Below are 112196 nucleotides of genomic sequence, written 5' to 3' on the forward strand. Positions count from 1 at the left end.
TCCGCACTATTAGCGAAATTGAACCAGTGGATACGGATCGCAAGGCAACGGATGAAATTGCTGCTTTCAAGGAAAAGACAACAGTGGCGATGGATTTTGGGCGGCTTCAGTTTGGCCCCAATGTTGCCCTGCATCTGTATGGCACCCCTGGCCAAGAACGCTTTGACTTTATGTGGGATATTCTCATTCGCAAAGCCCATGCCTTTATCCTGCTGGTGAGTTCTCACCGTCCCCAAGATTTTCGAGCGGCACGCCGGATTTTGGCCTTTATGCGCCATCGCACAAAGATTCCGATGCTAGTGGGTCTGAGCCATGCCGATAATCCCAATGCTTGGCCTGCTGAAGAGATCGCGATCGCCCTTGGCTACCTAAGTCCCCATCGTCGCCCACCGATGCTGCCAGTCAATGCCTTGGAGAAGTCTTCTGTTGCTGCGGCCATGATGGCACTCATTCAAGCCTATACCCGTGCCCAATTCTCGCAATTAAACCACAGTGCACTCACCACTTAGAACAAAATCACTCAATAGGGGGAATGTATGAAAATTACAGGTTATCTATCGGAATTCTCCTTGGGGGAAATTTTTCGTTTTCTGGAGCAAGGGCAAAAAACAGGCTGCCTCTCGATTAAACCAGTGGAAATGGTAGGGATGATGCCACTCATCCCCCAGGCGCAGGAGTACTATATTTTCTTTCGCTTAGGTCAGATTGTGGCAGCAACAACAAGCTTAGATCATCAAGGACTGCAACGGCTCATTGAGCAGCGGGGATGGCTCCGTCCCACAACGATCCAACGCCTCCTGCCCTTTTGTTCCCTCACGGGTTCCCTTGGCCTCTGCCTAAAAACACAGGGTGCCCTTGACCCGGAACAACTTCAGTTACTGTTTAAGCAGCAGGTACTGACACCGATTCCTCAGCTCTTTAGTCTCAATGAGGGCTGGTTCAAGTTTGATGCCAACCATCCGCTGCCCTTTCATGAAATGACGGGACTCAGTGCCTCACCGATGGACATTTCCTTAGCGGGTCTACGACTCCTGCGGGATTGGACAGCCTTGATGGATAAGCTGCCCTTGCCCAGTTCAGCGATCGCCAGCACAATTCAGGGACAGCCCCCCTACCGTCTAAATCGCCATGAGTGGCAAGTGTGGGAGTACGCCAAAGGCACAATGACGCTTCAGGAAATTAGCAATGCTTTGAACTTACCGATTCTGGAGGTACAGAAAATCTGCTTCCGTTTAACGGTGGTGGGCATTGCCGAAGAAATTGCGGGCATTAGTGCACCCTCTGCTACTGAGCCTGCACTTAGTGAAACGACAGAAATCAGCAGCTCCTTTTTGGAGGGACTCCTGACATTCCTAAAAACGAAAACCCATGCGAACGCTTCCTATGGAGCCAAAGGGAATGATACAACGCTTTGAATGGACAGATCGCCTGAGTACTGGCGTGCCGACAATTGACATTCAGCACAAGGAGCTAGTGACCGCGATGAATGATCTTGCCGATGCCATTGAACAGGGGCGGGGGGCTTCTCGGATTAAACAGCTCATTGTGTTTATGAAATACTACGCTGAGTGGCACTTTGAGCACGAGGAAAGCTGTGCCAAGAAATATCAGTGTCCTCTCGCAGAGGTCAACCATCGCGCCCATGAACAATTCATAGGGCTCTTTGAGGAGCTGCAGCAGCAGTATCGCCACAGTCAAGCGGATGAGTCTGTTGCCGTGATGATTCATGATAAATTGGCGCATTGGTTGGTCAACCATATCATGAAAATTGATAAAGAGATTGGCCAGCATATCTGTGCCCACCGCTAGCCCAAGAATCGATGAGTAAAAAGCACGTCATTGTCAAACCCAATGCACGGCAATCTTCTGTCTCGATTACCCCTGAAGGTCAACTTCTGGTTGCGGTGCGTGCCCCGGCCAGTGATGGCAAAGCCAATCAGGAACTTATTGCCGTCTTAGCAGAGTATTTTCGGGTACCCAAGTCGCGTATTCAGTTGGTTAAAGGTTACACCAGTCGCCATAAGGTGATTGAACTGCTGGATTAAGGGCATCTAGACTAATAACAGCGTGCGGCCTGATGGTAACCTTATGACGTTTGATGTCACTCCTACAAAATCCTTTGTTCTAAGTGGTGCCCGCCCCCACTATAGTCCTGATCGCCCCGGGCGGGTGGAACATATTTTCCTTGATTTGACGCTGGATTTAGAGGCTCAAACCTGCTGGGGACAGTGCTACATTCACTTGCGCCCCCTCCATTCTCAATTGCGATACCTACGCCTCAATGCCGTGGGGCAACAGATCAAGGGCGTGACCGTGCAGCACCAACCCCAAACCTTCCACTACGACGGCGAATTCCTTGATATTTCCCTCGATGAGAGCCTAGGGATTAGCCCCGATCAGGTGCTGCTGATTGCCATTGACTATCGCCTTGAGAAGCCTCAGCGAGGGTTATACTTTGTCCCCACCCACCCACCCCAAGCCTGGACTCAAGGGGAAGATGAGGACTCCCGCTATTGGTTTCCCTGTTTTGACTATCCTGGTCAACTGGCCACCTCAGAGATCAGAGCACGAGTGCGCCAACCCTTACAGGCCATTTCCAATGGTGAATTGCGTGCCTGTTATAGCGAGGGGGAGTGGCAAGTCTTTGATTGGTACCAGCCCCAGGTTCACCCCACCTACCTGATGACCTTGGCAGTGGGGGATTTTGCCGTTTTTGATGATCAGTGGCAGGGCAAGCCCGTCACCTACTACGTTGCTAAGGATCGCGCTGCCGATGCACTACGCACCTTGGGCAAAACACCAAGGATGATTGACTTTTTCAGCCGCATCTATGGCTATCCCTACCCCTACCCCAAATATGCCCAGGTATGTGTGGCTGATTTTATCTTTGGGGGCATGGAAAATACCTCGACAACGCTGCTCACCGATCGCTGTCTTTTGGATGAGCGGGCAGCTGCGGAAGATTTTCGCAGTGAAAGCTTAGTTGCCCATGAGCTGGCACACCAGTGGTTTGGGGATCTGGTGGTGATCAAGCACTGGTCCCATGCCTGGATTAAGGAGGGCATGGCCTCCTATGCCGAGGTGCTGTGGTTTGAAGAGGAATATGGCGCTGATTTTGCCGCCTACTACCGTCTTGGGGAGTTGCGCAGCTACCTCAGTGAGGATAGCGATCGCTACCGCCGCCCTATTGTCACCCACGTCTATCGCGAGGCCATTGAACTTTACGATCGCCACCTCTACGAAAAAGGCGCCTGTGTCTATCACATGATCCGCCAAGAACTCGGCGAAGAACTATTCTGGAAAGCCATTCAAACCTTTGTCCAGACCTACGCCCATCAAACCGTTGAAACGGTGGATCTTCTGCGGGCCATTGAAAGTGCCACTGGACGCAACTTACTTCCCCTCTTTGACCAATACGTGTTTCGCGGCGGTCATCCCGACTTCCATGTCAGCTATCGCTGGGAGGCTACCGATCAATTAGCCGTTATTACCGTCAAGCAGCAGCAGGTAACCGAAGGCGTTACCCCCCTAGAGCGCAATCTTTTTGATCTGCGGATTCCCATCGGTATCGGTACCGTAGATGAGCAGGGACAGGTGTCAGTGAAGATCATGCCGCTGCGCATTCATGAACCAGAGCACACCTTCTATCTACCGCTGCCAAAGCAACCCAGGTTTGTGAGTTTTGATGCCGGCAACCATACGTTAAAAACCGTAACCCTAGAGTACCCCCTGCCGGAGCTCAAGGCGCAGCTTCAGTACGACCCCGATGTGCTCGGACGCATTCAAGCCGCGATTGCCCTTGGTAAAAAAGGCAACTTAGAGGTGGTTCAAGTCCTTGCAGAGGCGCTGAAACGGGAACCCTTCTGGGGGGTTCGCCGCGAAATTGCCAAAGTCCTAAGCACAATTCAACTGGCTCAAAGTTTAGATGCCCTGAAACTGGCGCTTGCGGATCACCATCCCCATGTGCGCGCAGCAGCAGTGGAGGCCATTGCAGGATTTAAGTCTGCGAAAGCCTACGAACTCCTCAAGCCCATTGCCAAGCATGGCGACCCCAGTTATAGCGTTGAAGCAGCTGCCCTGAAGGGAATTGGGGTCATTGCTGCTGCCAAACTGCAACCGAAACCCAAGCCCGAAAAAGTGCTGAAACGGCTGCGCAAGGCCTTGGAAAGGCGGCAGGGCTGGAACGAGGTGGTGCGCTGTGGGGCGATCGCTGGCGTGGGACAACTCAAGGATGTGCCAGAGGCGGTGAATTTGGTTCTCGACTATACTGCTATGGATGTCCCGCAACCCCTGCGTTTGGCAGCCATTCGTACCCTTGGCACCATTGGCGATCGCCACCATCCCCAACTGCAGCAAATTCTAGAACGGCTAGAGCAACTGAGCCATGAGACCTTTTTCTTTACCCAGATGGCCGTTGTCCAAGCCCTGAGTCAAATTGACCATCCACGGGTTTTGGGCATCCTGCAACAGGTGGGCGATCGCACCACCGATGGCCGCATCAAGCGACTCGTGGATGAAAGCATTGCCAAGGTGCAAAAAGCCATTGGCAGCGATGATCGTCTCCAGACTCTAGAAACCACCCTTAGCGAATTGCAAAAGGAAAATCAAACCCTGAAAAGCCGCCTTGAAGAATTGGAGGCACGAACTAAAGCTACCAATCAGGAATCAGCCCCCACTTAGGGCTGTAGCATAGATAGAGCAACAACTAAAGGAGGCTTGGGTGACCAAAAAACGGGTACTTTCGGGAGTACAGCCCACAGGTAGCCTGCATTTAGGCAATTACCTCGGTGCCATTCGCAACTGGGTAGCCAGTCAAGCAGAGTATGAAAACTACTTCTGCGTGGTGGATTTACACGCGATTACAGTACCCCACGATCCGGCGGCACTCGCCGCCAATACCTACACGGTGGCTGCTCTGTATTTGGCCTGTGGTATTGATCCTGCCCACGCCACTATTTTTGTGCAATCCCACGTCAGCGCCCATGCCGAACTCACTTGGTTACTCAACTGCATTACCCCCCTCAACTGGCTAGAGGACATGATCCAATTCAAGGAAAAAGCCGTCAAGCAGGGGGAAAATGTGGCAGCAGGACTGCTGGACTACCCTGTGCTCATGGCAGCAGATATTTTGCTCTACGATGCCGATCTTGTGCCCGTGGGCGAAGATCAAAAACAGCACTTGGAGCTGACCCGCGATATTGCTGCCCGTGTGAATTACCTCTTTGCCCGCAATCAGCCGCCAATTTTGAAACTGCCGGAACCCTTGATTCCTCAGGCGGGGGCACGGGTGATGAGTCTCACCGATGGCACAAAAAAATGTCGAAGTCAGATCCATCGGAGTTGAGTCGGATTAACCTTTTGGACTCCCCTGAAGAGATTCGCAAAAAGATCAAGCGCTGCAAAACGGATCCGATTCGTGGCTTGGCATTTGACGATCCCGATCGCCCTGAAGCCAATAACCTGCTGAGCCTCTATCAAGTGCTTACGGGAAAAACTAAAGAGGCAGTGGCGGCAGAGTGTGCCGATATGGGCTGGGGACAGTTTAAGCCCCTGCTCACGGATGCGGTGATTGCTACCCTTGAACCAATTCAGCAGCGCTACAACGAGATTATGGCAGATCCAAGCTACCTGAAGGATTTGCTGAAAAAAGGCCAAGAGCAGGCAGCGAGTGTGGCAAATGCCACTTTAGAGCGGGTGAAACTTGCCTTTGGGTTTACGCTCCCATGAGAATAGGCCGAAAGCTCAGACAGGCGTGGGGGGCATTTTGGCGGCGATCGCGCCTTGTCAATGGCGAGCCCCTCAATTGGGTCAGTCTCACTGTCATTATATTGTTGGATATTTTTATCCTCATTAATGTCTTTAGTGGCCTCAGCGAAATTAGCCATTGGCCCTTGAGTCCCAGTCAAGCTCAGCCCTGCTATGAGCCGTGGCAAAGCTATCGTCAGGATAGAGGGAGCGATCGCGCGATTCGTTTTCTCAAGCAGCAGATGATCTTGGAGCCATTGCCCCAGGGCCACCTAGAGCAGCTAGAAGAGAGTGCCAAAGGGAAACTGGGAACCCTCTCATCCATTTGCTTGACCTACGCAAAATATCAGGACGCTGTCAACCATCCCCCAAATCAGGCGCGACTCAGACAACAACAGAAAAAACAGGCGCAAATCCAAACCCTCGAGGCCAGCAATGCCCGCATTCGCCAAGAGTATGGCTCAACCCTATTGGAGCAGCTTGCCGGACAACCTCCGGAGCAATCCATCAACTTGGTAGAAGCTGCCAAGGCCAAAGTCACTCTTGAAGCCAACAATCGCCAGATCGCCGCTCTCAAAAATGAGATTGCTGCCCTTGAACAGGCAATTCTCCAGGAACCCAGTAGCCAAGCATTCCTGAACTTTTTAGAAGACACCACCCAATTTGCCCAGCTTGAGAGCGAATACCGGCGCTCTCAATTTTGGTATCCCAGCCTGCAATTGCTCCTGCAGGTTCTTTTTTATTGCCACTGATTAGCATTGCCCTCTGGGTGTATCGCTTTGGCGATCGCCACCACTATGGCCTGCTTGCCCTCATGAGTTGGCACCTGTTGGTGATCTTCTCAATTCCCTTGGTGCTGAAGATCTTTGAACTGTTGCAGGTGGGAGCACTCTTTGAATGGCTGTCCAGTTGGATTCTTGCCCTCTTTGGCGGCCTGCTCTTTTTGGTCAGCTATCTTTATATTCTGCTGATTCCAGCAGTGGGGTTTGGCGTCATCAAAGTGGCACAAGCTGTTTTCCTCAATCCACAGCGACAGGCGGCAGGGCGCATTCAAAAACAACGCTGTGTGCGCTGTGGTAAACGATTGCGGGATTTGGACCAACACTGTCCCCACTGTGGTTATTTGCAGTGGATGCCCTGTCCCAGTTGTGGGCGGCCCACCTACCGCCACTTGCCCTATTGCCGCCACTGTGGTGCCTTGATCCCCCCAACAGTTAGTCCTTCCTAGAACGGTGGAGCCCGTCGGCACACTCCCGCTGTAACCCCTGCAGTGCCATATTGGGTAAGCGCTCAGCAGCAAAGGCCTCGGCTTCAATGGGAATCTCTTCAGGGTCATAGCCACTCTTGCGGTAAAATCTGCCACGATACCGGGGCTGACGTGGATGCCCACGGGCACTGGGGAATCCAAATCCCCTTTAGGCCTACACAACATGCCAACCCTCGTGACGCAGGGTTTCCAGAAAAATCCGCCAATGGGCGAGGGTGCGGGGATGCACGATCAAGGGATTTCAACTAAAACCATAGGAACCGTAGTTATCATCTTGGCGCTGACGGATATAGAACGGATATCGAGGGTGGTACCCCTATGCAAAATCCTGCGAATCAACTGATAGACTTCCACCTCAGGACTGTTTTGCAGCCAAAGACGGGCGGGGTTGTGGCACGGACAATAAATGAATAAATCAGATCAAACAGACGCTGCATATCCTCATCAGAACCATCAATGGGGATCAAGTCCCGCTGCGCCAGGGTTACAGATGGCGAAATCAAAAGGGCGATCGCCAGGGTCAATGTAGATACAGAAACCCAAAACCAGCCTCGAATTTGTTTTTTTAACACAACGATCAGCCCCCTACCCTGGGGGAATGCTGCTTCTAACCGAGCAATTTTGATAGGAGTCTAAACATGTTCTCTATCGCGATTCCCCAGCGATCCCCACCCTTTTCAGAAAGATGAGATCACAGTCAGAAAAACCGCAAAGCCGCTTCTTGAGAGCATAAAGCACCATTGGTGCCCCAGTGGTTTAGAAAAGGTGTGTATAATGAACTTAGGAAAAAGCAATCAATAACACCATTTGATAAACTTTTGTAAATTTTTATTTTGAATGTCTTGGGCGATGCTTTACCAATGATTGAGAAACTCCTTGTTTTGTCCGCTGTTGATGACTGCCCTTCAGAATCACTATCGCCCCTTGAAGTCGTCACAGAAGAGTCTGCGCAAAAATATCCTCAAAAAAAATGCTTACCCCCACCTACCAACCTATTAGTGATCGAAAACATCCCCCAATCGGGTGAAATTTTATATCCACATCTTGCAGAGATTGATTACATTCGCTATCAAGTTCACACCTGTCTGTATTCTCATTTAACCCCCGGTGTGGTTGCTCAGGCCAAACCCAATCTCCTTATCCTTATTACTCAAGGGGATCACGTTCTTAAAGCAGTGCAAACACTCCAGCAACGCTATCCACACTTGCCCCTAGTTGTGATTGATCCTAGCGATCGCCCTGATCTGGCTACCCAAGTACTGCACAGTGGCGCTCAGGATTATTTAACTATTCAGGAACTCAGTCCTCACTTGCTGGCGCGCAGTATCCGCCATGCCATTGAGCGCCATCAGGTGGAACACCAACTGCTGCGCCAAGCCCAATACGATCGCCTGCTGGTGCAGATTACTCAGCACATTCACCAAACCCTTGAACTTCCGACGATTCTGGAAACTGCTGTCAAGGATGTGCGAGAACTCCTAGGGTGCGATCGCGTGCTCATTTATCGCTTCCTCGACGATTGGCGCGGCATTATGGATGTTGAAGCCGTCGTTCCCCCTTGGTTGTCGGCCCTTGGAGATGTAGTGGGGGACTACTGCTTTACGGAACGGTATGTGGAAGCCTACAAGCGGGGTCGCATCCATGTAGTGAATAATCTAGACATCGCCCCGGTCACGCCCTGCTATCGCGATTTGCTAGCGCACTATCAGGTCAAAGCGAATCTGGTGGTACCCGTCATAGTGGAAGGGCGGCTCTGGGGGTTGCTTATCTGTCATCAATGCGCCCATCCCCGCGACTGGCAAGACAGTGAAATTGAACTGATCAAGCAAATTTCAATCCAGTTGGCGATCGCCATCCTGCAAGCGGAACTCTATCAAAAAGCTCAAAGGGAAATTCAAGAGCGCAAAGCAGTCGAAGCCCAACTCCTTTACCAAGCCCGCCATGACCGGCTCACCCATTTACCCAATCGCTGGTTCTTTGAGGAGCAGTTGCGCCTCACCCTCAACCATGCTGCAGAGTACCCCGACTTCCACTACGCCGTTCTCTGTTTGGATTTGGATCGCTTCAAGACCCTCAATGATAGTCTGGGGCACTCCATTGGGGATTTGTTTTTGCAAGCATTTGCCAGGCGACTAACTCGCCATGTCAGTCCTCAAGATGTTGTAGCCCGCCTAGGCGGCGATGAATTTGCCGTGTTGCTCAACGACATTCAGGGCATAGAACAGGCTCAAACCATTGCCGAAAGGCTGCGGGAGCGTCTCAGTCAGCCCTTTCAAATAGATCACTACACCCTCTACAGTACTGTCAGTATGGGCCTAGTGATGGGAGATGCCCACTACAGAAGTAGTGAGGAACTGCTGCGGAATGCCGACATGGCCATGTACCACGCCAAAGCCAAAGGGCACAATCGCATTGATGTCTTTCACCCCGTGATGCTGCAACAGCTGCGTGATCGGCTGCATTTAGAAGTGGAACTACGCCAAGCTATTGAGCGCGGGAACTTTGTTCTCCACTATCAGCCCATTGTTCATCTGGGCAGCCAATCCCTTAGAGGCTTTGAGGCACTCCTGCGGTGGCAAAAGGGAGATACCCTCATTTCCCCCACGGTGTTTATTCCTGTTGCTGAAGAAACTGGTCTGATTTTTGAACTCTCCCGCTGGGTGCTGCACAGCGCCTGTGAACAGTTGCAGCAGTGGCAACAGCGTTATCCTAAGCTTCAGTCTGTGGGCTTTACGATGAATATTAATCTGTCAGCCAATCATTTTTCTTTGCCTAACCTTGTGGCTGAGATTGAACAAACCCTTGAGCACCACCATTTAGCGGGTCAATTTCTGAAGATTGAAATTACTGAGAGTGCATTAATGCAGCACTTGGACTCTGCCTGCAAAATTCTCGCTGGACTCAAAGCCATGGGTGTACGTATTAACATTGATGACTTTGGTACTGGGTATTCCTCCCTGAGCTATTTGCGCAATCTTCCCCTCGATGGCATTAAAATTGATCGCTCTTTTATTTCCCAAATGGATCGCAGCCAAGCAGACTTTGAATTGGTACGCACGATTTTGGCCTTGGCTCGCAATCTCCACCTCGATTGTATTGCCGAAGGCATTGAAAATACCACCCAACTGCAACGGTTGCGATCGCTGCGCTGTCCCCTTGGCCAAGGCTATCTTTTTGCCCCGCCGCTGACTACGGAAAAGGCTGAGGTGTACCTTCAAGAGCACATCCTCTAAAGTGCTGCCAATCAAGCCCAAGGCTAAAAGTTGACAACAAATTACCTTGCCATTATTCCCGACCCCCCTTAATCAAGTGGGCAAATTACGCCCATAGAGGGACTTAATTATATTAGCTCAGGTTATAAGTTTAATAAAAAATATTCCTTCAGTTTATAGTATAGACCTATATCTTTTTGACGGGGTGTGATGATAGATTGATTGCAATCCAAATTTCGGTCTTTCGTCACCGTTAATTGGAAAACCTATCCCAACCTGTCGGTTTGGGAATCGCTTTTTTTGTCAACTATTTACTGTTCTCGATATAGGTCACACTATGTCTCAATTGTCGCGTCGTCACTTTTTAATGACTGCTACCGCTACCGCCGTGGGGGCGATCGCCCTCAAAGGATGCGCCCCAGCCCAAAATCCCCAAACACAGCAACAGGGAGGTGGAACTGCGGCAGAGGTGGAAACAGACACGATTAAACTAGGCTTTATTCCCATTGTTGAGTCTGCCCCCCTAATTATTGCTAAAGAAAAGGGCTTTTTTGCCAAGCATGGCCTCGCCAACGCTCAACTGGCCAAGCAAGCCAACTGGGCCAGTGCCCGTGACAACGTCGTCATTGGCTCCGCCGGTGGTGGCATTGATGGTGGCCAGTGGCAAATGCCCATGCCACACCTCATCAGCGAGGGCATCATTACCCTCAACAATCAGAAGGTACCTATGTACCTGCTGGCCCAACTGAATACCCAAGGCAACGGCATTGCCATTTCCGGAGCCAATCGAGGAAAAGGCATTCACCTAAAAATTGCTGACCCGAACTATATCAAGGATTTTGCCGCTAAAAACGGACGTAAATTCAAAGCCGCCTATACCTTTCCCCAAGTCAACCAAGACCTTTGGATCCGCTATTGGTTTGCCGCCAACGGCATTGACCCAGATCGCGACATTGACCTGTTAGCCGTTCCCCCCGCCGAAACCGTTGCCGGAATGCGCAACGGCACCATGGACGCCTTCAGTACCGGTGATCCTTGGCCCTTCCGCATTGTCAGCGATGATATTGGCTTCATGGCCGCTCTGACAGCCCAGATGTGGCCCTACCACCCCGAAGAGTACCTAGCCGTGCGAGCTGACTGGGTCGATAAACACCCCAAAGCCACCAAAGCCCTCCTGAAAGCGGTAATGGAAGCTCAGCAGTGGTGCGATGACAAGGCCAATCGTCCCGAATTGATTCAGATTTGCAGCCGCCGTGAATACTTCAACGTTCCCGGCAATATTCTTACACCGCCCTATGAGGGCACCTACACCATGGGGGATGGTCAACCCAATTTCAACGACTTTAACATCGGACCCCTCTACTGGCGGGATCCCAATGGCAATAGCATCTCCTACCCCTACAAGAGCCATGACCTCTGGTTCCTGACCGAAAATCTGCGCTGGGGCTTCAACGCTGATAAACTCAAGGATTTCGACAACATCAAGCAAATAATTGGTCGCGTCAACCGCAGCGATCTCTGGCAAGAGGCCGCCAAAGAGTTAGGAGTGCCGGCGGCTGAAATTCCCACCACCGAATCGCGGGGTGTTGAAACCTTCTTTGATGGCATCAAGTTTGATCCCGATAACCCCCAAGCCTATCTAGACAGCCTCAAAATCAAGGTCAAGTCCTAGTGTTTTATTGCTACTCAATCGGAGACTTCCATGGCTATTGCATCTGTGCGCCGTAATGGCAATGCCAATCCCCTCATCAAGTTTCTGCGCCGACAGGGGGCGAATTTTTACCTACCAATTATGGGTGTGATTGGGTTCCTGGTGGTTTGGCAGATTCTCTCTTCAACTAAAATTCTCTCGCTCCCTGGCCCAATTCAAGTTCTGGCTGATGAGCGCAGTCGCTATCTCATTTTTCATCCCTTTTACTACAAGAGCCCACTGGATCAGGGGTTGGCACGGCAGACCCTCATTAGTTTGACCCGAGTTGGTCAGGGCTACGGATTGGCGGCCGTAGTGGGCATTGCTGTTGGAATTTTGGTGGGTACCAGTACAGTGTTGAATAAGGCCCTTGACCCCATCTTCCAGTTTCTGCGCATGGTGGCGCCCTTGGCGTGGGTGCCAATTTCCTTAGCAGCATTGCGGCAAAATGAGCCGGCGGCCATCTTTGTTATCTTTATTACTGCAATTTGGCCGATTCTCATTAACACAGCGGTTGGCGTCCGGGAAATTCCCCAGGACTACAAAAATGTGTCGCGGGTACTGCGACTTTCCAAGAAAACCTTCTTTTTGAAAATTCTTCTGCCCTCAGCGCTGCCCTATATTTTTACTGGCCTGCGGATTGCCATTGGCTTGGCCTGGCTGGCCATTATTGCGGCGGAAATTGTGATGTCAGGCGTGGCGGGCATTGGCTTCTTTATCTGGGATGCCTATCAGCAAAACTATGTCAGCGAAATTATTGTGGCGGTGATCTATATCGGCGCAGTGGGTTTGATATTGGACCGCTTCGTGGGCTTTCTGCAAACCAAAATTGCGCCGGCCAATCGTTAGGAGGGAATTATGGGCGTCTTTGTGGCAGTGGATCAGGTGGAAAAGGTTTTTGATCTGGCCAATGGGGGGCAGTATCTCGCCCTGAAGGGGATTAACTTGCAGATTCAAAAGGGAGAATTTATCTCCCTCATTGGTCACTCCGGCTGTGGTAAATCAACGCTGCTGAATATGATTGCCGGTTTAGATTTGCCCACCTCAGGTGTGGTCACCTTGGAGGGGCGGCGGGTGGGCCAACCGGGGCCGGATCGCATGGTGGTCTTTCAAAACTACTCGCTGCTGCCGTGGCTTTCGGTACGCGAGAACATTGCCCTAGCAGTGGATGAAGTGCTTGCTCACCTGACTCCTGCTGAACGGCGGCAAATTGTCGAGTCCCATATTGACCTGGTGGGGCTGCGCCCCCATGCCCACAAGCCACCCACAATGCTCTCTGGCGGCCAGAAGCAACGGGTGGCGATCGCCCGCGCCCTTGCAATTCAGCCGAAGCTACTGCTGCTGGACGAACCCTTTGGTGCCTTGGATGCCCTCACACGGGGTAATTTGCAGGAACAATTGATGAAGATCTGCGAAGCCCAGCAGGTGACGGCGGTGATGGTGACCCACGATGTGGATGAGGCGGTGCTCCTCTCGGATCGGATTGTCATGCTCACTAATGGTCCCGGCTCCAAAATTGGCGGCATTCTTGAAGTGGATATTCCCCGTCCGCGGCAACGGATGGCCGTTGTCGAACACCCCAGTTACTACAGTCTACGCAGTGAAATCATCTATTTTCTCAACCAGCAAAAACGGGTGAAGCAGTTGCAGGCGCGTCGCAAACCGCCGATCGCCCGCCATGGCCTCGAAAAAATAAATTTGGAAATTGGCTTTGTGCCCTTGACCGCCTGTGCCCCAATCGCCATCGCCTATGAAAAGGGGTTCTTTGCCCACCATGGCCTTGAGGAAGTGTCCCTTGTGCGCGAGAGCAGTTGGCGAGGCATTGTGGATGGGATTGCCGCAGGCTACCTCGATGCCGCTCAGATGCCGGCGGGGATGCCCGTGTGGTTTACCTGCGGCGGACATGAAGAGCAGCCGCTGCCTGTGGTCAGTGCCCTCACCCTTAGCCGCAATGGCAATGGCATCACCCTGAAAAAGGAATTTGCCGAGCAGGGGATTCGTACCCTGAGTGACTTTCACCGCTACTTGCTACAAACGCGCGATCGCCCCCACCGGTTGGGAATGGTGCATCCCTCTTCAATGCACAATCTCCTATTGCGCTACTGGCTAGCAGCAGGGGGCATTCACCCCGATCACGATGTCCACCTGCAAACAATTCCACCGGCGCAAATGGTGGCGGATCTGCGCGCCGGCAGTATTGATGGCTATTGTGTAGGCGATCCTTGGAACCTCCGGGCCGCCAAAGAGGGACTGGGCTTTACCATTGCCAGTGACATGGACATTTGGGCTGGGCATCCAGGAAAAGTACTGGGGGTGCGAGAAGATTGGGCGATGACCTACCCCAATACCCACATTGCCTTGGTCAAGGCCCTACTGGATGCCTGTCGCTACTGTGCCGATCCTGCCCACAGTGAGGAGATTAAGCAAATCCTCAGCCGCAAAGCCTATGTGGCCACCAACCCTGAGTATTTGGAGCTAGGGCTAAATGAACAAGGTGGGCCAGTGCACCATCTTTTTTTGGCGACGGTGTCAATCGTCCCAGTCGCACCGAACACCTGTGGATGATGACCCAGATGGCTCGCTGGGGTACGATTCCCTTCCCCCGCAATTGGGTAGAGATTCTGGAACGGGTATGTCGCGTGAGTGTCTTTAGTACGGCCGCCCGCGAGTTGGGACTTTTGGATATTAAATATCGCAGCGGGCCTATTCAACTGTTTGATGGTACGACCTTCAATGCGGATGACCCCATTAGCTATCTTAATAGCCTCACCATCAAACATGAGGTCTATATGGCCGAGATTCCCCTGAATTTACCTGTGTCACGGGCCGCCTAAGTCCCCAATCCACCCTGATGTCAGACTCTCTGGAGTAATCGGAGTTATCCATGATTAGCAACGGCAACCCAACCATGACTACCGCTGTGGCCATAGGCTCTACGGAATCCTTTTTGCGCCTAGAACAGGTAAGCAAAGTCTATCCCACCCGTAGTGGACCTTTCACTGTGCTCACGGATATTACCCTCGATGTTCAGGCGGGGGAGTTTATCTGCGTCATTGGCCACTCTGGCTGCGGCAAAACCACCTTACTCAATATGATCTCGGGCTTTGTGCGTCCTACGACGGGGGAAGTACGCCTCAAGGGTCAGCCAATTAAGGAGCCGGGGCCCGATCGCATGGTGGTGTTTCAAAACTATGCTCTCTTGCCGTGGTTAACTGCGGCTGAGAATATTTATCTGGCAGTGGATGCTGTCTGGCCAGAAAAATCCCGTCCACAAAAGATGGCAATCGTCCGCGAACACTTGGCAATGGTGGGCTTGGCGGAAGCGGCCAATAAATATCCAACTCAATTATCAGGAGGGATGAAACAACGGGTGGCGATCGCCCGTGCCCTGGCAATTCGGCCAGAGATCCTTATTCTCGATGAACCCTTCGGTGCCCTCGATGCCATCACCAAAGAGGAATTGCAAGAAGAGTTGTTGAATATTTGGCAAGAACACCGCTGCACCGTGCTAATGATTACCCACGATGTTGACGAGGCCCTCTTTTTGGCCGATCGCATCCTAATGATGACCAATGGCCCCGCTGCCAAAATTGGTGAGATCATGACCATTCCCTTTCCACGTCCGCGCGATCGCGAGCGCATCCTTGAAGATCCCACCTACTATCAACTGCGCAACGATGCCCTTGACTTTCTCTATCGTCGTTATCATCTCGACGAAGATGCAGAGTAGCTGGTTAATCCTCTCTTTTCTACCTAACATGGCGCAAAATTGAAATTTCTGCCTTACGGCTTGGGCAACCCCTAGGCTGCCACAGGCAGAGAGGTAACGTCCAACCCCGCAGGAGATAACAACTGCCTATTACCGCCACTGTGCTTATCTGCTATCCGTTTAGGATAATGCAACTTGACCGCAATTCCCCCAGTCCCTAAGCTACGCTATAGTGGCAGTACCCTTGCGAGGTTGATGATGGCCAGCTTATTTGACCAAAACTTTTGCTATACCGATCGCGCCCGCGCCATCTTCAAAGAACTGCAACGCAATCTCCATCCTATTTATAGGGAGCTAATGGAAGAAGGGTTCTCTCCTCGAGAAATTACCGCCCTCGTCACCAGTGCTGCTGCCCAAACAGAAAATGCCGCTATTGCTGAATGGGAAGAGGCGAGGGGCAGCTCCCACAGCAGAGCAGAATCACAGACCACGGCCTAGGGGATGAGTTCTCAAGCTCGCATTTTGGAAATTGAGTCCCTGAGTGTCCACTACGGTGGCATTTGTGCTCTGCGAGAGGTGAGTCTGTCTATTGAAGCCGGGGAGTGCATTACCCTTGTGGGTGCCAATGGTGCTGGCAAAACCACCCTCCTGCGTGCCATTTCTAAACTCGTTCCCAGTGAAGGTATTATTCGCTTTGCCGGTCAATCTATTGCCGGGCGATCGCCCCATGAATTAGTCAGGTTGGGCATTGCCCATTGTCCAGAGGGGCGTCAGGTTCTAGCGCGCCAAACCGTACGGGACAATCTCCTTCTCGGTGCCTACTGCCGTCGAGATGAAGCGCAGATTGCCCAAGACCTCGAAGAGCAACTCAACCGGTTTCCCAGACTACGGGAGCGGCAACACCAACTGGCAGGAACCCTCAGTGGGGGTGAACAGCAAATGCTAGCGATCGCCCGTGCCCTAATGAGTCATCCTCGCTTACTGCTCCTTGATGAACCCAGTTTAGGCTTAGCACCCAATTTAGTGCGGGAAATTTTTGCCATTTTGGCGCAACTGCGGCAACAGGGAATGACAATCCTACTAGTGGAGCAAAATGCTCACCTTGCCCTACAATTGGGCGATCGCGGCTATGTCCTGGAGGCAGGCCAAATGACCCTTAGTGGCAAGGCCTCAGATCTGTTGAGCGATCCAAGGGTTCAGCAAGCTTACCTGGGTTAATGCTATGATCAGAGAGCTGGACGTGTGGCTCAGTGGATTAGAGCATCGGATTCCGGTTCCGAGGGTCGGGGGTTCGAATCCCTCCACGTCCGTTAATGAAGTGTCAGAATGATGACTGAACCCGCTACCCGTTCCGAATTGAGCCAAGTCTTGGATGCCATCCAAGGGATGCAAGGGAATTTGCAGGCAATGGAGGCTGCCCTCCAAGCCATAGACAAAAAGCTGGATATTCACATTGCCACTAGTAACGAGAAATTCCAAAGGCTTGAGGACAAAATTGATGCGGTCGAGGCCAAACTGGAACAACAGATTAATGCCGTCGAGGCCAAGCTTGAGCAACGTATCAACGCCGTCGAGGCCAAACTGGAACAACAGATTAATGCCGTCGAGGCCAAGCTCGAGCAACGTATCAACGCCGTCGAGGCCAAACTGGAACAACAGATTAATGCCGTCGAGGCCAAGCTCGAGCAACGTATCAACGCCGTCGAGGCCAAACTGGAACAACAGATTAATGCCGTCGAGGCCAAGTTAGGGCAGCGGATTGATACAGTAGAATCCACGTTACAGGATATTGCCAAACGACAAGCAGGCACGGATGCGCGGTTATGGGGATTCCTAGTGACCCTGTTGGTGGCTACTGTTGGATTACTGACAAAAGTGCTGTTCTTTGATTTACCTCGCCCCTAAATTCGTTACCTTAAAAACTGGACTAATTCTTCTTAGCCAGTATGTTTCTCAACCTCAAAGATATTATTTTGCTGTTGCATCCCATCTTGGCCTGCACATTTGTTTTTCCCGTGCTTGGTATCACAACGTTCTTTGCCCTGCAAACCCGGCAGCGTCGCCTCAAAGACACCACCTCAATCCCTACCACAGTCGGCAGTTTGCACGTGAAATTGGGTAATCTCCTAGCTGCTGGCGTCATTGGTATCACATTGGTGGCCTTGGCCTATTCAGTCGTGTTTGGCTTTCAGGGCTTCTTGATGCAGGCGGAGCAGAACAGGCTGCAACCGCTCTCTGTTGTCCTCGTAGCGCTGATGTTTATTGTCACCATTGCAGCAACAGTGCTCCTATATCGCGCTCAATCAAAACTATGGCGTGCTGTCTTTGCCACCCTCTCAGGAATGGGGGTGATCATCCTAGCCTTTCAGCCGGGGGTCTTTCGCCGCGATGACGAGTGGTGGGTTTCTCACTTTTACTTTGGTCTGGCGGCTGTAATGCTGATGATTTTTGCTGTGGCCATTGTGCGAGAGATTTACCAAGATCGATCGCTCCGGTGGCGGCGGATTCATATTGGCTTAAATTCCCTTGCTGTGGTTCTCTTTTTATTGCAGGGCATTACGGGGACCCGTGACCTCTTGGAAATTCCCTTGAGTTGGCAAGCACCCGTAGTCTATCAGTGCAACTTTGATCCGCGATCGCCCCAGTTCAAGACCTGTCCCTAAAAACGAGTCAGGATATACAGCAGTGTGAAGAGGATAATCCAGATCACATCCACAAAGTGCCAATAGATCTCTGCCATAGCCACTCCCGTATGCTTTTGGGCGTTGTAATGCCCGGGGCGGCGCGAGCGCCAGATCACCCCCAAAATCAGCAAAATGCCAATAAAAACATGGAGACCGTGGAAGCCCGTCATCACATAGAAACAGCTGGCAAACACATTAGTGCGCAGACCGTAGCCGAGGGTGAGATACTCATACACTTGCCCCCCAAGGAACACCGCCCCCATCGCCGCCGTGAGCCAATACCATTTGCGCATGCCGCGAACATCATCCTTTTTGATGGCAATATCGCCGTAGTGGATAACAAAGCTACTAGAGATGAGGATGAGGGTGTTGATGGTGGGCACAAGAAGTTCCACCTCGGTGCCTTCGGGTGGCCATTGCTCATTCATGCCCCGCAGCAGTAAATAGGCCGCAAAGAGGCCACCAAACATCAGGGATTCAGAAATTAGAAAGACCAGCAACCCTAAAACCCGAAAATCAGGGTGCTCATGGGTATGATCAACCCCTATGGCCGCCCCTTGAGACTCAACAGCACCTTGCATGGCTTGCTCCTAAAGTGTCCTACTCTTCCTCGTCATGATCCTCATCGGTGCTTTCCCTGCGCCGCTCAATGCCATAGTCGTAGGGACCTTTGGTAACCACGGGCAGTACTTCCCAGTTTTCAATCAGCGGCGGTGAACTGGTCGTCCACTCTAGGCTGAGACCGCCCCAAGGGTTATCGCCAGCAACTTTGCCCTTATTCCAGCTCCAAATGATGTTAATCAGGAAGGGAATTATTGAGAAGGCCAAGACAAAGGCACCTATCGTACAAATCAGGTTAATTGGCTCAAACTGGGGATCGTACATAGCAACGCGGCGGGGCATCCCCTTCAGCCCCAACTCATGCATAGGCAAAAAGGTTAAGTTCGTGCCAATGAACGTCAGCACAAAGTGGAGAATCCCTAGGCGTTCATCGAGAAGCCGTCCGGTCATTTTGGGGAACCAGTGGTAAATGCCTGCATAGAGACCAAACACAGAACCGCCAAAAAGCACATAGTGGAAGTGTGCCACCACATAGTAGGTATCATGGACGTGAATATCCACGGGGGCAGTCCCCAAGGTGACACCGCTAAGACCCCCCAAGACAAACATTGACAGTAGGCCAATGGCAAAGAGCATAGCACTGTTGAGGCGAATTTTACCGCCCCAGAGGGTGGCCACCCAGCTGAAGATTTTCACCCCCGTCGGCACCGCCACAATTAGGGTTGAAATCGTAAAGAACATCCGCATCCAAGGGGGTGTACCGCTGGTGAACATGTGGTGCACCCAGACAAACAGACCCACACAGCAGATGGCCAAACTGGAGTAGGCGATCGCCTGATAGCCAAAGATGGGCTTACGGGCATGCACGGGAATCACCTCGGACATGATGCCAAAGATCGGCAAAATCATCAGGTAGACCGCTGGGTGAGAGTAAAACCAGAAAAGGTGCTGGTAAATAATGACATTGCCCCCGGCATCTGGCTTGTAAAACGAGGTACCAAAGTTAATATCAAACAGCAGCAAAATCAGCCCCGCGGCCAGCACAGGGGTTGAGACTAGAGCCAGCAGAGAGGTCGCTAGCATTGCCCAGCAAAAGAGGGGCATCTGATTCCAGCGCATACTGGGCACTTTCATCTTCCAGATAGTGACAATGAAATTCACCGACCCCAGAATCGAGGAGGTGCCCACAAGGACGATCGCCAGAATCCACATACTCTGGGCAGTGGTGGCTGTGATCGTACTCAAGGGCGGATAGGAGGTCCAGCCCGCTTGGGCACCCCCAAACAGGAAACTGGCTAAAAGTAAGGCCCCCGCCGGTGGGTTCAGCCAAAAGGCCAGCGCATTCAAACGGGGAAAGGCCATATCCCGTGCCCCGATCATCAAGGGCACCAAGTAGTTGCCAAAGCCGCCAATCGCTGCCGGCACCACCCACAGGAAAATCATGATCGTGCCGTGGTTGGTGAGAAAGGCGTTGTAAAGATTGGGATCGAGGAAGTCGGAATCTGCCGTAGCCAGCTCCGTGCGCATGGCCACCGCCATCAGACCGCCAATCAGGTAAAAGATAAAGGCAGTAACCAAGTATTGAATACCAATCACCTTGTGATCAACGTTAAAGGTGAAGTAGTCATACCACTTCCATGCCTTAGGATGCTCAGGGAGGGACAAGGGGGTATCTAGGGGCAGTTGTGCTTGCGCCATAACGCTCTCAAGAATGCAACAGTTCGAAAGAAGCCTAAAGCTTTTCGGGAAAATGGTGGTGGGTCATTGCTTCTACTTGCGCCACCAATTGCGGGGTTATGCCCATCTCCTGGATATGGCGATCGCTCAGGGAGGGAATTACTGGAGCCGTTGCTATCGCTTGGTTTTGATTGCGCCACGTTTCAAAATCCTCTGGGGTATGCACAATCACCTGAGTGCGCATGGCCCCGTGGTAACCCCCACAAAGTTCCGCACAGACCACAGGGTATGTCCCAACTTTAGTGGCCTTAAAGCGCAGTTCAGTGGGGACGCCGGGAATCGCATCCTGCTTCAAGCGAAACTGGGGCACCCAAAAGGAATGGATGACATCCCGCGCAGAGAGATTTAACTGCACGTCCTTGCCGACTGGGATATGCAATTCGCCGGAGACAATGCCACTGTCGGGGTAGGTGAAAATCCACGCATACTGCATACCCGTCACATCCACTACTACGTCTGGGGCTTTGCCTTGAACATCAGGGCTAGCCCCAATGCCAATTTCAGGGGTTTGCGCTGCTGCTAAGAGGGCAGTTGCATCACTGGTAGTCTTCGAGGGGGCTTGGGCAACAACCGCCATCCCTGACTTGGGTGCATGCATCGAGTGCATCGCATGATCCCCCGGATTCAGTCCCCCCATGCGCTGGAAAATATCCACGCTGTAAATGCCAAGGAAGATCACAATCAAAGCGGGAATTGCTGTCCAGAAGGCCTCTAGGGGTAGGTTGCCCTCCACGGGTAGCCCATCGCCTTCCTCACCGGCACGGCGGCGATAGCGAATCACAAAAAGGATGATGGCACCCTGTACTACCAGAAAGAGGGCAGTACCAATTGTGAGCATAATGTCAAAGAAGTTATCCACCAAGGGAGCCTGCTCAGAGGCCTGTTCCGGCAGAAGGCCATGGTGATGTCCTACCCAAAAACTAATCAGGGTAACAACAACGCCAGCGGTCAGTGTCCAAATTGAAGCGGGTATTTGTTCCATGGGGCCAAAGCGTCCAGAAAATCCCATCCCGATCCTAGGCAGATTCCCCAAGGATGTGGGTTAAAAGAACCTAAAGATTTATGTTGATTGATTCATGATGCTTAAGGCAGATTGGGCACAGATTAAGACCTTCCCAATGTCATTGAGGACTAGTAGACTCAAGCAATTGTTTACCGGAGGATGACGAATGCTCAATGTCCTTCCCCTGGCTGGGATGTCTTTGGCAAGTCTACACTACTCGACCCATAGAGTAGATCAAACGCAGGTGTATATGGTGGCTGCGCCGATGGCCGAGTATCGGGTGGTTATGACAGAACCAGCGACCAGTGGCCAAGATACCTATTTAGAAACGACGGCGGCTTTTGCGCGGCGTACAGGCGCTGTGGCAGCCATGAATACCAATTTTTTCCGCTGGCTAAATGCCCAATCCCTGCGCTCTTTTCAGGACTACCAAAAATGGATCATGGGGGAGTCCCATCCTGACGGCATTAGTTACCAAGCACTGCGGCAAACGTGCTTGAGGGGTCGAGGCACTATTCCAGCGGGGGTTCTCGGAGCCTACATTGTCAATGGTCGAGTCGTGCGTCCCTATGAGGGGGGCTATTCAGGAATTGTAAATTTTCCTGCCCAAGGAGGCATTGAGTTTTATCGCGGCAGGTTGCCAGAGCAGCCCTTTAATGTGGTCAGTGGCTCGCAGCAGCTTTTAGACGGTGGCAGAAAGCTACCCGTTGATGGCAGCGATCGCACGTCCCCAAAGGCAATTCTTGGCAGACGCGGGAACGAGTATGTCTTTGTTGTCAGCGATGGGCGAGGGAATGGTGGCTCACCAGGGCTTTCTTTGTTGCAACTTCAAGACTTCCTACTGCAGCAGGGAGTAACGGAGGCAACGGCAATGGATGGGGGTGAGTCGGCCACCTTGGTAGTGGAGGGGCAAGTGAAAAATCATCCCCGCGATCGCTATTGCCAACTAGCACGTTGGCTACCTGCTCCCACCCTCACGTTTATTAATCCTGAAGAGGAGGCTCGCGAAACAGCGATGGCCCTGGGGCGATCGCTCAGACCTGTTGGCGCCAACATTGGCTTAGTACCCCGACATCGCCCCCCAGCCTTCCTTTCCTTGGCGTTTTGGAAGTCCTTGCAGCAACGACTACTTGCCCGACTACGGGCTTGGCGAGACGCCGTCTAATTCCTGAAAACCAAGACCAGATTTTGTTAAAATCCTAGTGTTCACTTTGACCGGCACACGCAAAGCTATGATTCAGTCTGCATACTCCCTCCTGCTGACCATTACCCCTTCCCTGAAAGGTTTCTTTATTGGCCTATTGTCCGGCGCCGTGGTTTTGGGTTTAACCTTTGCGGCTCTGATCGCCATTAGTCAGATTGATAAGGTGCAGCGTTCTTTATAGTCAGCAGACCTAGTAGTGGACCTTGCACTCCCACTAAAATAGGGTCATGGCCATAAAGCCGTGACTCTGGTTTTCTATTTTGCCCCTTTAGGCAATGGGTTAAATGACTTATCTTTCCTTCTCCCCTCTCCTTGGTCAAATTGTTAATGTTGGGCTTGGACCTGCTGGTCTTTTGGGAATCGGCCTCGCTGTTGCTGGGGCGCTTCTCTATTTCCTGCGCTCGATTCAGCCGGAGTTAGCGCGAGATCATGATATTTTCTTTGCCGCAGTGGCACTCCTGTGCGGGGGGATTCTCTTTTTCCAGGGATGGCGCCTCGACCCAATTTTGCTGTTTGGCCAGTTTCTGCTGACGGGCACTGCTGCCTTTTTTGCCTATGAAAGTATTCGTTTGCGGCGAGTGGCCACAGAGCAGGCACGGCGGAATACCCCCATTGTGGATGAAGAGCGACCCGTTAGCCGCAGCTACACCTACCGGGCAGAAATAGAGGAACTGGAACCCTACGACGAGGAGGAGGAAGAGGAGTACCCACCCTTACGGCGAATTCGGGGTAGCCGCGATGTGTCGCGATCGCGCTATGAAGACGAGGATGTAGAGGAGACCCCCCCGGTAGGCCGTTTACCCTCGCGGCGCAGTAGCCCGTCCCGTCCTGAACCCCCCAGCCGTCCTAGTGTACGTCGTCCCCCTTCACGGCGTCCTCGACCGACAACATCACCGTCAGATGAGATTGTGGATGAACCCTATCGTCCACCGACACCAACGCGCCAGCCCAGCCGCCGTCCCCCACCACCTACCACAGAAACAGCAACAGTGAGCGATCGCCCCACGCGCCGCCGTCCTCCCCGTCCGCGTCCTGAAGGCACCACCGATGGCAGTGAGTATGTGCCCTATCAACCCTTGGATCGTCCTCCCAGTGATGAGCAGGATAACTCGGCCAATTTTGACGATGAATAAACCCTAGGAGCAAAGGCGGTTGACAATGCGTCGCTATCTTCTGGTTTCAGTCCTTGGCTTGGCAGCAATTTGGGGGGGTGTTTCAGGGAGGACTTGGGCAGCTCCCCTAGAGCAAGCCACCTCGGCTCCCTTGCCGCAATCGGTGCAAGCGGTGGTCAATGGCTTGGATGCGGCAGCCAGTCAAAAGAATTTAGACAGCGTCTTGGCCTTCTATGACCCTGAGTTCAAAACAGGGGATGGTCTCACCCTTGAGATATTGCGCAAACAACTGCCCACTTTTTGGCAACCCTATCGCGATATCCGCTACCGTACCACCGTCAACCGCTGGCAACAGCAGGGCAGTGACTGGGTTCTAGACATTAGTACCACCATTGAAGGCACCGGCGGCACCAGCGATCGCCCGCAAAACATTCGTGGGAACCTCCAGGCCACCCAAGTTATCCGCAACGGCAAAATTATTCGCCAAGACATTACCAACGAGAAAACCACCATCACCATTGGTACAACACCGCCCACGGTTCAACTTTCCCTCCCTCAAACGGTGCGTACCGGCGAGGAATTTAGCCTTGATGCTATTGTCCAAGAACCCATTGGCAATGCGATTCTCCTTGGTGCTGCCAGCGATCAGCCCATCAATGCCCAAACCTACGCCAATCCCAGCCCAGTGAAATTGGAGCTTCTCTCTGCGGGCGGCATTTTTAAGGTGGGACGTGCCCCCCAAGAACCCGGTGGCCGTTGGGTCTCTGTAGCCTTAATTCGGGATACGGGCATGGTCTTGATTACACAGCGACTGCGGGTGGAAAAACCATGAGTGAGGCGGAGTCAACCTCTGTAGAGGAACCTGGCTCGGAAAGCACGGCAGGCATTGGCGCAATTCCAGAGCTTGAGCAAAGTACACCCCTGGTCAGTGGCCTGACTTTAGAACACTGTGAAGGACGCTACCGACTCACGTTGCCTAGCGATTTAGACTGGATTGATTTGTGGCCGCAGTTGCAACTATACCTCGTCGGTCAAGAACACCTCTGGTCAGAGCCCTTACCTGTCGAGTGTGCCTGTGGACAGCGGCTCTTAGATCAGTCACAGCTGCAACAGTTGGCCGAGGCCCTCAGCGAGCATCAGTTGCGACTGGACAAAATTATTACCGGACGCCGCCAGACGGCGATCGCCGCTGCTACCCTTGGCTACAGCGTTCAACAGGGGGAACTGCCACCCTTGCTGGCTAAGGAAATCGACGGCAACCCAGAACCCACTGCCAATCCCCTCTACTTGAAAACCACTCTGCGCTCAGGAATAGAAATTCACCATGATGCCAGTGTGATCATTGTTGGCGATGTAAATGCCGGTGCCAGCATTATTGCCGCCGGCGATATTATCGTTTGGGGCCGCTTACGGGGAGTTGCCCACGCCGGCGCTAAGGGTCATCTAGGAGCGCGGATTATGACCCTTGAAATGGCGGCGACACAGTTACGGATTGCCGATCTACTGGCCCGGACACCGGCTCCCCCTCGTCCTCCCTATCCAGAGGTGGCCTACGCCACAGACCAAGGGATTCAGATTGCCCCCGCCTATACTTGGGGGCGAGTCTTCGCCGTATCCGCAGCACCTTGAGCTAATCTATTCTAGTAAGCCAATTCCTAGGGAGTTCAATGGGGCGCACGATTGTCATTACCTCGGGTAAAGGAGGTGTAGGGAAAACAACCACCAGTGCCAATATTGGTGTTGCTTTGGCCAAATTAGGGCGATCGGTGGTGCTCATTGATGCAGACTTCGGCTTGCGCAACCTCGACCTACTGCTTGGTTTGGAAAATCGGGTAGTTTACACTGCCATTGATGTGCTGACGGGGCAGTGTCGCCTCGATCAAGCCCTTGTGCGTGATAAGCGCCTCAATAAATTGGTCTTGCTGCCCGCGGCCCAAAGCCGCAATAAGGATGCCATTACCCCAGAGCAAATGCGACAGTTGGCATCCGCCCTGAGCAAGCACTATGACTACGTACTCATTGATTGTCCAGCAGGGATCGAAGCAGGATTTCGGAATGCCATTGCCCCCGCACAGGAAGCCTTAGTGGTGACCACCCCAGAAATTGCCGCCGTGCGGGATGCTGATCGCGTGATTGGCCTGCTGGAGGCCTACCGCATTCGCAATAGCCATCTCATTTTGAATCGGTTGCGCCCGGCAATGGTGGCAGCCAACGATATGATGTCCGTCGAAGATGTCCAAGAAATTCTGTCTATTCCCCTGATTGGTATTGTCCCTGAGGATGAGAAGGTGATTGTTTCCACCAATAAGGGGGAACCTTTGGTCTTGGCAGAGTCGCCGTCGCTGGCTGGACAGGCCTTTATGAATATTGCCCGCCGCCTGGAGGGGGAAAAGGTTGAGTTTCTCGATCTAGAGGCGGCAAGCGGGGGATTATTCAGTCGGATTCGACGCTTGTTTGGGGCAAAGGGATGATCAGCGAACTTCTGGAGCGGCTGTTTACGCGCACTCCCCCCAGTCGCACCACCGCTAAAGAACGCCTGAAGCTGGTGTTGGCCCACGATCGCACGGCGCTGACGCCACAAATTCTAGACAATCTGCGGCGAGATATTTTGGAGGTAGTCTCCCGGTATGTGGAGCTAGAAACAGAGGGGCTAGCGGTTTCCCTAGAGTCGGATCAGCGGACAACAGCTCTGATTGCCAATTTACCCATTAAACGGCTGAAGCTGCCTCCAGAGGATGCGCCAGAGAATTTCCCAGCAGAAAACGAGGAAGAAGAACGTTGAGTACCGTTACAGTTGGGCTAGCAGCGATCGCCAGTGGCGCGATCGTGGCACAGGCACCTTGGGCAGCTGTTTTAATCGCCCGTTTAGGGTTGGGTTGGCGACGCCCTTCCCCCTTGACCCCTCAGCCCTCCCGCCCAGAAAACTTGGCCAAGGTATCAATTATTGTACCCACCCTCAATGAGGCGCAGCGACTGCAGCCCTGTTTGGAGGGTCTCATGCGCCAGGGCTACGAGGTGCGGGAAATTCTTATTGTCGATAGTCATTCCCAAGATGGCACAGTTGAGATGGTACGGGCGGCGCAACCCTGGGATCCCCGTCTGCGAGTGGAGTTTGATCCTCCCCTACCGCCGGGGTGGGTGGGGCGGCCTTGGGCATTACATACGGGCTTTTGTCGTGTCCATCCTGACAGCGAATGGATTTTGGGAATTGATGCGGATACGCAACCGCAGCCCGGTCTTGTGGCCAGTCTTTTGGAAACAGCACAGCGGGAGCAATTGGATCTCATTTCCCTCTCACCCTGCTTTATCCTCAAGACGGGAGGCGAATGGTGGCTGCAACCGGCGTTACTTTTAACCTTGATCTATCGCTTTGGTGCAGCTCCGCCTGTGGCAACGCAACCGGAGCGGATTTTGGCCAATGGTCAGTGCCTGTTGGTGCGGCGATCCTGCCTCGAAGCGATCGGGGGGTACCAGGTTGCCGCTTCCTCTTTTTGTGATGATGTGACCTTGGTGCGAGCCATAGCAGCTGCGGGGGCGCGGGTGGCCTTTCGGGATGGCTCAAAGGTACTCAAGGTGCGCATGTATGAAGGAATGGCAGAAACTTGGCGGGAATGGGGGCGATCGCTGGACCTGAAGGATGCAACCCCAATTGCCCAAGTGTGGGGCGATGCCTATTTCCTCTGGGCAGTCCAGGGATTACCGTTGCCCCTGTTGGTTTTGGGGTTAGTGGCCCTGGCAGTCACTACTCCCACCCTGCCTCTTGAGATGGCGACATTGCTCAATGGCCTCCTGGTGCTGATTCGCTGGGGCATGACACTGGCGATCGCCCCTGTCTATGATTGGCAGACGGGTCAAGGGCGCTGGCTCTTTTGGCTGTCACCTCTTGCGGATCCCCTAGCGGCACTGCGCATTACCCTCTCCGGTTGGCAACGTCCCAAGCAGTGGCGAGGACGAACCTACAGTTCGCAAACTTAGAGCTTCTTGTTTATCAGGTTGACCGGATCGATGACATCGATGACATTGACGAGAACATCACTCTTAACTGCGGCCCAAGGGGCACTTGCAACTACATTTGCGGCAATTGATGGCCGCGTCAAGGAAAATTTAGATCGAGTTCTGGCAGCCTTTCGTCAGCACCGACTGGGGGTACACCACTTCAGTAGTATGACCGGCTATGGCCACGGCGATCTGGGGCGAGAGGTCCTGGATCGGGTGTTTGCACAGGTGATGGGGGCGGAGGCAGCTTTAGTGCGGGTGCAATTTGTCTCTGGTACCCACGCGATCGCCACCGCCCTCTTTGGGGTGCTACGTCCTGGGGATGAACTCATTTCCCTTGCCGGTGCTCCCTACGACACCCTAGAAGAGGTAATTGGCCTGCGGGGTCAAGGACAGGGCTCCCTCCGGGACTTTGGTATTCACTATCGCGAAATTCCCCTGCTGACCAGTGGTGAGCCGGATTGGGGGGCGATCGCCACCTGTGTTCAACCCCAAACCCGGATGGTGTTCATTCAACGCTCCTGCGGCTACACATGGCGCCCCAGCCTCAGCCTCGAAGACATTGGCAAAATGATTCAACTGATCAAGAGCCAGAATCCCGATGTGGTCTGTTTTGTGGATAACTGCTACGGTGAGTTTGTCGAGACCCAAGAACCACCCCATGTCGGTGCCGATTTAATTGCTGGCTCGCTGATTAAAAACCCTGGGGGTACCATCGCCACAGCGGGGGGCTATTTAGCGGGACGCGCTGATATCATTGAGCAGGCCAGTTATCGCCTCACCGCACCGGGAATTGGGCATGAAGGGGGGGCTACGTTTGATCAACATCGCCTGCTCTTTCAAGGGCTCTTCTTAGCACCACAAATGGTCGGTGAAGCCCTTAAGTGTGCCCACCTATTGGCCTATGTCTTTGACCAACTGGGCTATCCAGTCAACCCTGCCCCCCTCGCCCGCCGCCGCGATGTCATTCAAGCCATCCAATTGGGCAGTCCTGAGAAGCTGATTGCCTTTTGCCGCACCTTGCAACGCTACTCCCCCGTGGGTTCCTACTTGGATCCAGTACCGGCACCCATGCCCGGCTATGCCGATGATCTGGTGATGGCTGGCGGCACGTTTATTGATGGTAGCACCTCAGAACTGTCTGCTGATGGCCCCTTGCGTCCACCCTATATTGTCTTTTGTCAGGGAGGGACCCACTTCACCCACATGGCCTTAATTTTAGAAGCGCTCCTAGAGGATCAAACCTTTTGAGGCCAGCCGTAAGCTTGGGCAACTGCTTCCCATTGATACAAAATGCTTTGCTCAAAGGCTTCCTGCCAGGTGGGGCAGGTCGCTTGGGTAATTTGGTGTGCCTGTGCCCCCATCCGCTGGCGATAGTGAGTATCGTCTAACAGCCGGCTAATGGCGGCCGCCCAATCTTGGGGGTCGCGACTGTAAACCACTACCCCATCCTCCCCCGGGGCTTGGACATATTTGCGTCCACCATCAAAACCAGAAATGACGACCGGTAATCCCGCTGCCCGTGCTTCCACCACCACATTGGGTCCTGTTTCCGACTCTGAGGGAAAAACGAATAGATCACTGCTGGCATAAATTGCCCCCAATTTTTCTTGGGGCACCTTGCCGATGAGGGTGACGCGATCGCCCAAGAGGTCTTTGACAAGGACAGCCTGCGCCCCTTCACCCACAATCAGCACATGGAACGCCTTTCCTTGGCTAGCTAACACTTGAGCTGCCCGCGCCAACAGGAGCACATTTTTACTGGCATCTACCCGACCGACAAAAAGTATGATCGGCTGTTCTGGCAGGTGATACTCCTCCCGTAACCATCGGGGATTGTGAAATCGCGGATGAAAGCGATCGCGATCAATGCCCCGCTGAAACCATGCCACCCGCTCAGGGGGCAAAAACGTGAGCAGCCAATCGGCATCCTGCTGCCGCGAGACCAGTACGCGATCGCTGGCCCGCATAAAGCCCGCTAGTTTTCGTTCGGCTTGGCAACCCAACCACTGATCCACCTGTAGTTGCTTCAGCCATAGCCACCGCCAAAATTGCCGCCCCCAACTGCGGCCACTCATGCGCCAAATAATTTCCCGTGAATAGGTGCGGGTCAGTAACGGCAAATCCGTGTGAATCGAACTGAGCAGCGGACGACGCTGCTGGCGGCAAAAGCGGCGCACTGTTTGAGCAAAGCTAAAGGTATCTGTAATGTGAAACACCTGATGTTGGGGTAAATAACGGCGCAATCCCCAGTGAAAGGGAGCGACATCGGTCATACCTGCCCCTTGGCGCATGATTTCTAGTGAGTGCGTGCTGAATTGGGGCGGCAGCAATTGGTAGCGAACATTGGCCGCCACCTCTAGGGTTTGTTGTTTTGCCCCAAGGAAATAGAGCGTCAGGTCAACGCGGTCTAGGTAGTGGCTGGCAGCTTCAGCAAAACGTTCCCAACATTTGACATGCCCGCCGGCATTGGGGTGCCATTCTAGGCAAATGAAGACAGCAACAGATAATGGTTGTGGCAATCTAGTCTTCTCAAGGTTGCATTTTATTAAAGATTCACTGAATATCACATTATAAATATCGCATTATAGAGTCATTCACAGTGAGCCATGATGGGCTATCGTAATCGCGCGATCGCTATTCTCTTAGCGTTGGCTGGCATCTTTCTGCCGGGACTTCATAAGTTTTATTTGCGCCAACCCCTATGGGGGGGAGTTTACCTGATGCTGGGGCTACTTTTTTCGACAGAACCCCACGGTTCTCTAGGTAGCATTGCTCGTATTGCCTGTGTGATTGAGGCCGTGTGGTATTTGTTTCAGGGGGCTGATGCCTTTGATGCCACCTTTAACCCCAACATTAGTGCGGTGGTTCCAAAGCTGCCGGCCCCTCCTCTTGAGAAATCAACCTAGTACCGCCAATAGCGACGACCTTGCCAAAAAATCCCCACGGCTGTGCCAATCAGGAACACGTCGGTGACAGGAAAAAATAGGGGCCGCAGTCCGAAGGTACTGCCAAAAAAGCTCAAAAACATACTGCCCACTAGGACACACAGAAATAACGCCCAAAGGGTACCGCTATAGATAGGTGCTGGGTTAAACCACACCTCTAAAAAGATCACTGCCACCATCCCAAGGCCAATGCTCAGACCAAGGCGGACTAACAAAACCAAGGGAGGTTGAAGCAGGATGATCAGTGCCTCGCGCACCGCCGTAACGGCAGCCGCAATATAGTAAAGCCCTGTATCAAACAGCGCTGCAAGCAAGGCAACGAGAAGACCTGTGGGCACTAGCGATCGCCACGGTAGTGCCTTAAACTGTTGCCAAGGATCGGACACAACCAAGACTCACATTCAGGATAGTCAGGATATTGGCAGAACCTAGGGCATCGGTAGATCGCCGAGGCTCATTTCCAGCTCCATGCGCTGTTCCATCTGGCGCAGAAAATACCCCGTCATCATGGCTGAGGCCAATAACCCCGCCAAGTTGTCGCGATCGGTGGCAATTTGGACATTAAAATCCTCAGAGGGAAGACCACCCACGAGACCTTGAACATTTTGGCTGATAATTTGGCGAATTTCTGGACTGACGGAACGGGCAATACGGGTCAAAACTTCTGGCGATTGGCTTTGCAGGTACTTCAGGAGCAGATTGGGCTGCCCATCCTCCGTAGAAGACTGGTAGAAATTAGCGTTTCCGGGATCAAAAACCATAGGCAGTGCTCGTTAGTTATGTTAACTATATGTTACCAAAACAAAATACCGTCCTAGAGCCAAGGCTCCCGTGCTCGCTGCTCTAACTGTAGAATAGACCTCAGCACTCGGTCAGACTGAATACACGAACACACAAGGATTCTTGCATGACTGCCCTCGATCAGCTTCAGCCTGCCAACCCTCGGGAAGTCAATATCTTTGCCCCCTATATGCGTGCTGAGAAGCGTCCACTACTGCCCTTGGGCATCGCCCTCTACCGTCTGGGTAAGTTGGAGGGACAACGGGGAATTGAAGGCGGTAACAATGTTGATTTTGTTGCCACATGGACGATCGCTAACTTGCCGGCGGATTTATCCCGCTGTACGGTGACCTTTGATAACTCTCCTGATCTACAGTACGAAATGTCTATCACCACATTTGAACTGGTGGATTATCTCATTGATGTCATTATTAACTATAAAAACATCGTATTGCTGATTTTTCCAAAGCATTTTATCGTAAGCTGTTACGGCTTGACTAAGGCTTGTGTGTTTAGGATTGGGGTTGCGGGAGGAGTAACTCAACGGTGGGAAAGCATTTATTGATTGGTTCAATTGTTCCCTATAGCGGCAAGTCTGCAACGATTATAGGCTTGGCCAAGCTCTGTCGCGATCGCCACCTGCGCATTGCCTATGGTAAGCCCCTGGGTACATACCAACCCGCCAGCGATAGCGAAGAAACCGAAGCCGATGTCAGCTTTTTACAGGAAACCCTGAACCTAGAAAATGTACGGCCCACCTTGCTCACCCTGACTCCAGAAGCCATCAAGGGGCGACTGACGGGCACAGATCAGCAGGATTATCGCCAAGCCCTAGCGGCCTATCACCACATCAACAGCGAAGACTTAGTGCTTCTTGAAGGGCCAGCAACATTAGCAGAGGGGCGACTGTTTGATTTGGACTTAGCTCAGATGGCAGCGGTGTTGGAGGCACCGATTTTACTGGTGGTGCGCTATGAATCCCCCTTGGTGGTGGAATCGCTCCTCCTAGCCAAGTCGGAATTGGGCGATCGCCTATTGGGGGTGATCATCAACGATATTCCCGCAACCGAGACCCAACCCTTGCCTGCTATTCGCCAATATCTCGAGGCCCACCAAATTCCAGTTTTTGGTACATTACCCCGCAGTCAGTTGCTGCGCAGTGTCAGTGTCAAAGAATTGGTACGCCAGTTAAATGCCGAAGTGTTGTGCCGTCCTGATCGCTTGGATTTGCTGGTAGAAGAACTCACCATTGGCGCAATGAATGTCAGTGCTGCCCTGAAGTATTTCCGTAAAGCGAACAATATGGCGGTGATTACGGGGGGCGATCGCACCGATATTCAATGGGCGGCCCTGGAGACCTCCACCCACTGTCTAATTCTCACGGGGCATTTGCCGCCTTCCCCAGCCATTCTTGCCCGTGCCGAAGAGTTGGAAATTCCCATTCTCTCTGTGGATCTGGATACGCTGACGGCGGTGGAAATTGTGGATCGTGCCTTTGGTCAGGTGCGTCTTCATGAAATCGCCAAAGTCAAGTGTGTCGAGCAAATGATGCAGGAGCATGTGGATGGCGATCGCCTGCTGACCCAGTTGGGACTCTTGACGGTTGAGGCCTAGCGTTTGACAGTCAGGGCAAACATCAGTACTTGAGTCGGGGTTTTGCCGTCAAAGTTGTTATCGCCAATGATATAAAGCGATCGCGCCCCATCGGCCAAGGGGGGGCCAAAACTCATCCCCTCCAAATTGGTTAAGGGAATTCCTAGGGTCTTGAAATCCAAAATCAGACGTTTCTGCACAGGGCGGATGGGACCCAGATCAACCGGCAGGGTGGCCATGCCAAGGGTATCTGTCGCTCCCGCTAGGGATACTTCAAAGAGTTTGATGCCATGTCCTACCCCCGGACTGTAGGTGCGCTCCAAGCTGAGAAAATGGCCACCATTGTCAAGGGCAAGTAGCTCTACGAGGCCATTGAACACTGCCTCGGAGGGATCCAATGGATAGAGATGCTCCGCCAGCAACACAGGGGCAACATCCCCCCGCAGGTAGTGGAGCAGACGGCAGTAAATAGGGATATTGGGACGGACATCTTGGGCAAGGGCAGATTCAACACCGACAAACAGGCGATCGCCCGCCGGGGAAAGCGTCAGCGCCTCAAAGCCAAGATTATTGCGAATCCCTTGCTGACCATTGGGCAGATAGTATTTGGGAATGGGTAGCGCTGTAATGGTTTGTCCATTGTTGCGCTCAAACTCCTTGATCCAGGGCGAGCTAGCTGTGGCCGTTACCCCTTCACTGCTAATCAGCAGGTGTCCCTCGGGCGTCAGGGCAATTCCCTCAGTATCGGCGGTGTTGGGAGGATACACCTCACCATTCATCTGCTGGAGAAAGGTCACGCCCTTGGGGGTAATGGCTTTGGGAGTGATCTCGAGGGTGTAAAACCGAGGTTGCTGGCGATCGTCACTGATGGCATAGAACTGCTGTTGACGCTGATCGTAGGTCAAACCCGACAGCCCTCCCACCTCGGTATTTCGCCACTGGCTGCCGACGGCTAATTGGACTTCGCCGCGAAATTCCACCCCCACCTTCAGAAACAGCCGCTCCGCCGCTTGCACTTGGGGGAGCGCACATCCCCACAGTAGGCAAAGGAACAGAAGTCCCATGAGCAGGCGTCGCCCGTACATCAGCCTATCTTAGCGGTTACGATTTGTACCTTGAGTGCCCCCCTGTTGATTTGGGCGTTGGGGGGAAGCGGGTTGATTCGCTTGGTTTGGGCGCTGGGCATTATTGCCACCGCTGCGTTGCAGGGCAAACTGAATCGCCTCAGGGGTTTGTACCAGTTGAATTTGACCAGCCACCGGATCGTTGGTGCTGAGCATGGTTGCCACCAAATTATCCAGCATGACAACGCGGATACCCGTATCCTTGATCAGTTCCGGTCGCTGCTGACGGGCTTGGTCCACTTCCCGTTGGAGTTGCATTTTATCAAAGTAAAAGGGAATAAACCGCTGCGTGCGGGTCTGGCCGTTTTCGCGCACTTGTGCTTCTACGGCGATGGGGTTGCCTGTTTTGCTATCCGCTAGGAAAAAGAGGGGAGTACCACCTATGAACGGTTTGCCATCCTTGGTCAGAATTTTGCCATCGCGCTCGACCAAATCACCACTTTGTTTGAGCAGATTCACCGCCGCCTCCAGTTGGGGTTTTGAGGGAATAATGTCCACACCAACAACAGGATTTTTTTGGCTTTCGAGGGCAATTTTCACCGCACCACTGAGGGCAGCCGCAGAAATCCGCGCCACACGACCAATCTCGGGCTGCTGCGTTTTGATGGCATTGAGGGCACCTTCAGCATCTTTCTGACTAATAAAGAAGGTAAACACTTGGGTTTTCTTATTTCGATCTTGGGGGTTAGGGATTTCAAAGGTCAGCGGCTCCCCTTTGTCGTTGGTGATCATAAAAACGGGCACATTGTTGAGAATCTGCAGCACCTGTTCTTCCGGTAAGGCGGTGGCAGTCTCATAGCGGCCAATAGCAGGAGCGAGCCACAGGCTACTCACTAAACCTGCCAAAACACTCAAGTGTGCCAATCTCTTCATACAGTCTCCTAAATGAATGCTCTGTTGCAGTAGGTGAACTCTCCAAATTTAGTCCCTGAGCTGTGGAGAGGGGTAGCGATCGCAATGTAGTACCTAACTCACACCAAAACTTATGCACCAAACCAGTGGGTATTTTTACATATGACGTACTCTCTTTGCTTTTCCACCCTAGGCCAATTTGACGCAATGGACAAGGGGCAAGTTTCTAGAGTCTTCGCTGAACTAGCGTTCAGGGTCTAGGGGCTCTAAACTAGTAGCGCTTTTGAACCAGCCCTTGCGCCAGAAAAAGAAAAATAAACTGCCCGCGATGGTGAGCATGAGCGCCCCGCAGGCCGGATAACCCCAATACCACTTCAATTCTGGCATATTCCAAGGGGAGGCATCGGGATCAAAGTTCATGCCATAGATACCGACAATAAACGTTAATGGTATGAAAATCGTCGAAATGATCGTCAGAATCTTCATAATTTCGTTCATTTTATTACCAACGGAGGAAAGATACACCTCCATTAAACTGGCCGCCAGTTCGCGGTAGGTTTCCACCATATCTAGCACCTGAATTGCATGGTCATAACAATCCCGCAGATAGATACGCACTTCCTCCGAAAGGAGGGGGCTGGAATCTCGAATCATGGCATTGATAGCATCCCGTTGCGGCCAAATGGCACGGCGCAGCGCCAGTAGTTCGCGGCGCACTTGGTGGACTTCTTCGAGGATGGCGGGACTGGGATGGGTAACAACAGCATCCTCCAGCGCCTCAATACGCTCGCCATAGTCCTCCAGAACCGGATAAAAGCCATCAATAATGGCATCTAGGAAGGCATAGGCCAGATAATCGGGGCCGTAGCGGCGAATAATGCCCCGACTTGTCCGAATCCGCTGCCGCACCATCTCAAAACAGTCCCGTTCGGGTTCCTCCTGGACGGTGAGCAAGAAATGTTGCCCCAAGACAAAGCTCACCTGTTCGGTATAAAAGCCGTGTTCATTTTCTTTGGGGGTGACCATGCGGGTAATCAGGACCATGTAATCGCCATGGTCTTCAACTTTGGGGCGCTGCGGAACGTTGACAATGTCTTCAAGAACAATGGGGTGCAGCTGAAAAACTTGACCGAGGCGCCGCATCACATCTTCATCGCCAATGCCTTGAACATCAATCCAACTGACAGACGGACTCCTGAGGTAGGGGCCACATTCTTCCGGAGTTTCTAAAATGCGACGGCTGGCCTGATCTAGCTGATAGTCAATGAGAATAATGGTCGGTGGTGGAGCGTCAGCCTCAATACTGAGGGTGCCGGGCATGGCTCCGGGTTCATCAAAGAAGTAATCTTCGAGATAGTTATCTTCTTCCTCGGCAGGGGGTGAGGGGACATTGCGGAAAAAGTGAAAGGGTTGCCTGGCCATAAAGGGTAACAGACGGGGGGCAAAGGGGCTACTAGAAACCTAGGGCAAATTGAGCGGCAACGTCCCAAAACTGCCTGAAAAGTTAAGATTTTTAAGTGTACTGGCATTCACGGTGGGAGCGGTGCGGTGAATTCTCAAGTTTCGAGAACCTCAGTGTCAATTTGGGTCGCGATCGCCCAACTGTTGCGGTGGCATCAGCCGGCAGGTCGTTTGATTCTCCTCATTCCTGCCCTCTGGTCTTTGACATTGGCTAGTGAAGGCTTGCCGTCGTTGAAGTTGCTACTGATTATCACGGTGGGGGCGATCGCCACGAGTGCGGCGGGCTGCATTGTCAATGACTGCTGGGATCGCAATATTGACCCCCATGTGCAGCGGACTCAAAACCGCCCCCTAGCCAGTCGCCGACTCTCCCTTGGTGTGGCCTTGGGCTTGATGGTGATTGCTTTACTCTGTGCTTGGGGATTGACATTCTACCTTACTCCCTTGGGGTATTGGCTGGCGGTGGCGGCAGTGCCGGTGATTCTCCTCTATCCCTTGGCGAAGCGAGTGTTGCCAATTCCACAACTGGTCTTAGCAGTGGCCTGGGGGTTTGCTGTGCTCATTCCCTGGGCAGCGGTACAGGGACGCTTAACCTTGACCACCGCGTGGTTGTGGGCAGCAGTGGTGATGTGGACATTAGCCTTTGATACGGTGTATGCCATGCCTGATCGCCCCGACGACCGCCGACTGGGGGTCAATTCCAGTGCCTTATTTTTCGGTGCCCATGCGCCCTTGGCGATCGCGCTATTTTATGCACTGACGGTGATATTCCTGATGATTGTTGGCTTGAGGGCAGGACTCCCTTGGCGATTTTGGCTGGCTTTGGCAGTCACCACCTACTTTTGGCTGCGCCAATCCCTGCAAATTTACACCCACGAGCGCCGCGATACCCAAACAACAACGCTCCCCATTCAGACCTATGGTCGTTACTTCAATGAAAATGTCTGGTTGGGCTTTTTGCTCTGGGTGGGGATGTGGTGCCCTAGGCCTTAGTCAAGAGCTTGGGAGAAACCTGCCACGGCACAATTGTCAGAATGTCCACTTGGGCACAGTATTTGAGATCGGCTTCATTGCCCAGATTAAGGAGGCGCTGCCCGTGGCTGGAATGGTGAAAGAGGGTCAATAGATCATCTTGGTAGTAGCGGTACAGAGCAGTGGCAGCAATGGTTTCGTCATTGCCAGCAAGGGTTTCGAGGGGGGCATCCTGCTGACCCCAGAGGTAATGAATCAGTGCCCCAGCACAGACAGTATCTTCGAGGGAATAGCTGCCTTCCCAGCCCGAACCAACAATCCAGAGGGTTGCCGGTTGATGTTTTTGGACAAACTCAGCAACGGCGGCACGATTGACAAGGGCGGCAGCGAGAACGAGGGGACTTGCCTGAATTCGCTCAAGGGAACGGGTGCCATTGGTAGTACTCATAAAGAGGCGACATCCTCTCACCCGCTCCGGCAAGCATTCAGCAGGAGAATTGCCCATATCAAAGCCAGCAACTTTTTTCCCCCCCCGTTCACCAACGCGAATCCGCTTGGCTGCCGGCCATTGCTGACTGACTTGTTCGAGTTCTGTCAGATCACTAAAGACTTGAACGGCTTCTGCTCCAGCGGCTAGAGCAGTGGCGATCGTGGTGGTTGCCCGCAGGACATCGACAGCAATGGCACAGTCGGGCTGCCAGTCGGCTGGTACACCCTCTGGTGTGTGGTAGGTATAGATTTTCATAAATGGAAGGGGAGTTTGGCTACGATGATCCTTGATACATAAAGTATGTCACCATTGGGATCACTGTAGCGGCAATGAGCAGGGCAACCACAAGAATTGTGGCGGAGCGATCGTCCGTTTCCTCTTTGCTTTTGTAGGTTTTCTCGACAACCACTTCGCGTACCACTGGGGGTCCCGGATCCGGTTCGCCTTTGAGGACTTTCCCAAGGCGATCAACGGTGTCAAGTACCGATTGATTGTAGTTGCCCTCCCGCAGGGGCACCCGCATCGTTTCTTGGACAATACTTTCAGCGGTCTCAGGATTCAAGCGCTCGGCCACGGCGTCGCCATAATGAATCGCTGTGCCATTGGTGACGGTATCGAGGGCAATGATCACTTGATTGGCCTGGGACGCAGGATCGGGAAACCACTGGCTAAAGAGGTCATCCACAAAGCTCTGGGGGGTTTCGCCATAGTCAAGGCGGTGTAGGGTAACAATATGAACATGAATGCCCGTTGCCTCGGAGAGGTCTTGGAGCGATCGCCCAACACTGCCTTGGGTGACGGCACTGAGCACATTGCCCTCATCAATGACCCCGGCTGCTGTTCCCGGAAAGGGGATATCGATCGCCCCGGTTGCCCAGACAGGGGTAACCCACAACGTACTAGCGAGTAGTGCCAGCAAAAGATAGCGAATGCCGTTTTTCCAAGCCACTTGCCAATGCATCTGTGCTTCATCCTGTATCTCTCAATGCAATTTTCCCAGATATTGCTTGCAAAACTAAATTTTCTTTTAACAAATCTTAAAGTATTTCCCAAAGAACTGCTCTACGAAGGAGCACCCCCAAGCGTAAACCTTGCCCAAAAATAATGTCCTTGGTTATTAGTCAAGGATTTGAAAGTAAGTGGGTTTATCAACCTAACCCATAGAAATGGTACAGCTCTCTTTCAATAGAATACGCTTAACACTGTGAAGGTCACTGTAGGGTAGTATTTCATCGCCTTCGTTTATTCTATATCTAGAAAAACCTCCATATTTTAGAAAAAAGCTGCATGTCTGCTTCGGTAACCCATTCCTCTTCTCGTTGGCGATCGCTACGCAATAATGCCCTGTTGATTGGGGTGGCTGTGCTGATCACACTCCTGATTCGCGTTTTTGTAGCGGAGTCGCGTTTTATTCCCTCAGAGTCTATGGAGCCAACACTTTGGCCCGGCGATCGCATTGTGGTAGAAAAGATCACCTATCGCCAGCGATCGCCCCAGCGGGGGGATATTGTTGTCTTCTATACCCCACCCCTCTTGCAAACCCTGGGCTATCGTGCTGATCAAGCCCTAATTAAGCGGGTGATTGCGACAGCCGGGGATACCGTTGCCGTGCATGATGGCCGCGTTTGGGTCAACGATCGCCCCCTCGATGAGCCCTACATTGCTGAGCCACCCATTTATACCCTCTCTCCAGTCACCGTGCCAGAGAATATGCTTTTTGTTATGGGGGATAACCGCAACCACAGCAACGACTCCCACATCTGGGGATTTTTGCCCCTGGAGAATGTCATTGGTCGGGCGATCGCCTGCTATTGGCCCCCTAACCATGCGGGCAAAATTTTGTCTCCGGCTACCTAGGTGGCCAGCTGCATCACTGTTTGGCATCCTCCCCCCTTCCTCACTCAATGGGCAGCTCGGCTCACCTAACAAATAGGTTTTCATGGTTTTAATAACCGTTGCTCCCACCTGTAGCGCGCTATGGGTTTGGCTGCAAGCCAAAGATATCGTAAGAAAACACTGCTAACCAACTCAAATGATCGTCGCAGCAAGAGACTGCCGCCAAATTGTATCCTCTGTTTTAGAAAGGTAATTAGAAAGGTAAAAAGTGATACATTGACAGTTGATGCTGCCGCAAGCGATCGCTAGGCTAAAGATGCCTCCTTAGGAAGTGTCATCATGTACAGTGAACATACTCCCCAAGCGATCGCCAACCGTCGTTATCAGGTCAGAATTGGTCAATATTTCAAGGAGGGCTGGGAAATTTTCAGCACCCAACCCGCTGCCTACATTGGCTTCCTGGTTCTGATGACGATTATCAATGGTGTACTCAACAATATTCCAGGGGTTGGCCTGATTGTTAGCACGATTTTGTCAGGGCCCTTCGCCGCAGGCTACTACTTTTTCAGCTTTCGCATTGCCCGCAACCAAAGACCCACATTTAGCGAATTTTTTAATGCGTTCAAAAACAACTACTTTTTGCCCATCCTATTGACAAACCTAGCGATCATCTTGATTACGAATGTGTTTGTGATCAGTGCCAGCCTTCTATTCATGATTGCGGGGCTACCCTTGTTGCAAAGGATATTAGAGCAGGCGGCAGCTGAAGCAGCGAAGCCCGATGCCGACCTAGAACAACTGCTAGCGTTACTGGAGCAGCTTCCCCCTGTACCGGATGGACTCAACCCTGTTTTAATCTTCCTGGGTGTGGTCCTGCTGCTGCCGGGGATTTACTTTGGGATAGCCTACGTGTTTGCTGTACCTTTGGTGGTGGAACACCAGTTTGACGTGTGGCCAGCCCTAGAAACAAGTCGCCGCTTGGTCTCCCGTAATTGGTGGCGCTGCTTTTTCCTCATTGTGTCAATTATTTTCTGCAATATTTTGGGCTTTTGTCTCTGCTGTGTGGGGCTGCTGGTGACTGGTCCCTGGAGTAATTGTGTAATTGTGGCAGCCTACCGCGATATTATTGGCCTCAGACCCACCACTGATACCACCAACCCGTCTTAGAGCAATGACGCTGCCCACCCTTGTGGATCTCAACCTCGACCCCTTTTGGATGCCCTTTACCGCAAACCGCCAGTTCAAGCAAAGTCCGCGGCTCCTTGTTTCGGCAGCGGGGATGTACTACAGGAGTATAGATGGCCGTGAGATTCTCGATGGCACGGCTGGGTTGTGGTGTGTTAATGCTGGGCACTGCCGTCCGGAAATTGTTAGCGCGATCGCCCAACAGGCAGCCACCCTAGATTTTGCCCCCACATTTCAGATGGGACATCCGGGACCCTTTCAGGTGGCCGATCGCCTGCGCAGAATTACGCCTGACCCCCTCAACCATGTCTTTTTTGCCAACTCTGGCTCTGAGGCCGTGGATACAGCCTTAAAAATTGCCCTCGCTTACCATCGGCTGCGGGGAGAAGGGACGCGGCAACGGCTCATTGGGCGGGAGCGAGGCTATCACGGGGTTGGCTTTGGTGGGACTTCGGTGGGGGGAATTGCCCCCAATCGCAAGTTCTTTGGTTCTCTCTTGGCAGGGGTAGATCATTTGCCCCACACCCACAACCTGGAACACAACGCCTTCAGCAAAGGGCAACCCACTTGGGGGGCACATTTAGCCGATGAGCTAGAACGCCTAGTGGCGCTCCATGATGCCTCAACAATTGCAGCGGTCATTGTCGAACCCCTTGCTGGCTCTACCGGAGTATTGATTCCGCCTCAGGGATATTTGGAACGCCTCCGTGCCATTTGCGATCGCTACGGCATCTTGCTGATCTTTGATGAGGTGATCACAGGCTTTGGCCGTCTCGGTGCCCCCTTTGCCAGTCAATACTTTGGCGTCACTCCAGATCTCATCACTGTTGCTAAGGGTCTCACCAATGCCGCTGTGCCAATGGGAGCGGTCATTGTCCGCGATGAGATTTACGACACCTTTATGCAAGGACCAGCGGGACAGATTGAGTTTTTCCATGGCTACACCTATTCGGGACATCCCCTTGCCTGTGCCGCTGCCTTGACAACCCTAGAGATTTACGAGAAAGAAGCCCTATTTGAGCGGGCGGCTTCCCTTGCGCCTTATTGGCAGGAGGCCATCCACAGTCTACGGGGTCTTCCCCATGTCATTGATATTCGCAACTTGGGTTTGGTGGCTGGCATTGAATTGGCGCCACGGGAGGGTCAAGGAGGAACACGGGGCTATGATGCCCTGTGTCGGGCCTTTGAAGCGGGACTATTGATTCGTGTCACGGGAGATATTATTGCCCTCTCGCCACCGTTGATTGTGGAGCGATCGCACATTGATCAAATGGTGGACATTTTAAGTCGAGTTCTCCAGGAACTTCCCTAGGTACCACAGCGTCAAATCTAAAGGATCATTCTCTCCTTGGAGGCTTGTATGTTACGCGTCCTCCCACTGGCCATCAGTAGCTTTGTGACACTGCTGGCGATCGCGCCCCCTGGCCGTGCTGCCTATCCCCTCTTTCCCAATCAGCCGGGTGTCGATATCTTCTTCCCGGGGCTAGAGTCCTTTGGGCGGCCACGGACACCGCAGTATGATCCCTACCATCCGATCATTTACCGGCCGCCGGGGCAATCAGCGACCTACATTATCGTGCCAGTGCCCTATCCACCCCGCCCCATAATTTACCAGCCCCCCTATTCACCGGTTTACTACCCCTATTACCCCTGTTATCCATTCCGTTGTCGATAAGCAACAATACAGGAATTGATACTTGACTCGAGTTGGGAAGCAGGTCAAGAGCTTCTTCTCCTGCTACAATAGCAGCTAATTTAGCCATTTTCCTTCAAGAGAAATCTATGGCTCAGTTGGCGATCGCTCCAGTGCTATTTCACTTGGCCTTTCCCGTCAATAATCTCACCGACACCAAGGCCTACTACATTGATGGTTTGGGGTGCGAACCGGGGCGGGAAAATCCCCACTGCCTGATCATGAAGCTCTATGGTCATCAACTGGTGGCCCATGTCACCGAGGAACCCTTGGTGGCCCCCAAAGGAATCTATCCGCGCCACTTTGGCCTAATTTTCTTGGGGCAGGCAGACTGGCAAAATCTCTGCAATCGCGTGATCCACAAGGGGCTGAACTTTTACCAACCACCCCGTACCCGCTTTGCCAATACCCCCTTAGAGCACCAAACCTTTTTTCTTGCAGACCCCTTCCACAACCTGATTGAAATTAAACACTACCGCCACCCAGAAGCCATTTTTGGTCTGCGGGATTACCGTAAGATTGGGGATACCCCCCTCGTTTCTGCACCGCAACCGTGAGTCATCTGATTCTCTACAGCAAGCCGGGCTGTCACCTCTGTGAAGGACTGCAGGAAAAGCTGGCCACCTTGAGGGAATTTACCCTCGAGGTACGCGACATCACCAGCCGTGAAGATTGGTGGCAGGCTTACCAGTACGAGATTCCTGTTCTCTACCTAGTGATTGGGGCCCAAGTGATGTCTGTGCCGCGACTTTCCCCCCGTGCCTCGGTGGCCCACATTCGTCAACGTCTCCAGGAATTGGCCAAGGGAACTGGATCAGCGGCGGCCAATTCAGGTGCATAATCGGCATAGCAAAACCAAGAAGGAACTCACGCATGGTAGACCTGGGAGCGATGCTCTTTCGTGGCCGTGGCGTCAAGCTCTCGCAGCAGTTTGCGGTCATTGGCCTAGGACGGTTTGGCCGCGGGGTGTGTGAAACCCTGCATGGAATGGGCTATGAGGTGCTTGGCAGTGACAATCAGGAGCGGCTAGTGAATCAAGTCCTCCAAGATCACATTGTGGATCATGCGATTCAATTGGATGCTACCGATCCTCAAGCCCTGAAGGAGGCAGGAATTTTTGAGTTTGAAACGGTCATTGTGGCCATTGGCAATCACCTGGATGCCAGTATTATTACCACACTCAACCTCAAGGAAGCCGGTGTTCCCAAGGTTATTGCTAAGGCTTCATCGGAAGTTCACAAGAAATTGTTAGAGCGGGTAGGGGCCGACCGGGTTGTCTTTCCAGAATATGAGGCAGGTTGTGAACTGGCGCGATCGCTCACTCGACCTGCGATTTTAGACTGTCTTGACCTCGATCCGCAAAAGAGTATTGTGGAAGTGAAAGTACCCGCAGCATTTCATGGCCGTACAGTTGCGGAGGTTGAACTCCGCAGTCGCTATGGTTTGAACCTGATTGCCCTGCGCTTTGATGATAAGTTTGAAATCAATCCCAGTCCCAGCCAGAAGCTGCATCAAGGGGACATCATGGTGGTGATTGGTGACAATAACGATATTGAGCGCTTTTTGCGTAGTCAGCACATTCACTGAGACAAACCCAGGTCTAGGCTGTTGAGCTTCCATCACTGGTCGCCCCCCGCACGGGTATTAGCTATTTTTCTATGGATTCTTTGTATTAGCAGTTTGCAGCGCTGGCCCAGCCTGGCGATCGCGACTGTGCTGGTGGTGCTGCTCTACACCCTGAGCCACCTCCCCTGGGAGCGCTTGGGCAAACGTCTACGGCAGATGTGGCTCTTTTTTCTAGGGCTGTGGGCACTTTTGGCACTAACCCCGTGGCCGATGTCATTCCTGCTCCCTTGGCGCCTGCTGCTGTGTCTGGCTCTGGGAGTGGTCTTGCTCGACACCCTCACCTTTAGCGAGTGGGTGCGCGTCTGTCGCTGGTGGGGGCTACCGCCGCTGTTGGTGGATACCCTGGCATTGACCTATCGCTACCTTTTTGAGCTGGAGAGACAGTTGGCGCAAATGCAGCAGGCTCTGTTTCTGCGAGGATTTCAGTTGAGTTGGGGCCGTCTTCGCCCTTGGGGGCAAGTGATTGGCAGCTTTCTAATTCGCACCGAAGAACGATCCCAGCAGATTTACCTAGCAATGCGGCTACGGGGTTATGGGCAAATCCTCCACCGTCGTCCTCAATTTTCTGAGGGAGCACCGTGGAGTTGGGGGCTCACGCTGATTGCTAGCATAGGGGCAGGGTTATTGGCAACCTATGACACCCTTGGGGAAATCAAACTGCCTTTTTGGAGTGAATAGCCAATGGTGGGAACAGTGATACATTAACATATTAACATTTGTAAACGGTTGCCCCTTTGAGATTGCCCCTATGAAACCCAAGAACACGCTTTTCGTTGCGGAGCAGGTGTGCCTCGTTGGCCATATTGTGGCGATGGCCTTTGGCTTAGCGGGGTTGCTCCTCGTTGTACCCCGTCCCGAGTTTATTTTGGCATTGCCCGCGTGGGGTCAGCAACTTTTTCAATGGAGTATGGGGAATGGCGGCGTAGTTTATATTATCCTGGGTGCGCTGGCGATCGCCCTTCATACCTATCGCAACTTTGGCCTTGGCAAACTCCTTAGCTTTTTGCTGCCAGCGGTGGGCATTTCCCTCACCAGTGAACTGTTGGGGACGAGTACCGGCTTTCCCTTTGGCCATTACGGTTACCTCAGTGGCTTGGGCTACAAAATTGCTGGGTTAGTACCCTTCACGATTCCCCTTTCTTGGTTTTATATGGGGCTAGTCACGTTTCTTTTGGCCTACAGTGGTTTCATTAGTCGTCCCCGGCGGGAAGGCAAAGGCGTGGGGTTGGGGGCAGCTTTGATGACGGTAGGCTTGGGAGCCATCTTTTTAACGGCTTGGGATTTTGTCCTTGATCCGGCCATGAGTCAAACCACGATTCCCTTTTGGCAATTTCAGGAGGTGGGTGAGTTCTTTGGTATGCCCTACCGCAATATTCTGGGCTGGACGGGCACAGGAGCCGTGTTTATGGGACTGGCGATGATCACTTGGTGGCCAAAGCCAATGGTCGTCAACCGTGGACAACTGATTACCCCCTTGGTGGTGTATCTGGTGAATTTTGCCTTTGGGGCAATGATTACGCTCACGTCCTTGGATCAACGCTTTTGGATTCCGGTAACGTTGGGATTTGTTTTGGGGGTCGTGCCGGTCACAGCCCTGTGGTGGTTTGCCGAAGCACCCTTAGAGAAAGTTCAGGGGGTCAACATCAATACTGAGGCGGGTTGAGCGGGGACATTGCCCCTTGAGATGCATCAGGGCTTGGCCGAGTTCAGAACTTTGCAGTAATTTGCCCTTGAGTAAAATTTGCCAGCGGTGGCGGCCAGCAATTTTGGCGATCGCGGCGGGGGCGGGGCCAAGGAGTTCCCAGTCTCCCTGAGAAACCGGGGCCAAGATCTGGAGTTGTTGGGCAATTGCCTGTGCCGTTGTGGCTACTTCCTCAGGATCAGGACTACTCAAGCGCAGCAGGATCAGTTGGGCATAGGGGGGATAGCCCAAGGGGGCGCGGCTACTGAGCTCCTGGGTAGCAAAGCTGTCCCAGTCATAGGCTTGGACTGCTGTAATCACTGGATGATCCGGCACATAGGTTTGGAGAATAACCTTACCGGGATGCGCCCCTCGACCCGATCGCCCCGCCACCTGGGTGAGAATTTGAAACGTGCGTTCTGCCGCCTGATAATCGGGCAAGTGCAGGAGACTATCGGCAGCCAAAATTCCCACGAGGGCGACCTGCGGCAAATCAATTCCCTTCGTCAGCATTTGCGTCCCCACCATCACATCGGCTTCGCCGGCTGCAAATTGAGTCAATAACTGGCGATGGGCACCCTTGCGTTGGGTGGTATCACTGTCAAAGCGCAGTACTCGCAACTGGGGAAAGAGGCGATTCAGTTCCCTCACCACCCGCTGCGTTCCCCCACCGAAGGGCTTGAGATAGGGGGACCCACAACTGGGACAGCGCTGCGGCACCCCCTGAGTGTAGTTGCAATAATGGCAGCGCAGCACTTCCATTTCTTCGCCAAAGAGGTGCCCAGTCAGAGACACACTGCAATGGGGACAGTAGATCACTGTGCCACAACTGCGACAGGAGACAAACGTGCTGTGACCCCGCCGCGGTACAAAGAGAATCGCCTGCTGTCCCTGAAGATTCGCCAGCGCTTCTTGAAGCGGACGGCTGAGCATCGAACGGTTGCCACGGTGCAATTCTTGGCGCATATCCACGATCGTGATGGGGGGTAAGGGGGTGGCATGAATGCGCTGAGGTAGGGAAAGGAGGTGAATCTGTCCCTCCTGGGCAGCCTGCCAAGTGCTGAGGGCAGGGGTGGCGGTTCCTAAAATCAGGGGACACTGTTGCTGGCGCGATCGCCATTGGGCAACAGTGCGGGCATGGTAGCAGGGCTGAGGTTGATCCTGTTTGTAGCCGCTGTCGTGCTCTTCATCGAGAATGATCAAACCCAAGCCCACCAAAGGCAGCAGTACCGCCGAGCGCGTGCCAATGATTACCCGTGGCTCCGGCATCAGGGTCAATCGCCAAGTATCGTAGCGCTCTCCCTCGCTGAGACCGCTGTGATAAACCAACAGGCGTTCACCAAAGCGGGCTCGCACTCGATCCGTCAGTTGGGGTGTCAAGCCAATCTCCGGCACCAGCAACAAGGCCGATCGCCCTCGCCCTAGACACTCAGCAATAACTTGCAGATAGACTTCCGTTTTACCCGAGCCCGTGACCCCGTGTAGGAGAAACGTTTGGGCACAGTCTAGGTGTTTTGAAATGACTTGCAGGGCAGTGGCTTGGGCCGTCGTCAGTGTTTTTGGCCGATCGGGTGTCACCGCTATCCCCCGTTCAGTGCGGCAGTGCTGCCGCTCCACAATGGCAATGTATCCTTTAGCAGCAAGGCGGTGGAGGGTTTGGGGGGTCGTGCCCGTGGCCTTGAGCACCTCCTGTAGCCAGCAATCGCGACCCTGTTGCTGCAAGTAGCGGAGGATTTGGCGCTGCCGCTGCGTTAAGGTTTCCCCTTTACTATTGAGGAGTATCACTGCCTGTTGCTGTTTTGGCTGTTGACTCGCGGGTGCCGCTAAGTAGGTTTCCACTAGGCCAAGGCGTTCGAGCTCTTGGAGGGCCCGCTGAACCTTGGGAAGCTGTTGCTGGAGGTAGCGTACACTGTAGTCCCCACTGCCTTTGGTCTGGAGAAAGCGCAGTAGATGTTGCCCTTGTTCCGAAAGGGGGGGGATCCCCTGTTGTGGCCGCAGGCGTACCCGCCGTTGCGATCGCCCCAAAACCCCCGGCGGCAGAGCAGTGCGTACCACTTGGATAAAAGGTGTGCAGTAGTAGGTGGCAATCTGCTCTAACAGGGCCCAGTAGTCCTTGGGAAAAAGCTGCTGGTCAACCACCTCAAGGAGCGATCGCAACCGCTGGGGCTCGACTGATGGGGGCAATGCCGCCAACACCTCTAGAACAATCCCGCGTGCCACCTGAGAGCCAAAGGGCACTTCCACCACGTCTCCCCCCTGCACCTGCCAACCCCTAGGAATTTGGTAGGTATAGGCTGCGGTTGCCCCCGGACAGTCCACAAGCACACTGGCGTAGGTAGGGCCTTCATGAGAGGGAAATCCTAAATAGGAACTCGTCATCTTGCGGGGAGAGCCATGAATGGCAGCCTTGGGAGAACTTTGCTGCTACTTCCTATCCTTGCCCAAAACGGCAATTTACCCCAACCCAACTGCCATGGCGACTATATCGCCTCCTCGGGTCGTGGTTGATCCCGATGGGCATCGTTTCAACTGTCGCTGCTTGGACAAGGTGCTGCAGGCCTAGTAGGCCCCAGGGCTTGCTGGCCAAATAGGGAGATTGTGCCCTGTGGCGCGCCACTTTCCCAAGGGGACAGTCTTAACAACCAATATCACACCCGCCAGTTTTACCACGATACGGATCATCAGGGTTGCCTTGGCTAAGGTGTCGGAGCACATTTGCTTGGTGCGAGCCAGCCGTCAATTGATTTGTCTTATTTGTCCCCACCGAGAATTGGGTTGTTTGCTTGAGAGGACATGGGAAAATAGGAAAAACTGCTCCTCACCTAACATTCTCCATGACCGGTCTTTACGAAGCAAAAACGATCGCGATCGCCCGTCAACTGTGGGCGGCTAGCCAAGAGTCACGCAACTTCTTTAGCCAACTGCGGGAGCAAATGCGCATTGAAGATAAGCTCCTCGGCTGGGCTATGGAACATCCGGGTCTACGGGTACAACTCTTTCGCCTCATTGACTGTCTGCCGAGTCTGCGCAGCAAAACCGAGGTGGCACGCCACTTGCAGGAGTACCTCAGTGACCCCAGTGTGGAGTTGCCGCCCGGCCTGAAAAAACTCTTGAACTTTGCCCAGCCGGATTCCCTGCCCGCCCAAGCAGCGGCAACCACCTTCACAACAGCAGTTCAAGCCCTTGCCCACAAGTACATTGCCGGTGAAACTACCGAGCAGGTGCTGAAAACCATTGGCCGTCTGCGCAAGCAGGGCATGCTGGTGACGATGGATATTCTGGGGGAAGCTGTGATTACGGAGGCAGAGGCACAGCAGTATTGCGATCGCTACCTTGATTTGATGGAGCACCTCAGTCCCTTGGGCCAACGGGAGGGCCTGAATCCAGTCCAGGTCTCCGTAAAGCTGACGGCCTTTTACTCCCAGTTTGATCCTTTGGATGTTTCTGGCTGCCGGGCCAAGGTGGGAGAGCCGATTCGCCGGCTGTTGCATCGTGCCCAAGAATTGGGGGTGGCGGTGCACTTTGATATGGAACAGTATGCCTACAAAGACATTACCTTGGCGATCCTCAAGGATATTTTGCTAGAGCCAGAGTTTCGCGATCGCGCCGATATTGGGCTAACACTGCAGGCCTATCTGCGGGATAGCTACCAAGATGCCCAAGATCTAATTACTTGGGTGCAACAGCGGGGCACACCAATTACCGTGCGGGTGGTCAAGGGCGCCTACTGGGATCAGGAACTCATTAAGGCGGTACAACATCATTGGCCATTGCCCGTCTATCAACACAAACAGGACACTGATGCCAACTTTGAGCGCATCATTGAACTGCTCCTGAGTCACCATACGGTTTTGCGTACGGCGATCGCTAGCCATAATGTGCGTTCCCAAGCGCGGGCGATCGCCATCGCTCAACAGCAGCACATTCCGCCCACAGCCATGGAATGCCAAGTTCTCTACGGCATGGCCGATAAACTGGCCAAGGCACTGGTGGACGCAGGGCAAACGGTGCGGGTCTATTGTCCCTATGGCGATCTCATTCCGGGGATGGCCTACCTGATTCGGCGGCTTTTGGAAAATACCGCCAACAGTTCCTTTTTACGCCAACAGTTGGGGGCTGTGGCCGTCGAGGAATTACTGGCACCACCGGAACCAACGGCGGACTTTGCGGCTGTGAACGTCCATCTGACCACGGGCAAGACTTCAACCTTTGTCAATGCTGCCAATAGTGACTATGCCCGAGCCAGCCAGCGGGAAGCCATTCAAGCGGCCTTAATTCATGTCCATCGCCAACTGGGGCACACCTATACCCCCATCATCAATGGCGATCGCGTCAATCGCCGCGAATACAGTCACTCCCTGAACCCCTCGCAGCCGGAGGAAATCGTCGGTCGGGTTGGCCTGGCCACCATTGAAGATGCCGAGCATGCGATCCGGGCTGCCAAAGCCGCTCAAGCCCAATGGCAACAGACCCCCGTGGCCGAACGGGCAACTCTGCTACGGCGGGCAGCAGATCTCCTAGAGGCACAGCGCCATGAACTAGTGGCTTGGATGTGCTACGAAGTGGGCAAGGTGGTGGCAGAAGGGGATGCCGAAGTCTCGGAAGCCGTTGATTTTTGCCGCTACTACGCCGATGAAATGGAGCGCCTCAGCGGCGGCTATGACCGCAACTTTCCCGGCGAAACAAACCATTACCACTACCAAGGGCGCGGCATTGCGGTCGTGATTTCTCCTTGGAACTTTCCTTTGGCGATTCCCACAGGTATGACCGTGGCCGCCTTAGTGACAGGTAACTGCACGATTCTCAAGCCTGCGGATCCCGCCGCCGTGGTTGCTGCCAAACTAGCGGAGATCCTGATTGCCGCCGGTTTTCCGCCGGGGGTGTTTCAGTTTCTCCCCGGACCTGGCTCCGTGATTGGCCCCTATTTAATCAAACATCCCGATGTGCATCTCATCGCCTTTACTGGCTCCCAAGAGGTGGGTTGCCGCATTATTGCTGAGGCAGCAGTGTTACAGCGGGGACAAACCCATATCAAGCGGGTGATTGCCGAGATGGGGGGCAAAAACGCCATCATCATTGACGAAAGTGCCGACTTAGATCAGGCAGTGGCGGGGGTTGTACAGTCCGCCTTTGGCTATAGCGGCCAAAAATGCTCCGCCTGTTCGCGGGTGATTGTCCTTGAGTCCATCTACGAACCCTTTGTGGAGCGCTTAGTAGCGGCCACCAAGTCCCTGAATATTGGGCCAGCCCACTTGCCCAGTACCCGTGTCGGACCGGTGGTGACGGCCGCCGCCCGCGATCGCATTCAGGAATACATTGCCAAAGGCCAGCAAGAAGCGGAACTCGCCTTGAGCGTACCGGTACCGGAGGTGGGCTATTTTGTCTCGCCCACGATCTTTACCAACGTGCCCCCCACAGCTACGATCGCCCAAGAGGAAATTTTTGGCCCGGTGCTAGCCGTACTACGGGCAGAAAGCTTCACCCAAGCCCTTGAAATTGCCAATGCCACCGCCTATGCCCTGACAGGGGGGCTGTATTCGCGGACGCCCTCCCATATTCAGCAGGCCAAAGCCCAATTTGCTGTAGGGAACCTGTACATCAATCGTGGGATTACAGGGGCGATCGTGGATCGGCAGCCCTTTGGTGGCTTTAAGCTGTCGGGCCTTGGTTCCAAAGCCGGTGGACGCGATTACCTACTGCAATTCCTTGAACCGCGCGTCATTACCGAGAATGTCCAGCGTCAAGGGTTTGCCCCCATTGCCGGGGTAGATGACTGATGCCAAAAAGCACTCCGTTATTGGCCGAGATTCAGGAGCGCATCAGAGCAGCGGGCGCCATTTCCTTCTGTGAGTTTATGACCTTGGCTCTCTATGCACCACAGGGGGGCTATTACAATCGTCCCCAACTGCAGATTGGTCGGCGCGGCGACTTTATCACCTCCAGTAGTCTCACGAGGGATTTTGCGGAACTGCTCACTGAGGCTTTTGTGCAGATGTGGCACGCCTTAGAGCGACCGCAGCGATTTATCCTCCTGGAGATGGGTGGCGGTGAAGGCCACTTTGCCGAGGGGGTCTTAAGCTACAGCCAAGGGACCTATCCCGATTTCTTTGCTGCCCTTGAGTACCAAATTCAAGAGCAATCCCCCCGTTTACAGGAACGTCAACGGCAACGCTTGGCACCTTGGGGCGATCGCCTGCGCTGGCGAGGCTTGGACACCGCCTGTGAACCCAGTGTTGGCTGCATCTTTAGCAATGAGCTGGTGGATGCGTTTCCCGTACATCGCCTGCAATGGCAGGGGGGCAACTGGCATGAAATTTATGTCAGCCTCAATGCCCAGGGAGCGTTTCAAGAGGTTTTGGGTCCCCTCAGCGACAATCGCATTCACGAGTACTTTGCCACCGTTGGCATTGATCCGCAGCAGCAGGGCTACAGCGACGGCTACCGTACTGAGGTGAATTTGAACCTGATCCCATGGCTCAAGGATCTAAGTGAGCACCTAGAGCGGGGCTTTGTTCTCACCATTGACTATGGTTATCCCGCCCGGCAATACTATCATCCCGCCCGCTGTGGCGGCACGTTGCAGTGCTACTACCAACACCGCTGCCACGATAATCCTTACTGCTTTGTTGGCGAGCAGGACATTACGGCCCATGTGGATGTAACCGCTTTAACATGCTATGGTGAGCAATTTGGTCTTGAAACCCTCTATGTCACCCGCCAGAGTTTATTTCTCATGGCTTTGGGGTTGGGCGATCGCCTAATGGCACAACAACAGAGTAATGGCAATCTCCTGCAAGCCCTCAACCGCCATCAATCACTCCACCAACTCATTGATCCCCTTGGCCTTGGGGGCTTTTACGTCGTTCTTCAAGGAAAGCAAGCCAGCCTCGATCTACCGCAACTCAGGGAAGCGATTCAGGGATTCGGTTAATGACTAAGAGCCACATCCCGCTGGGGAACTGGCAAAACTGACTGGTAGTACTGCTCTAGTTGCTGCGTGGCTGCCGCCCAGCTCCAGCGTTCGGCTTCTTGGCGGGCATTTTGGCGTAGGGTCTCGCGATCGCCCGGAGAGTCAAAGAGGCGCTGACAAGCGGTAATGGCTCCCGTAGGGTCTGCTGGATCAAACAAAAACCCATTTACCCCATCAGTGACAATATCGGGAATTCCCCCACTATTGGCAGCCACCACAGGACAGCCCGCCGCCATTGCTTCTAAGAGAACCAAGCCAAGGGTTTCCGTGCGCGAGGGAAAGACAAAGACATCGGCAGAGGCAAAGGCCCCTGCTAAGCGTTCACCGCGCAGGTAGCCGACAAAATGGGTGGGTGTGCCAGCAAAGTGTTTTTCCAGGGCCTCGCGATGGGGGCCATTGCCCACCAGAGCCAGCCGTGCCTGGGGAATCTGCTCAAGAATTGGCTTAATTTGCTCAATTTCCTTTTCAGCAGAGAGACGACCAACGTAGAGCAGTAAGGGGGCTTCTGGATGCCCCTGGCTGAGAAAGTGGCGCATTTCTTGACTTTGGCGTTGTGGATGAAACAATTCCACATCTACCCCCCGCTGCCAGAGATCCAGATGGCGAATCCCATGGGCTTTCAGCTCTGCCACCATGGCCGTTGAGGTACACAGGTTGAGTTGGGCGCGGTTATGGCCCCAGCGCAAGAGGAACCAGAGGAGCTCCTCCAGAAAACCCAAGCCATAGTACTTCAGGTATTGGGGCAAGTGGGTGTGGTAGGAGGCCACCAAGGGCAATTGGAGTTTCTGGGCATAGTACAGACCAGCCAAGCCCAAGACAGCTGGGTTGGCCACATGGATCAGATCGGGTTCAAAGGCCTCTAGGGCTTTGCCAATAGCGGGTCGCGGCAGGGCCAATTTGAGTTCAGGATACAATGGGAGGGGAAAACCGGAGACACCATAGATGCGCGCGCCTTCGTAATGGTCTAACCCGCCCTCGGGGGCCACCACTAGCACCTGATGGCCATTCCGCTGCAGATGTCGGACAGTTTGACATAAACGGGTAACAATGCCATCAATTTTAGGCAAAAATGTCTCAGTAAATAGCGCGATCCGCATTTCGCTAACCTGAAGGGCGAGGGGGATTTCTCCCATTCTCGAATTAGGGGGGGCTTGACGCAACCCATTAGGGCGAAAAAGTTCCTTAGATTAAGGAGGGGTAAACTGTGGCAAAAGCTGAGTTATTGATGGCGATCGCTGGCCTGAATCGAGGTCTGCTAGCCACACCGCGCGATCGCAAACAGGTAGCTGCCCTTGTTGCTTCCCTGGAAGGCATGAATCCCACTTCGGATCCCCTCAATGCCCCTGAAAAATTAGCTGGGGATTGGCGATTGATCTACACCAGTAGTCAGGCCCTTCTCGCCTTAGATCGCTCTCCCCTCGTGAAGCTGGGGCAAATTTATCAGTGCATTCGTCCGCAGCAGCAGCGCATCTACAACATTGCTGAACTCTATGGATTGCCCTTCCTTGAGGGAATTATCAGCGTGTTGGCCCGATTTGAACCCTTGACCCAACAGCGGGTACAGGTGTACTTTGAACGTTCCATTGTTGGCCTGCGCCAGTGGTTGAATTACTACTCCCCCGCCCAATTCATTCCCCAACTCCACAGCCGTCAGCCGCTGATGGCCCTAGATGTGCCCCTCAACAGCAATGATCAACAGGGCTGGCTTGACATTACCTACCTCGATGAAGATTTGCGAATTAGCCGCGGCAATGAAGGCAGCCTCTTTGTCTTAACCCGGGTTTAGTCCCGATTCCCGATACCCTTAGACTAAGGAAGAGTGGCACCATTCTCACATCCCCTGCAATGGAAACACAGCCCCCCAAGCAACTTAGTTTTCCATGGAACCCAACTATCTCTGAGCCTCTGACGGAAAGCTCACTGGCAACTGGTGCAGAGGGCGAGAATAGCCAACGGCGCATCCAGCACTTAGAGCAAGCCATTGATCAGTGTCAACACTACATTGATGAATTAAAGCAACAACTGCGCAATCAGGCGTTTCTCGAGGATTTGCTGGCCCGTACTGAGGAAACAGCTCAGATTCAACAACAGGCGATCGTTGCCCTTCAAGAACAATTGCGCTCCCAAGCCACCTGTGCCCAGGAGCTGGCAGAAATGAGCCACCATCGCCAATCCTTGGAAACCATTCTTCAGCAATCGCAAATGGAAATTGAGCACCTACATCAGGAGGTGGAGCGGCTACTCAAGGCCCAAGATGCCCTTGAAGCTAAATTGGTGCATAGCCATCGTCTCCTGCGGCAACGGGAACAGGACTGCCAATTCCTGGAAGCGCAACTGCGCCAAGTCCAAGAGGAAAAAGCACTGCTACAAACTCGCCTTGAACAAGCCCGCTCAGAATTGAGCGATCGCCAAACCCAAATAGATGATCTCAATCGTCGCCTCACCCAAGCCAATCATTTAATTGAAACCCAGGGACGGATCATTAGTGCGCTGCAAGAGGCTCAAGGATCACAGACCAGCAAAAACAGGGTTATTCAGGGACTCAGTAAAACCCTACTAAAAACTCAAACCAAGCTACAGGAATTAGAACGGGACTATCAGCAGCAGCGCCTGCAATATATGACCACCCAACACTACAACCAAGAATTGGAAGCCCGCACTCGCCAACAACAGGAACGGCTACAACACCTAGAAGCCCAAATTGCGGAACTTCAAGAGCAAATTCTCCATCAAGCGCAGCAGGCACGGGAGCAGGAAACCGCTGTGCAACACTGGAAAGATCGCTACACCGAGGCGGAGCGATCGCTCGCACAGTTACAACGAGTCATTGCTCAAATGGCCACGGGTGGCTCCATTTCCCTCAGTGAAGTTCCCTCTTAGGGAGGATGTCTTCACAAATCTAAATTTCATATAATAAATCATAGTCATTACGAGTTTGTTTATGGTCAAATTCATTGGTTGGGCAGGGAGTCTGCGGGATAGCTCCTACTCCCAAAGGGCATTAGATGCTGCGATTGCCAAAGCAGCCACCCGAGGGGTTACCGTTGAACGTCTTGATCTACGGCAGATGAGGCTTCCCTTTTGCACAGGTGCTGAGAGCTACCCCGACTATCCCGATGTGGCCGCCTTTCAAGCTAAGGTCAAGGAAGCCGATGGCATTTTGCTAGTGACACCGGAGTACCATGGCAGTGTCAGCGGTGTGCTAAAAAACTCCCTCGATCTCCTGAGCTTTGAACATCTCAGCGGCAAAGTAGTCGCCATGATGAGTGTCCTCGGGGGCCAAACCAACAGCAATGCCCTCAACGATCTACGGGTGATTCTGCGCTGGGTGCATGCTTGGGTGATTCCAGAACAGGTGGCCATTGGTCAGGCTTGGCAAGCCTTCACACCCGAGGGGCAATTGAGCGATCCCAAGCTCGAGGAGCGAGTGGACAAACTGATTGCCAGTTGGATTCAAACCACCCGTCAACTCCGAGAAGCAAGGGCCTAGTTCAATCCCTCCTGCAGCCACTGCGCCACCTGCTTGGCATGGTAGGTGAGAATGACATCGGCACCTGCTCGCTTAAAGCCCAGTAGGGTTTCTAGGACCACTTTTTTCTCATCAATCCAGCCATTGCGGGCGGCAGCTTTCACCATTGCGTATTCGCCAGAAACATTGTAGGCAGCCACGGGAACATCGCTCACCTGCTTTAGCCGCGCAATGACATCCATGTAGGCAAGGGCAGGTTTCACCATGACAATATCTGCCCCTTCCTCAATGTCGAAGCTCACTTCCCGCACTGCCTCGCGGACATTGGCGGGATCCATTTGGTAGGTTTTTTTATCGCCAAACTTGGGAGCTGAGTCTAAAGCATCACGGAAAGGGCCATAGTAGGCGGAAGCGTATTTCGCAGAGTAAGCAAGAATTCCCACATGAGTATAGCCCGCGGCATCCAGACCCGCCCGAATGGCACCGACACGGCCATCCATCATATCCGAGGGGGCAACAAAATCGGCCCCCGCAGCCGCTTGACTCACTGCCTGTTTGACCAGCACCTCTACAGTTTCGTCATTGAGAATTTCGCCATCTTTGACAATGCCATCGTGGCCTTCGCTGCTGTAGGGATCAAGGGCTACATCCGTAAAGATGAGCAAATCAGGTAAGACTTCCTTAATCGCTCGTAGCGATCGCTGGACCAGGCCATCGGGATTGTAGCTTTCGGTGCCAGCATTATCCTTGAGATGCTCAGGGACCAAGGGAAATAGGGCGATCGCCCCAATTCCCAAGGCATAGACCTCCTTCAGCTCTAAAATTAGGCGATCCAGGCTATAGCGATAGCAGCCGGGCATCGAGGGGACTTCCTGCACCTGATCTTCCCCCTCCATGACAAAGACCGGATAGATCAAATCCGCCGTAGTTAGGGTATGCTCGCGCACCAGGCGACGAATTTGAGCCGTGCGGCGTAAACGGCGAGGCCGATGGGTTAGCTCCATAATTCAACAATCAAAAACTCACTCATGTCCCAGTTCAAACGGCTGTGGATCAGCACATAGAACCTTTGGATTATTTCCGCATTATCTCACCTTAAGGGATCAAGACTGTGGGGGGTTGAGGATGCTTACGAACGTTTACAAAAACCTCAGTGCTCAAGCGGGCTGAAGATAGGGCAAAGCCAGATAGAAACTAGTGACGGTCTTGGCATCTTTTACTTGACCACTATGAATGGCGGCTGCCAACTCAGATAGAGAAAACTCCACAATTTCAATGTGCTCATCGCTATCCTGAGGTGGGGGTACCTCTAGTTTCTCCAGTTGGGTAGCCAAATAGGCATAGATCACTTCATCGGAATAGCCGGGGGCAATGTAAAACTCCCCCAGTTTTTGCCAATGGTGGGCGCGGTAGCCGGTTTCCTCTTCAATTTCCCGCTCAATCGTGGTAAAAGGATTTTCATGATCCTCAACGGTGCCTGCTGGAAACTCCAGTAGATACTCCTCAGTAGCAAAGCGATATTGTTTGACAAGGATCAGGTTTCCCTCTGGGTTTACAGGGACAGCCAGTGCCCCCCCTGGGTGCCGCACAGTTCCCAAGATCGAGACAGATCCATGGGGCAGACGGTATTGATTGACTTCGAAGGTAAACTTGCGGCTGCGACAAAAGCAGTGGCGCTCGAGGACTTCGGGGGGGATTTTAGTCATAGGGGTTAGACGAGGGTACGATCGGTGAGGATTTCGTAGCCTGTTTTGGTGACCAAGACGGTGTGCTCAAATTGAGCAGAGAGAGAATTATCAACTGTAACCGCCGTCCAGCGATCGCGCAAAATACGCACCTGTTTTGACCCCGCATTCACAATGGGTTCAATAGCCAAGGTCATCCCCGCCCGTAGCCGCACATTCTTGAGTTCATGGGTGCGGAAGTTAAATACCGAAGGTTCTTCATGGAGATTGCGCCCTACGCCGTGGCCAGTAAAATCCTCAACGACAACGAAGCCATTGGCTTCCACATAATCTTGAATGGCACCCGCCAGATCCATGAGGTAGTTGCCTTCTTTGACTTGCTCAATGCCGCGGTAGAGGGCTTCTTCGGCCACTTTCACCAGCTTAGCGGCCTCTTCGGAAATTTCCCCCACCGGAATCGTAATGCAAGAATCGCCATGAAAGCCGTTGTAATAGGCACCGGTGTCAATTTTCACAATGTCGCCATTGCGAATCACTTTGCGGGGGCTAGGAATGCCATGAACCACTTCATTGTTGATGCAGGCGCAAATGGATGCGGGAAAGCCGTGATAGCCCTTGAAGCTAGGGGTTGCCCCCATTTCCCGAATACGTTTCTCGGCATAGGCATCGAGATCCGCCGTTGTCATCCCTGGCTCAATCATCTGGGAGATTTCCTTGAGCACCGTCGCCACAATGCGCGAAGCCTGCCGCATAATCTCAATTTCGCGCTTGGACTTAATTTCAATACCACGGCGGGGACGGGTTTGGACAGGGGTGGGGGAGGGAGTGAGCAGACTACCAAGAATATTCATGGGCGCGATGCTACCGCAAAAATCTTTCTTTTTCAGGATAACGCTGTTGCGCTGATCAGGGGAATGTAAATTTTATTTGTTTATTCTTGTTATTCTTGAGGGATTGGTGAACGAAAATGCTCTTGATAGAGCTGCTTAAATCGCCGCTGTTGCTGCCTGTGATCCACAATCGGCAAAGGATAACCACAGCGATGTCGCTCTAGGGGGGAAATATTGCCCGTCACTAAATCTGTAGTGTCCAGCGATCGCACTTCTGGAAGCCAACGCCGAATATATTCTGCTTCCGGGTCAAATTTTTGCGCCTGACTGGCGGGGTTAAAAATCCGCAGGGGTTTTGGGTCCATGCCACTGGAGGCACTCCACTGCCAACCGCCATTATTGGCTGCCAAGTCCCCATCAATGAGTTTCTGCATAAAGTAGCGCTCACCCCACTGGGGATTGATGATCAAATCCTTGGTGAGGAAACTGGCCACAATCATACGGCAGCGGTTGTGCATCCAGCCTGTTTCATTGAGTTGCCGCATGGCAGCATCCACGATTGGGTAACCCGTGGCACCTTCACACCAAGCCGCAAAGTGCGCTTCGTTATTCAGCCAAGGGAAGGTGGCAAATCCTTGGCGATGGGGACGCTCCGCCAAGTGGGGAAACCAGTAGAGGGCGTGCTGATAAAACTCCCGCCAAGCCAATTCCTGCTGCCAGGTGCGAATACTCCTTTGTCCCTCTTCACTGCGGGCTGCGGCCATAGCGGCCTGAGTGGCTGTCCAGACATGGCGAATCCCAATGACGCCGAACTTGAGGGCAGGGCTTAAGAGGGAGGTTCCGGGCTGCGCCGGATAGTTGCGCTGCTCCCCATAGTCTTGAATGTGCTGGTCAATAAATGTCTCCAGTTGTGCTTGGGCAGCGGCTTCACCGGGAGCAAGGATCAGTTCCCCCGACCAATGAAATCCCAGGTCCTTAGCGGTGGGGAGACAAATCGCCCCCAAGGTGCGCGCCGTTGCCTGTTCTATTTCGGTGAGGGGTTCGAGGTAGCTGGGGGTAGGGACAGGCTCTGGTTTCGCTAGGCTTGACCAGTTGCGCCAAAAGGGGGAATAGACGGTGTAGGGCTGTCCTTGTTGAGTTTGTATAGCCTCTGGGGGATGCAGGAGTTGATCCCAAGCGGTTTCCACAGCAATACCTTTTTCTTTGAGGGCAGCAGCCACTGCGCGATCGCGCCCCCGTCCATAGGGTTCCACATCCTCATGCCAGTGCACCGCCACTGCCCCTAAACCACTGGCCACTTGGGGCAGAATCTGACGCGGGTCACCACGAAAAATTAAAAAGCTCCCCCCAAGTCGCTGATAGGCCTCCTGCAGAGCCTGTAGGCAACCAACAAGGTAGGCTACCCGCACTGCGGCAATGTCTGAGGCGCTGAGAATCGCGGGGTCAAAACAGAAAAGACCAACCACTTTGGGGGTACGGGTGTGGGCAGCAGCCAAGCCCAGGTTGTCATTGAGGCGCAGATCGCGACGATGCCAAAACAGGCGTAGGCTCATGGTCAGTCAATCCTAAAAACAGGATTAAGGATCCTAGATAACCTAGACAATCTAGAAAATAGCGCCGATGCAGGCGTTGGTTGCGGCCTTCAGTTCTGGAGGTGCATTATCGGGGGTCATTTGCTGAAATTGCCCATAGGTCATTTTTTCTTGGAGGTGGTTAATGAGGCAAGTGCAGTAGCGATCGCCGCGATCGCGAAAACCGGGAGGGGCTTGCGCCGCAAATTTGGCTTGACACTCCTGCATAAAGACTGCGATCGCCTCTGGGGGATAAGTCGCCGCTGGCGTTTGTTGGGCAAGGAGCGGCAAACTCAGCGCGCTAAGCGCGTTAATGCTCACAAAAGCAATTAATAGTTTGGAAAGGGCCATGGCGGCAACCCCTGCAAGTAATCACTAAGCCAATTCTGGCAAACCGCTTCCTGTTGTCGCTGCTCCTTCAAAGTTTTGTTGAGTTGCGGATGAAGCCATAGACAAGAATGCTACCTTTTCCTATACTTGTGTTCTATCGTTTTGCGTGCCCAGTCATCGGCAAAGGAGGCTCTCATTTCTGAACCACTTGCCCTCACCCAAAGTCTAAGGGGAACCCGTGAGATTCGCGATAACTATCAGGTTTTTCGCCTGACGGGTCTCATTGATGCATTTTCAGAGTCAGCCTTTCGCAAGGTGATTAGTAAGTGTTTTGACGATGGGCCTGCCAACGTCATCCTCGATCTTTCAAAAATTGAATTTATTGACAGCTCTGGCCTTGGCATCCTAGTCCAACTGGCCAAAAAAGCCCAGGAACGCCAGGGGCAACTACAAATTGTCACCAATCCCCGTGTCACCCAAACCGTTAAACTGGTTCGCCTAGAAAATTTCTTGTCTCTTCAGCCAGATCTGGCGACAGCGATCGCCAAAATCAGTGGCGAATCCCCCTCGCAATAAAGCTGTGCTGGGCGTGGTAAAACCAAGGGGGGTGCCCGTATTGAACAATCATGCTTGACTTTGGTGAACTGTTACCCCTGCAACCCCCCAAGATTCCCGCCCACCAGCTCCCCCCAGCAGCTTTAGCCTACTTTGGCGATGCAGTTTATGAACTCTTTATTCGGCTACTTTTTTTGACCCCCCCCAACGCATTAACGCCTACCACCGCCAAGTGGTGGATCACGTGCGTGCCGAAAGCCAAGCCCGTTACATGGACTTTCTTTGGGAATATTGCACAGAAACTGAACGTGCCATTTTCCGCCAAGGTCGCAATGCTGCTGCCGATGGCCCCAAGCGAGTCACTGCAAAAATTTACCGCCAAGCCACTGGCTTTGAAGCCCTACTTGGGTACCTTTACCTCACCAATCCGCAACGCCTACAGGAAATTTTTCAACTCCTTGCAGGTCACATCCGCAGTGAAGTTGAAAACAAGAGACCCGCAACAGAATCCCCCAGTGAAATGTAACCACTGCGTGATAGGATGCTTAGTGGCCAGTTTAAGGCATCCTCGGATGCTCCATATTCTGCTGTGACCTTCCTGACCCTGTAGCTCCAACCGTTTCCCATTCCTCAAAAAAGGAGGGGTCAATGGTGGAGTTTTACCAACTCTGTCGTGAATTATTTACGACAACCCTCGTCCTTATGGCGATCGCCTTTGGAGCGGTTTGGCTGATTTATGGCCTTAACACAGCGTTGAATTACCTTTTGGGGGCAAGTGCCAGCCTAATCTACTTGCGGCTCTTAGCCCGTAGTGTGGAGCGCCTAGGCAACGACCAGAAAAAGCTGGGAAAAGCGCAGCTTCTTGTCGTCGTGGTTGTGATGATTGTGGCAGCCCGTTGGCAAGCGCTACAGATTATTCCAGTCTTCTTGGGGTTCTTAACCTACAAAGCTGCCCTTCTGGTTCATTTGTTGCGTGGGATTTTGCCCTCTCCTTAACACTGGCCCACTGTAATGCTTAAACAAGCGAGCGCGGAGGCATGATGCCTTTGATAGACCTTTGGACAGCTCTTCCCCTTGCCAAGCTGGAGGTGGGACATCACTTCTACTGGTACATTGGCAATCTGAGAGTTCACGGCCAAGTCTTCATTACCACTTGGTTTGTGATGGCCGTTCTCATCGCGGTGGCCTTTGCGGCCTCGCGGAATATTCAGCGGGTACCCAGTGGTATCCAAAACCTGATGGAATACGCACTGGAATTTATCCGTGACTTGACCAAAAGTCAAATGGGTGAGCACGAGTACCGAGCTTGGGTTCCCTTCGTAGGGACACTGTTCCTGTTCATTTTTGTTTGTAACTGGTCAGGGGCACTGGTACCGTGGAAACTCATTGAACTGCCAGAAGGGGAGCTAGCAGCACCCACCAATGACATCAATACCACCGTGGCCTTGGCGTTGCTGGTCTCCTTGGCCTATTTCTATGCCGGGCTCCGCAAGCGGGGGCTGAAGTATTTCACCAAGTACATTGAGCCAACGCCCGTCCTACTTCCCATCGCCATCTTGGAAGACTTCACAAAACCTCTTTCCCTGAGCTTCCGTCTTTTTGGCAACATCTTAGCGGACGAACTGGTGGTGAGTGTCTTGGTGTTGCTGGTACCGTTGTTTGTACCCTTGCCTGTGATGGTTTTGGGCCTGTTTACCAGTGCCATTCAGGCTCTTGTGTTTTCGACCCTCGCAGCCACCTACATCGGGGAGGCGATGGAGGGTCATGGGGGTGATCACGAAGCGGCCCACTCCTAAAAACTCCTAAAAGGGGTACATCCCCTGCTATTGTGATCTCTGGAAATTTTGTTTTGTCCTACTACGTCTCGAGGAAATCAACTATGAATCCCTTAATTGCTTCTGCTTCCGTTTTGGCTGCTGCTTTGGCAATTGGTTTGGCATCACTGGGTCCTGGGCTTGCCCAAGGGAATGCCTCTGGTCAGGCTCTAGAAGGCATTGCACGCCAACCCGAAGCAGAAGGTAAAATTCGCGGTACCTTGCTGCTGAGTTTAGCCTTCATGGAGTCCCTGACCATCTACGGTCTGGTGATTGCGCTGGTGCTCCTGTTTGCCAACCCCTTTGCATCCTAATTCACCCCAGTGGGGGAGGCTTGGCTGAGCTTTCCCCCAATCCCCCATTCTGGAGAGGCTGATGTTTGATTTTGATGCCACCCTACCCCTGATGGCTCTGCAATTCTTAATCTTGACCGTTATTTTGAATGCACTGCTGTACAAGCCTTTGGGTCAGGCGCTGGACAATCGGGATGAGTATATCCGAACCAACTTGCAGCAGGCTAAGGAGCGGTTGCAACAGGCCACTGAGCTGGCTCAACAATATGAGCAGGAATTGGCCAGTACCCGTCGCCAAGCCCAAGCCTTGATTGAAGAGGCCAAAGCTGAGGCACAGAAAATTGCCACCGCCGAAATTGCCGAAGCACAGCAGGCTGTGCAAGCAGAGTTACTCAAGCTTCAAGCAGAGATTGATGAGCAAAAGCAGGTGACACTGCAGGCACTGGAGGGCCAAGTTGCCAGCTTGAGTGAGCAGTTATTAGCGAAGTTACTGGCCTAGGAGTGTGGGTCATGGACGCAGTATTTTTATTGGCAACGGAAGAGGTGGGGCATTTTGGCATTAACACCAATTTGCTCGAAACTAATGTGATCAACCTTGCCATCCTTATTGGGGTGTTGGTGTATTTTGGCCGCGGTGTACTTGGCAAAACCTTGGGCGATCGCCAGAAACAAATTGCCACAGCCATTGCCGAGGCAGAAGAACGCCAGAAAGTGGCGGCAGCCCGCCTCGCCGAAGCGCAGCAAAAGCTGACTCAGGCTAAACAGGAGGCACAACGCATTCGCGAGGAGGCTCTTGCCCGTGCAAAGGCTGCCAAGGAAGAAATCATTGCCCAAGCCAAGCGGGAAATTGAGCGCTTGAAGGAAACTGCTTCCCAAGATACCAGTGCTGCCACTGAGCGGGCGATCGCTGAAATTCGTGAGCGGATTGCCGCTATGGCACTGGCAGAGGCAGAAAACCAACTGAAAGCACGGTTGAGCCAAAATCCAGACCTTCAGCGCACCCTTGTTGATCGCAGTATTGCCCTACTAGGAGGCAAATGATGCAGACCACCGTCCGTGGTGAAGTTGTTGAACCCTATGCCGAGGCGCTGCTGTCGTTGGCGCAAGCCCACAACCTCATTGATCAGTTTCAGCAGGACACGCAATTGATTTTGGAACTGCTTGCCAGTTCCAGTGAACTGCAACAGTTTCTCGCGAATCCCCTGATTAAGCCTGAGGCCAAAAAGAATGTGCTGCGGCAGTTGACAGTGGATAAGGTGCACGGCTATTTCCTCAACTTCCTAATGTTGCTCGTGGATCGGCGGCGAATTAACTTTCTCGGTTCCATTTGTGAGCAGTACCGTGCCCTGGTGCGCAAACTCCGCAATGTGGCCTTGGCGGAAGTGACCAGTGTCGTCGAACTCAATGACGATCAACGCCGTGCAGTGGTCGAGAAGGTCAAAACCATAACCGGTGCTGCCGATGTAGAGCTTGTCACTGCCTGTGATCCTGAACTGATTGGTGGCGTGGTCATTAAAGTTGGCTCCCAAATCTTTGATGCCAGCCTGCGGGGTCAACTCCGCCGCCTCAGTGTCACCTTGGCGCAAGCCGCCTAATATCCTCTTTGTAAACTGTTCAACCCTTGAGAGCGACTTCTATGGTAAGTATCCGACCCGACGAAATCAGTAGCATTATTCGCCAGCAAATCGAGCAGTACGAACAGTCGATCAAAGTCGATAATGTCGGTACTGTCTTGCAGGTGGGCGATGGGATTGCCCGTGTCTATGGCCTCGACAAGGTGATGGCCTCCGAATTGGTGGAATTTGAAGATGGCACCGTGGGGATTGCCCTCAACCTCGAAGAGGATAATGTGGGGGTGGTGCTGATGGGCGATGGCCTCGGCATCGAAGAAGGCAGTACTGTGCGTGCTACTGGGAAAATTGCCTCGATTCCCGTGGGTGAAGCGGCCATTGGTCGGGTTGTGGATGCGCTGATGCGCCCCATTGATGGCAAAGGGGAGATCCACACAACGCAAACTCGCCTGATTGAATCTCCCGCACCCGGTATTGTCCAGCGCAAATCTGTGTGTGAGCCGTTGCAAACGGGGATTACCGCCATTGACGCTATGATTCCCATTGGTCGCGGTCAGCGGGAACTGATCATTGGCGATCGCCAGACAGGGAAAACGGCTGTTGCCATTGACACGATCTTGAACCAAAAGGGCCAAGACGTGATTTGCGTCTATGTAGCCATTGGTCAAAAAGCCTCCAGCGTTGCCCAAGTGGTGAACGTGCTGCGGGAGCGGGGGGCGCTGGACTACACGATTGTAATTGCCGCCAACGCCAGTGATCCAGCGGCTTTGCAGTATCTTGCCCCCTACACCGGGGCCACGATTGCTGAGTACTTCATGTACCAAGGTAAGCACACCCTCGTTGTCTATGACGACCTCTCCAAACAGGCTCAAGCCTATCGGCAAATGTCGCTACTCCTGCGTCGTCCCCCCGGTCGCGAAGCCTATCCTGGGGATGTGTTCTACTTGCACTCCCGCTTGCTAGAGCGGGCGGCCAAGCTCAACGATGCCCTTGGTGGTGGCAGCATGACAGCACTGCCGGTGGTTGAAACCCAAGCCGGTGACGTGTCTGCCTACATTCCCACCAACGTCATTTCCATTACCGACGGTCAAATCTTCCTCTCCTCTGACCTCTTCAACGCTGGCTTGCGTCCTGCCATCAACGCGGGGATTTCCGTGTCGCGGGTGGGTTCCGCTGCTCAAATCAAAGCCATGAAACAGGTGGCCGGGAAACTGAAGCTGGAGTTGGCGCAGTTTGATGAACTGCAGGCCTTTGCCCAATTTGCCTCCGACTTGGATAAAGCCACCCAAAACCAACTGGCCCGGGGTCAGCGCCTGCGGGAAATCCTCAAGCAGCCTCAATATTCGCCCATTCCTGTGGAGTACCAAGTGGCAACCATCTATGCAGGTACCAATGGCTACCTTGACGATATCCCCGTTGAGGCAGTGGCCAAGTTTGTTGCCGGTCTGCGCGATTACCTGCACACCAATAAGCCAGAATACGGTGAGATTATCCGCACCACCCAAAAACTGGATGAAAAGGCTGAAGCCCTGCTGAAGGCGGCGATCGCTGAGTACAAAGCTGCCTTTAGTGCCTAAGCATCACCTTACTTAGATCACGATCAACAGATCAAGATCAACAAATCAACAATGACTTGAACCTGCCCTCCACCAAGGGTAGGTTTTTTTGTCAATAGCCAATGTGGCGCTAGCTGGTAGCGGGTTAGAGAAAAAGGAGTATCAAAAATCATTGCAGTTTCGTTAATGAGGACCCCTTAGCTTTGTATTCTCTCTTACACTGAGGATCCGCGGACAAACCTTTATCAAGGAGTTCTGTAGTGCGTGTCGTTGTCATGGCCGGTGGGAGTGGCACTCGCTTACGCCCCCTCACCTGCGATCTACCCAAACCCATGGTACCGGTGGTCAATCGTCCCATTGCCGAGCATATTCTCAATCTCCTGCGCCGCCATAGCCTTGATGATGTGGTCATGACATTGCACTATCTCCCCGATATCGTGCGGGACTATTTTGGCGATGGGAATGAGTTTGGGGTGCACCTGAGCTATGTCGTTGAAGAAGAGCAGCCCCTTGGCACGGCCGGTTCGGTGAAAAACATTGCCAATTTGTTAACGGATCCGTTTTTAGTAGTCAGTGGCGATAGCATTACCGATGTCGATTTAACCGATGCCCTGCGTTTTCACCAGCAGCACGGTGCTCCCGTAACCCTGATCCTTGCCCGCGTGCCTCAGCCAAAGGAGTTTGGCATTGTCTTTACTGATAGCGATGGCCGCGTGCGGCGGTTTCTCGAGAAGCCCTCAGCAGCGGAAGTCTTTACAGATACAGTCAATACGGGTATCTACATCCTCAGCCCCACAGTTATGGATTACCTTAGTAGCGGCATCGAGCGGGATTTTTCGCGGGATTTGTTCCCATTGCTGTTGCAGGCGGATGTGCCGATGTATGGCTATATCACTGATGCCTACTGGTGCGATGTCGGCAGTCTCCAAACCTACCAACAGGTGCAACAGGATGCCCTCTATGGCCGAGTGCACTTGGAAATTCAGGGGCACGAAGTTCAGCCGCAAATTTGGGTAGGCCACAACACCCCATTGCCGCAAACGGTTCAGCTACAGGCGCCACTCGTCTTGGGCAATAACTGCCGCTTTGGTGCGGGGGTCACCCTTGGGGCGGGAACGGTCTTGGGGGATAACGTGATTATTGGCAATGGCAGTCGGTTGCGTTCAGTGGTGGCTTGGCATGGCTGCTTTATTGGGGATGACAGTGAACTGGAGCATTGCATCTTAGCTCGCTATGTCCATGTTGATCGCCATGTAACACTACAGGAAGGAGTGATTATTGGCAGTCGCTGTGTGGTGGGGGAGGAAGCCAGCCTGAGTCAGGGAGTGCGGATCTGGCCAGGAAAACGTATTGAAGCGGGTGCAATTGTCAATGAAAGCCTGATCTGGGGCACAACAGGGCAGCGCTATCTCTTTGGGCAGCGGGGAGTGGCCGGCGTGGCCAATGTAGACATTACACCGGAGTTTGCCGTGCGGCTGGCGGCAGCCTATGCCTCCATTCTTGAGCCCGGAACCAGTGTGCTCGTGTCGCGAGATCAGCGAAATGTATCGCGGATGGTGTCCCATGCCCTAATGTCGGGTTTGATGTCGGTGGGGATTCATGTCCTCAATTTGGAGGCGATCGCCCTGCCGATTGCCCGGTTTGCCGCCCAAACCCTTTCAGTTAGTGGGGGAATTCATGTGCGCGCCCATCCCGATCGCGCCGATCAGCTTTTGATTGAGTTTTTTGATCACAAAGGCATCAACCTCAGTAAAGCCAAAGAGCGGCAAATCGAAACCGCCTACTTCCGCGAAGAGATTCGCCGTGCCCTACTGATGGATGTCGGTGTCATGACCCATCCCAACAACTGCGTGGCCGCCTATGCCCAAGGCTTTGAAAAGTGGCTGAATACGAAACTGTTTTATGGCAACCCCGCCAAAATTGTTATTGACTATGCCTATGCCGTTTCTGGGGTCGTCTTGCCCCAGATCCTCAGTAAGTTTGGCTGCGATGCCGTTGTTCTCAATGCCACCCTCCACCCCACTCCCCTAAATATTCTCGAGCGACAGCGCCTCCTGCGGGAACTAGGACAGGTGGTGACAGCACTTTCTGCAAGTTTAGGGGTGCAAGTCTCCGCCAATGGCGAACGGTTGACCTTGGTGGACAATGCCGGTCAGGTTTTCAGTGATCAAGAACTCACGGCCTTGATGACCTACTTGACCCTCTTGACCCATCCGGGGGGCACCATCGTGGTGCCGGTCACAACCTCTAGTGCCGTGGAGGCGATCGCCCGCCAGCAGGGAGGGCACATTATCCGCAGTCGTACCAACCCGACTGATCTCATGGAAGCCTGCCAACACCACAGCAGCGTTGTCCTAGGGGGGTCCGCAGAAACCGGTTTCATCTTCCCGCAACTGCATCCGGGATTTGATGCCATGTTTACAATCGCCACCCTGCTCGAACTGCTGGCACTGATTGGTAAGCCCCTCACAGTCATACGCCAAGAACTGCCCCGCGTCCACTACTATCACCGCCCAATTCGCTGTCCTTGGCTTGCCAAGGGGTCATTGATGCGCCACTTAGTGGAAACCCATCCCCGCAACCATTTAAGTCTCATTGATGGCGTCAAAATTGGTGAACCCAATACTGACCATTGGGTACTGATTCTGCCCGATGCCAGTGAGCCACTGGTACACCTCTACGTGAATAGTCCTGATGCCCCTTGGAGTGAGCAGATGCTGCAACGCTATAGCCGCCGCATTGAAGAGTTTGCCCGCTTGGAACCTCTCTCAGATGCCACAATAAAGATGTAACCCAAATCCCGTAGAATCAGGGAAAATTTTTCGTACGTTAGGCACAATGGTGGTTTTGAAAACGGAGAAAACCCAAGGGAGCTTGAGCGATAAATTGCGGGGAATTGTCCGTTGGTGGTCAGAATTCAAGATTCAAACCCGCCTCATGGCCACAGCAACCCTCGTGGTCTCCATCATCATGAGTGGCCTCACCTTCTGGGCGGTGAACACGATTCAAACCAATGCCCACCTCAATGACACCCGCTATGGTCGCGATTTAGGGTTACTCCTAGCCGCTGATGTGGCGCCCCTTGTGGCCAAAGGGGATACCGCCGCTGTTGCTGAATTTTCCCGCAAATTCTATGAGCGCAGTGCCAGTATTCGCTACATCCTCTATGCGGATCCCGACGGAGAAATTTACTATGGCCTGCCCTACTCTGCCCCCCAAGTGGAAAGTGCCCTGACGTTGCGCCGCCGTATTCAACTGCCAGAGACCTACCGTGCTAGCCAAGAACCCCTCGTGCGCCAACACCAAACCCCCAATGGTCTAGTTGCCGATGTCTTTGTTCCCTTAACCTTCAATGGCGAAAACTTAGGGGTTGTTGCCCTGGGGATTAACCCAAACCCAACATTCATTGCTTCTGCCAATCTCACGCGGGATCTCACGATCGCTGTCTTTGTCTCCCTCTGGATCATGGTGATCTTGGGGGGGGTCTTCAATGCCCTCACCATTACCCAACCCATTAAAGAATTGGTGCAGGGGGTGAAAAACATTGCAGCGGGGAATTTTAAGCAACGTATTCACCTGCCCTTTGGCGGTGAACTGGGGGAGTTGATCACCAGCTTTAATGACATGGCTGAGCGCCTCGCCTCCTACGAGGCCCAAAACATTGAAGAACTCCAAGCCGAGAAAGCCAAACTGGATACCTTGGTGTCCACGATTGCAGATGGAGCAATTCTGTTAGATACCGACATGCGGATTATTCTTGTCAACCCCACAGCGCAGCGTCTTTTCAATTGGGAGGGGATGAACGTCATTGGCCAAAATGCCCTGGACTGCTTTCCAGCACCGGTGTGCGAAAAACTCACCTGTCCCCTTTACAAGGCCTCTCGCGGAGAGTCAGAAGGGGGAGAATTTCGGGTGACGCTGCAAGAACCTAGCTCGCGATCAGTACGGATTCTGCTGACAACGGTTATGGATGTGCAGCGGGAAAAGCCCAAAGGCATTGCGATTACGATTCAGGACATTACCCGGGAAGTGGAACTCAACGAAGCCAAAGCGCAATTGATTAGCAATGTTTCCCATGAGTTGCGGACACCTCTATTCAATATCAAATCAATCATCGAAACGATTCAAGAGTACGGCAGCAGCCTCAGCGAAAAAGAGCAACAGGAATTCCTAGAAACCGCTAACCACGAGACCGATCGCCTGACTCGCCTTGTCAATGATTTTCTCGATATTTCCCGCCTCGAATCGGGTCGCCCCTATCAGTTTGGCTCCGTACAGATGGCGCAGGTGATTGATCAGATCATGCGCACCTACCAACTCAATGCGGCCAATAAGTCCATTACCCTAACTGCCGAGGTGGAAAACCCCCTGCCACCGGTTTGGGGCAACTACGATCTGCTCATTGGTGCGCTCACTAACTTGGTGGGCAATGCTTTGAAATTTACACCCGAAAATGGACGGGTAACGATTCGTGCCTATGTCTGGCATCCCCCCAGCGATCCAGAGCAGGAACGGGTCCGCATTGAAGTGGCGGACACGGGTATGGGGATTGCCCCAGAGGATCAGCCCCGTGTTTTTGAACGCTTTTTCCGCGTCGAGAATCGCGTGCATACCCTAGAGGGGACGGGTCTGGGGTTGGCCATTGTCCAAGATATTATCCACAAGCACAATACGCAAATTCATTTAGTTAGTGAATTGGGGGTCGGTAGTACCTTTTGGTTTGATTTGGCCATTGATGAATCCGCCCTCATTGATAACCCTCATGGCACCGCTGAAACGGCGCTGCCCCCCGCTTAAAACGGGTAGATGGGAGCGATGCCCCCTTGCCAGTAACAACAAATCATCCGCTAAAATCTGAAGGCAAGAATCCATCACTCCTCACGCCAATGGCTGCTTGGGCTGGGCCCTGAGGAAAAAAATACAGGTTTTTGCATTTATTTTCATCTCAATCTAAAACTCGCTATTAAACATTGGAGTTGAGGAAGTGAAAACAAACTCGTTTACACCCGTTGCGATTCTATCTATTTTCAGCAGTACGGGGGTGGTGTTGCCTGCTTTAGGAATTCCGATTATCGCTCCCACCCAACAGGATATTCAGCCAGCCCTACCGGCTCCACCCCCTCTACCACCCACCTCACCGCCAGTTCTTGAACCGCCCCCCTCACTCCCTAGTCCACCCCCCGAGTCAGAAAATGTTTTAATACCTGTACGAAAAATTATTGTTGAAGGCAGCACCATCTTTGGGCCGGCAGTATTTGATCCAATTATCAAGCCCATCGAAGGGCGGCAGGTGACCCTCGCAGAGTTACAGGGAGCCGCCGATGCCATTACAAAACTCTATCTAGAGGGGGGCTATTTGACTTCTCGCGCCGTTTTGAAGGAGCAGGTGGCACGGGATGGGGTCATCACGATTCAAGTTCTTGAAGGCCGCCTAGAGGACATTCGTATTGAAGGCAATAAAGGAATTGTCCAGCGCTATATTCGCAGCCGTATTGCCCTTGGTGCAGGCGTGCCCCTCAATTCCAATCGCCTTGAAGAGCAGTTGCGTCTGTTGCGAACAGATCCGCTTTTTGCCAATCTTTCTGCGAGTTTGCGACCCGGCACGACACCCCAGGAGAGTATTTTGGTGGTACGGGTGGTACCTGCCCGCTGGCTGAATGCTGCTTTTGGTCTGGATAACAATACGCCGCCAGCGATCGCCCCGAATCGGACCACGGCCTTTTTGGGATACAACAACCTCAGTGGGCGCGGCGATAGTGTCTATGGCTCCTACGGCATCGGTAACAATCTAGGCACGTTTGATTGGGGAGCATCCAACACCGTGGAGTTTGGCTACAGCCTCCCCCTCAATGCCATGAATGGCACACTCACCATTCGCACCCTGCAAGCGGACAGCGAAATTACCCGCCCCCCGCCCTTGCGGCCCTTAATATTCGCAGTGAATCTTCGATTTACCAAGCCAGTTTTCGCCAACCAGTGATTCGCAATATCCGCGAGGAACTGGCCTTTGGCATTGGCTTCTTGATGCAGTCCGGGCAAACCTTTGTAGCGGGAATACCAGCCCCCATTTCCGCTGGAGCTGATGCTTCTGGCTACAGTGCTTCCCGTGTGCTAGAACTCACCCAAGAATATATTCGCCGCGACCCCCAAGGGGCATGGGTCTTTCGCTCGCAGTTTAACGTTGGCCTGCCCATTTTGGGGGCAACAGAAAATCCAAGTCCGCTACCGGATGGCACCTTTTTTAGCTGGCTAGGACAGGGGCTGCGGGTACAACGCCTTTGGGCAGACAATCTCTTGATTTTACGCACCGATGTTCAACTCAGTCCCAATAGCCTGCTCCCCTTTCACCAATTTGTGATTGGTGGGCCGCTGTCGGTGCGCGGTTACTCAACCAATGCGCTCTCTGGGGATAATGGCCTGCGGTTTTCTGGAGAAGCCCGCTTCCCAGTGCTGCGGACTGCCAATCGTCGCCCGATTATTTCCCTTGGGCCGCTGTTTGATCTGGGGGTAGTCTGGAACAATAGCCGCAATCCAGCAGGTCCCGTTGCTAACGATGTCATTGCCGGTCTAGGTTTGGGGCTCTTGGTGCAACCGACGCGCAACCTCGATCTTCAGTTTCAATATGCAGCACCATTAATTGATCTGCCGGGTCAAACCCGTAGTTTGCAGTCCGATGGCATTTACTTTTCCTTGACGGTGCGTCCCTAGGGCGTATCGAGGGCGGTGCGGAGTGACTGACAAAACTCAGCAACAGCGGCAACCCCCTGATCCGGTTCTGCCAGACGTTTAACAAAGGCACTGCCGACAATGGCGGCATCGGCACCCCAATCACGTACCTGGCGGGCATGCTCTGGACTGGCAATGCCAAACCCGACACCAATGGGCTTGGGGGTGATCTGCCGTAGGGTGCGCAAGAGTTCCTGAACACGGCTGGCCATTTCTTGACGCATGCCAGTGACGCCAGTGGTGCTGACAAGGTAAATAAATCCCTGAGAAGCGGTGGCGATCGCCTGCATCCGTTCAGGGGATGTGGTGGGCGCAATCAGCAGTGTCAATTCCAAGCCCAAATTGGCTGTCTGTGCGAGAACTGGTTCTGCTTCCTCAAGGGGCAAATCAGGAATCACTAACCCCTTGATCCCGGCTTGGGCAACCGCTTTGAGAAATGAAGAGACCCCCCGATGGTAGATGGGATTGTAGTAGGTAAAGAGAATGAGCGGCGCCCTCAGTTGCTGGTGCAAGTCCGTTGTCATTTCTAAGACTGCCTCAAGGCAGGTTCCCCGCTGCAGAGCGCGGGTGGCGGCTGCCTGAATGACTGGACCATCGGCCAAGGGATCCGAATAGGGCATCCCCAGTTCAATCAGATCTGCGCCGTGGTCATCTAGGGCCTTGAGGGCAGCAACTGTAGTTTCTAAATCCGGGTCTCCGGCGGTCAAAAAGGGAATGAGGGCACAGCGCTGGCGAGCACGACATTGCTCAAAGCGTTCAGAAATTTTAGGCACAGTCACGGGCAGTTGCTCTCAAAGATGCATAATAATTGTGCCAGATTAGATACAGCCCTTCTCTAGAATATGAGATACCTATAGTGGCAGGTGGCAGTGAGGGTCATCTAAGCGTGCGTTGGTGGCGTTTTCTCCCCTTTGGCGATCGCCTACGGGCCAGCGAGGCAGTTGGCAGTCTGCAGCAGTGGACGCTGGAGGCGCGGTTGCTCCACTGGTTGACCCTGGTGTGGATTGGCCTTGGTTTGGTTGTTCTCTTTTCCGCTAGTTTTCCCGTGGGCCTAGCTGAAACAGGGAATGGGCTGTACTATTTTACGCGCCAGTTGCTGTGGCTTGCCCTTGGCTGGGCAGGGTTTCAACTGTTTCTGCGGCTGCCCTTGCGGCGATCGCTCCAGATGGCTATTCCGGGCTTTTTTGTTTTGCTACTCATCTGGGCAACGCGATTACCAGGGGTTGGGACAACGGTGATGGGCGCCACCCGCTGGATTAGTATTGGCCCCTTTCAACTCCAGCCCTCGGAGATGATGAAGCCTTTTTTAGTCCTGCAAGCTGCTTGGGTGTTTAGCTGTTGGCGGCGGCTGCACCTGAAGGCGCGCTGTTTTTGGTTAACGGCCTTTGCCCTGACGCTCTTGGGGATTTTAATTCAACCGAACCTCAGTACCACCGCCCTCTGTGGCATTACGTTGTGGCTGATTGCTCTCGGTGCAGGTTTACCTTTGACCCCCCTGTTGTTAACGGCCATGAGTGGCTTGAGCTTAGCAGTTCTCAGCATCAGCATTAATGATTACCAACGGCGGCGAGTCATGTCCTTCCTGAACCCTTGGGCGGATGCGATGGGGGATGGCTACCAGCTAGTACAGAGTCTATTGGCGGTTGCCTCAGGGGGCGTTTTGGGTACCGGGTATGGCTTTTCCCAGCAGAAGCTCTCCTACTTACCGATTCAGCACACCGACTTTATTTTTGCGGTTTATGCGGAAGAAACAGGGTTGGTGGGCTGTCTGTTGCTGTTGGCGCTATTGGTGGCCTACGGTTGGCTGGGAATGCGAGTGGTGAATCGGGCGCGGGATTCCCTGATCCAGCTCACTGCCTTGGGGGCAACGGTGATGATGCTCCTCCAAGCCCTGATTAATATCAGTGTAGCCATTGGTCTGTTGCCGACAACGGGACTGCCCTTCCCGCTCTTTAGCTACGGGGGTAGCTCCATTATGGCCAGTCTGGCGATCGCTGGCCTGTTGATTCGCTGTGCCCGTGAAGGGCAGCAGGCAGAGGTGATTGCCTTCCCTGGTGTGACAAAAGCTCACTCCAGAACTTCCAGAAGCACCCGCCGCCGTGCTGCTCCCGTGGTACCCCTGCGTCCCGAAGGAATCAATAAACCCTAGGCTGACACTTCACGGCCATCTTGACGCCACACGGCAATGACCGAAGGCCGGGGTACGACGACTTGGTCACCATAGGGCCAGCGGGTTGGTAGATCAGCAGTGGATTTTGCCCCTTCCCCCGGATGTTGAATGGCACAGAAGAAGGTTTTGTAGTCACTGCTAAACTCTGGCCCACAAACTTCACAGCCAGGCACAGCCGAGAGAAACATCTTCAGTTCGCGGCGGCCGGGGCTGAGGACATAAATGCCATCATTTTTGCCGAGGCGACTTGATGCCTCGTTGCCATCCGTAGCAATCCAGACATTGCCAGCGCGGTCAAAAGCAAAATTGTCGGGTGCGGAGATGGCAGGCACCTTAGCGTTGGTGGGTCGGCCATAAAGCACTAACTGGCGGCCTTTCTCTGGGGCGGTGGGGTCACCGCAGAGCAAGGGCAACGTCCATCGGAACTGCAAGGCAGCCGGATTATTTCCCTGCTCAACGATCTCAATTACATGGCCCATTACGTTTTCGGGGCGAGGATTGGCGCGATCGCTGTCCTTACGCTTTTCGTTGTATGTCAAGGCAAGCCAGACACTTTTAGTGACAGGATTCCACTCAAAATCTTCTGGCCGATCCATTTTTGTTGCCCCAAGGGCATCGGCTGCCCCCCGTGTATTGATAAAGCACAGCGCCGGATCCTTTTGAAAGATATCAGGCAAACTGGGATTCGGCATAATTTTGTTATCGCTGACACGGGCAATTAGGCGCCATTCACCCGTCAGATCGTCGTTAAACCGCGCAACGTAGAGGTCGCCTTCATCCAACAGGTTCAAGTTGGCGGCACGGTTGTTGGCTCGGTACTTGCCCTTGGTAATGAATTTATACGCATACTCAAAGCGTTCATCATCCCCCATGTAGACCACGACCCGTCCATCGGGGGCAATGACGGTTGTTGCAGCCTCATGGCGAAAGCGCCCTAAAGCCGTGCGTTTGATGGGCAAGCCATTGGGATTGAGGGGATCCACTTCCACGACCCAGCCAAAGCGAAAAGCCTCATTGGGTTCCTTTTCAAGGTTGAAACGGTCTTCGTAGAAGTAAAAACCATAGCGATCGGCCCGCTGACTGGGAAGGCCATAGCGCCCGTGCAAGGTCTTCACTCGCTCTGTGAGGTTGCGATCGCTCCCCCCAAAATAGCTATGAAAATTTTCCTCACAGGTCAAGACTGTACCCCAAGGGGTTTTGCCCGCTGCGCAGTTATTGAGGGTGCCGTTGACGCGCCTGCCCGTGGGATCAGCGGCCGTTTTCAGTAGGGGGTGCCCTTTGGCAGGGCCAGAAATTTCACAGGGGGTTGACCCCGTAATCCGATAGTTTTGGGGAGAGGCTTTGACATACCGCCAGCCACCATTGGCGTTTTGGCTAATCTCAACAATTGAAAGGCCATGGGCTTCCCGCTGGAGTGCTGCTTGCCATTGACTCGGGCGATCGCCCCCCCTTTCAAACATCAGTTCAGGGTTCGTGTACTCATGGTTAACCACGAGCAGATGTTTGCCGTTGGGTGTCCTCTGGTACCCCACAAAATCACAGTTGTAGCCAAAGCAGTACCGTTGCCGCCGCACATCTGCTTCCGTAACTGTTTGATGAATGCGGTTCCAGTTTAGGTTTTCGCCCCCATCGAGGGCATCCCCCCAGCGAATGACCACGCCATGATCAAAGCCCGCCGGCAAGGTGATTTTGTCGTCTGTGTTAGGGTAAATCGTTGAAAATTCTAGGGAGGTTGCAGCCGCACCGACTTTAGGTAAGGTTGCAAGGGTCAAACCGGCAGCGCCAAAGAGGGCTGTTTTCAAAACAGCACGTCGGCTTAAGGCACGGGATAATAGATCACCAAAATACTCGCCCATAGTTAGCTAAGAATTCCCTTACTTTAGGTCACCATTGCATAGGTTAAGGAAACCCGAGGGCAATGAGGTTAAGTTGAGCCTAAGAAACGGGAAAAAGTCTTAAGACAAGGCAGCGGCTAGGAGTTTTTGTGTATAGGGATGCTGCGGGCGAGCAAAGAGTTGTGCCGTAGGAGCAAGCTCGACAATTTTGCCACGATACATTACCGCAACGCGATCGCAAAAACGACGGGCGATCGCCAGATCGTGGGTGATAAAGAGATAGCTCAGTTGCAACTGTTCCTTTAACTCTTGCATCAGCGCCAGCACCTGGGCTTGAATATGGGCATCGAGCATACTCACCGGTTCATCACAGATCACCAGTTGAGGCTGGGTAATGAGGGCACGGGCGATCGCCACCCGCTGGCGTTGTCCCCCCGACAGGGCATGGGGATAGCGATGAAGGTAGGCTTCAGCCGGGGTCAATTCCACCTGCACCAACATCTCGCGCACCCGTTCCTGGGCAGCCCGTTTCCCCATCAGCCGATGAATGAGCAGTGGCTCTAGCAAATTTTGCGCCACGGTCATTTTGGGGTTCAGGCAGGCATGGGGGTCTTGGAAAATCATTTGCAGATCACGGCGGGTTTGGCGCAGCTGGGCCGCCGACAATTGAGTTAAATTGCGCCCCCAAAAGACCACTTCACCGGCATTGGCAGGAATCAGTTGCAAAATTAAGCGCGAAAGTGTACTTTTGCCACAGCCAGACTCGCCAACAAGGCCAAGGGTTTCCCCACGCCGCAGCGTTAGGTCAACGCCGTCCACCGCCCGAATCGTGGTTTGCGGTTGTAACCATCCCCCCAAGCGGTAGTGCCGCTGTAAATTCTCAACTCGCAGCAGTTCCGGAGCCGTGTCCAAGGGCGGAGGCTGTGGAGAGGTGAGTTGGGTAGCCGCAAGCAAGGATTGGGTATAGGGGTGCTGTGGCCGTTGCAGCACTCGGTGAGCCGCTCCCAGTTCCACAATCTTGCCTTGGTGCATTACCGCAAGGCGATCGCAATACTTGGCCATGAGTGCCAGATCATGGGAAATGAGTAACAGTCCCCGCTGCTCCTCTTGGCACAGGCGCGTGAGTTCCTCCAGAATTTCTGCGGCGACGGTTACATCCAGTGCCGTTGTCGGTTCATCGGCAATGATGAGGGGTGGGTTCAATAGCAAGGCAAGGGCGATCGCCACCCGTTGACGCATCCCCCCACTCAACTCATGGGGATACTGATGGAGGCGATTGGCAGGAATTTTTACTCGATCCAACACCTCAATAATGCGCTGCCGCCGTTGGGGACGGCTCCAAGCAGACCAATGACTCCGCAACAGCTCATCGCAGTGGTCATAGACGCTCATGAGAGGATTGAGGCGCGTCATCGGATCCTGAAAGACCAAGCCAATTTGCTCGCCTCGCAGCCGCCGCAACTGGGAAGCAGTTAGGCCCAAAAGAGATTGCCCCTGAAGTGCGATCTCTCCAGAAACCTGTGACCGCGGTGGCAATAACTGCAAAATGGCTTTAGCAATTGTGGATTTGCCGCAACCCGACTCCCCGACTAAGCCAAACCGCTCCCCTGCAGCTACACAAAAAGAAACACCATCCACCACAAATGTTGCAGCAGATGATGTCTCCCTTCTAGGGTAGGCGACCCGCAGTTCCCTAAGTTCTAAAAGAGTCGCCATGGACTTTTCGATCCTAGACAGGTTCGATGCGGGCGTAAAAGACCCCTTGAATTTTCACCTCATGGGGTTCGTGGGCACCCATATCATCATCGGAGAGTTGCTCACTTTCAAAGGTGCCAGCAATTTCACCGGTGCGGCCATCCACTTTCGCCACATTCAGAGAAATTTGACCCTTGGTGAGGGAGAAGCGTTTGACGTTGGCGCGAGCCAGTTCTTCTTCTTTAGCTTGGGGAAGGGCGATCGCCGAGTCATAACCAGAGGCCAAGCCCCGTCCTTTGGGATCGAGGAAGTTGGCAGTGCGGTAGGAGGGAACGTTGAATTCGCCCTTGAAATCCGTTGAAGTGGTGATGCTGGTCACGTTGGGCTGAGTGCTCGCCACCAAGTTTTTCACCGTAAACAGCAGTGGGATGCGCTCACCACCAGGCATTTGCACTGTCACTGGTTGGAAATCAATCCCATCCTCTTCCACAAACGTAAGACTGCCATCGCTGTTGACCTTGAGTTCCCCTTGAATTTGATCCAAGCTCGTGGTTTCGCGGGTCACCAGTTTTGTGGGCACAAATTCGGCCTCTTGGCGTTTGTTCTTAGGCTCTTCCTTGACCAAAAATGTCGTCGGCTGCAGGCACAGTTGGGCAATGCGATAGGTTTGGGAGCTATCAATGGGATAGGCACCACGCGCCGTATCATCCAGGGTGGGGCACTTGTTGGCCAGACCTGTACCCACAATATCGTCATAGGTTAAAGTCTGTTTTGCAGCAAAGGCGGGGGCGCTCAAGGAAAAAATCCCTAGACATACCGCCAGCAGAGTCGCCATTAAAATGCGATATTTCATGGTTAACCTCAGAAGTCAAAGCATCTCAAAGCAATCAAAGTGTGGGAGATAACCCTGCGTATAGAGTCCAGTGAAGGCAGCCATGCAACTACCTTATCAATCCATGATTATACGGAGGTTTGCGATCGCCTCAGAAAGGAAATTTTCGCGATATTTTAATCTTGCAAGAGGAAAAACCGATGAGCCACTCCTCTGCCACCGAAGCTGCCAAGTAATCAGGATCAGGAGTAAATTCATGAATGACAACGAGTTGTTTGCCGTTTTCGTTGCCGATGTTGTCAATGGTACCGAGAGCCTTGCCTCCAATCCCAACTATCGCATTGAGTCCGTCCTAGGAACTTTGCAACTGGTGGACAACCGAACTGGCCTCATTGCCATAGGCAAAAGTGAAGAGGGTCAACCACAGATCACAGTCAAGCGCTACTGCGATGCGTGGGAATCTTTGCGACAGGCATTGATCCATAGTTCATTTTTTCCGGACCTTGCCTACAACAAAGCACCACTGGTGCCCTTTACCCGTGCCCCCATTCCCAAAGACTATCAGCTCTATGATTGTGCTGCCGGTGAGATGTGGCGCTGTTGGCGACGGAGGACAGTTGATCATGTGCATATCTATACCGCGAATCACTGGCGATCGGTGGGGGAGGTTTCCTGTAGTGGCGGTGTGGTCTTTATCCTTCTTCCTGATTTGGAGAAAGGAATTGAGATAACCAGTTCTTCGCTGATGTCTTGGTTAGGCGTTCCCAATGCTTAAAACCCTAAAACTGCTTAAGAAACTACGGATTGGGGAGAGCGATCGCCCCCATGGCTCAAATGGAGCAAACAGAACCCAAAGATTCCAGAGATAATATTAAGTAACTGATGGAGTAACGACCAAGCAACGTCAACCTTGCCTGCTTGCGATCTCGCCAGCCGATTTCCCTCCGAGGCAACTATGTCAGAACCCCACCGCGACACCAACATCGGCCAAGTCCTCATGAACCGGTATCGGCTCACGGAGTTAATTGGCAAAGGCTCAATGGGGCGGGTCTATCGCGCAGAAGATAGTCTCCTTGGGGGTGTTCCCGTTGCCGTTAAATTCCTGTCCCACAGCCTGCTCAACGATCGCATGAAAACCCGCTTTGCCCAAGAAGCGCGGGCGGGTGCTCTCCTCGGCCAGAAAAGTATGCACGTGGTGCGGGTGCTCGACTACGGCATGAACAACGAGGAAATTCCCTTCTACGTCATGGAATTTTTAGAGGGAGAAAACCTCAGTGATTTGCTCCTAGAAGAACCCCTGCCTTTAAGCCGATTTCTGCGCATTGCACGGCACATGTGCCTTGGTCTTCAGGTAGCCCATGAAGGAATTATCATCGAAGGCCAAAAATGCCCGATTATTCATCGTGACATCAAACCCAGTAATGTCCTTGTGATTCAGGATGGCACGATGGGGGAACTCGCCAAGCTATTAGATTTTGGGATTGCCAAATTTTTGGGGGATGTCTCTGAAAAGGGTCAAACCTCGTCGTTTATGGGCACTTTGGCCTATTGTTCGCCAGAACAAATTGAAGGGCGGGAATTGGATCACCGCTCTGATATCTACAGTCTTGGCATCACCATGTATGAGTTACTCACAGGCAAGATGCCCATTCAGGCGGAAAGCCACTCTATCGGTAGTTGGTTTAAGGCGCACCACTTCCAAAAGCCCATTCCCTTCAATGTGGCGAGTCCGGGGCTGCATCTTCCCCCTGCCCTTGAGGAACTGATCATGGCCTGTATGGCCAAATCCCCCAGTGATCGCCCCCAAAATGTTGCGGAAATTATCAAAGTTCTCACAGCTGTTGAGGAACAGTTTGGCAGTACTCGAGTCACCCAGCCGGGGGTAGGGGTTGCCGCCAAAGTATCTCAACCCTCAGAACGCCAATCTCAACCGCCTGTTGCCCTTGCGACGGTTGAGGAAGTCTGCTGGCAAAGTGTTTGGCCTGCGGATAAACCTGTAGCGGAAATTGTCTTTCCCGTGCCCTTGTATGCCCAACGGGAATCAGCGGCGTCGCTGTGGGTGATGTTGCCTCGGTCAGAGATTGATCGGCGCATGCTTAATCTTCGCTACAACCAGTTTCTCTTCACCACCAGTCCCCACCCGATGATCCTCTGGATTACGGCTATTTATGATCCCCAGCAAGGTCCCCGCTGGTTGCCCTGTTATTTGGATATGAAGCTGCCACGCAACCAAGAACTCTGCCTTTTGCTTTCGGAAACGGGTTATTACCCGCTGCTCTTTTTCTCCCTTGAGGATCCGCAACACTGCCTCAATGTCCGCATGTTTACAATCGCAACCTTTCAGCGGCAACTCCTACGGGACTGGCTGCAAACCAGTAAAAACTTACCCAGTTCGGCCCCAGCGGTTGTGAGCCGTAATCTCCTCAAGGCAGAATTTGAAAACTATAAGCCCCAAATCCTCGCCAAGCTAGAGAACGTGAAGATGGCTACAGTCATTGATTAGGGATATCGCGATCGCTCTCTAGGGCAGCAATAGAGAAAAATATATTAAGAGTTGTTGCGCAATTGGTAAAGAATTGTTACAGTGAGGGTACAGGGTTCGATCAGGAGTCAAAACCATGGAAGATACCAAAACCATTAAAGCTGAAGACCGCAATGCATGGGTGTTTGGATTTACCCCCCAAGCTGAAATTTGGAACGGCCGCCTTGCCATGATTGGCTTTGTGGCGGCACTGCTCACAGAACTGATCACCAAACAAGGCGTGCTTCACTTCTGGGGTCTCCTCTAGACCTTCACTTTCTCCCAATTTTCAGCGGTCAAAGTGTCATTTTGAGGTCAGTAATGGCCTCTTTTTTTGGCCAATTGACGGTTTAACACCGCTTTTTCCCCCAAGCGATCACACAGGTGAAACACGAAAGACCAGATAGAGGATGGCTCTCCCTTTATGCATCCCAATGTTAAGAACGATAGCGGGAAGCTCCGCTGTCAAAGCTTGAATGATTTCGGAATTGAGAGTTTGGGAATCTAGGAGTGATTTACACGGGGAATCCCCAGACTATAGTTGCGCACACGACTATTGAGGTTGTAGCCAATTTCCCCTTGCATCAGTAAGAAGCGAATAAAGTGCTCCAAGTCTGAGCCAATCCGCCGCAAATTGTATTCCGTCAGGTCTTCCCCTGCGGCATTGGCCACCAATTCCTGAAACTTGGCTTCCACTTTCGCAAGGGCGGCTTCATTCCACTCCAATTCGTTATCGGGATCCACATTCAGCGTCAGCGTTTCGGTATCAGGATGAACTTCACCATCTACCACATGGCCGGCATAGATGTGAACGTGGCGTGTTGTGGACTTCAGTAGCATGGCTAATCCAATGACGAGTGGACAGTAGTTCGTAAACGCTTTTACTATACCAAGAATTCTTTCAAGGAAAGTTTAGAAAAACTCATGCTTTAGCCCAAGAATCAGTAATGGCACTGAGCTGGTTTCTATGCTGCTTTTGGCTAGCGATCGCTGAACATCAAAGGGGCAATCGCCCCCTCTATCAATCCAGATTTTAGGTGCCTCGCAAAATTTCCCATTTGCGGATAGGGTGGGCTGGCTGATTTTTGCATGCCGGTCGTTGCCACAGGCGCCGCCGACCACTGGCCCAAGGGGAGGGTCACTGTGGGGACGGATGTTAACCCCCTCCCCATTGGCGCGAGTAATACTGAAGGCATTAAAATGGCATTAAAATCATATCTATCATATTTACCGACAACTGTAACGGTTTCGCCCGGCTGGCGATTGATTTGGTAAAACCAACGCGGCCCCGCATCCACCATCACTTGGCCAGTGCTGTTATCGAGGATGAATGGATTACCAACGACGCTGCGAACTGTGCCGCGAAGGGTCATCCCCTGAAAGTTCGTCAAATTGTGAATCGGTGTTGCCGACGGGGCACAGGTCTCAGTTATTGGTGGAAGAACGACCCCCGTAATACCGACAAAGAGAGGACAACTAAGGCTCCATAAACGTTTTATAACCATTTTTTCCTAATTTTTCCTAAATATCTTGACTTATAACTTAGGGAACAAAAAATGATAGAAATATAATCAGAAATTATGCTTATGGGAAGTAAAAAACACACTCGTTTCTTGACCCACACAACTTTGAATTTCTATGTTTGAATTTCTATGTTGCCCTCGATGGGCATCGACAATTTGCTTGACGATCGCTAGCCCCAAACCAAATCCCCGCGGTTGTTCCTGACCTTGGCAAATGCGATAAAAGCGCTCGCACCGATGGGGAGGCACGGCTTCTGGAATACCGCTCCCCCTGTCCACGACAGAAATTTGAACATCGCGATCCGTAAATGTAGAGCAAAAGGCTGACAATTGGCCAGTTGTCCTTAGAGCCAAAAATAAAAGGTACTCAATAGATGCGTAGTTTGTTTAGCCATTTGAGAAATGTTGGTTGGATTTTGCGCCACTGTTATCAGAGATTCAAAAGCCGTTTAGAGCAGTTTCTTTATCTAAGGTGCCATGTGAATGGGCTGTTGCTGATGGAGATCATGAATACGCATTCCTCAAGGCGGGGGCGATCGCCGGTATAAAAAACTATGGTAACCATGTTGAAATTCCATTGCAATTAGACAACAAAGAGCCAAGTTCAGTTCCATGTAAGTTTAAGGTTGAGCAGAAGGGGAAGGCGTGCTTAACTTAGTTAAAGAGTTTTTAACATTTGCTCTATGCCCTTGATAACGTCACTTTTGCAACCTTTGCCTGCCGATGTTGCAGCAGAATCAGTGAACCTGGCGGAAGCGGGTCCATTGATCTTGGCCGCTGTTCTGCTGAGTCTAGTGGTGATCTACTTTGCCAGCAAAGTCGGCGGTGAAATTTGTGCCCGCATTAACTTTCCACCTGTACTGGGAGAACTGGTAGGGGGTGTGGTCGTTGGTATTTCCGTCTTGCACCTGTTGGTTTTTTCTGAAGGGGGACCAACGGAACCCTCGGTTCTGACGACCTTTATCCAACAGACGGCAGGCATTGATGGCACTGTCGCTTCAGTAGTTGCCAATACCGCCAGCGAAGTTATTTCCGTCCTCTCGGAAATTGGCGTCATGATCCTGCTCTTTGAGATTGGCCTGGAGTCGGATTTAGAGGGCCTGCTGAAGGTGGGGCCTCAGGCTGCCATCGTTGCTGTGGTGGGGGTGGTGACTCCCTTTGCCGCTGGCACCCTTGGCCTTGTGACACTGTTTCATGTGGACTTGGTCCCCGCCATCTTTGCCGGTGCGGCTCTCACGGCAACCAGTATCGGGATCACGGCCAAAGTCCTTGCGGAGATTCAACGGCTGACTTCCCCGGAAGGTCAAATTATCATTGGGGCAGCGGTTCTGGATGACATTCTTGGCATTATTGTGCTGGCAGTGGTGGCGAGTCTAGCCAAAACCGGCACAGTGGAGATCAGCAATGTGATCTATCTGATTATTAGCTCCGTCGTATTTTTGGTGGGCTCTGTGATGGTGGGGCGGCTGCTGAGTCCTTTCTTTTTGGGGATGGTCGATCGCCTGAGCACACGCGGTAACTTGCTGGTTCCCTCCTTGATCTTCGCCTTTGTCCTGGGTTATGTGGCTGTGATTCTGCAACTGGAAGCGATTCTCGGTGCGTTTACCGCTGGCTTAGTCCTTGGGGAAACAGAAAAACGACGGGAGCTAGAGGAGCAGGTTTTGCCCATTGCCGATATGTTGGTGCCGGTGTTCTTTGTCTGTGTCGGCGCACGCACCGATATTAGTGTTCTCAACCCCCTAGAATCGGCCAATCGTGCGGGTCTGATCATTGCCTCTTTCCTCGTGCTGGTGGCCATTGTTGGTAAGGTGGTCGCAGGAGCAGCGGTCTTTGGTCAGCCGGGAATTAACCGCTGGGCGATTGGCATTGGCATGGTGCCGCGAGGCGAAGTCGGACTGATTTTTGCCGCTGTCGGGTCTGCCAGTGGTGTCCTCTCGAAGGCTCTAGATGCTGGCATTATCGTGATGGTGATTGTGACCACGTTCGTTGCGCCCCCTCTGTTGCGCTTGGTCTTTAAGCCAGAGGCCACAGAGGCGTTACCGACCTCGGATATTGCAGTAGAATCTCCCCCAGAAGGATAGCAATGGAACCGATTACGGTCATTGGTGGTGGTTTAGCCGGTACAGAAGCGGCTTGGCAAATTGCCCGTGCCGGTCTGCCGGTGGTGCTGTATGAAATGCGCCCGCACGTGGCCAGTCCAGCCCACCATACGGCGGAGTTGGCAGAGTTGGTATGCAGTAATTCCTTTGGCGCCAAGGCGAGCGATCGCGCCACGGGGCTATTACACCATGAACTGCGTGCCCTTGGGTCACTGATTATTGCCACTGCCGATCGCCATCAAGTGCCTGCCGGCGGCGCCCTGGCGGTGGATCGCGCCCAGTTTAGTCGTGAGGTAACTGAAACCCTCGAAAGCCATCCCCTCGTGACAGTGCAGCGCGAAGAACTGCCCCGCCTCCCAGAAAACGGGATTGTGGTCTTGGCCACCGGCCCACTGACCAGTGAGGCCCTGAGTGCCGATCTTCAATGCTTTACCGGACTGGACTACCTGAGTTTTTTTGATGCCGCCAGCCCAATTGTGGTCGGGGAGTCCATTAACCGTGAGGTGGCCTTTTTGGCTTCCCGCTATGACCGCGGCGAAGCGGCTTATCTCAACTGTCCCTTCAGTGCTGAAGCATACCAGCGGTTTTGGCAGGCGCTTTGTGAAGCTGAACAAGCGCCCCTCAAGGACTTTGAGCGCGAGAATGCCCAATTTTTTGAGGCTTGCCTACCCGTAGAGGAATTGGCGCGGCGAGGGGTGGATACCCTGCGGTTTGGCCCTTTGAAACCTGTGGGCTTGCGGGATCCACGCACGGGGGAGCGTCCCTATGCGGTGGCACAACTGCGCCAGGAGGATCGCCATGGCCAACTGTGGAACTTGGTGGGGTTTCAAACCAATCTGCGCTGGGGGGAGCAGCAGCGGGTCTTTCGCATGATCCCCGGCTTAGAGCAGGCGGAGTTTGTGCGCATGGGGGTGATGCACCGCAATACCTTCTTAAATGCCCCGAAGTTGTTGAGGGCCAGTCTTCAGTTTCGCGATCGCCCCACCCTCTTGGCAGCGGGTCAAATTACCGGTACCGAAGGTTATACGGCGGCGGCAGCAGGGGGCTGGCTAGCGGGAACGAACGCAGCTCGCTTGGCACGGGGACTTGCACCCTTGGTATTGCCCCCAACAACGATGGCTGGTGCCCTCTTTCACTACATCAGTACTGCTGAGAGCAAAACCTTTCAGCCGATGCCCCCCAACTTTGGCATTTTGCCACCCCTAGAGCAACCAGTGCGTCAAAAGGCGTTGCGCTATGCCGCCTATCGCGATCGCGCCCTCAAAGATTTAAGCACCTGGGCAACAGCCATGTCGCTGCCCCTACAGCCTCTAGAGTTAGATGGGTGCAATCCTGCTGCCGTTGAAGCTGGAGCCTAAGATAAGCTGGGGGCAAGGTTGGCAAGCGATCGGGCCACTCAATGGCCACAATCCCGGGCTCAATTTCTTCGCCGAGCCAATAGCGTTCTGGCGCCAAGGCCGCCACTTCAGCAGGCGTCAGGCGATAGAGATCAAAGTGATAGAGGGGTACACGCCCTTCGGAATATTCCTGAATTAGGGTGAAGGTGGGGCTTTGAATGACATCTTCAATGTTCAATCCCTCCCCCAAGGCTTGCACAAACGTGGTTTTTCCTGCCCCTAGCTCTCCCGCCAACAGGAGCACTGTCCCCGGCGGCAGCCATGTCCCCCACTGGCGCCCTAAGGCTTGCAGTTCTGCCAAACTCAGGCTGAGGTTCGTCATTTAGGCTGGCACTGCTTCTAGGAGTCGCGAAAAGTAAAAGCGAGTTTTGGTCATGGCATTGCGCTCAATCCGCCAACCCAAGTTCCGCAAAATCTCCACAATAAATTCCTCACTGTGGAGATAGGCACGGGTGGCCTTGCTGGCGCCGGGGAAGAATTCACCAATCTTCTTCAGCAGCATATATTTTGGTGTTTTGGGGGCAAAGCTGAGGATCAGCCGCTCCATGGCCAAAGAACTCAAGTGGGCTAGCATCCCTGCCATTTGGTTGTCGGGATAGTGGATGAGGACGTCGAGGCAGATGACGGTATGGTATTTTCCCCGCAGGGCTTCAAGATCACTGACACTGAGGATGAGTTCATGGTGGCCATTCAACTGAACAGCGGCGCGATCGCGGGCTTCGGCCACCATTTTTTCGGAAATGTCGCTGGCATAGACCCGTGCCCCTAGCTTGGCAAGGGGAATACTTAAACTGCCGACACCGCAGCCAGCATCACAAATGAGTTGACCTTTGAGGGAGCCATCAGCGTTGAGCCATGCCAGGACGGTATCAATCGTTTGTTGGTGTCCCATGCGGATATCCGCCTGCACCTTGCTGACCTGGTCTGTGCCATAGATGCGTCGCCAGCGATCGAACCCAGTTGTGTTGAAGTAGTTTTGAACGATTGCCTTTTCGTCAGCCGTAGATTGCGTCATAAGTTCCCGATGAATCGTCATTGCCCCAATTATTGTGGCATAGGGGCTGTGGTTTGCAGTGCCAATCGGGTACTCACCAGCCCCAAAATGACGCCAATGATGATCAGGAACACACCTAAGCCCGCTGACCATTCAAGGGAAACTTTGCTGGCAAGGGCGCGAAAGCTGGTCTGTTGGGCTAGCCACTGCTGAAGCTGTTGACTACTTCCCCAACCAGCCATCCACGCCAAGGCACCGCCACCGCCACCTAGACTAGCCGCTTGAATAAATAGGGGCGTATAAATCCAAGTTTGGGTGGCACCCACGAGGGTCATGATCTCAATTTCGGGTTGGCGCACAAGAATAATCAGCCGCAAAATCGCGCTCACCAGAGCAACTACCGTTAAACTCAGTAGCAGCACCAAAATGAACGTGACGCCCCGCACCACCCGCTGCATACTTTGCAGGCCCGTTAGAGCGCGCTCAAGGTACTGCACAGACTCAATGCCTTCCTTTTGGGCAATTTGGTTAGCCAAGGGAGCCACCTGTTCGAGGCTCTGGGCGCGGATCTTGATTTCATCGCTGAGGGGATTGGTGTCAAAGAGGTCTAAACCGCCCTGTTCACTTTTAAGGCCTAAATCAGCTTGCAATTCTGCCCAAGCGCGATCGCGATCAATCCAATTCAAATCGGCTACCGCCGGTAATGCCGCCAACTGTTCCTTGAGGCTGGCTACTTTGGCTGCGGGAAGTTCAGGCGACACATAGGCAGTAATTTCTAAGCGATTGCCAAGGGACTCGACACTGGCGCCGAGGAGGTGGGACACTTGCCAGCCCCAACCAAAATAAACAGCGTCACAGCAACAGCAATCACAGCGGCGCCATTGAGCCAACCGCCGCGCCAGAGACTGCGGCGTACTTCCGAAAGCAAAAAGTCAAGGGTGGGTAAGGAACTCAAGTTTGCCATGGTGCAAATGGAGAATCCGATGGGGAACTAGGCGGGTCAAGGCTAAATCATGGGTAGTAAAGAGGACTGTTAACCCATGTTGATGCAGACGATGGAGCAGAGCAAGAATTTGCTGGCTGGTCTGGGGATCCAGATTACCGGTAGGTTCATCCGCTAGTAATAGCTCAGGACCACCGACAATGGCACGGGCAATGCTCACCCGCTGCTGCTCTCCCCCCGATAAAGATTGGGGATTGGCATTGGCTTTGTGGCTCAGTCCCACCAGTTTGAGCGCCGTTTGCACCCGCTGTTGAATTTCTGCTTTGGGAATACCGCGCACCAGCAGGGCAAAAGCCACATTTTCTGCAACTGAGCGATCGCCCAAGAGCTTAAAGTCCTGAAAAATGACCCCCAAGCGCCGCCGCAACTGTGCCATTCGCCGATCCTGCTGGGGATTGACCTCCTCGCCAAAGAGGCGAACGATGCCGTGATCGGGTCGCAGTTGACCGCAGAGGAGTTTTAAGAGGGTGGATTTACCCGACCCCGAGGCACCCGTCAGAAAATAAAAGTCTCCCCGTCGCAGCTGCCAACTGACGCGATGTAAGCAGGGCAACGCACCACCAAAGGACTTCGTGACTTGGTACAGTTCTGCAATGATGGCCCCCCTAGAGGTTGGTTCGTAGGGGGATACCACGGGGGTCACTGCTGTCATCGGGATGAGAAACGCTGTCGCCCATGCAAACGACTCAGGAGTGCTTTCCATGCAAATTGGGGTAGCGCCAGCATGCGCCGCCAACGCCAGGGTTCTTGGTAAAGACGGTAGAGCCACTCCAAATGGAGTTTTTGCATCAGTTTGGGTGCCCGCCTTTTAACCCCTGCCCAGACATCAAAACTACCGCCAACACCGACCCAAATCGCTTGGGGACAAATATGGCGGTGGCGATCGATCCAATATTCCTGACGCGGTACACCCAAAGCAACAAGGATAATATGGGGTTGGGTTTCTTTCAGCTTTTCAATGAGGGCAGCTTCCATATCCGCATCGTGGTAGCCCGACTGCACGCCAACAATCTTTAAGTTCGGCAGCTCTCGATGCCAGCGCTCAGCCACTTTTTCTGCTACCCCCGGTGCTGCCCCATAAAAGAAGACCCGTTTCGGCTGCGGAGAGTCATTGGCCAATCGCAGTAGGGCTTCGGCAAATTCAATCCCCGGTAGACGGCGCACAGAGAGGCCATGTAACCTCAGGTAGAGAATGACCCCCGACCCATCGGGAATCACCAAATCAGCACGGTGTAAAACGTCAGCAAACTCTGGTGTGCGCTCCGCCAGTATCACCATCTCTGAATTGAGCGTGATCACGTGTTGGCCATGACCATCTCGCTGTTGCATCAGCAACCACTCAGGGGCATTGTCCACCAAATGGAGGGGAAATCCCAAAACTGAGACTTTTGCCGGAATGGTCGGCATTACAAGGGGGTAACCCATAGGAAAGTTGAGCACAAGAGACACCCAGTATCTTACAGCCCTTCTCACAGCAGGTGAACACTCTGAGCAAAAGAGCGTGATAGACAGGAGAAGGCTGCCGTTGTGGACCCCTATCCTCTGGAAAAGGGCTATATCGCATATACAGGCTCACCGCCACGGGATATGCTTTGTTGAAATCCACGAAACCTGTTTGCTAGATTAGAGTCGTTATTAAGATTCGTAAACCTGGCTCTTATCGTGCCATTGAGCTACCTCACGAATCTGCCTTAATGACTTCCCTTCGGAGTTGAGTTTTATGACGATCGCGATTGGACGAGCGCCAGCAGAACGGGGATGGTTTGACATCCTCGACGACTGGCTCAAACGGGACAGATTTGTCTTTGTCGGCTGGTCAGGCATCCTGCTTTTCCCCTGCGCCTACCTGGCGTTGGGGGGCTGGCTGACCGGTACCACCTTTGTTACCTCCTGGTACACCCATGGCCTGGCCTCCAGCTACCTGGAAGGGTGCAACTTCCTGACCGTTGCCGTTTCCACCCCCGCCAACAGCATGGGGCACTCCCTGCTCCTGCTGTGGGGCCCTGAAGCCCAAGGGGACTTCACCCGCTGGTGCCAACTGGGCGGTCTGTGGACCTTTATTGCCCTGCACGGCGCCTTTGGTCTGATTGGGTTCATGCTGCGGCAGTTTGAAATTGCCCGCCTGGTGGGCATCCGTCCCTACAACGCCATTGCCTTCAGTGCCCCCATTGCCGTCTTTGTCAGCGTCTTCTTGATCTATCCTTTGGGGCAATCCAGCTGGTTCTTTGCCCCCAGCTTTGGGGTTGCCGCCATCTTCCGTTTCCTGCTATTTTTCCAAGGATTCCACAACTGGACCTTGAACCCCTTCCACATGATGGGGGTAGCCGGTGTGCTGGGGGGTGCCCTGTTGTGTGCCATCCACGGCGCCACAGTGGAAAATACCCTCTTCCAAGATGGGGAGAGTGCCAGCACCTTCCGAGCCTTTAGCCCGACACAGGCGGAAGAGACCTACTCGATGGTGACGGCAAACCGGTTCTGGAGCCAAATTTTTGGCATTGCCTTCTCGAACAAGCGCTGGTTGCACTTTTTCATGTTGTTTGTGCCGGTGACGGGGCTGTGGATGAGTGCGATTGGCGTGGTGGGTCTAGCGTTGAACCTGCGGTCCTATGACTTCATTTCGCAGGAGATTCGGGCCGCGGAAGACCCTGAGTTTGAGACGTTCTACACGAAGAACCTGCTGTTGAACGAGGGCATCCGTGCTTGGATGGCGCCCCAAGACCAACCCCATGAAAACTTTGTCTTCCCAGAAGAGGTACTCCCCCGTGGTAACGCTTTGTAGGGCGTAAGCAATCCTAGCCTTGAGTGTCCCTCCCCACTGGGGAGGGATTTTTTATGTCAAGGGAATAGGGGAAGTTCGTTAATAGACTTCCCCTGTTGATCTTTGGCAGAAAGGAGGGGTTCACCGTCAATTGGCCAGGTAATGCCAATGGTGGGGTCATTCCACAGCAGCGTATATTCATCCCCGGCATTGTAGTAGTCGGTGGTTTTGTAGAGGACTTGTGCCTTTGGGGATTTTACCCAGAAGCCATGGGCAAAGCCAGGGGGAATCCACAATTGCTGGAAGTTTTCGGCCCTCAGCCATGTTCCCACCCATTGCCCCCAGGTGGGTGAAGAGCGCCGCAAATCAACGGCCACGTCAAAAATTTCCCCCTCGATGACCCGAACGAGTTTGCCCTGGGGGTGTTGGTGCTGGTAGTGGAGTCCTCGCAAAACGCCCTGCCGAGAGGCGGAATGATTGTCTTGAACAAAGTTTACCGCCAAGCCTGTGGCCGCCATAAAGGCTCGTTGATTAAAACTTTCCAGGAAAAAGCCGCGTTGATCCCGAAAGACAGGGAGTTCCAAAAGCAGAACGTCAGCGATCGCCAGCGGTTGTACCTTGACCATGGATTCCTCCTGTCACTTCTGCCCAAACTTGCAAGAGATATTGGCCGTAGCTACTTTTGCGCAGGGATTGTGCCAGTTCATAAAGTTGCGCCGGTGTAATGTAGCCCTGATGTAGGGCAATTTCTTCTAAGCAAGCAACTTTCACCCCCTGTCGTTCCTCTAGGGTGCGAATAAAGCTACTGGCCTGTTGCAGCAGATCATAGGTACCGGTATCGAGCCACGCATAGCCGCGTCCGAGTAATTCCACCTGCAGTTGTTCCTTTTCTAGGTAAAGGCGGTTGAGGTCAGTAATTTCCAGTTCTCCCCGCGCTGAAGGTTGCAGCTGAGCTGCCAAATCGCACACCTGCTGGTCATAAAAATATATCCCCGGCACGGCATAGTTGGACTTGGGCACTGCTGGCTTTTCCTCGATACCGAGAACGCGACCGCTGGCATCAAATTCAATCACCCCGTACTGTTGCGGGTTGGCCACCCGGTAGCCAAAGATCAGGGCGCCTTTGGTGAGTTGAGCCGCTCGGCGCAACTTCTCTGAAAGATCATGGCCGTAGAGAAGATTATCCCCAAGGGTCAGGCACACAGGTTCCCCCTGCAAAAATTCGCGCCCCAAAATAAACGCTTCCGCTAAGCCATTGGGCTGCGGCTGCACACAATAGCTGAACGATAGCCCCCATTGCTGACCGCTGCCAAGCAGTTTCTCAAAAAGAGAGAGGTGCTCTGGGGTGGAAATAATGAGAATCTCCCGAATTCCCGCCAGCATCAAGATGGAGAGGGGATAATAAATCATCGGCTTATCGTAGATGGGCATCAGTTGTTTACTGACCACCCGGGTTAGGGGATACAGACGCGTACCTGAGCCGCCAGCGAGAATAATTCCTTTCATGGGCAATGAGCGAGAACGCTGCCGTAGTGAGTGACCAGCCAAGCCCGGTAATCAGCAGTGCGGGCGGCTTCCACCCAATCTTGGTGGGCAAGATACCACTGTACGGTTTTTTCTAGGCCACTCCTAAAGGTTTCTTGGGGCTGCCACCCCAGTTCCCGCTGAATTTTAGTGGCATCAATAGCGTAGCGGCGATCGTGACCGGGGCGATCGCTCACAAAGGTAATCAAACTGCGGTAATTTAAGCCAGACCGGGGTACCAGGGTTTGCAGCAGATCACAGAGGGTTTGCACAACCTCAAGGTTAGGCTTTTCACAATTGCCGCCAATGTTGTAGGTTTGGCCCACCTGTCCCTTTTGCCAAACGGTATAGACCGCACGGCAGTGATCCTCAACGTAGAGCCAATCGCGCACATTTTGTCCGTCGCCGTAAAGGGGCAGGGGGTGCCCCCCTAAGGCTTGGCAGATCACTAGGGGGATTAGTTTTTCTGGAAATTGGTAGGGACCGTAGTTGTTGGAGCAGTTAGTGGTGAGGGTGGGTAGCCCGTAGGTGTGGTGGTAGGCACGCACCAGATGATCAGAGGCGGCCTTTGAAGCAGCATAGGGGCTGTTGGGGGCATAGGGGGTGTCTTCTCGGAAAGGCGGATCTTCGGGGCCAAGAGTGCCATAGACTTCATCGGTGGAAATGTGAATGAAGCGAAAGGCCTCCTGGGCCCCGGAGGGGAGCTGTTGCCAGTAGGTTTTAACTTCTTCTAGGAGATTAGCTGTGCCCACAATATTGGTTTGGATAAAGTCGCGCGGACTATTGATGGAGCGATCGACATGGCTCTCAGCCGCAAAGTGAATGACAGCGGCGGGCTGGAAGGTTTGCAACAGGTCCCGGACAAGGGGGCGATCGCCCACATCTCCCCTCACAAATTGATAATTGGGCAGTTGCTCCAGCATGGCTAGGGTACCGGGGTGACAGGCATAGGTCACTTTATCAAGGTTGAGCACCGCCCCCCAGCCCTCCGTGAGGGCAAGCCGCACAAAGTTGGCGCCAATAAACCCGCCGCCACCTGTTACCAAAATCTTGATCATGGGCACTAACACCACCAGATTTTGGCTTGCATCATACCAAGACGAGACACCTGTTCAAAAAAAGAGGTTTACTAGAAATGAAGCTCCATATTTACTTAGGCGGATAACCATGGACAAATTTATGGCGGCAGCGATCGCTGAGGCAGAGCAAGGACTCAAAGAAGGTGGCATTCCCATTGGTTCCGTCTTGGTGCGCAATGGCCAAATCATTGGTCGTGGTCACAACCAGCGGGTACAGCGGGGCAGCCCAATTCTACATGCGGAGATTGATTGTCTGGCCAATGCCGGTCGCATCAGTTGCTATGACGATACGGTGCTCTACTCAACCCTGATGCCCTGCTATCTCTGTGCTGGTGCTGTGGTGCAGTTTGGCATCAAAAAGGTGATTGCTGGTGAATCCCAGACCTTTGCGGGAGCACGGGAGTTTATGGAAGCCCACGGCGTTGAGGTGATTGACCTGAACTTGGAGCGATGCCAGCAGCTAATGCGTGACTTTATTGCCCAGTATCCCCAGCTCTGGTTTGAGGACATTGGCAAACTCACTGCCAAAGAAGCCTAGCAAAATTTAGGAGACAGGAATACGCGGCAAGCGGTTCTTGAAGCCACAGAGAATTTCCCAAGTAATTGTGCCGAGGGCTTCCGCCCAAGTTTCCACCGTCAGGCAGTCGCCGCCATCTTCCCCAAGGAGGGTTACCACATCCCCCTCCTGGAGCCCATCAATGTCACTCACATCAATCATCAGTTGATCCATCGTAATTGCCCCCACTTGGCGCACCCGTTTTCCCTGGACGAGGACTTCGAGCTTGTTGGAAAGAAGACGCGGCACCCCATCGGCATAGCCAATGCCAACAACGGCAATTTTCATCGGCTGAGGGGCAATGAATTGATGACCGTAGCTAACGCCTGTACCAGCGGGAATCTCTTTCAAGAGGGTAATGCGCGATCGCACCTGCATGACGGGTCGCAGGGGCACTACATCCCGTAAATGGGACGCAGGATACACGCCGTAAAGGCTCAAACCAATGCGCACCATGTCGTAGTGGCTACTGCGGTTGGCCAATGTTGCTGCCGAATTGGCCATGTGACGGCGCACAGCACCTAAACCCAGGGCAGAAATTTGTTCCCATACCTGTTCAAAGTAGGCCTGCTGCTGCCGCATCAAACTGGCATCTGGATCATCGGCACTGGCAAAGTGGGAGTAAATCCCCTGAATGCGCAGGTGAGGTAGCCGCTGCACAAACTGCACAAAACCCACCGCATCCTGCCAGGGACAGCCCAAGCGAGACATACCCGTATCAATCATCAAATGGACATCAAGGGGTTCGCGCAGGCGATCGGCGTAGTCGGAGAAAATCAGGGCTTGCTTAGGTGTAGAGAGGGTAGGCTGCAGCTGCCACTCGGCCATCATCTGCACCTGGACGGGCAAATTGACGGATCCCAAGACCAAAATAGGCGCTGTAATCCCTGCCTGCCGTAGAGCAATCCCTTCCGGAATCGTTGCCACCCCTAGCCAAGTCGCACCGTGGGCTAAAACCGTCTGTGCTACAGTGAGTGCGCCATGACCATAGGCATCTGCCTTCACCACGGCTAAAAGTTCCGTTGTAGGTGCTAGCCACTGGCGCAAGCTGCGCGTATTAGCCGCCAAGGCTGCCAAATCAATTTCAATCCATGCGCGCTCACACTCATGGGAACTGGTGAGCTGTTCCTGACTGAGCATTGTTGTTCCTATCCTCACACCATAATTCCCCAGTAGGGGGTGACGAACCCTACAGCCACTGACAGTCTGTGATTCAATGTATATCACTCTATGTTCAGTCCTAGGGTCAACATTCGGTTCTTGGCAAAACCTGCTAGAGTGGCACTACAGCCCTTGCCAAGATATACAGTCCATCTAGGGGAGGCCTTTCTTCCCCAGAAGGGGGCTGGTGGTTTTGAGCGGGTTTCATTTCCGTAAAAAGGGCGGTAGATTGACTGTGGTTGCCCTCTTTCTGCACGGGGCAACGCCATTTTTGTTGGTGTGAGGTCGAGGTTCGAGTGGACAACTGGCACAAGATATCCCTAGGGCTCAATCCTCTGGGAGCAATTGGTGTGTTTGACAGTGGGGTGGGGGGCTTAACGGTTTTACAGGCACTCCAAAGCCTTTTACCCCAAGAATCCTTTCTCTACTTTGGGGATACGGCACGGTTGCCCTATGGGACTCGCCGCCGCAGTGAAATCCTCCAATATGTGCGGGAGATTCTAACGTGGATGCATTCCCAGGGGGTCAAGATGGCAGTGATGGCCTGCAATACCAGTTCAGCCCTTGCCTTGACACAAGTGCGCAGTGAGTTTTCCTTTCCGATCCTGGGTTTGATTGTCCCCGCTGCCAAAATGGCGGTCACGCTGGGAAAGCGTATTGGTGTTATTGCCACTCCCGCAACCGTTAAAAGTGGTGCCTATGCACGGGCACTTCAGGAACTCTCCCCCACCGTGGCGATCGCCCAAGTGGCTTGTCCTGAGTTTGTCCCCCTGGTGGAAAGCAATTGCCTAGAGGGCGATCGCGTCCATCGCATTGTTCGTCAAACCCTAAGCCCTCTAGTGGAATTTGACCCCGATACCCTCATTTATGGTTGCACCCATTACCCCCACCTACGTCATGTGATTGAGCAGTATTTGCCCACAACGGTTCATCACCTTGATCCTGCCCATGCAGTTGCCCGTGCCGCCGTGGGCAAACTAGAGGCCATGAATTTGGCGACTCCCTGCCCCCAAGGCCAAGTGCAATTTTATGTCAGTGGGATACCCGAACAATTTGCCCAGTTAGCGAGTCAGTGGCTGGGATACTACCCAAGGGTAGAACATTTGCCCTTAAGTGTCTTAAGCCAATGCCACCCGCCCTTAGAGATAACCGTACCGCCACCGGCGGCCTCCGCGGTTGTTGCCAGCTAGGTGCCCTTGGGAATTTTGGCAGAATAGAACTGTGCCATCTGGCCGTGTTGTCTATTCACCCCCCTTGGAGGATTCCCGTGAGTAGTACTAGTAATTTTCAAGAGGCGATTCGCGAAGCGCGCAGTAGCACGGTTGTCGGTCCTAATGTTATTCGCAATGCCCTACCCTTTTTGGGTGGGGGTCTCATCCTCACCGCCATCGGCAGCTGGGGCGGTCTTGGGGTTCTCAGTGCCGCCCCCCAACTGTTCATGGCCACATTCATTGGGGCAATTATTGCTGAGCTGGTGCTCTTTTTTGTGGCGCAGGGAGCGGCTCGCAAAGGGAATAATGGGCTGGCACTGCCCCTGTTGGCCACCTACAGCCTCCTGTCGGGCTATACCCTTTCTGGTTTGATTGCGGTTGCCCTCAGTACAGTGGGCATTATGGGCATTATCATTGCCGCTGCGGGCTGTGGCATCACGTTTATGGCCGCTAGCCCTATTGGCTCGAATCTGTCGGAGCGCGATGGCTTTGCCCTTGCCAAAACGGTACAACTAGGGCTCATTGCCCTGCTGGTGGTGCTGCTTCTCCAGTTCGTCTTCAGCTTCTTTGGTGTCTTTACGCCTACGTTTCTGGAAATTGCGATTTCCGGCATCGGCGTGGTGCTCTTTGTGGGGGCTGCGGTGGTGGACTTCTTTGTGCTGCCCCGCACCTACCGCGACGATCAGTATCTCTCTGCTGCCCTTTCGATGTACTTGACCTACATCAACCTGTTTATCTTTATCCTGCGGTTACTGATTGCCCTCAATCGCAGTCGCTAGAAGCGCAGGTGACACTGGGCATGATCCCGTAGCAGATGGTCACAGAGAACCAGAGCCACCATTGCTTCAACCATCGGCACCGCCCGCGGGAGCACACAGGGATCATGCCGCCCTTTTGCGGCTAAAATTGTCTCTTCACCCGCTTGGTTCACGGTCTTCTGCGCTTGACCAATGGTTGCCGTGGGCTTAAAGGCTACCCGTAAAATAATGTTTTCACCATTGGAGATGCCCCCCTGAACCCCCCCGGAGCGATTGGTACGGGTCCGAATTCGCCCCTGTTCATCGGTGTAGAACTCATCGTTGTGCTCTTGACCCGTGAGCAGGGTACCGGCAAAGCCAGAGCCAATCTCAAAGCCCTTACTGGCAGGCAGGGACATCACCCCCTTGGCTAGATCCGCTTCCAGTTTGTCAAAAACCGGTGAGCCCAAGCCCACAGGGACATTGCGAACCACACACTCAATGACACCGCCAATGGAGTTCGCCTGCCGCCGTACTTCGTCCACCAGGGCAATCATTTTTTCGGCGGTGGCGGCATCGGGACAGCGCATGATGTTGGCCTCAACGGCAGCGGCGGCAACGGTATCGGGATCCACAACCGCCTCAATATCCTTAACCCGCTTGACGTAGGCAATAATTTCCGTACCCGCCACCTGGGTAAGAATTTTGCGGGCGATCGCCCCCCCTGCAACCCGCCCAATGGTTTCCCGGGCCGAGGAACGCCCACCCCCTTGCCAGTTGCGAATACCGTACTTGGCGTCATAGGTGGCATCCGCATGGGAGGGGCGATAGACCTGCGCCATTTCCGCATAATCTTCAGGGCGAGTATCCCTGTTGCGCACCAGAATGGCAATGGGGGTGCCCAGGGTTTTGCCCTCAAAGACGCCGGAGAGAATTTCACAGCGATCGCGCTCTTGGCGAGGGGTCGTGAGACGACTTTGACCGGGGCGGCGGCGATCCAGTTCCTTTTGAATATCGACTTCCGAGAGTTCTAGCCGGGGAGGGCAGCCATCCACGACAACCCCCACCCCACCCCCGTGGGATTCGCCAAAGGTGGTGACGCGAAATAGATGCCCAAAGGTATTGCCCATACTGCTGTTCAACCCTACGATCTGCTTACCCGAAAGGCCATACCACAGCCACAGGTTTGACTGGCATTGGGATTGTGGAAGCGAAAGGCGCCCCCCATTAAGTCTTCAATGTAATCTACCCGCAAACCCCGCAATACCTCCGCCGCTTCAGCCGCGATCGCGATCGTCCAGCCCTGGGACTGGGTAAGCAAATCCGTCGGTTTAGGTTCAGCCACAAGAGCCAGATCATAGCGCCAGTCACCGCACTCACTGGGTTGTACCTGAATCCGCAGAATGGCTGCCAGGCCTCGACTAACGCCGTGGGCTTGGAGACGTTCCAACTCTTGAATAGCTGCGGGGGTCAATTCCACCATCTTGCACAAAACTAGGGGGAACCCTCAGTATATCGTGGTTTGAGGAGGTTGGTTAGAGCCGTCTTGGCGTTGGGGTAGTCAAATTGAAAGCCCACAGCCAGCGTCCGCTCCGGCAAGACCCGCTGCCCCTTGAGCACCACATCAGCCCCTTCCCCAAGCAGCAGTTGCAGCACTGGGGGGGGCACAGGCAACCATGCGGGGCGTTGCATCACCTCTGCTAATACACGGCAAAAGTCTACCATTCTCAGTGGCTCCGGGGCAGTGGCATTGTAAACCCCCTGCATTCCCCCGTGATCCACAGCAGTCAGAATAAGGCGCACTAAGTCCTGCTGATGAATCCAGGAAAACCACTGCTGACCAGACCCCAGAGGCCCTCCCAGATACCACTGAAAGGGCAATAGAAGCTTGGCCAGTGCTCCCTGCTCCCCAAGGACAATGCCAAAACGGAGAATCACTAACCGCACGCCTAAATCCGTGACCCCTTGGGCAGCGGCTTCCCAGTCCACACAGACCTTGGCTAGAAAATCATTTCCCGCAGCATGGGTTTCAACAAAGGTTTCTGTATCACTGGTGCCGTAGTAGCCAATGGCAGAGGTGGAGACCAACACCCGCGGTCGCTGTTGACATTGGGCGATCGCCTGTACTAACTGCTGCGTCCCTACCACGCGACTGTCGTAGATCTCCTGCTTGCGCTGAGCTGTCCAGCGGCCATTGGCAAGGGGTTCACCTGCCAAGTTAATGACTGCATCCGCCCCCTCAAGGGCAGAGAACCAATCCCCGGCGGCCTTGGGGGTGTAGCCCACCAGTTCCACACGGGGCATGCCAGCAAATTGCTTGGCGGCTTTCCCAGGGGAGCGTACTAGGGCAACTACTTGATCGCCGCGATCGCCGAGGGCTTTGATGACCTGCTGCCCCACAAATCCAGTAGCGCCGGTTACAACGACTCTCATAAATGCCTATCCATGGGTTGCGCTGGCGGTTTTTGCCTCAAGGGCTGCCACTACCGGTTGCCACTCTGGGCCGTAGCGCTGCCGTAGGGCTTGCCAAGCGGCCACTTGGCCTTCAGCATACTCGCCGGGTTTGCCCCACTGCAAAAAGGCACTGAGGACAGATTTTTCATTGCTATCGAGAAAGCGAATGGCATAGGTGGGAAAATTCCCCCGTTTGGCTTGCCCCTCCTCAAAGCGGATTTTGGCCACCTGATCCATATTCAGGTGAAACTCAAAGTCCTCGGTGTGCATATTGGCATAGCGCCCCTTGGGCAGTTCGGCATAGAAGATCTTGGTGAGGGGCGATCGCACCTCCAAAACCGCAACATCATTGGTGACGACAAGGCGCAGTAGCCCCAGTTGCTCGCAATCCCTGAGGAATTGCTGGAAGGAGGGAGAAGAATTGGACATTGTTGGTGCATCAGCTATGAACGCTTCTTCCACTGTGACGCACAGGGGATGCCGATGCAAGCCTACCGAGTGAGCTCTCTATTTTGCCTGAGCCAAGTGCAGCACAACTCCCAGACCCGCCCCCATATCCTCTGGAGTGACCTTACCATCGTGGTTGGCATCGAGGGCATCAAAGACTGCATCGGTGCCGAGCCACTCTTCGCGGGTAATAATGCCATCGCCGTCAAGATCATAAACATGGAAGAGTTCTTCAGCAGCATGGGTGAGGGTTGCTTCCCCCTCGATACGGGCCAGGTGCCGGCTCAGGAGATCTTCAAGGGTTTCCAGAGCTTTGGTAAAGCCTTTAATCCCTTCTTCGAGTTTTTCACTGGCCATCTCATCAGCCGCGTGCATCTTGCGGAAGGTGGCCTCATCCATGGGAACTTTTTCAATGTCGAGGGTGGCAGCGATCGCCGGATCCAGCTTGCGCTTTAGCTCGCCCCTCGTGTTTTGCAGCTCTTGCAGCAGGGCCGGTGAAATCGTCAACAGATCACAACCTGCCAGTTCAATAATTTCGCCAATGTTGCGGAAGCTGGCCCCCATCACTTCCGTGGGATAGCCAAATTTCTTGTAGTAGTTGTAGATTTTGGTGACGGAGATCACCCCCGGATCCTCAGGCCCCGGATACTCAGCACGGCCCGTTTTTTTCTTGTACCAGTCGAGAATGCGACCCACAAAGGGGGAAATCAGTGTCACACCCGCCTCAGCGCAGGCGATCGCCTGATGGAAGCCAAACAGCAGTGTTAAATTGCAGTGAATGCCCTCTTTCTCGAGAATTTCAGCAGCGCGGATACCTTCCCAGGTGGAGGCAATTTTAATCAGCACGCGATCGCGCCCCACGCCGGCGGCTTCGTATTGGCCAATCAACTCCCGCGCCTTTTGTACTGTCGCTGCCGTATCGTAGGAGAGCCGCGCATCCACTTCCGTTGAGACCCGACCGGGGATAATCTGCAAAATTTTCAAGCCAAAGGCCACCGCCAAGCGATCCACAGCAAGGGAGACAATCTCGCGGGGAGTGGCACCAGACCCCAAATCCGCTTTGGCTTGGCGCAGGGTTTCATCCACGATGGGCTGGTACTCCTTCATTTGGGCAGCAGCAGTAATCAACGAGGGATTCGTGGTGGCATCGCGGGGGGTAAATTTTTGGATGGCGAGGATGTCTCCCGTATCAGCGACCACCACGGTCATTTGTCGCAACTGTTCCAGCAAGTTCATGAGACAGGTCTCCCAAACGTGTCCCTTTCATTATGGTTCGCCCACCCAAGGGTAGGGGAAAGCGCCGTAACAAAGCGCAATATGTCATCTTTAGGCTCCCTAGGGGGCTCTAGGTGCAATCGCTGAGGGACCAACCTTGTGCCTCCACCCGCGATCGCCAATGCTGCCAGTGCTGCTGAAGTTCCTGACCCGTTTCGGGAGTATTGAGGTGATTGCGCCAAAGAATCAGGGCATCTTCTGGGGGGTTGTCGTAGTAGTGGGGACGCCGTCCAACCAGCTCAAAGCCAAAGTGCTGATAGAGGCGTTGGGCCGCTTCATTGCTAGCCCGTACTTCCAAAGTTGCCCACTGGCGATCGCCCCCCTGGTGCCCCAGTTGCAAGAGCCGACACAGGAGTAAGCCCGCCAAACCCTGTCGCCGGCACTGCGGATGCACCATCAACAGCACCAGGTGCAATTCATCGGCAATTCCCCAGCTCACACCACAGCCCCACACCTGATCAAGGGTGGCCACCACCAGCAGCGTATGGTGGGAATTTTCCAATTCACGGGCATAGCCTTGGTGCGACCAAAAGCCCCCCAGACACACCTGATCCAGTTGAACAATGCTATCTAAATCCTTAATCGTTGGGCGTCGTAATTCTAATTGCCCCATGGCCGTTGCCTGGAAGGGAGAGTGCTATCATGCAGAGGAAATGGTACCGTGTCGTAGCGCTATGGCAGAAGAAACGCCCACGCAAGCTCCAAAGAAAGAAAAGCCTCCCGCCATTGAGGATAAACCCTTTGCTGAGTTTATTCACGAGGCTTTTTTACCTGCTCTTAAGAACGCCCTCAGCGCCAAGGTGGGGGATGTGACCCTGCGTCTAGAGGACAATACCGTGATTGGTGAGTGGAGCAAGGGAATGTATCAGTTTCGCCTCTACTTCCTAGAGGGGAATATCCAAGGACCGAAGGCCTTTGTCTGTAGCAGCGGCGGCATTGCCCCCAGCACCATTGAACCCTTTTTGGGGGATGAGCGCAAAGTGACACTGGATCTCCTGGTCTTTGGGGTCATGCAGCGCCTGAATGGCCAAAAGTGGCTGGGAGGAAATTAGGCGGTGGCAACTGCTGTGCGCGTGGGCGATCGCGCCCCTGACTTTGAACTCACGGCCGCCGATGGCCGCAGGCTGAAGCTCTCCGACTTTCGTGGCAAAAAGAACGTTGTCCTCTACTTTTACCCAGCTTCAGAAACCCCCGGCTGCACCATTCAAGCCTGTGCCTTTCGCGATGCCTACAGCATCTTTCAAGAACTGGGTGCCGAAGTAATTGGCATTAGTGGCGATTCTGTGGCCCGACAGCAGGACTTCCAGAAAAATCACCAGCTCCCCTTTCTTGTCCTTAGTGATCCCGACAACAAGGTTCGCCAGCAGTATGGTGCCTCTTCTCTATTTGGCCTCTTTCCCGGCCGGGTCACCTATGTCATTGACAAGGAGGGCGTGGTGCGCTACGTTTTTGACTCCATGCTCAACTTCAAAGCCCACGTGGACGAGGCGCTCAAGATTTTGCGCCAGTTGTGAAAAAAAGGAGCGATCGCCATCACCACCCCAGCGTAACTGAGTTCACTGCCCAGGCCTACTCCCTAGGGCTACGCTAGAGCCATGATTCTTAGGAGTTTGGCCATGCGTTCCTGCCTTGCCCTTGTGCCTGCGGTGACCTTCTTTTTATTGCCCCTTAGTTTTCTCAGCCTTGCCCAGGGAACACCCCCTGTGGTTAACCAACATTCCAGTCTTGTGGCGCGGCTGCGGGCGAATTTGCCAAACCGTGGTGTTCCTGGCAGTCGCTTTGGTGGAGCAACCCGTGGTGCCTGTGTCACTGGTAATGAACGTTTAACCGCCCTGCTTCCCGATACTCATTTTGGCCAAACCGCTGTGGCTGCCCCCACTCTCTTTGTTTTTGTGCCTAAGAGCAAAGCCACCCAAGGGGAAGTGACGATTGCGGATGCTGAGCAGCGTCCCCTAGCAACAATGGTCGTGAATCTGCCCACTGAACCGGGGATTCTGGCACTGAGGCCCAATGTGCAACTCCAAGCTGGCCAAGACTACCGCTGGACCTTTACCCTGCTGTGTGGTGCTGATGCCGATGATCCCTCCGCTTTTATCTCTGTTAGTGGGGTGATTTCACGGGTGCAGACCGCCACGGATGTGGCCAAGAAACTTCAGGGCAAGAGTGGGAGCGATCGCCTTGGGGCAGCAGTTGATGCGGGCCTTTGGTACGAAACCTTGGCGATTTTGGCCGAGCTGCAGGGGAATGCAGTCACGCGGAATCTAGCCCGCAGCCAATGGGTCGCCATATTATCTGCCGTTGGTCTCGGGAGTATTGCTCAAGCGCCCCTAGTACAATAAAAGTGAATGAGTTAGCGCGGTGGTTGCGGGAGTCTGCCACTCCTGAGGAAAGTCCGGGCTTCCGAAAGACCAAGCTTGCTGGGTAACGCCCAGTGCGGGTGACCGCGAGGAAAGTGCCACAGAAATATACCGCCGATGGAGGGAAACCTCACAGGCAAGGGTGCAACGGTGCGGTAAGAGCGCACCAGCAACATCGAGAGATGTTGGCTCGGTAAACCCCGGCTGGAAGCAAGGCGTGCTAGCGCTAAGGAACCAGGGTTGGTCTTTTCCCCAGTTCTTTGCTAGCCAGAACCGCTAGAGGCACTTGGTAACAAGTGTCCCAGATAGATAACCACCCTTTGAACAGAACCCGGCTTACGTCTAACTCATTCATTGACCCTTTCAAGTAGGATCTTGAGAATTCCCTTGTGAGGATGCGCCCTTGAGTCTTTGCCCCTCTTGTCTGGATCCTCTATGGTGAGGCTGGGTTATCTTGGCCCAGTGGGCACCTATAGTGAAGAAGCGGCTCAAAGCTACGCCCACTGGCACCGGGGAGAAGCCCTAAGGTTAGTTCCCGTGGCAACGATCGCTGGCTGTCTTGAGGCCTTGGCGGCGGGGGAGTTAGATTTAGCCCTAGTGCCCAGCGAAAACTCCGTGGAAGGCAGTGTCAACATCACCTTGGATTCCCTGTGGCGATTGGATACGCTCCACATTCAGCACGCCTTTATCCGCCCCATTGTCCATGCCTTCATTGCCCAAACCACAGATTTAGCCCAAATTCAAGCGGTCTATTCCCATCCCCAAGCTCTAGGACAGTGCCAGGGCTGGTTGCAAGCTTATCTTCCCCAGGCTCGCCAGTGTCCCGTGACCTCCACTGCCGAAGGGCTGCAATATGTGGCACAGTCGGATCGGGTGGGGGCGATCGCCAGCGTGCGGGCAGCCCAACTCCATCAATTGCCCATTATCGCCACCGAAATCCAGGACCTTCCCGACAACTGCACGCGGTTTTGGGTGGTGAGTCGCCAACAGGGAGAAGGCTGGCCACAGCCGGGGGATACCCACACCTCCATTGCCTTTAGCCTCAAGGCCAATGCCCCCGGTGCCCTGCTCAAGGTGCTGCAACTTTTTAGCGATCGCCAGATTAACCTCAGTCGCATTGAATCGCGCCCCAGCAAACGTGCTCTAGGGGATTATCTCTTCTTTGTTGATCTAGAGGTGAATGGTCGCCCCGATGTGGTGGCTGATTGTCTGCTGGCACTTAGGGAGGCTACAGATGTGCTGAAAGTCTTTGGTAGTTATCAATTTCTCGACTTCGGAGAATAAACTAGCCATGCGTATCGGTGTCCCCAAGGAAATCAAGGATCAAGAATTCCGCGTCGGTCTGACGCCAGCGGGAGTGCAAAGTCTGCGGGAGCGCGGCCATGAAGTTCTCATTGAAAGTGGCGCGGGGGTGGGTTCAGGCTTTCTCGATGAGGCCTATATTGCCGCAGGTGCCCAAATCGTGGCTACGGCTCAAGCAGCTTGGGAGGCCGAACTGGTGGTCAAAGTCAAGGAACCCTTGCCCTCGGAGTATCGCTATTTGCGTTCTGGCCAACTACTCTTTACCTACTTGCACCTTGCCGCCAGTCGTGAACTAACGGTGGCGCTTCTGCAATCGGGGACAACAGCGATCGCCTACGAAAGCGTTGAAGAAACGCACCAGCACCAACGCAGCTTCCCGCTGCTAACCCCCATGAGCATGATTGCCGGTCGCTTGGCGGTGCAGTTTGGGGCCCGATTCCTAGAGCGTACCGAAGGGGGACGGGGAGTACTCCTGAGCGGCATTCCGGGGGTGCGGCCGGGGCGAGTGGTCATTCTGGGGGGCGGTGTCGTCGGCACAGAAGCCGCACGGATGGCCGTGGGATTGGGGGCACAGGTGAGCATTCTCGATATCAATGTCGAGCGCCTCAAGTACCTAGAAACCCTCTTTGGCGCACGGGTAGAGTACCTCTACAGCAGTTCTCATGTGATTGCTGAGCGATTGCCCGCAGCGGACTTAGTGATTGGTGCTGTTCTGGTGCCGGGTCAGCGTCCTCCCTGTTTGGTGCCCAAGTCCCTTGTGCAAAGGATGCAGCCCGGAGCAGTCATTATTGATGTGGCGGTGGATCAGGGGGGCTGTGTGGAAACACTGCGACCCACGACCCATTCCAACCCTACCTATACCGCCTTTGGTGTGGTTCACTATGGCGTGCCCAATATGCCGGGAGCGGTGCCTTGGACAGCAACCCAAGCCCTGACGAATAGCACCCTGCCCTATATCCTTTGCCTCGCCGATCATGGCGATCGCGCCCTCGAGCTCTCCCCTGCTCTTGCCAAGGGTTTAGTGGTCAAGCAGCACCATTTAGTCCATCCCGATGTGCAGGTTGTCTTTCCTGATCTGTAGGGGGTGGATCAAGCACCTCTGGATTCAAATATTCTCCTAGCTCAGGAATTTTGCCCAATCCAGACACCATCAGCCTTAAGGCTAGCAGATTTGTGAGGTGCTTGAATTTCCCTGAAACCCAGTTCTACAGAGGAATTGAGCCCCTAGGAAGTCACGGCTCTAAAATTTTACAGAAACAAAATAATAATCTGGACTAGGTGCTTGCAAATGGGTTGTGCTACAGTTGTCCTACCTAGCTACCTAGAGAGGACTTTCTAGGGGGGCTCTGGCTGGACTGCCCTTATAGGTCCCGCTTTCATTTGGCTTGACGTCAGCTTTAGATCATTAGATCAAATGTCTGGTCAGATCAAATGTCTGGTCGAAGGTTGAATTGATAGAAAACACCATCAGACTGGAAGAACGATGTCTCTTTTGCCCTTGAAACGTCAGATGAGTGTCAATCCCCTCAAATAAGGTGCTGTCCTGAGTTTTTTAGCGTTCGAAAAAGTGGAGATGTCCACCCTAATCCCTGAATGATTCAAGCGATCAAATAAGGCTCTCATGCTGCTTAACCCTTGGTCGAGCATCTAGGTCAACCAGATTTTGAAGAACAGTTGAGAATTTAGGACGGGGTAGTCACCAGCGCTGAGCTGTTTGAGAATAGACTTGACAAGAGTTGCAAAGGATACCATCGTAAATTCACTGTTTTATCTTCGTCTTCGACACACGAGACCTGTATTGCCCTGGATGGATTGTTTATGACTGCCAATAATTGCCAATAATTAAAGTTAAAGCAACAGGGCGCTGCTATCGGTGCTGATGCCAGTATTCAATGCCGAAGTCTATGGGGGCAGCGATCGAGTGTGCTGGGAGCGCCTCCAGCCGAATCAATGGAAAGCCAAAATTGGCAAGAGGAGCGTTACAAAATAAAAGACCAAGGGTGCTGTGAATACGTAGCTATCGGCGCGGTCCAAAATGCCGCCATGTCCCGGAATCAACTGCCCAGAATCTTTGACGCCGGCATCCCGTTTCATCATTGATTCGGTTAAATCGCCCAATAGGCTGGCAATCCCAATCATCAGACCAAACAGGGCTCCCGCAAGCCAAGGGAGGGGCCAGGCGAGGGAGTACGCTCCCCAAAGGGCGACGCCTACGCTCCCCAAGACACCAAACATAGCTCCTTCCACGGTTTTCTTGGGACTGATGTGAGAGAGGCGGGTGCGGCCAAAGAGCTTACCAACCGCATAGGCACCAATATCTGCCGCCCAAATACAGGCAAAGGCCAACAGCGTCACTTGTAATCCCAAGGGAAAGGCTGTCAGTTGCAACCGTTCTGGCCAGAAGCCCCCTAAGGGCAGGGTTGACTGCTGTTCTAGCCCCCGCAGGCGCACCCAATAGCTGGGCAAATAGCCGCCATAAAACAACCCCATGATTGAGGTGGAAATATCGGCGATCGAGGCCAGCTTGGGTTGAAACAATAGGTAAAAACAAATGAAGGTGCCCGCCACCGGAAAGACGGCGTCCGCAAGATCAGGCCGCAGTAGGGAAGTCATCAGAAGCACCTGACTGACGACTAGCGTCGTTTTAGCGGCCGGTGCACTCCCCTTCGCACGGGCTAGTTCAAAATATTCCAGCTGCCCCAGATAAATTAGCGCCCCAATCCCCAGACAAAAATACCAACCACCTAGGAAGGTCATCAGCAGCGTAAGGACGATCGCGACAAGTCCACTGGCAATGCGGATCCAGAGCATAGTGGTGAGGGGCGGTAATTAGGAAAAGGGGTTACATTGAGCCGCGCGTTGAGTGCTTGTGTAGCGCGTCCAAAGAGCGATCGCCGCTACAATAAAGATTTTAATCTAGATTCACCAACGTTAAGGAAACATTAACAGACGCGCAGCCAAAATAGAACCCATGAAAATGTCCTTGGCAAGCTATAACGGATCAAGGAACATCCTAGGGGCAAGGGCGTCATGAAAAGCGATGGGTCTGAGGTCGATTGTATTCATGACATCCAGTCTTCCCCTTGCTTGGACACGTGGTGAGGAGACCAGTGCTCGGGTGACGGTGCCACTGACAAAACTTACAGCCCAAGAGTTGGTTGTGCGCTGTCAAGCCGGCAGAACCCCAGATCGCGCTGCCTTTACTGAATTGTTGCGGCGATACCAATCCCATGTGGAGCGAATTATCTATCACCTTGCACCCGACTGGGACGATCGCGCCGACCTGGTGCAAGAAGTCTGGATTCGAGTCTATCGCAACATTCACAAATTGCAAGACACTAGTAAATTTCGGGGTTGGCTCAGTCGCATTGCCACCAACTTGTTTTACGATGAGTTGCGCAAACGCAAACGCCATCAACCGCCCCTTTCGCTGGATGCGCCCCTGAAAACCCAAGAGGGTGAAATGAGCTGGGAACTTGCCGCCAGTGATGCCAGTCCCGATGAGCGGTTGCGCACGGATGAATTCTATGATCAATTACGGCGAGCGATCGCCAACCTACCGGAAGCCTTTCGGACAACGATTGTCCTCCGGGAAATTGAAGGCCTCTCCTACGAAGAAATTGCCCAAATCACCGGGGTTTCCCTCGGAACCGTGAAATCGCGAATTGCCCGGGCCCGACAGCGACTCCAACTCGAACTCCAAGCTCACCTGGATCTCCCTTCAACCTAAGGCGAATCACCCCTACCCTTTTCCTGCAAGGACAGACCTCTATGATGGACGAACTTGATCACTGCAAACGCGATACCTTTGAACTCCTGAGCGCCTACCTTGATGGTGAAGTGACCGCTGCAGAACGGCAACAGGTGGAAGCATGGCTGGCTACTGATTCGGAAGCCCAACACCTCTATCGGCGACTCCTGAACCTCAAGCAGCAGATGCAGGAATTGCCAGTGCCCTTAACCCCCTGCCCGGCGGATCATTTAGCAGCCCAAGTCATTGCTAAGGCCAATCACCGCCGTCGCATTTGGGTCCTGGGGAGTGCCGGGGTAACACTAGCGGCATCCTTCGTGGCAATGCTGAGCGGCCTAATGCCCAATCCCTTTTCCAGTCTGCCGGTGGCTATCACAAGTCCTGCCCGCATTGAGCCAGAGGTATCTCCTCTACCTGTTGAGCCAACGGCAACCGGTTTGATGCTCAGCCTTGACCGTCCTCCCGTGGCCATCCCTGTGAGTGAAACCGCGCCTGCTGCCTTAGGGGAACCCAGCTCAGAACCAACGCCGAAAACTACTGTCCAGGAATAACCTCAGGCTTGAAGGGACGCTCCAAAAGACAATTGAGGGCAGCCTGAGGCGTGAGAGAGCCACCTAGAACAGCATTCACCATTGCAGTGATCGGAATATCTAACTGATGCTGCTGAGCATAGGTGCAGAGCACCTGAGCAGTGTTCACCCCTTCAGCAGTGCCCTTGGTCAAGGCTAGGGCTTGGGAGAGGGACTTACCCTGGGCAAGATGCCACCCCACTTGATAATTGCGACTGAGGGCACTCGTACAGGTGGCAAGCAGATCCCCTAATCCTGAAAGGCCGTAGAAGGTTTCCACTTGTCCGCCCCAGTGGGTACCCACCCGCACCATTTCCACCAGTCCGCGGGTAATCAGGGCAGAGCGGGCATTGACGCCAAGACCGAGGCCATCATTGACGCCACAGGCGATCGCAATCACATTTTTGAAGATGCCCCCCATTTCAACACCCCGCCGGTCCTCATTGCTGTAGAGGCGAAACGTGGGACTGCCCAAGCAATCTTGAACCTGCTTGGTTGCTGCTAGATTGCCCCCCACCACGGCTGCTGCCGGCAATCCCTGCTGGATTTCACTGGCTAGGTTGGGTCCCGAAAGCACCACAAGATCGTGATGTGGACAGTAAGTTTGCCAAATATCCGCCGCTGTGGCAAAGGTTTTTGATTCTAGGCCTTTTGTGGCACTCACAAGAATGATTCCCAAGGGGAGGTGAAGGCGGCTAACTTGGGCAGCCACTTCCCGTACCGCTTTGATAGGGAGAGCCGAAACCAGCAAATGAATGTCCTGGAAAAGAGCAGCCGAAAGCGCCCCCTGCGATCGCCCCCAGCAGGAAACTCTACACCCCCGTTGCTCAAATAGGTATGCCAGTGTTTGTCCCCAATGACCTAAGCCCAAAATCAATACCCTTGGGGACATAGCATCCCCGTCCTAGGGCGTCAGCGTTAGATTTTGGAATTGTTGCTGCTGCCGTTTGCGAAAGGCCTCCGCTTCAGCATTGAGATTTTCCATTTGATCTGCCATCACTTCGTTGGGATCACGACCATCCATCAAACGCAGCCGATTCATCAATCCGGGCACAGAAAAGCTACCATTCTGGGGATTGAGAATGGTGCTTAGATCGTTGGCATTGCCGTTTTGCTGCCAGCCCTCCATTGGGTTATTCGTGTTTGCACTCTGGGCAAAGGCTATACTCCCAAGATTGAGAATTACTGCAGCAAGGGCAAGAGCGGGCAGATAGCGAGGTGTCATGGATCACTCCTCAAACATGCGCTAGGAATGCAGACGATAGGATGACTCCATCGGTGCCGAAGTAGAAGGGACTGTATAAGAATTATACCAAGTCTTTGCCTAGGGATTGCAGAAGTAGCATTGACTGGGATCGGCAGCGGTTTCCGGGACAGGTAGCGTGAGCTCGTATAAACAGCGTTGACAGCGGTAA

118 protein-coding genes, 1 tRNA gene, 1 other RNA gene and 3 pseudogenes (2 of these 123 only partly in view) are annotated in these 112196 nt (G+C 53.4%); 77 read left to right on the plus strand and 46 right to left on the minus strand.

Features of this window, described 5'->3' with window-relative positions; genetic code table 11:
• The 8 genes and pseudogenes from NK55_RS06760 to NK55_RS14030 form a co-directional block, all read left to right on the plus strand.
• A protein-coding gene (locus tag NK55_RS06760) for an ATP/GTP-binding protein (protein ID WP_024125021.1) crosses the window boundary here: on the plus strand, nucleotides 1-509 show its 3' portion. 58 nt of this gene lie to the left of the window's left edge; only the last 509 of its 567 coding nucleotides appear in the window; the start codon falls outside the window, past its left edge; its stop codon occupies nucleotides 507-509.
• 27 nt (nucleotides 510-536) lie between these two features.
• Complete coding sequence (locus NK55_RS06765; protein WP_024125022.1) at nucleotides 537-1415, plus strand: DUF4388 domain-containing protein; 879 nt, start codon at nucleotides 537-539, stop codon at nucleotides 1413-1415.
• Complete coding sequence (locus tag NK55_RS06770; RefSeq protein ID WP_024125023.1) at nucleotides 1399-1809, plus strand: hemerythrin family protein; 411 nt, start codon at nucleotides 1399-1401, stop codon at nucleotides 1807-1809. The genes NK55_RS06765 and NK55_RS06770 overlap by 17 nt, the downstream gene beginning before the upstream one ends.
• 11 nt (nucleotides 1810-1820) lie before the next feature.
• Nucleotides 1821-2045, plus strand: coding sequence for a DUF167 domain-containing protein (locus tag NK55_RS06775; protein ID WP_024125024.1), 225 nt, complete (start codon nucleotides 1821-1823; stop codon nucleotides 2043-2045).
• 43 nt (nucleotides 2046-2088) lie between these two features.
• Nucleotides 2089-4680, plus strand: coding sequence for a M1 family metallopeptidase (locus NK55_RS06780; protein WP_024125025.1), 2592 nt, complete (start codon nucleotides 2089-2091; stop codon nucleotides 4678-4680).
• Nucleotides 4681-4720: 40 nt separating this feature from the next.
• A pseudogene (gene trpS / locus NK55_RS06785) lies at nucleotides 4721-5727 on the plus strand (tryptophan--tRNA ligase).
• On the plus strand, nucleotides 5724-6497 hold the full coding sequence (locus NK55_RS14025) for a hypothetical protein (protein ID WP_255325220.1): 774 nt from the start codon (nucleotides 5724-5726) through the stop codon (nucleotides 6495-6497). The pseudogene trpS and the gene NK55_RS14025 overlap by 4 nt, the downstream one beginning before the upstream one ends.
• The gene (locus NK55_RS14030; RefSeq protein WP_255325221.1) at nucleotides 6488-6973 is read left to right on the plus strand and encodes a zinc ribbon domain-containing protein; all 486 of its coding nucleotides are present in this window, start codon (nucleotides 6488-6490) and stop codon (nucleotides 6971-6973) included. The genes NK55_RS14025 and NK55_RS14030 overlap by 10 nt, the downstream gene beginning before the upstream one ends.
• Before the next feature lie 374 nt (nucleotides 6974-7347).
• On the opposite strand, the gene NK55_RS13495 is transcribed toward NK55_RS14030, so the two are convergent.
• Complete coding sequence (locus NK55_RS13495) at nucleotides 7348-7584, minus strand: hypothetical protein (RefSeq protein WP_041429120.1); 237 nt, start codon at nucleotides 7582-7584, stop codon at nucleotides 7348-7350.
• Nucleotides 7585-8010: 426 nt separating this feature from the next.
• On the opposite strand from NK55_RS13495, the gene NK55_RS12425 reads away from it, so the two are divergent.
• From NK55_RS12425 to NK55_RS06850, 10 genes and pseudogenes are all read left to right on the plus strand, one after another.
• On the plus strand, nucleotides 8011-10245 hold the full coding sequence (locus NK55_RS12425) for a bifunctional diguanylate cyclase/phosphodiesterase (RefSeq protein WP_162147174.1): 2235 nt from the start codon (nucleotides 8011-8013) through the stop codon (nucleotides 10243-10245).
• 316 nt (nucleotides 10246-10561) lie between these two features.
• Nucleotides 10562-11896: a CmpA/NrtA family ABC transporter substrate-binding protein gene (locus NK55_RS06810; RefSeq protein ID WP_024125027.1), complete on the plus strand. Its 1335-nt coding sequence runs from the start codon at nucleotides 10562-10564 to the stop codon at nucleotides 11894-11896.
• A 30-nt stretch (nucleotides 11897-11926) separates the two neighbouring features.
• Nucleotides 11927-12763: a nitrate ABC transporter permease gene (gene ntrB / locus NK55_RS06815; RefSeq protein ID WP_024125028.1), complete on the plus strand. Its 837-nt coding sequence runs from the start codon at nucleotides 11927-11929 to the stop codon at nucleotides 12761-12763.
• 9 nt (nucleotides 12764-12772) lie between these two features.
• Nucleotides 12773-14748 (plus strand): annotated as a pseudogene (locus NK55_RS06820) (nitrate ABC transporter ATP-binding protein).
• Between the two features lie 74 nt (nucleotides 14749-14822).
• The gene (locus tag NK55_RS06825; protein ID WP_051372890.1) at nucleotides 14823-15644 is read left to right on the plus strand and encodes a nitrate ABC transporter ATP-binding protein; all 822 of its coding nucleotides are present in this window, start codon (nucleotides 14823-14825) and stop codon (nucleotides 15642-15644) included.
• 174 nt (nucleotides 15645-15818) lie between these two features.
• Nucleotides 15819-16121 carry a hypothetical protein gene (locus tag NK55_RS06830; RefSeq protein ID WP_225871742.1) on the plus strand — a complete coding sequence of 101 codons (303 nt, stop codon included), beginning with the start codon at nucleotides 15819-15821 and terminating at the stop codon, nucleotides 16119-16121.
• Nucleotides 16122-16124: 3 nt separating this feature from the next.
• Nucleotides 16125-16841, plus strand: a complete 717-nt coding sequence (locus tag NK55_RS06835) for an ABC transporter ATP-binding protein (RefSeq protein ID WP_024125031.1) — start codon at nucleotides 16125-16127, stop codon at nucleotides 16839-16841.
• An 18-nt stretch (nucleotides 16842-16859) separates the two neighbouring features.
• Nucleotides 16860-16933: transfer RNA gene (locus tag NK55_RS06840), tRNA-Arg, on the plus strand.
• A 16-nt stretch (nucleotides 16934-16949) separates the two neighbouring features.
• Nucleotides 16950-17528 (plus strand): hypothetical protein, encoded by a 579-nt coding sequence (locus tag NK55_RS06845; protein ID WP_051372812.1) that lies wholly within the window; start codon nucleotides 16950-16952, stop codon nucleotides 17526-17528.
• A 41-nt stretch (nucleotides 17529-17569) separates the two neighbouring features.
• Nucleotides 17570-18286, plus strand: coding sequence for a DUF4079 domain-containing protein (locus tag NK55_RS06850; RefSeq protein ID WP_024125033.1), 717 nt, complete (start codon nucleotides 17570-17572; stop codon nucleotides 18284-18286).
• On the opposite strand, the gene NK55_RS06855 is transcribed toward NK55_RS06850, so the two are convergent.
• From NK55_RS06855 to NK55_RS06865, 3 genes are read right to left on the minus strand one after another with little or no spacing between them, the layout of a single operon-like run.
• The gene (locus tag NK55_RS06855; RefSeq protein ID WP_024125034.1) at nucleotides 18283-18888 is read right to left on the minus strand and encodes a heme-copper oxidase subunit III; all 606 of its coding nucleotides are present in this window, start codon (nucleotides 18886-18888) and stop codon (nucleotides 18283-18285) included. The genes NK55_RS06850 and NK55_RS06855 overlap by 4 nt on opposite strands.
• A gap of 19 nt (nucleotides 18889-18907) precedes the next feature.
• Nucleotides 18908-20566, minus strand: coding sequence for a cytochrome c oxidase subunit I (gene ctaD / locus NK55_RS06860; RefSeq protein WP_024125035.1), 1659 nt, complete (start codon nucleotides 20564-20566; stop codon nucleotides 18908-18910).
• 34 nt (nucleotides 20567-20600) lie between these two features.
• A complete protein-coding gene (locus NK55_RS06865; protein ID WP_041429669.1) occupies nucleotides 20601-21587 on the minus strand; it encodes a cytochrome c oxidase subunit II in 987 nt (328 codons plus the stop codon).
• 187 nt (nucleotides 21588-21774) lie between these two features.
• Between NK55_RS06865 and NK55_RS06870 the strand changes: the two genes are divergently transcribed.
• The 9 genes from NK55_RS06870 to NK55_RS06910 all read left to right on the plus strand — a co-directional run bounded on the left by NK55_RS06870 (nucleotide 21775) and on the right by NK55_RS06910 (nucleotide 29171).
• Entirely contained in the window at nucleotides 21775-22773 is a 999-nt protein-coding gene (locus tag NK55_RS06870) for a phosphodiester glycosidase family protein (protein WP_024125037.1), read from the plus strand.
• Nucleotides 22774-22840: 67 nt separating this feature from the next.
• The gene (locus NK55_RS06875; protein ID WP_024125038.1) at nucleotides 22841-22993 is read left to right on the plus strand and encodes a photosystem II reaction center X protein; all 153 of its coding nucleotides are present in this window, start codon (nucleotides 22841-22843) and stop codon (nucleotides 22991-22993) included.
• Nucleotides 22994-23096: 103 nt separating this feature from the next.
• Nucleotides 23097-23945, plus strand: a complete 849-nt coding sequence (locus NK55_RS06880; protein ID WP_024125039.1) for a Ycf66 family protein — start codon at nucleotides 23097-23099, stop codon at nucleotides 23943-23945.
• A gap of 25 nt (nucleotides 23946-23970) precedes the next feature.
• The gene (locus NK55_RS06885; protein ID WP_024125040.1) at nucleotides 23971-24756 is read left to right on the plus strand and encodes a periplasmic protein; all 786 of its coding nucleotides are present in this window, start codon (nucleotides 23971-23973) and stop codon (nucleotides 24754-24756) included.
• Nucleotides 24753-25553, plus strand: a complete 801-nt coding sequence (gene minC, locus NK55_RS06890) for a septum site-determining protein MinC (RefSeq protein WP_024125041.1) — start codon at nucleotides 24753-24755, stop codon at nucleotides 25551-25553. The genes NK55_RS06885 and minC overlap by 4 nt, the downstream gene beginning before the upstream one ends.
• A gap of 38 nt (nucleotides 25554-25591) precedes the next feature.
• Entirely contained in the window at nucleotides 25592-26395 is an 804-nt protein-coding gene (gene minD, locus NK55_RS06895; protein ID WP_024125042.1) for a septum site-determining protein MinD, read from the plus strand.
• Nucleotides 26392-26706 (plus strand): cell division topological specificity factor MinE, encoded by a 315-nt coding sequence (gene minE / locus NK55_RS06900; protein ID WP_024125043.1) that lies wholly within the window; start codon nucleotides 26392-26394, stop codon nucleotides 26704-26706. Before minD ends, minE begins: the two co-directional genes overlap by 4 nt.
• Nucleotides 26703-27899: a 2'-O-glycosyltransferase CruG gene (cruG, locus tag NK55_RS06905; RefSeq protein WP_024125044.1), complete on the plus strand. Its 1197-nt coding sequence runs from the start codon at nucleotides 26703-26705 to the stop codon at nucleotides 27897-27899. The genes minE and cruG overlap by 4 nt, the downstream gene beginning before the upstream one ends.
• Before the next feature lie 45 nt (nucleotides 27900-27944).
• Nucleotides 27945-29171 (plus strand): methionine gamma-lyase family protein, encoded by a 1227-nt coding sequence (locus NK55_RS06910; protein ID WP_162147176.1) that lies wholly within the window; start codon nucleotides 27945-27947, stop codon nucleotides 29169-29171.
• Here the strand turns inward: NK55_RS06910 and NK55_RS06915 are convergent.
• A complete protein-coding gene (locus tag NK55_RS06915) occupies nucleotides 29159-30442 on the minus strand; it encodes a glycosyltransferase (RefSeq protein ID WP_024125046.1) in 1284 nt (427 codons plus the stop codon). The two genes, NK55_RS06910 and NK55_RS06915, sit on opposite strands and share 13 nt — an antisense overlap.
• An 87-nt stretch (nucleotides 30443-30529) precedes the next feature.
• On the opposite strand from NK55_RS06915, the gene NK55_RS06920 reads away from it, so the two are divergent.
• The gene (locus tag NK55_RS06920) at nucleotides 30530-30829 is read left to right on the plus strand and encodes a TM2 domain-containing protein (RefSeq protein WP_024125047.1); all 300 of its coding nucleotides are present in this window, start codon (nucleotides 30530-30532) and stop codon (nucleotides 30827-30829) included.
• Here NK55_RS06920 and NK55_RS06925 read toward each other — a convergent pair.
• On the minus strand, nucleotides 30826-31254 hold the full coding sequence (locus NK55_RS06925) for a hypothetical protein (protein ID WP_024125048.1): 429 nt from the start codon (nucleotides 31252-31254) through the stop codon (nucleotides 30826-30828). The two genes, NK55_RS06920 and NK55_RS06925, sit on opposite strands and share 4 nt — an antisense overlap.
• A gap of 42 nt (nucleotides 31255-31296) precedes the next feature.
• Nucleotides 31297-31629 (minus strand): DUF760 domain-containing protein, encoded by a 333-nt coding sequence (locus NK55_RS06930; RefSeq protein WP_024125049.1) that lies wholly within the window; start codon nucleotides 31627-31629, stop codon nucleotides 31297-31299.
• A 146-nt stretch (nucleotides 31630-31775) separates the two neighbouring features.
• On the opposite strand from NK55_RS06930, the pseudogene ebsA reads away from it, so the two are divergent.
• Nucleotides 31776-32149 (plus strand): annotated as a pseudogene (ebsA, locus tag NK55_RS06935) (type IV pilus biogenesis protein EbsA).
• Nucleotides 32150-32194: 45 nt separating this feature from the next.
• Nucleotides 32195-33262, plus strand: coding sequence for a phosphotransacetylase family protein (locus tag NK55_RS06940; protein ID WP_024125051.1), 1068 nt, complete (start codon nucleotides 32195-32197; stop codon nucleotides 33260-33262).
• Here NK55_RS06940 and NK55_RS06945 read toward each other — a convergent pair.
• From NK55_RS06945 to corA, 3 genes are all read right to left on the minus strand, one after another.
• Nucleotides 33259-34326: an esterase-like activity of phytase family protein gene (locus NK55_RS06945; protein WP_024125052.1), complete on the minus strand. Its 1068-nt coding sequence runs from the start codon at nucleotides 34324-34326 to the stop codon at nucleotides 33259-33261. The two genes, NK55_RS06940 and NK55_RS06945, sit on opposite strands and share 4 nt — an antisense overlap.
• A gap of 9 nt (nucleotides 34327-34335) precedes the next feature.
• A complete protein-coding gene (locus NK55_RS06950; protein ID WP_024125053.1) occupies nucleotides 34336-35238 on the minus strand; it encodes a Tic22 family protein in 903 nt (300 codons plus the stop codon).
• 222 nt (nucleotides 35239-35460) lie between these two features.
• Nucleotides 35461-36639: a magnesium/cobalt transporter CorA gene (corA, locus tag NK55_RS06955; protein ID WP_024125054.1), complete on the minus strand. Its 1179-nt coding sequence runs from the start codon at nucleotides 36637-36639 to the stop codon at nucleotides 35461-35463.
• Nucleotides 36640-36792: 153 nt separating this feature from the next.
• Here corA and NK55_RS06960 point away from each other — a divergent pair, with 153 nt between their 5' ends.
• Entirely contained in the window at nucleotides 36793-37671 is an 879-nt protein-coding gene (locus tag NK55_RS06960; protein WP_297040398.1) for a 4-hydroxybenzoate solanesyltransferase, read from the plus strand.
• Here the strand turns inward: NK55_RS06960 and NK55_RS06965 are convergent.
• Both NK55_RS06965 and psb32 read right to left on the minus strand, forming a co-directional pair.
• A complete protein-coding gene (locus NK55_RS06965; protein ID WP_024125056.1) occupies nucleotides 37661-38395 on the minus strand; it encodes a 2-phosphosulfolactate phosphatase family protein in 735 nt (244 codons plus the stop codon). The genes NK55_RS06960 and NK55_RS06965 overlap by 11 nt on opposite strands.
• A 19-nt stretch (nucleotides 38396-38414) precedes the next feature.
• Nucleotides 38415-39101: a photosystem II repair protein Psb32 gene (gene psb32 / locus NK55_RS06970; RefSeq protein WP_024125057.1), complete on the minus strand. Its 687-nt coding sequence runs from the start codon at nucleotides 39099-39101 to the stop codon at nucleotides 38415-38417.
• A 326-nt stretch (nucleotides 39102-39427) separates the two neighbouring features.
• On the opposite strand from psb32, the gene lepB reads away from it, so the two are divergent.
• The 9 genes from lepB to cruF all read left to right on the plus strand — a co-directional run bounded on the left by lepB (nucleotide 39428) and on the right by cruF (nucleotide 46143).
• Nucleotides 39428-39997 (plus strand): signal peptidase I, encoded by a 570-nt coding sequence (gene lepB / locus NK55_RS06975; protein ID WP_024125058.1) that lies wholly within the window; start codon nucleotides 39428-39430, stop codon nucleotides 39995-39997.
• A gap of 318 nt (nucleotides 39998-40315) precedes the next feature.
• Nucleotides 40316-41143, plus strand: a complete 828-nt coding sequence (locus tag NK55_RS06980; protein WP_024125059.1) for a DUF975 family protein — start codon at nucleotides 40316-40318, stop codon at nucleotides 41141-41143.
• Nucleotides 41144-41147: 4 nt separating this feature from the next.
• On the plus strand, nucleotides 41148-42473 hold the full coding sequence (locus tag NK55_RS06985) for an aspartate aminotransferase family protein (RefSeq protein WP_024125060.1): 1326 nt from the start codon (nucleotides 41148-41150) through the stop codon (nucleotides 42471-42473).
• 48 nt (nucleotides 42474-42521) lie between these two features.
• The gene (locus NK55_RS06990; RefSeq protein ID WP_024125061.1) at nucleotides 42522-42836 is read left to right on the plus strand and encodes a hypothetical protein; all 315 of its coding nucleotides are present in this window, start codon (nucleotides 42522-42524) and stop codon (nucleotides 42834-42836) included.
• 107 nt (nucleotides 42837-42943) lie between these two features.
• Nucleotides 42944-43411, plus strand: coding sequence for a VOC family protein (locus tag NK55_RS06995; protein ID WP_024125062.1), 468 nt, complete (start codon nucleotides 42944-42946; stop codon nucleotides 43409-43411).
• A complete protein-coding gene (locus NK55_RS07000) occupies nucleotides 43408-43695 on the plus strand; it encodes a glutaredoxin family protein (protein WP_024125063.1) in 288 nt (95 codons plus the stop codon). The genes NK55_RS06995 and NK55_RS07000 overlap by 4 nt, the downstream gene beginning before the upstream one ends.
• Nucleotides 43696-43727: 32 nt before the next feature.
• Nucleotides 43728-44441 (plus strand): TrkA family potassium uptake protein, encoded by a 714-nt coding sequence (locus tag NK55_RS07005; RefSeq protein WP_024125064.1) that lies wholly within the window; start codon nucleotides 43728-43730, stop codon nucleotides 44439-44441.
• 21 nt (nucleotides 44442-44462) lie between these two features.
• Nucleotides 44463-45158, plus strand: coding sequence for an energy-coupling factor transporter transmembrane protein EcfT (locus NK55_RS12430; RefSeq protein ID WP_024125065.1), 696 nt, complete (start codon nucleotides 44463-44465; stop codon nucleotides 45156-45158).
• Nucleotides 45159-45228: 70 nt separating this feature from the next.
• Entirely contained in the window at nucleotides 45229-46143 is a 915-nt protein-coding gene (cruF, locus tag NK55_RS07015) for a gamma-carotene 1'-hydroxylase CruF (protein ID WP_024125066.1), read from the plus strand.
• Here the strand turns inward: cruF and priA are convergent.
• Nucleotides 46099-48540, minus strand: a complete 2442-nt coding sequence (gene priA / locus NK55_RS07020) for a primosomal protein N' (protein WP_024125067.1) — start codon at nucleotides 48538-48540, stop codon at nucleotides 46099-46101. The two genes, cruF and priA, sit on opposite strands and share 45 nt — an antisense overlap.
• Nucleotides 48541-48995: 455 nt before the next feature.
• Here priA and pruA point away from each other — a divergent pair, with 455 nt between their 5' ends.
• On the plus strand, nucleotides 48996-51938 hold the full coding sequence (gene pruA, locus NK55_RS07025; RefSeq protein ID WP_024125068.1) for an L-glutamate gamma-semialdehyde dehydrogenase: 2943 nt from the start codon (nucleotides 48996-48998) through the stop codon (nucleotides 51936-51938).
• Nucleotides 51938-53092, plus strand: coding sequence for a class I SAM-dependent methyltransferase (locus tag NK55_RS07030; protein WP_041429125.1), 1155 nt, complete (start codon nucleotides 51938-51940; stop codon nucleotides 53090-53092). Before pruA ends, NK55_RS07030 begins: the two co-directional genes overlap by 1 nt.
• Here NK55_RS07030 and NK55_RS07035 read toward each other — a convergent pair.
• Entirely contained in the window at nucleotides 53089-54228 is a 1140-nt protein-coding gene (locus tag NK55_RS07035) for a glycosyltransferase family 1 protein (RefSeq protein ID WP_024125070.1), read from the minus strand. The two genes, NK55_RS07030 and NK55_RS07035, sit on opposite strands and share 4 nt — an antisense overlap.
• Nucleotides 54229-54335: 107 nt before the next feature.
• Between NK55_RS07035 and NK55_RS07040 the strand changes: the two genes are divergently transcribed.
• From NK55_RS07040 to NK55_RS07050, 3 genes are all read left to right on the plus strand, one after another.
• Nucleotides 54336-54917 carry a PAP/fibrillin family protein gene (locus NK55_RS07040; protein ID WP_024125071.1) on the plus strand — a complete coding sequence of 194 codons (582 nt, stop codon included), beginning with the start codon at nucleotides 54336-54338 and terminating at the stop codon, nucleotides 54915-54917.
• A 59-nt stretch (nucleotides 54918-54976) separates the two neighbouring features.
• On the plus strand, nucleotides 54977-56011 hold the full coding sequence (locus NK55_RS07045; RefSeq protein ID WP_024125072.1) for a hypothetical protein: 1035 nt from the start codon (nucleotides 54977-54979) through the stop codon (nucleotides 56009-56011).
• Nucleotides 56012-56072: 61 nt separating this feature from the next.
• On the plus strand, nucleotides 56073-56621 hold the full coding sequence (locus tag NK55_RS07050; protein WP_024125073.1) for an NADPH-dependent FMN reductase: 549 nt from the start codon (nucleotides 56073-56075) through the stop codon (nucleotides 56619-56621).
• On the opposite strand, the gene hemB is transcribed toward NK55_RS07050, so the two are convergent.
• The 5 genes from hemB to NK55_RS07075 form a co-directional block, all read right to left on the minus strand.
• A complete protein-coding gene (gene hemB, locus NK55_RS07055) occupies nucleotides 56618-57604 on the minus strand; it encodes a porphobilinogen synthase (protein ID WP_024125074.1) in 987 nt (328 codons plus the stop codon). The two genes, NK55_RS07050 and hemB, sit on opposite strands and share 4 nt — an antisense overlap.
• Before the next feature lie 153 nt (nucleotides 57605-57757).
• Nucleotides 57758-58306: an NUDIX hydrolase gene (locus tag NK55_RS07060; RefSeq protein WP_024125075.1), complete on the minus strand. Its 549-nt coding sequence runs from the start codon at nucleotides 58304-58306 to the stop codon at nucleotides 57758-57760.
• Nucleotides 58307-58311: 5 nt separating this feature from the next.
• Nucleotides 58312-59136 carry a type I methionyl aminopeptidase gene (map, locus tag NK55_RS07065; RefSeq protein WP_024125076.1) on the minus strand — a complete coding sequence of 275 codons (825 nt, stop codon included), beginning with the start codon at nucleotides 59134-59136 and terminating at the stop codon, nucleotides 58312-58314.
• A gap of 89 nt (nucleotides 59137-59225) precedes the next feature.
• Nucleotides 59226-60668, minus strand: coding sequence for a deoxyribodipyrimidine photo-lyase, 8-HDF type (locus NK55_RS07070; protein WP_024125077.1), 1443 nt, complete (start codon nucleotides 60666-60668; stop codon nucleotides 59226-59228).
• 51 nt (nucleotides 60669-60719) lie between these two features.
• Nucleotides 60720-61037 (minus strand): hypothetical protein, encoded by a 318-nt coding sequence (locus NK55_RS07075; RefSeq protein WP_024125078.1) that lies wholly within the window; start codon nucleotides 61035-61037, stop codon nucleotides 60720-60722.
• 141 nt (nucleotides 61038-61178) lie between these two features.
• On the opposite strand from NK55_RS07075, the gene NK55_RS07080 reads away from it, so the two are divergent.
• From NK55_RS07080 to NK55_RS13825, 13 genes are all read left to right on the plus strand, one after another.
• Nucleotides 61179-61592, plus strand: coding sequence for an STAS domain-containing protein (locus tag NK55_RS07080; RefSeq protein WP_024125079.1), 414 nt, complete (start codon nucleotides 61179-61181; stop codon nucleotides 61590-61592).
• A gap of 211 nt (nucleotides 61593-61803) precedes the next feature.
• Nucleotides 61804-62097 carry a ribonuclease III domain-containing protein gene (locus NK55_RS14035; RefSeq protein WP_255325227.1) on the plus strand — a complete coding sequence of 98 codons (294 nt, stop codon included), beginning with the start codon at nucleotides 61804-61806 and terminating at the stop codon, nucleotides 62095-62097.
• A gap of 122 nt (nucleotides 62098-62219) precedes the next feature.
• Nucleotides 62220-62567: an ATP synthase subunit I gene (locus NK55_RS07090; protein ID WP_024125081.1), complete on the plus strand. Its 348-nt coding sequence runs from the start codon at nucleotides 62220-62222 to the stop codon at nucleotides 62565-62567.
• A gap of 41 nt (nucleotides 62568-62608) precedes the next feature.
• Nucleotides 62609-63367: a F0F1 ATP synthase subunit A gene (gene atpB / locus NK55_RS07095; protein WP_024125082.1), complete on the plus strand. Its 759-nt coding sequence runs from the start codon at nucleotides 62609-62611 to the stop codon at nucleotides 63365-63367.
• A gap of 83 nt (nucleotides 63368-63450) precedes the next feature.
• Complete coding sequence (gene atpE / locus NK55_RS07100) at nucleotides 63451-63699, plus strand: ATP synthase F0 subunit C (protein WP_024125083.1); 249 nt, start codon at nucleotides 63451-63453, stop codon at nucleotides 63697-63699.
• A gap of 61 nt (nucleotides 63700-63760) precedes the next feature.
• On the plus strand, nucleotides 63761-64177 hold the full coding sequence (locus NK55_RS07105; protein ID WP_024125084.1) for a F0F1 ATP synthase subunit B': 417 nt from the start codon (nucleotides 63761-63763) through the stop codon (nucleotides 64175-64177).
• Nucleotides 64178-64179: 2 nt separating this feature from the next.
• Entirely contained in the window at nucleotides 64180-64719 is a 540-nt protein-coding gene (locus NK55_RS07110) for a F0F1 ATP synthase subunit B (protein ID WP_041429126.1), read from the plus strand.
• Nucleotides 64716-65273 carry an ATP synthase F1 subunit delta gene (gene atpH / locus NK55_RS07115; RefSeq protein WP_024125086.1) on the plus strand — a complete coding sequence of 186 codons (558 nt, stop codon included), beginning with the start codon at nucleotides 64716-64718 and terminating at the stop codon, nucleotides 65271-65273. The genes NK55_RS07110 and atpH overlap by 4 nt, the downstream gene beginning before the upstream one ends.
• A 41-nt stretch (nucleotides 65274-65314) precedes the next feature.
• Nucleotides 65315-66826, plus strand: a complete 1512-nt coding sequence (atpA, locus tag NK55_RS07120; protein ID WP_024125087.1) for a F0F1 ATP synthase subunit alpha — start codon at nucleotides 65315-65317, stop codon at nucleotides 66824-66826.
• Nucleotides 66827-67065: 239 nt separating this feature from the next.
• Complete coding sequence (locus tag NK55_RS07125; protein WP_024125088.1) at nucleotides 67066-69597, plus strand: mannose-1-phosphate guanyltransferase; 2532 nt, start codon at nucleotides 67066-67068, stop codon at nucleotides 69595-69597.
• Nucleotides 69598-69643: 46 nt separating this feature from the next.
• Nucleotides 69644-71602 carry a two-component system sensor histidine kinase NblS gene (gene nblS, locus NK55_RS07130; protein WP_024125089.1) on the plus strand — a complete coding sequence of 653 codons (1959 nt, stop codon included), beginning with the start codon at nucleotides 69644-69646 and terminating at the stop codon, nucleotides 71600-71602.
• A 187-nt stretch (nucleotides 71603-71789) separates the two neighbouring features.
• Nucleotides 71790-72785, plus strand: a complete 996-nt coding sequence (locus tag NK55_RS13820; protein ID WP_051372816.1) for a ShlB/FhaC/HecB family hemolysin secretion/activation protein — start codon at nucleotides 71790-71792, stop codon at nucleotides 72783-72785.
• Nucleotides 72737-73513, plus strand: a complete 777-nt coding sequence (locus NK55_RS13825; RefSeq protein ID WP_225871801.1) for a ShlB/FhaC/HecB family hemolysin secretion/activation protein — start codon at nucleotides 72737-72739, stop codon at nucleotides 73511-73513. Before NK55_RS13820 ends, NK55_RS13825 begins: the two co-directional genes overlap by 49 nt.
• Here the strand turns inward: NK55_RS13825 and trpA are convergent.
• Nucleotides 73510-74304, minus strand: coding sequence for a tryptophan synthase subunit alpha (trpA, locus tag NK55_RS07140; RefSeq protein ID WP_041429689.1), 795 nt, complete (start codon nucleotides 74302-74304; stop codon nucleotides 73510-73512). The genes NK55_RS13825 and trpA overlap by 4 nt on opposite strands.
• A gap of 113 nt (nucleotides 74305-74417) precedes the next feature.
• Between trpA and NK55_RS07145 the strand changes: the two genes are divergently transcribed.
• Entirely contained in the window at nucleotides 74418-75680 is a 1263-nt protein-coding gene (locus NK55_RS07145; protein ID WP_051372891.1) for an FtsW/RodA/SpoVE family cell cycle protein, read from the plus strand.
• Here the strand turns inward: NK55_RS07145 and NK55_RS07150 are convergent.
• The 3 genes from NK55_RS07150 to NK55_RS07160 form a co-directional block, all read right to left on the minus strand.
• The gene (locus NK55_RS07150; RefSeq protein ID WP_024125092.1) at nucleotides 75677-77557 is read right to left on the minus strand and encodes a PhoX family phosphatase; all 1881 of its coding nucleotides are present in this window, start codon (nucleotides 77555-77557) and stop codon (nucleotides 75677-75679) included. The genes NK55_RS07145 and NK55_RS07150 overlap by 4 nt on opposite strands.
• A gap of 99 nt (nucleotides 77558-77656) precedes the next feature.
• Nucleotides 77657-79252 carry an ABC transporter ATP-binding protein gene (locus NK55_RS07155; protein ID WP_024125093.1) on the minus strand — a complete coding sequence of 532 codons (1596 nt, stop codon included), beginning with the start codon at nucleotides 79250-79252 and terminating at the stop codon, nucleotides 77657-77659.
• Nucleotides 79253-79265: 13 nt separating this feature from the next.
• The gene (locus NK55_RS07160; protein WP_024125094.1) at nucleotides 79266-80084 is read right to left on the minus strand and encodes a photosystem II manganese-stabilizing polypeptide; all 819 of its coding nucleotides are present in this window, start codon (nucleotides 80082-80084) and stop codon (nucleotides 79266-79268) included.
• Nucleotides 80085-80319: 235 nt separating this feature from the next.
• Here NK55_RS07160 and NK55_RS07165 point away from each other — a divergent pair, with 235 nt between their 5' ends.
• The 3 genes from NK55_RS07165 to NK55_RS07175 all read left to right on the plus strand — a co-directional run bounded on the left by NK55_RS07165 (nucleotide 80320) and on the right by NK55_RS07175 (nucleotide 82852).
• Nucleotides 80320-80838 (plus strand): hypothetical protein, encoded by a 519-nt coding sequence (locus NK55_RS07165; protein ID WP_024125095.1) that lies wholly within the window; start codon nucleotides 80320-80322, stop codon nucleotides 80836-80838.
• Nucleotides 80839-81018: 180 nt separating this feature from the next.
• On the plus strand, nucleotides 81019-82566 hold the full coding sequence (locus tag NK55_RS07170) for a serine/threonine-protein kinase (RefSeq protein WP_024125096.1): 1548 nt from the start codon (nucleotides 81019-81021) through the stop codon (nucleotides 82564-82566).
• Between the two features lie 115 nt (nucleotides 82567-82681).
• Nucleotides 82682-82852 carry a chlorophyll a/b-binding protein gene (locus NK55_RS07175; protein WP_011056299.1) on the plus strand — a complete coding sequence of 57 codons (171 nt, stop codon included), beginning with the start codon at nucleotides 82682-82684 and terminating at the stop codon, nucleotides 82850-82852.
• Between the two features lie 236 nt (nucleotides 82853-83088).
• On the opposite strand, the gene ndhM is transcribed toward NK55_RS07175, so the two are convergent.
• The 3 genes from ndhM to NK55_RS14220 all read right to left on the minus strand — a co-directional run bounded on the left by ndhM (nucleotide 83089) and on the right by NK55_RS14220 (nucleotide 84386).
• Complete coding sequence (gene ndhM, locus NK55_RS07180; RefSeq protein ID WP_024125097.1) at nucleotides 83089-83424, minus strand: photosynthetic/respiratory NAD(P)H-quinone oxidoreductase subunit M; 336 nt, start codon at nucleotides 83422-83424, stop codon at nucleotides 83089-83091.
• A 140-nt stretch (nucleotides 83425-83564) separates the two neighbouring features.
• Nucleotides 83565-84089 (minus strand): hypothetical protein, encoded by a 525-nt coding sequence (locus NK55_RS07185; protein WP_024125098.1) that lies wholly within the window; start codon nucleotides 84087-84089, stop codon nucleotides 83565-83567.
• Nucleotides 84090-84155: 66 nt separating this feature from the next.
• The gene (locus NK55_RS14220) at nucleotides 84156-84386 is read right to left on the minus strand and encodes an ATP-binding protein (RefSeq protein ID WP_398508317.1); all 231 of its coding nucleotides are present in this window, start codon (nucleotides 84384-84386) and stop codon (nucleotides 84156-84158) included.
• A 130-nt stretch (nucleotides 84387-84516) separates the two neighbouring features.
• Here NK55_RS14220 and NK55_RS07195 point away from each other — a divergent pair, with 130 nt between their 5' ends.
• The 3 genes from NK55_RS07195 to trmFO are packed head-to-tail and all read left to right on the plus strand — an operon-like array spanning nucleotide 84517 to nucleotide 87564.
• Complete coding sequence (locus tag NK55_RS07195) at nucleotides 84517-84765, plus strand: hypothetical protein (RefSeq protein WP_041429127.1); 249 nt, start codon at nucleotides 84517-84519, stop codon at nucleotides 84763-84765.
• A 25-nt stretch (nucleotides 84766-84790) separates the two neighbouring features.
• Nucleotides 84791-86188: a cation:proton antiporter gene (locus NK55_RS07200; protein ID WP_041429128.1), complete on the plus strand. Its 1398-nt coding sequence runs from the start codon at nucleotides 84791-84793 to the stop codon at nucleotides 86186-86188.
• Between the two features lie 2 nt (nucleotides 86189-86190).
• On the plus strand, nucleotides 86191-87564 hold the full coding sequence (gene trmFO, locus NK55_RS07205; protein WP_024125101.1) for an FADH(2)-oxidizing methylenetetrahydrofolate--tRNA-(uracil(54)-C(5))-methyltransferase TrmFO: 1374 nt from the start codon (nucleotides 86191-86193) through the stop codon (nucleotides 87562-87564).
• On the opposite strand, the gene tsaE is transcribed toward trmFO, so the two are convergent.
• The 6 genes from tsaE to NK55_RS07230 are packed head-to-tail and all read right to left on the minus strand — an operon-like array spanning nucleotide 87467 to nucleotide 91040.
• Nucleotides 87467-87925 (minus strand): tRNA (adenosine(37)-N6)-threonylcarbamoyltransferase complex ATPase subunit type 1 TsaE, encoded by a 459-nt coding sequence (tsaE, locus tag NK55_RS12735; protein ID WP_024125102.1) that lies wholly within the window; start codon nucleotides 87923-87925, stop codon nucleotides 87467-87469. The two genes, trmFO and tsaE, sit on opposite strands and share 98 nt — an antisense overlap.
• A complete protein-coding gene (gene bchM / locus NK55_RS07215; protein WP_024125103.1) occupies nucleotides 87926-88618 on the minus strand; it encodes a magnesium protoporphyrin IX methyltransferase in 693 nt (230 codons plus the stop codon). It abuts the gene before it with no gap.
• Nucleotides 88619-88647: 29 nt separating this feature from the next.
• Nucleotides 88648-89421, minus strand: a complete 774-nt coding sequence (locus NK55_RS07220) for an ABC transporter permease (protein WP_041429130.1) — start codon at nucleotides 89419-89421, stop codon at nucleotides 88648-88650.
• Nucleotides 89373-89561, minus strand: coding sequence for a hypothetical protein (locus tag NK55_RS13500; RefSeq protein ID WP_162147177.1), 189 nt, complete (start codon nucleotides 89559-89561; stop codon nucleotides 89373-89375). Before NK55_RS13500 ends, NK55_RS07220 begins: the two co-directional genes overlap by 49 nt.
• Nucleotides 89530-90252, minus strand: a complete 723-nt coding sequence (gene ftsE / locus NK55_RS07225) for a cell division ATP-binding protein FtsE (RefSeq protein WP_024125104.1) — start codon at nucleotides 90250-90252, stop codon at nucleotides 89530-89532. Before ftsE ends, NK55_RS13500 begins: the two co-directional genes overlap by 32 nt.
• Nucleotides 90249-91040: a WecB/TagA/CpsF family glycosyltransferase gene (locus NK55_RS07230; protein ID WP_255325229.1), complete on the minus strand. Its 792-nt coding sequence runs from the start codon at nucleotides 91038-91040 to the stop codon at nucleotides 90249-90251. Before NK55_RS07230 ends, ftsE begins: the two co-directional genes overlap by 4 nt.
• Nucleotides 91041-91320: 280 nt before the next feature.
• Between NK55_RS07230 and psbD the strand changes: the two genes are divergently transcribed.
• Entirely contained in the window at nucleotides 91321-92379 is a 1059-nt protein-coding gene (gene psbD / locus NK55_RS07235; protein WP_024124638.1) for a photosystem II D2 protein (photosystem q(a) protein), read from the plus strand.
• A gap of 56 nt (nucleotides 92380-92435) precedes the next feature.
• Here the strand turns inward: psbD and rfbC are convergent, their stop codons facing one another.
• From rfbC to rfbB, 3 genes are read right to left on the minus strand one after another with little or no spacing between them, the layout of a single operon-like run.
• A complete protein-coding gene (rfbC, locus tag NK55_RS07240; RefSeq protein ID WP_024125106.1) occupies nucleotides 92436-92984 on the minus strand; it encodes a dTDP-4-dehydrorhamnose 3,5-epimerase in 549 nt (182 codons plus the stop codon).
• Entirely contained in the window at nucleotides 92953-93864 is a 912-nt protein-coding gene (rfbA, locus tag NK55_RS07245; RefSeq protein WP_024125107.1) for a glucose-1-phosphate thymidylyltransferase RfbA, read from the minus strand. Before rfbA ends, rfbC begins: the two co-directional genes overlap by 32 nt.
• Nucleotides 93861-94940, minus strand: a complete 1080-nt coding sequence (gene rfbB / locus NK55_RS07250; RefSeq protein WP_024125108.1) for a dTDP-glucose 4,6-dehydratase — start codon at nucleotides 94938-94940, stop codon at nucleotides 93861-93863. Before rfbB ends, rfbA begins: the two co-directional genes overlap by 4 nt.
• Before the next feature lie 109 nt (nucleotides 94941-95049).
• Between rfbB and NK55_RS07255 the strand changes: the two genes are divergently transcribed.
• Nucleotides 95050-95499, plus strand: coding sequence for a nucleoside deaminase (locus tag NK55_RS07255; protein ID WP_024125109.1), 450 nt, complete (start codon nucleotides 95050-95052; stop codon nucleotides 95497-95499).
• A 6-nt stretch (nucleotides 95500-95505) separates the two neighbouring features.
• On the opposite strand, the gene alr is transcribed toward NK55_RS07255, so the two are convergent.
• Entirely contained in the window at nucleotides 95506-96657 is a 1152-nt protein-coding gene (alr, locus tag NK55_RS07260; protein WP_024125110.1) for an alanine racemase, read from the minus strand.
• Nucleotides 96658-97028: 371 nt separating this feature from the next.
• On the opposite strand from alr, the gene murI reads away from it, so the two are divergent.
• The gene (gene murI / locus NK55_RS07265) at nucleotides 97029-97868 is read left to right on the plus strand and encodes a glutamate racemase (protein WP_255325230.1); all 840 of its coding nucleotides are present in this window, start codon (nucleotides 97029-97031) and stop codon (nucleotides 97866-97868) included.
• Between the two features lie 77 nt (nucleotides 97869-97945).
• Nucleotides 97946-98668: a Bax inhibitor-1 family protein gene (locus tag NK55_RS07270; protein ID WP_024125112.1), complete on the plus strand. Its 723-nt coding sequence runs from the start codon at nucleotides 97946-97948 to the stop codon at nucleotides 98666-98668.
• Here the strand turns inward: NK55_RS07270 and aroC are convergent.
• The 6 genes from aroC to rimI all read right to left on the minus strand — a co-directional run bounded on the left by aroC (nucleotide 98665) and on the right by rimI (nucleotide 103415).
• Complete coding sequence (aroC, locus tag NK55_RS07275) at nucleotides 98665-99756, minus strand: chorismate synthase (protein ID WP_024125113.1); 1092 nt, start codon at nucleotides 99754-99756, stop codon at nucleotides 98665-98667. The genes NK55_RS07270 and aroC overlap by 4 nt on opposite strands.
• Nucleotides 99757-99770: 14 nt before the next feature.
• Nucleotides 99771-100109: an iron-sulfur cluster assembly accessory protein gene (locus NK55_RS07280; protein WP_024125114.1), complete on the minus strand. Its 339-nt coding sequence runs from the start codon at nucleotides 100107-100109 to the stop codon at nucleotides 99771-99773.
• A gap of 11 nt (nucleotides 100110-100120) precedes the next feature.
• Nucleotides 100121-101059 carry a TIGR01777 family oxidoreductase gene (locus NK55_RS07285; RefSeq protein ID WP_024125115.1) on the minus strand — a complete coding sequence of 313 codons (939 nt, stop codon included), beginning with the start codon at nucleotides 101057-101059 and terminating at the stop codon, nucleotides 100121-100123.
• Between the two features lie 6 nt (nucleotides 101060-101065).
• Nucleotides 101066-101509 (minus strand): ChuX/HutX family heme-like substrate-binding protein, encoded by a 444-nt coding sequence (locus NK55_RS07290; protein ID WP_024125116.1) that lies wholly within the window; start codon nucleotides 101507-101509, stop codon nucleotides 101066-101068.
• A 78-nt stretch (nucleotides 101510-101587) separates the two neighbouring features.
• Complete coding sequence (locus NK55_RS07295; protein ID WP_024125117.1) at nucleotides 101588-102763, minus strand: transaldolase; 1176 nt, start codon at nucleotides 102761-102763, stop codon at nucleotides 101588-101590.
• 109 nt (nucleotides 102764-102872) lie between these two features.
• Entirely contained in the window at nucleotides 102873-103415 is a 543-nt protein-coding gene (gene rimI, locus NK55_RS07300) for a ribosomal protein S18-alanine N-acetyltransferase (protein WP_024125118.1), read from the minus strand.
• 40 nt (nucleotides 103416-103455) lie between these two features.
• Here rimI and NK55_RS07305 point away from each other — a divergent pair, with 40 nt between their 5' ends.
• The 6 genes from NK55_RS07305 to ald all read left to right on the plus strand — a co-directional run bounded on the left by NK55_RS07305 (nucleotide 103456) and on the right by ald (nucleotide 107542).
• On the plus strand, nucleotides 103456-103854 hold the full coding sequence (locus NK55_RS07305; RefSeq protein WP_051372892.1) for a DUF2996 domain-containing protein: 399 nt from the start codon (nucleotides 103456-103458) through the stop codon (nucleotides 103852-103854).
• A 3-nt stretch (nucleotides 103855-103857) separates the two neighbouring features.
• Nucleotides 103858-104316 (plus strand): peroxiredoxin, encoded by a 459-nt coding sequence (locus NK55_RS07310; protein WP_024125120.1) that lies wholly within the window; start codon nucleotides 103858-103860, stop codon nucleotides 104314-104316.
• A gap of 102 nt (nucleotides 104317-104418) precedes the next feature.
• Nucleotides 104419-105141 carry a DUF928 domain-containing protein gene (locus tag NK55_RS07315; protein ID WP_024125121.1) on the plus strand — a complete coding sequence of 241 codons (723 nt, stop codon included), beginning with the start codon at nucleotides 104419-104421 and terminating at the stop codon, nucleotides 105139-105141.
• Nucleotides 105142-105148: 7 nt separating this feature from the next.
• An RNA gene (gene rnpB / locus NK55_RS12595) (RNase P RNA component class A) lies at nucleotides 105149-105513 on the plus strand.
• A gap of 81 nt (nucleotides 105514-105594) precedes the next feature.
• A complete protein-coding gene (gene pheA / locus NK55_RS07320) occupies nucleotides 105595-106443 on the plus strand; it encodes a prephenate dehydratase (RefSeq protein WP_024125122.1) in 849 nt (282 codons plus the stop codon).
• 7 nt (nucleotides 106444-106450) lie between these two features.
• Nucleotides 106451-107542: an alanine dehydrogenase gene (ald, locus tag NK55_RS07325; protein ID WP_024125123.1), complete on the plus strand. Its 1092-nt coding sequence runs from the start codon at nucleotides 106451-106453 to the stop codon at nucleotides 107540-107542.
• An 866-nt stretch (nucleotides 107543-108408) separates the two neighbouring features.
• Here ald and NK55_RS07330 read toward each other — a convergent pair.
• The gene (locus tag NK55_RS07330) at nucleotides 108409-109272 is read right to left on the minus strand and encodes a phosphatidate cytidylyltransferase (protein WP_024125124.1); all 864 of its coding nucleotides are present in this window, start codon (nucleotides 109270-109272) and stop codon (nucleotides 108409-108411) included.
• Nucleotides 109273-109525: 253 nt separating this feature from the next.
• On the opposite strand from NK55_RS07330, the gene NK55_RS07335 reads away from it, so the two are divergent.
• Both NK55_RS07335 and NK55_RS07340 read left to right on the plus strand, forming a co-directional pair.
• Complete coding sequence (locus tag NK55_RS07335) at nucleotides 109526-110191, plus strand: sigma-70 family RNA polymerase sigma factor (RefSeq protein ID WP_024125125.1); 666 nt, start codon at nucleotides 109526-109528, stop codon at nucleotides 110189-110191.
• A gap of 41 nt (nucleotides 110192-110232) precedes the next feature.
• Complete coding sequence (locus tag NK55_RS07340) at nucleotides 110233-110763, plus strand: anti-sigma factor (RefSeq protein ID WP_024125126.1); 531 nt, start codon at nucleotides 110233-110235, stop codon at nucleotides 110761-110763.
• Here the strand turns inward: NK55_RS07340 and NK55_RS07345 are convergent.
• The 3 genes from NK55_RS07345 to NK55_RS07355 form a co-directional block, all read right to left on the minus strand.
• A complete protein-coding gene (locus tag NK55_RS07345) occupies nucleotides 110747-111673 on the minus strand; it encodes an NAD(P)H-dependent glycerol-3-phosphate dehydrogenase (RefSeq protein ID WP_024125127.1) in 927 nt (308 codons plus the stop codon). The two genes, NK55_RS07340 and NK55_RS07345, sit on opposite strands and share 17 nt — an antisense overlap.
• 12 nt (nucleotides 111674-111685) lie before the next feature.
• Nucleotides 111686-112006 (minus strand): hypothetical protein, encoded by a 321-nt coding sequence (locus NK55_RS07350; protein WP_024125128.1) that lies wholly within the window; start codon nucleotides 112004-112006, stop codon nucleotides 111686-111688.
• Between the two features lie 99 nt (nucleotides 112007-112105).
• Nucleotides 112106-112196: the 3' portion of a DUF6671 family protein gene (locus NK55_RS07355; RefSeq protein WP_024125129.1), read on the minus strand. Its footprint extends 764 nt past the window's final position; only the last 91 of its 855 coding nucleotides appear in the window; its start codon lies beyond the right edge, outside the window; it ends in the stop codon at nucleotides 112106-112108.

The organism is Thermosynechococcus sp. NK55a (genome assembly GCF_000505665.1).
In the GTDB taxonomy this organism is placed as follows: Bacteria; Cyanobacteriota; Cyanobacteriia; order Thermosynechococcales; family Thermosynechococcaceae; genus Thermosynechococcus.

What these genes read in the sequence shown, in the direction of transcription:
- NK55_RS07285 (WP_024125115.1), bottom strand. Translation starts at nt 101,059, where the DNA reads ATGAGAGTCGTTGTAACCGGCGCTACTGGATTTGTGGGGCAGCAGGTC.
- NK55_RS07170 (WP_024125096.1), top strand. Translation starts at nt 81,019, where the DNA reads ATGTCAGAACCCCACCGCGACACCAACATCGGCCAAGTCCTCATGAAC.
- rimI (WP_024125118.1), bottom strand. Translation starts at nt 103,415, where the DNA reads ATGGGGCAATTAGAATTACGACGCCCAACGATTAAGGATTTAGATAGC.
- NK55_RS06845 (WP_051372812.1), top strand. Translation starts at nt 16,950, where the DNA reads ATGATGACTGAACCCGCTACCCGTTCCGAATTGAGCCAAGTCTTGGAT.
- NK55_RS07295 (WP_024125117.1), bottom strand. Translation starts at nt 102,763, where the DNA reads ATGAACTTGCTGGAACAGTTGCGACAAATGACCGTGGTGGTCGCTGAT.
- NK55_RS07035 (WP_024125070.1), bottom strand. Translation starts at nt 54,228, where the DNA reads ATGCGGATCGCGCTATTTACTGAGACATTTTTGCCTAAAATTGATGGC.
- NK55_RS06765 (WP_024125022.1), top strand. Translation starts at nt 537, where the DNA reads ATGAAAATTACAGGTTATCTATCGGAATTCTCCTTGGGGGAAATTTTT.
- atpB (WP_024125082.1), top strand. Translation starts at nt 62,609, where the DNA reads ATGATGCCTTTGATAGACCTTTGGACAGCTCTTCCCCTTGCCAAGCTG.
- rfbC (WP_024125106.1), bottom strand. Translation starts at nt 92,984, where the DNA reads ATGGTCAAGGTACAACCGCTGGCGATCGCTGACGTTCTGCTTTTGGAA.
- NK55_RS07340 (WP_024125126.1), top strand. Translation starts at nt 110,233, where the DNA reads ATGATGGACGAACTTGATCACTGCAAACGCGATACCTTTGAACTCCTG.
- tsaE (WP_024125102.1), bottom strand. Translation starts at nt 87,925, where the DNA reads ATGACGAACCTCAGCCTGAGTTTGGCAGAACTGCAAGCCTTAGGGCGC.
- NK55_RS07280 (WP_024125114.1), bottom strand. Translation starts at nt 100,109, where the DNA reads ATGGTGGAATTGACCCCCGCAGCTATTCAAGAGTTGGAACGTCTCCAA.
- NK55_RS07005 (WP_024125064.1), top strand. Translation starts at nt 43,728, where the DNA reads ATGGTAGACCTGGGAGCGATGCTCTTTCGTGGCCGTGGCGTCAAGCTC.
- lepB (WP_024125058.1), top strand. Translation starts at nt 39,428, where the DNA reads ATGTCTGCTTCGGTAACCCATTCCTCTTCTCGTTGGCGATCGCTACGC.
- atpH (WP_024125086.1), top strand. Translation starts at nt 64,716, where the DNA reads ATGATGCAGACCACCGTCCGTGGTGAAGTTGTTGAACCCTATGCCGAG.
- ftsE (WP_024125104.1), bottom strand. Translation starts at nt 90,252, where the DNA reads ATGACAGCAGTGACCCCCGTGGTATCCCCCTACGAACCAACCTCTAGG.
- pruA (WP_024125068.1), top strand. Translation starts at nt 48,996, where the DNA reads ATGACCGGTCTTTACGAAGCAAAAACGATCGCGATCGCCCGTCAACTG.
- bchM (WP_024125103.1), bottom strand. Translation starts at nt 88,618, where the DNA reads ATGACGCAATCTACGGCTGACGAAAAGGCAATCGTTCAAAACTACTTC.
- NK55_RS07335 (WP_024125125.1), top strand. Translation starts at nt 109,526, where the DNA reads ATGACATCCAGTCTTCCCCTTGCTTGGACACGTGGTGAGGAGACCAGT.
- atpE (WP_024125083.1), top strand. Translation starts at nt 63,451, where the DNA reads ATGAATCCCTTAATTGCTTCTGCTTCCGTTTTGGCTGCTGCTTTGGCA.
- NK55_RS07075 (WP_024125078.1), bottom strand. Translation starts at nt 61,037, where the DNA reads ATGGCCCTTTCCAAACTATTAATTGCTTTTGTGAGCATTAACGCGCTT.
- NK55_RS14025 (WP_255325220.1), top strand. Translation starts at nt 5,724, where the DNA reads ATGAGAATAGGCCGAAAGCTCAGACAGGCGTGGGGGGCATTTTGGCGG.
- pheA (WP_024125122.1), top strand. Translation starts at nt 105,595, where the DNA reads ATGGTGAGGCTGGGTTATCTTGGCCCAGTGGGCACCTATAGTGAAGAA.
- psbD (WP_024124638.1), top strand. Translation starts at nt 91,321, where the DNA reads ATGACGATCGCGATTGGACGAGCGCCAGCAGAACGGGGATGGTTTGAC.
- ald (WP_024125123.1), top strand. Translation starts at nt 106,451, where the DNA reads ATGCGTATCGGTGTCCCCAAGGAAATCAAGGATCAAGAATTCCGCGTC.
- NK55_RS07165 (WP_024125095.1), top strand. Translation starts at nt 80,320, where the DNA reads ATGAATGACAACGAGTTGTTTGCCGTTTTCGTTGCCGATGTTGTCAAT.
- NK55_RS06980 (WP_024125059.1), top strand. Translation starts at nt 40,316, where the DNA reads ATGTACAGTGAACATACTCCCCAAGCGATCGCCAACCGTCGTTATCAG.
- ntrB (WP_024125028.1), top strand. Translation starts at nt 11,927, where the DNA reads ATGGCTATTGCATCTGTGCGCCGTAATGGCAATGCCAATCCCCTCATC.
- NK55_RS07150 (WP_024125092.1), bottom strand. Translation starts at nt 77,557, where the DNA reads ATGGGCGAGTATTTTGGTGATCTATTATCCCGTGCCTTAAGCCGACGT.
- NK55_RS07050 (WP_024125073.1), top strand. Translation starts at nt 56,073, where the DNA reads ATGGTCAAATTCATTGGTTGGGCAGGGAGTCTGCGGGATAGCTCCTAC.
- NK55_RS06865 (WP_041429669.1), bottom strand. Translation starts at nt 21,587, where the DNA reads ATGGAACAAATACCCGCTTCAATTTGGACACTGACCGCTGGCGTTGTT.
- NK55_RS06850 (WP_024125033.1), top strand. Translation starts at nt 17,570, where the DNA reads ATGTTTCTCAACCTCAAAGATATTATTTTGCTGTTGCATCCCATCTTG.
- NK55_RS06885 (WP_024125040.1), top strand. Translation starts at nt 23,971, where the DNA reads ATGCGTCGCTATCTTCTGGTTTCAGTCCTTGGCTTGGCAGCAATTTGG.
- cruF (WP_024125066.1), top strand. Translation starts at nt 45,229, where the DNA reads ATGAAACCCAAGAACACGCTTTTCGTTGCGGAGCAGGTGTGCCTCGTT.
- map (WP_024125076.1), bottom strand. Translation starts at nt 59,136, where the DNA reads ATGAATATTCTTGGTAGTCTGCTCACTCCCTCCCCCACCCCTGTCCAA.
- NK55_RS06775 (WP_024125024.1), top strand. Translation starts at nt 1,821, where the DNA reads ATGAGTAAAAAGCACGTCATTGTCAAACCCAATGCACGGCAATCTTCT.
- NK55_RS06930 (WP_024125049.1), bottom strand. Translation starts at nt 31,629, where the DNA reads ATGGTTTTTGATCCCGGAAACGCTAATTTCTACCAGTCTTCTACGGAG.
- ctaD (WP_024125035.1), bottom strand. Translation starts at nt 20,566, where the DNA reads ATGGCGCAAGCACAACTGCCCCTAGATACCCCCTTGTCCCTCCCTGAG.
- NK55_RS06965 (WP_024125056.1), bottom strand. Translation starts at nt 38,395, where the DNA reads ATGAAAATCTATACCTACCACACACCAGAGGGTGTACCAGCCGACTGG.
- NK55_RS07155 (WP_024125093.1), bottom strand. Translation starts at nt 79,252, where the DNA reads ATGGCGACTCTTTTAGAACTTAGGGAACTGCGGGTCGCCTACCCTAGA.
- NK55_RS06870 (WP_024125037.1), top strand. Translation starts at nt 21,775, where the DNA reads ATGCTCAATGTCCTTCCCCTGGCTGGGATGTCTTTGGCAAGTCTACAC.
- NK55_RS07060 (WP_024125075.1), bottom strand. Translation starts at nt 58,306, where the DNA reads ATGACTAAAATCCCCCCCGAAGTCCTCGAGCGCCACTGCTTTTGTCGC.
- trmFO (WP_024125101.1), top strand. Translation starts at nt 86,191, where the DNA reads ATGGAACCGATTACGGTCATTGGTGGTGGTTTAGCCGGTACAGAAGCG.
- NK55_RS07090 (WP_024125081.1), top strand. Translation starts at nt 62,220, where the DNA reads ATGGTGGAGTTTTACCAACTCTGTCGTGAATTATTTACGACAACCCTC.
- corA (WP_024125054.1), bottom strand. Translation starts at nt 36,639, where the DNA reads ATGGCCAGGCAACCCTTTCACTTTTTCCGCAATGTCCCCTCACCCCCT.
- aroC (WP_024125113.1), bottom strand. Translation starts at nt 99,756, where the DNA reads ATGGGCAATACCTTTGGGCATCTATTTCGCGTCACCACCTTTGGCGAA.
- atpA (WP_024125087.1), top strand. Translation starts at nt 65,315, where the DNA reads ATGGTAAGTATCCGACCCGACGAAATCAGTAGCATTATTCGCCAGCAA.
- NK55_RS06770 (WP_024125023.1), top strand. Translation starts at nt 1,399, where the DNA reads ATGATACAACGCTTTGAATGGACAGATCGCCTGAGTACTGGCGTGCCG.
- NK55_RS06780 (WP_024125025.1), top strand. Translation starts at nt 2,089, where the DNA reads ATGACGTTTGATGTCACTCCTACAAAATCCTTTGTTCTAAGTGGTGCC.
- NK55_RS06875 (WP_024125038.1), top strand. Translation starts at nt 22,841, where the DNA reads ATGATTCAGTCTGCATACTCCCTCCTGCTGACCATTACCCCTTCCCTG.
- NK55_RS07070 (WP_024125077.1), bottom strand. Translation starts at nt 60,668, where the DNA reads ATGAGCCTACGCCTGTTTTGGCATCGTCGCGATCTGCGCCTCAATGAC.
- NK55_RS06855 (WP_024125034.1), bottom strand. Translation starts at nt 18,888, where the DNA reads ATGCAAGGTGCTGTTGAGTCTCAAGGGGCGGCCATAGGGGTTGATCAT.
- NK55_RS06835 (WP_024125031.1), top strand. Translation starts at nt 16,125, where the DNA reads ATGAGTTCTCAAGCTCGCATTTTGGAAATTGAGTCCCTGAGTGTCCAC.
- nblS (WP_024125089.1), top strand. Translation starts at nt 69,644, where the DNA reads ATGGTGGTTTTGAAAACGGAGAAAACCCAAGGGAGCTTGAGCGATAAA.
- NK55_RS06950 (WP_024125053.1), bottom strand. Translation starts at nt 35,238, where the DNA reads ATGAAGAGATTGGCACACTTGAGTGTTTTGGCAGGTTTAGTGAGTAGC.
- NK55_RS07290 (WP_024125116.1), bottom strand. Translation starts at nt 101,509, where the DNA reads ATGTCCAATTCTTCTCCCTCCTTCCAGCAATTCCTCAGGGATTGCGAG.
- NK55_RS06945 (WP_024125052.1), bottom strand. Translation starts at nt 34,326, where the DNA reads ATGTACGGGCGACGCCTGCTCATGGGACTTCTGTTCCTTTGCCTACTG.
- NK55_RS07030 (WP_041429125.1), top strand. Translation starts at nt 51,938, where the DNA reads ATGCCAAAAAGCACTCCGTTATTGGCCGAGATTCAGGAGCGCATCAGA.
- NK55_RS07105 (WP_024125084.1), top strand. Translation starts at nt 63,761, where the DNA reads ATGTTTGATTTTGATGCCACCCTACCCCTGATGGCTCTGCAATTCTTA.
- NK55_RS07045 (WP_024125072.1), top strand. Translation starts at nt 54,977, where the DNA reads ATGGAAACACAGCCCCCCAAGCAACTTAGTTTTCCATGGAACCCAACT.
- ndhM (WP_024125097.1), bottom strand. Translation starts at nt 83,424, where the DNA reads ATGCTACTGAAGTCCACAACACGCCACGTTCACATCTATGCCGGCCAT.
- NK55_RS07175 (WP_011056299.1), top strand. Translation starts at nt 82,682, where the DNA reads ATGGAAGATACCAAAACCATTAAAGCTGAAGACCGCAATGCATGGGTG.
- NK55_RS06990 (WP_024125061.1), top strand. Translation starts at nt 42,522, where the DNA reads ATGTTACGCGTCCTCCCACTGGCCATCAGTAGCTTTGTGACACTGCTG.
- NK55_RS07200 (WP_041429128.1), top strand. Translation starts at nt 84,791, where the DNA reads ATGCCCTTGATAACGTCACTTTTGCAACCTTTGCCTGCCGATGTTGCA.
- rfbA (WP_024125107.1), bottom strand. Translation starts at nt 93,864, where the DNA reads ATGAAAGGAATTATTCTCGCTGGCGGCTCAGGTACGCGTCTGTATCCC.
- psb32 (WP_024125057.1), bottom strand. Translation starts at nt 39,101, where the DNA reads ATGCATTGGCAAGTGGCTTGGAAAAACGGCATTCGCTATCTTTTGCTG.
- NK55_RS07350 (WP_024125128.1), bottom strand. Translation starts at nt 112,006, where the DNA reads ATGACACCTCGCTATCTGCCCGCTCTTGCCCTTGCTGCAGTAATTCTC.
- NK55_RS06995 (WP_024125062.1), top strand. Translation starts at nt 42,944, where the DNA reads ATGGCTCAGTTGGCGATCGCTCCAGTGCTATTTCACTTGGCCTTTCCC.
- minD (WP_024125042.1), top strand. Translation starts at nt 25,592, where the DNA reads ATGGGGCGCACGATTGTCATTACCTCGGGTAAAGGAGGTGTAGGGAAA.
- rfbB (WP_024125108.1), bottom strand. Translation starts at nt 94,940, where the DNA reads ATGATCAAGATTTTGGTAACAGGTGGCGGCGGGTTTATTGGCGCCAAC.
- alr (WP_024125110.1), bottom strand. Translation starts at nt 96,657, where the DNA reads ATGCTCAGTCAGGAACAGCTCACCAGTTCCCATGAGTGTGAGCGCGCA.
- NK55_RS06825 (WP_051372890.1), top strand. Translation starts at nt 14,823, where the DNA reads ATGACTACCGCTGTGGCCATAGGCTCTACGGAATCCTTTTTGCGCCTA.
- priA (WP_024125067.1), bottom strand. Translation starts at nt 48,540, where the DNA reads ATGACGAGTTCCTATTTAGGATTTCCCTCTCATGAAGGCCCTACCTAC.
- NK55_RS07305 (WP_051372892.1), top strand. Translation starts at nt 103,456, where the DNA reads ATGGTACCGTGTCGTAGCGCTATGGCAGAAGAAACGCCCACGCAAGCT.
- NK55_RS06985 (WP_024125060.1), top strand. Translation starts at nt 41,148, where the DNA reads ATGACGCTGCCCACCCTTGTGGATCTCAACCTCGACCCCTTTTGGATG.
- NK55_RS07345 (WP_024125127.1), bottom strand. Translation starts at nt 111,673, where the DNA reads ATGTCCCCAAGGGTATTGATTTTGGGCTTAGGTCATTGGGGACAAACA.
- minC (WP_024125041.1), top strand. Translation starts at nt 24,753, where the DNA reads ATGAGTGAGGCGGAGTCAACCTCTGTAGAGGAACCTGGCTCGGAAAGC.
- NK55_RS06880 (WP_024125039.1), top strand. Translation starts at nt 23,097, where the DNA reads ATGACTTATCTTTCCTTCTCCCCTCTCCTTGGTCAAATTGTTAATGTT.
- NK55_RS07315 (WP_024125121.1), top strand. Translation starts at nt 104,419, where the DNA reads ATGCGTTCCTGCCTTGCCCTTGTGCCTGCGGTGACCTTCTTTTTATTG.
- NK55_RS07160 (WP_024125094.1), bottom strand. Translation starts at nt 80,084, where the DNA reads ATGAAATATCGCATTTTAATGGCGACTCTGCTGGCGGTATGTCTAGGG.
- NK55_RS06810 (WP_024125027.1), top strand. Translation starts at nt 10,562, where the DNA reads ATGTCTCAATTGTCGCGTCGTCACTTTTTAATGACTGCTACCGCTACC.
- NK55_RS07185 (WP_024125098.1), bottom strand. Translation starts at nt 84,089, where the DNA reads ATGGTTATAAAACGTTTATGGAGCCTTAGTTGTCCTCTCTTTGTCGGT.
- minE (WP_024125043.1), top strand. Translation starts at nt 26,392, where the DNA reads ATGATCAGCGAACTTCTGGAGCGGCTGTTTACGCGCACTCCCCCCAGT.
- NK55_RS07330 (WP_024125124.1), bottom strand. Translation starts at nt 109,272, where the DNA reads ATGCTCTGGATCCGCATTGCCAGTGGACTTGTCGCGATCGTCCTTACG.
- NK55_RS13500 (WP_162147177.1), bottom strand. Translation starts at nt 89,561, where the DNA reads ATGGCAAACTTGAGTTCCTTACCCACCCTTGACTTTTTGCTTTCGGAA.
- NK55_RS06920 (WP_024125047.1), top strand. Translation starts at nt 30,530, where the DNA reads ATGATGGGCTATCGTAATCGCGCGATCGCTATTCTCTTAGCGTTGGCT.
- hemB (WP_024125074.1), bottom strand. Translation starts at nt 57,604, where the DNA reads ATGGAGCTAACCCATCGGCCTCGCCGTTTACGCCGCACGGCTCAAATT.
- NK55_RS07255 (WP_024125109.1), top strand. Translation starts at nt 95,050, where the DNA reads ATGGACAAATTTATGGCGGCAGCGATCGCTGAGGCAGAGCAAGGACTC.